The 115,343-nt window shown below is 42.4% G+C and carries 100 protein-coding genes, 14 tRNA genes, 3 rRNA genes and 1 other annotated feature (1 of these 118 running past the window's edge); of the genes, 92 read left to right on the top strand and 25 right to left on the bottom strand.

Features of this window, described 5'->3' with window-relative positions; all coding sequences use genetic code 11:
- The 7 genes from D3P96_RS03660 to D3P96_RS03690 form a co-directional block, all read left to right on the top strand.
- Window positions 1-86, top strand: a 23S ribosomal RNA gene (locus tag D3P96_RS03660); the annotation flags it as partial.
- A gap of 96 nt (window positions 87-182) precedes the next feature.
- Window positions 183-299: ribosomal RNA gene (rrf, locus tag D3P96_RS03665) — 5S ribosomal RNA — on the top strand.
- Window positions 300-306: 7 nt separating this feature from the next.
- Window positions 307-379 (top strand) — tRNA-Asn (locus tag D3P96_RS03670).
- Between the two features lie 7 nt (window positions 380-386).
- Window positions 387-459 (top strand) — tRNA-Thr (locus D3P96_RS03675).
- 116 nt (window positions 460-575) lie between these two features.
- A 5S ribosomal RNA gene (rrf, locus tag D3P96_RS03680) occupies window positions 576-692 on the top strand.
- 7 nt (window positions 693-699) lie between these two features.
- Window positions 700-772: transfer RNA gene (locus tag D3P96_RS03685), tRNA-Asn, on the top strand.
- 68 nt (window positions 773-840) lie between these two features.
- On the top strand, window positions 841-1,485 hold the full coding sequence (locus D3P96_RS03690) for a hypothetical protein (RefSeq protein WP_124943051.1): 645 nt from the start codon (window positions 841-843) through the stop codon (window positions 1,483-1,485).
- A 32-nt stretch (window positions 1,486-1,517) separates the two neighbouring features.
- Here the strand turns inward: D3P96_RS03690 and D3P96_RS03695 are convergent, their stop codons facing one another.
- Complete coding sequence (locus D3P96_RS03695) at window positions 1,518-2,360, bottom strand: MurR/RpiR family transcriptional regulator (RefSeq protein WP_124943052.1); 843 nt, start codon at window positions 2,358-2,360, stop codon at window positions 1,518-1,520.
- A 156-nt stretch (window positions 2,361-2,516) separates the two neighbouring features.
- On the opposite strand from D3P96_RS03695, the gene gnd reads away from it, so the two are divergent.
- The 6 genes from gnd to D3P96_RS03725 all read left to right on the top strand — a co-directional run bounded on the left by gnd (window position 2,517) and on the right by D3P96_RS03725 (window position 8,953).
- Window positions 2,517-3,428: a phosphogluconate dehydrogenase (NAD(+)-dependent, decarboxylating) gene (gnd, locus tag D3P96_RS03700; protein WP_124943053.1), complete on the top strand. Its 912-nt coding sequence runs from the start codon at window positions 2,517-2,519 to the stop codon at window positions 3,426-3,428.
- Window positions 3,429-3,538: 110 nt separating this feature from the next.
- Window positions 3,539-4,234: an FGGY family carbohydrate kinase gene (locus D3P96_RS03705; protein WP_185696082.1), complete on the top strand. Its 696-nt coding sequence runs from the start codon at window positions 3,539-3,541 to the stop codon at window positions 4,232-4,234.
- Between the two features lie 382 nt (window positions 4,235-4,616).
- Window positions 4,617-5,252 carry an NAD(P)H-binding protein gene (locus D3P96_RS03710; RefSeq protein WP_124943055.1) on the top strand — a complete coding sequence of 212 codons (636 nt, stop codon included), beginning with the start codon at window positions 4,617-4,619 and terminating at the stop codon, window positions 5,250-5,252.
- 50 nt (window positions 5,253-5,302) lie between these two features.
- Window positions 5,303-5,499, top strand: a binding site (T-box leader).
- A 76-nt stretch (window positions 5,500-5,575) separates the two neighbouring features.
- On the top strand, window positions 5,576-6,841 hold the full coding sequence (gene tyrS, locus D3P96_RS03715; protein ID WP_124943056.1) for a tyrosine--tRNA ligase: 1,266 nt from the start codon (window positions 5,576-5,578) through the stop codon (window positions 6,839-6,841).
- A 244-nt stretch (window positions 6,842-7,085) separates the two neighbouring features.
- Entirely contained in the window at window positions 7,086-8,369 is a 1,284-nt protein-coding gene (locus D3P96_RS03720; protein WP_124943057.1) for a nucleobase:cation symporter-2 family protein, read from the top strand.
- A gap of 11 nt (window positions 8,370-8,380) precedes the next feature.
- Window positions 8,381-8,953 carry a xanthine phosphoribosyltransferase gene (locus D3P96_RS03725; protein ID WP_124943058.1) on the top strand — a complete coding sequence of 191 codons (573 nt, stop codon included), beginning with the start codon at window positions 8,381-8,383 and terminating at the stop codon, window positions 8,951-8,953.
- A gap of 48 nt (window positions 8,954-9,001) precedes the next feature.
- On the opposite strand, the gene D3P96_RS03730 is transcribed toward D3P96_RS03725, so the two are convergent.
- Window positions 9,002-9,072 (bottom strand) — tRNA-Cys (locus D3P96_RS03730).
- 168 nt (window positions 9,073-9,240) lie between these two features.
- Here D3P96_RS03730 and D3P96_RS03735 point away from each other — a divergent pair.
- The 8 genes from D3P96_RS03735 (at window position 9,241) to D3P96_RS03770 (ending at window position 10,406) form a co-directional block, all read left to right on the top strand.
- Window positions 9,241-9,313: transfer RNA gene (locus D3P96_RS03735), tRNA-Val, on the top strand.
- 2 nt (window positions 9,314-9,315) lie between these two features.
- Window positions 9,316-9,389 (top strand) — tRNA-Asp (locus D3P96_RS03740).
- Window positions 9,390-9,399: 10 nt separating this feature from the next.
- Window positions 9,400-9,472 (top strand) — tRNA-Phe (locus D3P96_RS03745).
- Between the two features lie 7 nt (window positions 9,473-9,479).
- A tRNA-Trp gene (locus tag D3P96_RS03750) sits at window positions 9,480-9,550 on the top strand.
- 16 nt (window positions 9,551-9,566) lie between these two features.
- A tRNA-His gene (locus D3P96_RS03755) sits at window positions 9,567-9,640 on the top strand.
- A gap of 48 nt (window positions 9,641-9,688) precedes the next feature.
- Window positions 9,689-9,773 (top strand) — tRNA-Leu (locus D3P96_RS03760).
- A gap of 49 nt (window positions 9,774-9,822) precedes the next feature.
- Window positions 9,823-9,907: transfer RNA gene (locus D3P96_RS03765), tRNA-Leu, on the top strand.
- Window positions 9,908-9,968: 61 nt separating this feature from the next.
- A complete protein-coding gene (locus tag D3P96_RS03770; RefSeq protein ID WP_348542182.1) occupies window positions 9,969-10,406 on the top strand; it encodes a GNAT family N-acetyltransferase in 438 nt (145 codons plus the stop codon).
- Between the two features lie 52 nt (window positions 10,407-10,458).
- Here D3P96_RS03770 and D3P96_RS03775 read toward each other — a convergent pair whose 3' ends face one another.
- Window positions 10,459-11,685, bottom strand: coding sequence for an NCS2 family permease (locus D3P96_RS03775; protein WP_124943059.1), 1,227 nt, complete (start codon window positions 11,683-11,685; stop codon window positions 10,459-10,461).
- Between the two features lie 230 nt (window positions 11,686-11,915).
- Between D3P96_RS03775 and D3P96_RS03780 the strand changes: the two genes are divergently transcribed.
- The 3 genes from D3P96_RS03780 (at window position 11,916) to D3P96_RS03790 (ending at window position 14,154) form a co-directional block, all read left to right on the top strand.
- Window positions 11,916-12,770: a YitT family protein gene (locus D3P96_RS03780; RefSeq protein ID WP_432422545.1), complete on the top strand. Its 855-nt coding sequence runs from the start codon at window positions 11,916-11,918 to the stop codon at window positions 12,768-12,770.
- A gap of 91 nt (window positions 12,771-12,861) precedes the next feature.
- The gene (locus D3P96_RS03785; protein ID WP_124943060.1) at window positions 12,862-13,635 is read left to right on the top strand and encodes a threonine/serine exporter family protein; all 774 of its coding nucleotides are present in this window, start codon (window positions 12,862-12,864) and stop codon (window positions 13,633-13,635) included.
- 18 nt (window positions 13,636-13,653) lie between these two features.
- On the top strand, window positions 13,654-14,154 hold the full coding sequence (locus D3P96_RS03790) for a threonine/serine exporter family protein (protein ID WP_124943061.1): 501 nt from the start codon (window positions 13,654-13,656) through the stop codon (window positions 14,152-14,154).
- 43 nt (window positions 14,155-14,197) lie between these two features.
- Here the strand turns inward: D3P96_RS03790 and D3P96_RS03795 are convergent, their stop codons facing one another.
- Window positions 14,198-15,928, bottom strand: coding sequence for an SEC10/PgrA surface exclusion domain-containing protein (locus D3P96_RS03795; RefSeq protein WP_124943172.1), 1,731 nt, complete (start codon window positions 15,926-15,928; stop codon window positions 14,198-14,200).
- An 833-nt stretch (window positions 15,929-16,761) separates the two neighbouring features.
- Here D3P96_RS03795 and D3P96_RS03800 point away from each other — a divergent pair.
- Complete coding sequence (locus tag D3P96_RS03800; protein WP_124943062.1) at window positions 16,762-18,225, top strand: catalase; 1,464 nt, start codon at window positions 16,762-16,764, stop codon at window positions 18,223-18,225.
- A 550-nt stretch (window positions 18,226-18,775) separates the two neighbouring features.
- Complete coding sequence (gene metK / locus D3P96_RS03805; protein WP_124943063.1) at window positions 18,776-19,969, top strand: methionine adenosyltransferase; 1,194 nt, start codon at window positions 18,776-18,778, stop codon at window positions 19,967-19,969.
- Between the two features lie 33 nt (window positions 19,970-20,002).
- Here metK and D3P96_RS03810 read toward each other — a convergent pair whose 3' ends face one another.
- The gene (locus D3P96_RS03810) at window positions 20,003-20,344 is read right to left on the bottom strand and encodes a DUF1905 domain-containing protein (protein ID WP_124943173.1); all 342 of its coding nucleotides are present in this window, start codon (window positions 20,342-20,344) and stop codon (window positions 20,003-20,005) included.
- 290 nt (window positions 20,345-20,634) lie between these two features.
- Between D3P96_RS03810 and D3P96_RS03815 the strand changes: the two genes are divergently transcribed.
- From D3P96_RS03815 to D3P96_RS03825, 3 genes are all read left to right on the top strand, one after another.
- A complete protein-coding gene (locus D3P96_RS03815; RefSeq protein ID WP_124943064.1) occupies window positions 20,635-21,399 on the top strand; it encodes a hypothetical protein in 765 nt (254 codons plus the stop codon).
- 98 nt (window positions 21,400-21,497) lie between these two features.
- The gene (gene rlmD / locus D3P96_RS03820; protein WP_124943065.1) at window positions 21,498-22,877 is read left to right on the top strand and encodes a 23S rRNA (uracil(1939)-C(5))-methyltransferase RlmD; all 1,380 of its coding nucleotides are present in this window, start codon (window positions 21,498-21,500) and stop codon (window positions 22,875-22,877) included.
- 186 nt (window positions 22,878-23,063) lie between these two features.
- A complete protein-coding gene (locus tag D3P96_RS03825; RefSeq protein ID WP_124943066.1) occupies window positions 23,064-23,675 on the top strand; it encodes an ABC transporter ATP-binding protein in 612 nt (203 codons plus the stop codon).
- 27 nt (window positions 23,676-23,702) lie between these two features.
- On the opposite strand, the gene D3P96_RS03830 is transcribed toward D3P96_RS03825, so the two are convergent.
- On the bottom strand, window positions 23,703-24,926 hold the full coding sequence (locus D3P96_RS03830) for a CinA family nicotinamide mononucleotide deamidase-related protein (RefSeq protein WP_124943067.1): 1,224 nt from the start codon (window positions 24,924-24,926) through the stop codon (window positions 23,703-23,705).
- Window positions 24,927-25,193: 267 nt separating this feature from the next.
- On the opposite strand from D3P96_RS03830, the gene D3P96_RS03835 reads away from it, so the two are divergent.
- Entirely contained in the window at window positions 25,194-26,420 is a 1,227-nt protein-coding gene (locus tag D3P96_RS03835) for a hypothetical protein (RefSeq protein WP_124943068.1), read from the top strand.
- On the opposite strand, the gene D3P96_RS03840 is transcribed toward D3P96_RS03835, so the two are convergent.
- The 5 genes from D3P96_RS03840 to D3P96_RS03855 all read right to left on the bottom strand — a co-directional run bounded on the left by D3P96_RS03840 (window position 26,395) and on the right by D3P96_RS03855 (window position 29,604).
- A complete protein-coding gene (locus tag D3P96_RS03840) occupies window positions 26,395-27,114 on the bottom strand; it encodes an LPXTG cell wall anchor domain-containing protein (protein WP_148091217.1) in 720 nt (239 codons plus the stop codon). The two genes, D3P96_RS03835 and D3P96_RS03840, sit on opposite strands and share 26 nt — an antisense overlap.
- Window positions 27,086-27,223: a hypothetical protein gene (locus tag D3P96_RS08350; protein ID WP_185696083.1), complete on the bottom strand. Its 138-nt coding sequence runs from the start codon at window positions 27,221-27,223 to the stop codon at window positions 27,086-27,088. Before D3P96_RS08350 ends, D3P96_RS03840 begins: the two co-directional genes overlap by 29 nt.
- Before the next feature lie 266 nt (window positions 27,224-27,489).
- Window positions 27,490-28,470 (bottom strand): hypothetical protein, encoded by a 981-nt coding sequence (locus D3P96_RS03845; protein ID WP_124943070.1) that lies wholly within the window; start codon window positions 28,468-28,470, stop codon window positions 27,490-27,492.
- Between the two features lie 196 nt (window positions 28,471-28,666).
- Window positions 28,667-29,077: an arsenate reductase (thioredoxin) gene (gene arsC / locus D3P96_RS03850; RefSeq protein ID WP_124943071.1), complete on the bottom strand. Its 411-nt coding sequence runs from the start codon at window positions 29,075-29,077 to the stop codon at window positions 28,667-28,669.
- A gap of 14 nt (window positions 29,078-29,091) precedes the next feature.
- On the bottom strand, window positions 29,092-29,604 hold the full coding sequence (locus D3P96_RS03855; RefSeq protein WP_124943072.1) for an rRNA methyltransferase: 513 nt from the start codon (window positions 29,602-29,604) through the stop codon (window positions 29,092-29,094).
- A gap of 174 nt (window positions 29,605-29,778) precedes the next feature.
- Between D3P96_RS03855 and leuS the strand changes: the two genes are divergently transcribed.
- From leuS to D3P96_RS08355, 5 genes are all read left to right on the top strand, one after another.
- A complete protein-coding gene (gene leuS / locus D3P96_RS03860; protein ID WP_124943073.1) occupies window positions 29,779-32,196 on the top strand; it encodes a leucine--tRNA ligase in 2,418 nt (805 codons plus the stop codon).
- A gap of 81 nt (window positions 32,197-32,277) precedes the next feature.
- Window positions 32,278-32,907 carry a hypothetical protein gene (locus D3P96_RS03865; protein ID WP_124943074.1) on the top strand — a complete coding sequence of 210 codons (630 nt, stop codon included), beginning with the start codon at window positions 32,278-32,280 and terminating at the stop codon, window positions 32,905-32,907.
- Between the two features lie 102 nt (window positions 32,908-33,009).
- Window positions 33,010-33,082 (top strand) — tRNA-Arg (locus D3P96_RS03870).
- 32 nt (window positions 33,083-33,114) lie between these two features.
- Window positions 33,115-35,499, top strand: a complete 2,385-nt coding sequence (locus D3P96_RS03875; protein WP_244919059.1) for a polysaccharide biosynthesis C-terminal domain-containing protein — start codon at window positions 33,115-33,117, stop codon at window positions 35,497-35,499.
- Window positions 35,500-35,765: 266 nt separating this feature from the next.
- Window positions 35,766-35,903, top strand: coding sequence for a hypothetical protein (locus tag D3P96_RS08355; RefSeq protein ID WP_169790321.1), 138 nt, complete (start codon window positions 35,766-35,768; stop codon window positions 35,901-35,903).
- A 96-nt stretch (window positions 35,904-35,999) separates the two neighbouring features.
- On the opposite strand, the gene D3P96_RS03880 is transcribed toward D3P96_RS08355, so the two are convergent.
- Window positions 36,000-36,320, bottom strand: a complete 321-nt coding sequence (locus D3P96_RS03880; protein WP_124943075.1) for a DUF7671 family protein — start codon at window positions 36,318-36,320, stop codon at window positions 36,000-36,002.
- A 137-nt stretch (window positions 36,321-36,457) separates the two neighbouring features.
- Window positions 36,458-36,865 carry a dihydrofolate reductase family protein gene (locus D3P96_RS03885; RefSeq protein WP_124943076.1) on the bottom strand — a complete coding sequence of 136 codons (408 nt, stop codon included), beginning with the start codon at window positions 36,863-36,865 and terminating at the stop codon, window positions 36,458-36,460.
- A 185-nt stretch (window positions 36,866-37,050) separates the two neighbouring features.
- On the opposite strand from D3P96_RS03885, the gene D3P96_RS03890 reads away from it, so the two are divergent.
- Both D3P96_RS03890 and arcA read left to right on the top strand, forming a co-directional pair.
- Entirely contained in the window at window positions 37,051-39,189 is a 2,139-nt protein-coding gene (locus D3P96_RS03890; protein WP_124943077.1) for a collagen binding domain-containing protein, read from the top strand.
- A gap of 310 nt (window positions 39,190-39,499) precedes the next feature.
- The gene (gene arcA / locus D3P96_RS03895; RefSeq protein WP_124943078.1) at window positions 39,500-40,741 is read left to right on the top strand and encodes an arginine deiminase; all 1,242 of its coding nucleotides are present in this window, start codon (window positions 39,500-39,502) and stop codon (window positions 40,739-40,741) included.
- Between the two features lie 40 nt (window positions 40,742-40,781).
- On the opposite strand, the gene D3P96_RS03900 is transcribed toward arcA, so the two are convergent.
- Entirely contained in the window at window positions 40,782-41,297 is a 516-nt protein-coding gene (locus D3P96_RS03900; RefSeq protein ID WP_124943079.1) for a TetR/AcrR family transcriptional regulator, read from the bottom strand.
- Window positions 41,298-41,439: 142 nt separating this feature from the next.
- Between D3P96_RS03900 and D3P96_RS03905 the strand changes: the two genes are divergently transcribed.
- From D3P96_RS03905 to D3P96_RS03935, 7 genes are all read left to right on the top strand, one after another.
- Entirely contained in the window at window positions 41,440-42,369 is a 930-nt protein-coding gene (locus D3P96_RS03905) for an alpha/beta hydrolase (RefSeq protein ID WP_124943080.1), read from the top strand.
- Between the two features lie 92 nt (window positions 42,370-42,461).
- The gene (locus D3P96_RS03910) at window positions 42,462-42,839 is read left to right on the top strand and encodes a PH domain-containing protein (protein WP_124943081.1); all 378 of its coding nucleotides are present in this window, start codon (window positions 42,462-42,464) and stop codon (window positions 42,837-42,839) included.
- A 61-nt stretch (window positions 42,840-42,900) separates the two neighbouring features.
- A complete protein-coding gene (locus D3P96_RS03915; RefSeq protein WP_124943175.1) occupies window positions 42,901-44,040 on the top strand; it encodes a trans-sulfuration enzyme family protein in 1,140 nt (379 codons plus the stop codon).
- A 239-nt stretch (window positions 44,041-44,279) separates the two neighbouring features.
- Entirely contained in the window at window positions 44,280-45,611 is a 1,332-nt protein-coding gene (locus D3P96_RS03920; protein ID WP_124943082.1) for an APC family permease, read from the top strand.
- Between the two features lie 381 nt (window positions 45,612-45,992).
- A complete protein-coding gene (locus D3P96_RS03925; protein ID WP_124943083.1) occupies window positions 45,993-49,538 on the top strand; it encodes a PD-(D/E)XK nuclease family protein in 3,546 nt (1,181 codons plus the stop codon).
- A complete protein-coding gene (gene addA, locus D3P96_RS03930) occupies window positions 49,538-53,326 on the top strand; it encodes a helicase-exonuclease AddAB subunit AddA (RefSeq protein WP_124943084.1) in 3,789 nt (1,262 codons plus the stop codon). Before D3P96_RS03925 ends, addA begins: the two co-directional genes overlap by 1 nt.
- Before the next feature lie 20 nt (window positions 53,327-53,346).
- The gene (locus tag D3P96_RS03935; protein WP_124943085.1) at window positions 53,347-54,309 is read left to right on the top strand and encodes an NAD(P)-dependent oxidoreductase; all 963 of its coding nucleotides are present in this window, start codon (window positions 53,347-53,349) and stop codon (window positions 54,307-54,309) included.
- 30 nt (window positions 54,310-54,339) lie between these two features.
- Here D3P96_RS03935 and D3P96_RS03940 read toward each other — a convergent pair whose 3' ends face one another.
- Both D3P96_RS03940 and D3P96_RS03945 read right to left on the bottom strand, forming a co-directional pair.
- Window positions 54,340-55,212 (bottom strand): LPXTG cell wall anchor domain-containing protein, encoded by an 873-nt coding sequence (locus D3P96_RS03940; protein ID WP_124943086.1) that lies wholly within the window; start codon window positions 55,210-55,212, stop codon window positions 54,340-54,342.
- A 114-nt stretch (window positions 55,213-55,326) separates the two neighbouring features.
- Complete coding sequence (locus D3P96_RS03945) at window positions 55,327-55,839, bottom strand: hypothetical protein (protein ID WP_124943087.1); 513 nt, start codon at window positions 55,837-55,839, stop codon at window positions 55,327-55,329.
- Between the two features lie 166 nt (window positions 55,840-56,005).
- On the opposite strand from D3P96_RS03945, the gene adhP reads away from it, so the two are divergent.
- Complete coding sequence (adhP, locus tag D3P96_RS03950) at window positions 56,006-57,055, top strand: alcohol dehydrogenase AdhP (RefSeq protein WP_124943088.1); 1,050 nt, start codon at window positions 56,006-56,008, stop codon at window positions 57,053-57,055.
- A 179-nt stretch (window positions 57,056-57,234) separates the two neighbouring features.
- A complete protein-coding gene (locus D3P96_RS03955) occupies window positions 57,235-58,146 on the top strand; it encodes a GRP family sugar transporter (RefSeq protein WP_124943089.1) in 912 nt (303 codons plus the stop codon).
- A 73-nt stretch (window positions 58,147-58,219) separates the two neighbouring features.
- On the opposite strand, the gene rpiA is transcribed toward D3P96_RS03955, so the two are convergent.
- From rpiA to glpK, 4 genes are all read right to left on the bottom strand, one after another.
- Window positions 58,220-58,897: a ribose-5-phosphate isomerase RpiA gene (gene rpiA, locus D3P96_RS03960; protein ID WP_124943090.1), complete on the bottom strand. Its 678-nt coding sequence runs from the start codon at window positions 58,895-58,897 to the stop codon at window positions 58,220-58,222.
- A 123-nt stretch (window positions 58,898-59,020) separates the two neighbouring features.
- Window positions 59,021-59,497: an 8-oxo-dGTP diphosphatase gene (locus D3P96_RS03965; RefSeq protein ID WP_124943091.1), complete on the bottom strand. Its 477-nt coding sequence runs from the start codon at window positions 59,495-59,497 to the stop codon at window positions 59,021-59,023.
- Window positions 59,498-59,572: 75 nt separating this feature from the next.
- Complete coding sequence (zwf, locus tag D3P96_RS03970) at window positions 59,573-61,039, bottom strand: glucose-6-phosphate dehydrogenase (RefSeq protein WP_124943092.1); 1,467 nt, start codon at window positions 61,037-61,039, stop codon at window positions 59,573-59,575.
- Window positions 61,040-61,204: 165 nt separating this feature from the next.
- A complete protein-coding gene (glpK, locus tag D3P96_RS03975; RefSeq protein ID WP_124943093.1) occupies window positions 61,205-62,710 on the bottom strand; it encodes a glycerol kinase GlpK in 1,506 nt (501 codons plus the stop codon).
- 210 nt (window positions 62,711-62,920) lie between these two features.
- Here glpK and purR point away from each other — a divergent pair, with 210 nt between their 5' ends.
- The 6 genes from purR to rpsR all read left to right on the top strand — a co-directional run bounded on the left by purR (window position 62,921) and on the right by rpsR (window position 67,720).
- A complete protein-coding gene (gene purR, locus D3P96_RS03980; RefSeq protein ID WP_124943094.1) occupies window positions 62,921-63,757 on the top strand; it encodes a pur operon repressor in 837 nt (278 codons plus the stop codon).
- 40 nt (window positions 63,758-63,797) lie between these two features.
- The gene (gene glmU, locus D3P96_RS03985) at window positions 63,798-65,186 is read left to right on the top strand and encodes a bifunctional UDP-N-acetylglucosamine diphosphorylase/glucosamine-1-phosphate N-acetyltransferase GlmU (protein WP_124943095.1); all 1,389 of its coding nucleotides are present in this window, start codon (window positions 63,798-63,800) and stop codon (window positions 65,184-65,186) included.
- 150 nt (window positions 65,187-65,336) lie between these two features.
- Window positions 65,337-66,323: a ribose-phosphate diphosphokinase gene (locus tag D3P96_RS03990; RefSeq protein ID WP_124943096.1), complete on the top strand. Its 987-nt coding sequence runs from the start codon at window positions 65,337-65,339 to the stop codon at window positions 66,321-66,323.
- Between the two features lie 164 nt (window positions 66,324-66,487).
- Window positions 66,488-66,784, top strand: a complete 297-nt coding sequence (gene rpsF, locus D3P96_RS03995) for a 30S ribosomal protein S6 (RefSeq protein WP_124943097.1) — start codon at window positions 66,488-66,490, stop codon at window positions 66,782-66,784.
- A 68-nt stretch (window positions 66,785-66,852) separates the two neighbouring features.
- The gene (gene ssb / locus D3P96_RS04000) at window positions 66,853-67,425 is read left to right on the top strand and encodes a single-stranded DNA-binding protein (RefSeq protein ID WP_124943098.1); all 573 of its coding nucleotides are present in this window, start codon (window positions 66,853-66,855) and stop codon (window positions 67,423-67,425) included.
- Between the two features lie 49 nt (window positions 67,426-67,474).
- Window positions 67,475-67,720 carry a 30S ribosomal protein S18 gene (gene rpsR / locus D3P96_RS04005; protein WP_057746787.1) on the top strand — a complete coding sequence of 82 codons (246 nt, stop codon included), beginning with the start codon at window positions 67,475-67,477 and terminating at the stop codon, window positions 67,718-67,720.
- Window positions 67,721-67,833: 113 nt separating this feature from the next.
- Here rpsR and D3P96_RS04010 read toward each other — a convergent pair.
- Both D3P96_RS04010 and D3P96_RS04015 read right to left on the bottom strand, forming a co-directional pair.
- Window positions 67,834-67,906: transfer RNA gene (locus D3P96_RS04010), tRNA-Lys, on the bottom strand.
- A 140-nt stretch (window positions 67,907-68,046) separates the two neighbouring features.
- Window positions 68,047-68,119: transfer RNA gene (locus D3P96_RS04015), tRNA-Lys, on the bottom strand.
- A 250-nt stretch (window positions 68,120-68,369) separates the two neighbouring features.
- On the opposite strand from D3P96_RS04015, the gene yycF reads away from it, so the two are divergent.
- From yycF to D3P96_RS04045, 6 genes are all read left to right on the top strand, one after another.
- On the top strand, window positions 68,370-69,080 hold the full coding sequence (yycF, locus tag D3P96_RS04020; protein WP_124943099.1) for a response regulator YycF: 711 nt from the start codon (window positions 68,370-68,372) through the stop codon (window positions 69,078-69,080).
- 85 nt (window positions 69,081-69,165) lie between these two features.
- A complete protein-coding gene (gene walK / locus D3P96_RS04025) occupies window positions 69,166-71,040 on the top strand; it encodes a cell wall metabolism sensor histidine kinase WalK (RefSeq protein WP_124943100.1) in 1,875 nt (624 codons plus the stop codon).
- A complete protein-coding gene (yycH, locus tag D3P96_RS04030) occupies window positions 71,033-72,373 on the top strand; it encodes a two-component system activity regulator YycH (protein WP_185696084.1) in 1,341 nt (446 codons plus the stop codon). The genes walK and yycH overlap by 8 nt, the downstream gene beginning before the upstream one ends.
- Entirely contained in the window at window positions 72,370-73,218 is an 849-nt protein-coding gene (yycI, locus tag D3P96_RS04035) for a two-component system regulatory protein YycI (RefSeq protein ID WP_124943102.1), read from the top strand. Before yycH ends, yycI begins: the two co-directional genes overlap by 4 nt.
- Before the next feature lie 26 nt (window positions 73,219-73,244).
- A complete protein-coding gene (locus D3P96_RS04040; RefSeq protein ID WP_124943103.1) occupies window positions 73,245-74,045 on the top strand; it encodes an MBL fold metallo-hydrolase in 801 nt (266 codons plus the stop codon).
- A 56-nt stretch (window positions 74,046-74,101) separates the two neighbouring features.
- A complete protein-coding gene (locus D3P96_RS04045; RefSeq protein ID WP_124943104.1) occupies window positions 74,102-75,289 on the top strand; it encodes a S1C family serine protease in 1,188 nt (395 codons plus the stop codon).
- Window positions 75,290-75,582: 293 nt separating this feature from the next.
- Here D3P96_RS04045 and D3P96_RS04050 read toward each other — a convergent pair whose 3' ends face one another.
- Window positions 75,583-76,044 carry a DUF1934 domain-containing protein gene (locus D3P96_RS04050; RefSeq protein WP_124943105.1) on the bottom strand — a complete coding sequence of 154 codons (462 nt, stop codon included), beginning with the start codon at window positions 76,042-76,044 and terminating at the stop codon, window positions 75,583-75,585.
- 96 nt (window positions 76,045-76,140) lie between these two features.
- Here D3P96_RS04050 and D3P96_RS04055 point away from each other — a divergent pair, with 96 nt between their 5' ends.
- The 23 genes from D3P96_RS04055 to D3P96_RS04165 all read left to right on the top strand — a co-directional run bounded on the left by D3P96_RS04055 (window position 76,141) and on the right by D3P96_RS04165 (window position 100,645).
- Window positions 76,141-77,481, top strand: coding sequence for an HD domain-containing protein (locus tag D3P96_RS04055; RefSeq protein WP_124943106.1), 1,341 nt, complete (start codon window positions 76,141-76,143; stop codon window positions 77,479-77,481).
- Window positions 77,482-77,528: 47 nt separating this feature from the next.
- Window positions 77,529-78,341, top strand: coding sequence for a Cof-type HAD-IIB family hydrolase (locus D3P96_RS04060; RefSeq protein ID WP_124943107.1), 813 nt, complete (start codon window positions 77,529-77,531; stop codon window positions 78,339-78,341).
- Window positions 78,342-78,434: 93 nt separating this feature from the next.
- Window positions 78,435-79,007 carry a DNA-directed RNA polymerase subunit delta gene (gene rpoE, locus D3P96_RS04065; protein ID WP_124943108.1) on the top strand — a complete coding sequence of 191 codons (573 nt, stop codon included), beginning with the start codon at window positions 78,435-78,437 and terminating at the stop codon, window positions 79,005-79,007.
- Window positions 79,008-79,158: 151 nt separating this feature from the next.
- Window positions 79,159-80,772 carry a CTP synthase gene (locus D3P96_RS04070; protein ID WP_124943109.1) on the top strand — a complete coding sequence of 538 codons (1,614 nt, stop codon included), beginning with the start codon at window positions 79,159-79,161 and terminating at the stop codon, window positions 80,770-80,772.
- Between the two features lie 316 nt (window positions 80,773-81,088).
- The gene (locus D3P96_RS04075; protein WP_124943110.1) at window positions 81,089-82,354 is read left to right on the top strand and encodes a UDP-N-acetylglucosamine 1-carboxyvinyltransferase; all 1,266 of its coding nucleotides are present in this window, start codon (window positions 81,089-81,091) and stop codon (window positions 82,352-82,354) included.
- 243 nt (window positions 82,355-82,597) lie between these two features.
- Window positions 82,598-84,187 (top strand): DEAD/DEAH box helicase, encoded by a 1,590-nt coding sequence (locus tag D3P96_RS04080; protein WP_124943111.1) that lies wholly within the window; start codon window positions 82,598-82,600, stop codon window positions 84,185-84,187.
- Window positions 84,188-84,312: 125 nt separating this feature from the next.
- On the top strand, window positions 84,313-85,806 hold the full coding sequence (alr, locus tag D3P96_RS04085; protein ID WP_124943112.1) for an alanine racemase: 1,494 nt from the start codon (window positions 84,313-84,315) through the stop codon (window positions 85,804-85,806).
- An 8-nt stretch (window positions 85,807-85,814) separates the two neighbouring features.
- On the top strand, window positions 85,815-86,177 hold the full coding sequence (locus D3P96_RS04090) for a type II toxin-antitoxin system PemK/MazF family toxin (RefSeq protein WP_124943113.1): 363 nt from the start codon (window positions 85,815-85,817) through the stop codon (window positions 86,175-86,177).
- A gap of 59 nt (window positions 86,178-86,236) precedes the next feature.
- A complete protein-coding gene (gene helD / locus D3P96_RS04095; protein WP_124943114.1) occupies window positions 86,237-88,543 on the top strand; it encodes an RNA polymerase recycling motor HelD in 2,307 nt (768 codons plus the stop codon).
- Window positions 88,544-88,637: 94 nt separating this feature from the next.
- Window positions 88,638-89,657 (top strand): tryptophan--tRNA ligase, encoded by a 1,020-nt coding sequence (gene trpS, locus D3P96_RS04100; protein WP_124943115.1) that lies wholly within the window; start codon window positions 88,638-88,640, stop codon window positions 89,655-89,657.
- Between the two features lie 13 nt (window positions 89,658-89,670).
- The gene (locus tag D3P96_RS04105; RefSeq protein ID WP_124943116.1) at window positions 89,671-90,609 is read left to right on the top strand and encodes an exopolyphosphatase; all 939 of its coding nucleotides are present in this window, start codon (window positions 89,671-89,673) and stop codon (window positions 90,607-90,609) included.
- Window positions 90,610-90,725: 116 nt separating this feature from the next.
- Window positions 90,726-91,580, top strand: coding sequence for an NAD(P)H-hydrate dehydratase (locus tag D3P96_RS04110; RefSeq protein ID WP_124943117.1), 855 nt, complete (start codon window positions 90,726-90,728; stop codon window positions 91,578-91,580).
- A 75-nt stretch (window positions 91,581-91,655) separates the two neighbouring features.
- A complete protein-coding gene (gene pepV / locus D3P96_RS04115) occupies window positions 91,656-93,077 on the top strand; it encodes a dipeptidase PepV (protein WP_124943118.1) in 1,422 nt (473 codons plus the stop codon).
- Window positions 93,078-93,331: 254 nt separating this feature from the next.
- A complete protein-coding gene (locus D3P96_RS04120; protein ID WP_124943119.1) occupies window positions 93,332-94,306 on the top strand; it encodes a DUF1002 domain-containing protein in 975 nt (324 codons plus the stop codon).
- Window positions 94,307-94,326: 20 nt separating this feature from the next.
- On the top strand, window positions 94,327-95,100 hold the full coding sequence (locus tag D3P96_RS04125) for a biotin--[acetyl-CoA-carboxylase] ligase (RefSeq protein ID WP_185696085.1): 774 nt from the start codon (window positions 94,327-94,329) through the stop codon (window positions 95,098-95,100).
- 13 nt (window positions 95,101-95,113) lie between these two features.
- Window positions 95,114-95,638 carry a biotin transporter BioY gene (locus tag D3P96_RS04130; RefSeq protein ID WP_124943121.1) on the top strand — a complete coding sequence of 175 codons (525 nt, stop codon included), beginning with the start codon at window positions 95,114-95,116 and terminating at the stop codon, window positions 95,636-95,638.
- Window positions 95,639-95,668: 30 nt separating this feature from the next.
- A complete protein-coding gene (locus D3P96_RS04135) occupies window positions 95,669-96,238 on the top strand; it encodes a guanylate kinase (protein ID WP_185696089.1) in 570 nt (189 codons plus the stop codon).
- A gap of 25 nt (window positions 96,239-96,263) precedes the next feature.
- Complete coding sequence (locus D3P96_RS04140; RefSeq protein ID WP_124943123.1) at window positions 96,264-96,716, top strand: hypothetical protein; 453 nt, start codon at window positions 96,264-96,266, stop codon at window positions 96,714-96,716.
- Between the two features lie 2 nt (window positions 96,717-96,718).
- Complete coding sequence (locus D3P96_RS04145; RefSeq protein WP_124943124.1) at window positions 96,719-97,525, top strand: DUF6681 family protein; 807 nt, start codon at window positions 96,719-96,721, stop codon at window positions 97,523-97,525.
- A gap of 218 nt (window positions 97,526-97,743) precedes the next feature.
- A complete protein-coding gene (locus D3P96_RS04150) occupies window positions 97,744-98,478 on the top strand; it encodes an amino acid ABC transporter ATP-binding protein (protein WP_124943125.1) in 735 nt (244 codons plus the stop codon).
- 18 nt (window positions 98,479-98,496) lie between these two features.
- A complete protein-coding gene (locus D3P96_RS04155) occupies window positions 98,497-99,336 on the top strand; it encodes a transporter substrate-binding domain-containing protein (protein ID WP_124943176.1) in 840 nt (279 codons plus the stop codon).
- On the top strand, window positions 99,336-99,974 hold the full coding sequence (locus D3P96_RS04160; RefSeq protein WP_124943126.1) for an amino acid ABC transporter permease: 639 nt from the start codon (window positions 99,336-99,338) through the stop codon (window positions 99,972-99,974). The genes D3P96_RS04155 and D3P96_RS04160 overlap by 1 nt, the downstream gene beginning before the upstream one ends.
- 14 nt (window positions 99,975-99,988) lie before the next feature.
- Window positions 99,989-100,645, top strand: coding sequence for an amino acid ABC transporter permease (locus D3P96_RS04165; RefSeq protein WP_124943127.1), 657 nt, complete (start codon window positions 99,989-99,991; stop codon window positions 100,643-100,645).
- A 56-nt stretch (window positions 100,646-100,701) separates the two neighbouring features.
- Here the strand turns inward: D3P96_RS04165 and D3P96_RS04170 are convergent, their stop codons facing one another.
- Both D3P96_RS04170 and D3P96_RS04175 read right to left on the bottom strand, forming a co-directional pair.
- Window positions 100,702-101,730: a lactonase family protein gene (locus D3P96_RS04170; protein ID WP_124943128.1), complete on the bottom strand. Its 1,029-nt coding sequence runs from the start codon at window positions 101,728-101,730 to the stop codon at window positions 100,702-100,704.
- A 122-nt stretch (window positions 101,731-101,852) separates the two neighbouring features.
- Window positions 101,853-102,479: a YczE/YyaS/YitT family protein gene (locus D3P96_RS04175; RefSeq protein WP_124943129.1), complete on the bottom strand. Its 627-nt coding sequence runs from the start codon at window positions 102,477-102,479 to the stop codon at window positions 101,853-101,855.
- Between the two features lie 340 nt (window positions 102,480-102,819).
- Between D3P96_RS04175 and D3P96_RS04180 the strand changes: the two genes are divergently transcribed.
- The 11 genes from D3P96_RS04180 to D3P96_RS04230 all read left to right on the top strand — a co-directional run.
- The gene (locus D3P96_RS04180; protein ID WP_124943130.1) at window positions 102,820-104,448 is read left to right on the top strand and encodes a peptide ABC transporter substrate-binding protein; all 1,629 of its coding nucleotides are present in this window, start codon (window positions 102,820-102,822) and stop codon (window positions 104,446-104,448) included.
- Between the two features lie 73 nt (window positions 104,449-104,521).
- A complete protein-coding gene (locus D3P96_RS04185; protein WP_124943177.1) occupies window positions 104,522-105,442 on the top strand; it encodes an ABC transporter permease in 921 nt (306 codons plus the stop codon).
- A 13-nt stretch (window positions 105,443-105,455) separates the two neighbouring features.
- Entirely contained in the window at window positions 105,456-106,478 is a 1,023-nt protein-coding gene (locus D3P96_RS04190; protein ID WP_124943131.1) for an ABC transporter permease, read from the top strand.
- A 14-nt stretch (window positions 106,479-106,492) separates the two neighbouring features.
- Window positions 106,493-107,584, top strand: a complete 1,092-nt coding sequence (locus tag D3P96_RS04195) for an ABC transporter ATP-binding protein (protein WP_124943132.1) — start codon at window positions 106,493-106,495, stop codon at window positions 107,582-107,584.
- A gap of 10 nt (window positions 107,585-107,594) precedes the next feature.
- Window positions 107,595-108,545 carry an ABC transporter ATP-binding protein gene (locus D3P96_RS04200; RefSeq protein WP_124943133.1) on the top strand — a complete coding sequence of 317 codons (951 nt, stop codon included), beginning with the start codon at window positions 107,595-107,597 and terminating at the stop codon, window positions 108,543-108,545.
- A gap of 128 nt (window positions 108,546-108,673) precedes the next feature.
- Window positions 108,674-110,722, top strand: a complete 2,049-nt coding sequence (locus D3P96_RS04205) for a DHH family phosphoesterase (RefSeq protein ID WP_124943134.1) — start codon at window positions 108,674-108,676, stop codon at window positions 110,720-110,722.
- A 14-nt stretch (window positions 110,723-110,736) separates the two neighbouring features.
- Complete coding sequence (rplI, locus tag D3P96_RS04210; protein WP_124943135.1) at window positions 110,737-111,189, top strand: 50S ribosomal protein L9; 453 nt, start codon at window positions 110,737-110,739, stop codon at window positions 111,187-111,189.
- Between the two features lie 100 nt (window positions 111,190-111,289).
- Window positions 111,290-112,699, top strand: coding sequence for a replicative DNA helicase (dnaB, locus tag D3P96_RS04215; RefSeq protein ID WP_124943136.1), 1,410 nt, complete (start codon window positions 111,290-111,292; stop codon window positions 112,697-112,699).
- A 58-nt stretch (window positions 112,700-112,757) separates the two neighbouring features.
- Window positions 112,758-113,954: an MDR family MFS transporter gene (locus D3P96_RS04220; RefSeq protein WP_124943137.1), complete on the top strand. Its 1,197-nt coding sequence runs from the start codon at window positions 112,758-112,760 to the stop codon at window positions 113,952-113,954.
- Between the two features lie 68 nt (window positions 113,955-114,022).
- The gene (locus D3P96_RS04225) at window positions 114,023-114,523 is read left to right on the top strand and encodes an FUSC family protein (protein ID WP_244919060.1); all 501 of its coding nucleotides are present in this window, start codon (window positions 114,023-114,025) and stop codon (window positions 114,521-114,523) included.
- Between the two features lie 131 nt (window positions 114,524-114,654).
- Window positions 114,655-115,343 carry the 5' portion of a quinone oxidoreductase family protein gene (locus D3P96_RS04230; RefSeq protein WP_124943138.1) on the top strand. It continues 268 nt past the right edge of the window, so 689 of the gene's 957 nt are visible here — the first part of the coding sequence; its start codon is at window positions 114,655-114,657; its stop codon lies beyond the right edge, outside the window.

The following is a 115,343-nucleotide window of genomic DNA, read 5'->3' on the forward strand; positions in this document are numbered from 1 at the left end:
TGTAGATGACAAGGTAGATAGGCTAGAAGTGGAAGTGCGGCGACGCATGGAGCGGACTAGTACTAATGGTTCGAGGACTTAACCAAGTTGAACAAAACGTTGGTGTACGGTTCAATTAATGAAATGAAAATAAGATACATAATATGATTCAGTTTTGAGAGACGTAAGTCTCATCAACACCGTGTTGTGATGATGGCATTGAGGTCACACCTGTTCCCATACCGAACACAGAAGTTAAGCTCAATAGCGCCGAAAGTAGTTGGAGGATCTCTTCCTGCGAGGATAGGACGTCGCAATGCTTATTATTCCGAATTAGCTCAGTTGGTAGAGCACACGACTGTTAATCGTGTTGTCGTCGGTTCGAGCCCGACATTCGGAGTTTGTATGCCGACTTAGCTCAGTTGGTAGAGCAACGGTATCGTAAACCGTAGGTCGAGGGTTCGAATCCCCCAGTCGGCATGATAAAAATGGCTGGAACATTGTTCTGGTTTTTTTTATTACTACCGATTTAGGTTACCAGTTGACATACAATCGGCTTATGGTTAAAATTATTAACTGTAAGTTTGTAAGACACGTGTCGTGATGATGGCATTGAGGCCACACCTGTTCCCATACCGAACACAGAAGTTAAGCTCAATAGCGCCGAAAGTAGTTGGAGGATCTCTTCCTGCGAGGATAGGACGTCGCGATGCATATTATTCCGAATTAGCTCAGTTGGTAGAGCACACGACTGTTAATCGTGTTGTCGTCGGTTCGAGCCCGACATTCGGAGTCATCAAAGCACCTTAGTTATTACAACTAGGGTGTTTTTTGCTAGATTAATGCAGAGGAGATGCGATTATGGTCAAACAAGGTAAATTTGCTCAAGTAAAGCAACAAAAGCACCAAAAATATAAAGCCAAACAAGCGCAGCTCAAACAAACGCAAACCATTGCGCCAGCACAAATGTTGGACTTTATTTTAGTTCGCCATCATCTCGTTAATCAAGCGCCAGCTCTCGTTGAGCAGACCAATGGGCGCCTGTTACAAGAGTTTATGTCACTCGGCAATGGTAATCCTTGGTCACTACGCATGCAGTTACAGCAAACGTTACAACAGATTGACGTTAATGTTCCTTGGCAATTCTACAAGATTATTGCAGATAGCTGGCCACAAACTAAAGCCTTCATGCTCAAGGAAATCCCAGCGATTCCATTGGCACAACGCATCATCCTAGAGGATGATTTATCAGATGCTCAATTTAGTGAGTTGTTAGCGCAAAAATTATCTAGTAATTGGTTTGTAAATCAATTCAAGCAAACTCCGGAACAACTCCGTAAAACGACTGACGCACAAGTGGAACAGCTCGCCCAGAGCTTTGTGGTCGAAAACCACATTGATTGGGCTAAAGTGGCTGAATTGAACCGGACCGTCCAGTTAGATGAACTTGCCAACTTAGATCGTGGTAGCCAACAGTGGTTAGCTGAAGTTAAAAAATACCGATAAAAAACCGTAACCATTTTGGCTACGGTTTTTTATTATTCTCGAGTATGGTCAATCGCTTGGCGAATGCTGTCAACGATTTCTAGCGTGTCTGGGCCAAGATGAACCCCAACTAAGGTAAAGAGACTATCAACGATTGCTAATTGTGCTAACAACGATGACATGGACTCGCTACGAATATTAATTTCTTCAGCAGAACTAGGTAAGACCAAATCGGCCAGCTTGGCTAATGTCGAATTCACATAGGCGGTAATGGCAATGACCTTCACGTTGTTGGCCTTTAACTGACGTGTAATTTTAAGGGTATCAAGATTACGACCAGAATGTGAAATCACAATTGCAACATCAGTATCGCGCATGCGCACAGCTTGCATGAGTTGCACGTCATAATCGGGATGTTGTTCAGCATCAATGGGTGTTCGTAGGAACTTGTGATAGCCGTCTAGCGCGACAATTGAAGATCCACCGATCCCAAAGAAGCCCAGTTTGCGTGCGTTAATAATCCAAGCACAGGCTGTATCCCAACTTTCAGTGGGAATTAAATTGAATGTAGAAGATAGGGCATTTTCGCCCCCTTTGAAAACTTTATTGACGATAGCATTGGTGTCATCGTTATTTTCAATTTCACCGAAAAAGGCATTATCTGGTTGCATGACAGCAGTTAAACTAAGTGAAAATTCACGAAATGATGAAAATCCAATCCGCTTAACGAATCGTGAAATCGTCGCAGTTGAAACATCAACGGCATCAGCAAGACCTTTAATGGTTAATCCTTGAACAAAATTTGCGTGGTCTAAGATATAGTCAGCAATTTTTTTGTCAGACCCAGAAAGTTGATCACGCAACGATTTAATGCGTGCAAAACCTGATTGTTGCATGGGATAGGGGCTCCTTATTTGTTGTTTGTAGAATATCAGTATACGCACTTATTTCATATATGTAAACATTTTACAATAAAAGGCTTGCATTATGAAAATCTTTTGCATTATAATAGACATGTTGAATAAAACAAAAAGAAAAAAGAGGTATATGACATGAAGTTCGCGATGATCGGCCTTGGTAAGATGGGCTTGAACTTGGTTAAGAACAGTGTTGACAACGGAAACGAAGTTGTTGCATTTGACTTGAACCCTGAATTTGTTAAGGAAGCTGCAGACTATTCTGATAAGGTTACTGCTGCAGATTCTATCGATGATATGTTGGCTAAGCTACCATCACCAAAGATCGTTTGGGTAATGGTACCAGCTGGTGCACCAACTAACTCAACTATCGATACTTTGATCGACAAGATGGACGAAGGAGATATCATCATTGATGGTGGTAACTCAAACTTCCACGATAACTTGGAACAAAACAAGCGCACTACTGCTGCTGGTATCAAGTTCTTCGATGCAGGTACTTCTGGTGGAATGAGCGGTGCTCGTAACGGTGGAAACTTCATGATTGGTGGAGATGACGCCGAAGCTTGGAAGACTCTTGAACCTTTGTTCAAGGATATCGCCGAAGAAGATGGTTACTTGTACACTGGTAAGCTAGGTTCAGGTCACTACTTGAAGATGGTTCACAATGGTATCGAATACGGAATGATGCAAGCCATCGCCGAAGGATTCGAAATCTTGGAAGCTTCAGAATTCGACTACGACTACGAAGCAGTTGCTAAGTTGTGGAACCACGGATCAGTTATCCGTTCATGGTTGATGGAATTGGCTGAAGAACAATTCGCCAAGGATCCTAAGCTTTCAGCTATCTCAGGTCGTATGCACTCATCTGGTGAAGGTAAGTGGACTGCCGAAGAAGCTTTGAAGTTGGAAGTTCCAGCACCAATCATCACAACTTCATTGATGGTTCGTTACCGTTCATTGCAAGAAGATACTTTCTCAGGTAAGGTTGTTTCAGCTTTGCGTAACGGATTCGGTGGTCACGCTACTGATCCTTCAGGAAAGTAATTTAATACTGAAATGAAATAAAACATCTAATCAATTTTGATTAGATGTTTTTTTGTGTATCTATTTCGTGGTACGGTATAATGGATACAGAAAAGTTGAGGACATTAAATATGAAATATGAATTACTAGTCGATATTAACCCATTGGGGATCGATGCCGTCTTAGCTGACGAAAACGGACAAGTACAAAATATCCATACGCCCTTTGAAGGACATGACTTTGCTGTAACGATGCTCACGTTGGATGAGTTTCTAACGGCGATTAAAAGTGCCTTTGCCCACCTTGAAAATATTTTGCAACACAATGATGAAATTGAACAAGTTTACTTCAAGAACATCATGAATGGTTGGATGGCGCTTGATGCGGATTTCAATCCGTTGACACCCATTCTAATGGGACGAGAAACTGATGCCCATTTCATTGAAGCATTAATGATGAATGGTATTGGTGGACAATTGCAACGTAAGACGGGTGTGCCCCTTGCGGTAACCTTGCCATTAATTATTACTTTGCGTTTGAAGAATGAACAACCAGACACTTATGCACAAGCTGCCCATTACATGACATTGCGTGAATACATGGTCTATTTGTTGTTTGGACAAAATACGACTGATGCCGCCTTTGCAGCCCGGACTGGTTTTTATAATACAGAGCATGCAACTTGGGATGGCCAAGCACTTGCCTTGACGGGATTGCGCATGGATCAATTACCAGACCTCGTTTCTAAGGACGAATTGACAGGACGTTTGGACGTGGATTGGTTGCCAGAAATGATTACGGATGCAACAAACTTTAAAATGCATTAATCTTGTCAAAAGTCTATGCTATAATATTTTTGTTGCTGGAGATGCGGTTAGTCAGGAAGTGATGATCCAGGACTGCGATTCTCAGGAATTGAAGGTGCAATGCCTTGCCGTCCAGTGATGGCTAACGTTGAGAGGTGAAGAACTCAATGTTGGTCGGAGAAAAAGATTCCTTAAAGTTATTTGGATGATGGCTTTAAGGAAGGGGATTGTTGATGGGGTGGTACCCATGGACATGATATGGTGAAAAAGTGGCATAGTACGTGGTGGTCTATGCCACATGACAGAGTCTGCACTCGTTTAGCGAGAGAGACTCTGTTTTTTTGGCTTTAAACGTGTTATACTTATCTTTAGTAAGTTAAATAACAAAAAAGAGGTAGCACACATGAAAATTGGAATTATTGGCGCAACTGGTATGACAGGTAAGGCTTTGTATAACGAAGCCATTAGCCGCGGACACGATGTTACTGGCTTTGTTCGCAATGAAACACGCGGTAAGGACGTTTTGGGTGCCGATGCCCAATTAATCGTTGAAGATGCCTTTGCTATCACAGGGGCGCAATTAGATCAGTTTGACGTGGTGATTGATGCCTTTGCCAACCACACAGAACCAGAACAAAATCTTGATGTCTTGACGCACTTGATTCATCAAACTCGTCACCATGATGTGCGTATGTTCTTCATTTTGGGCGCTGGTCCACTTTTGCAAGAAGATGGCAGCTATGTCTATGACTTCTTGAAGACATTGCCAGACGCAGCCTCATGGGTTGATGAGCCTCGCTATGGTGTCACAGAACTACAAGTGCTCCTAAGCACACGTGATGTGAACTGGACTGCTATCTCAGCTCAAAACGAATACACTGATGGTCCTAAGACAGAATACGTTTTGGGTAAGGATCACTTGATGAACGCTAGCGATGGTAAGTCACACGTGACTTCTGGTAACTTAGCCGGTGCCGTTTTAGATGAAATTGAGCAACCACAATTTAAGATGGCCCGTTTCACGGTTTCAGATAAATAAAAAGCAAATAGCGGTGCATTTTTTCAGGTAGCGTGCTATAATCATCCTATCGCAAAGATGAGAACAGTAGGGCGTTGCTTTGGAAATTCAGAAACACGGTGGCTGATGGGAACCGTGCCAAAGCATCATCTGAATTACACTCATCATACAAGTTTGCACGTTTCGCTCAGCGCTATGAGCAAGATAAGTGGTCACAAGTGATTGTGGCAAATTAGGTGGTACCGCGCTTAAAATAAGCGTCCTAATCAGTTTTTTCGCTGATTGGGGCGCTTTTTCTGTTCCAATCAAGCACATATACTAAAACTTTTTGGAGGGTCAGCGCTATGACTGAAGACATTTTACAAGAACTTGCTTGGCGAGGAGCCATCAACCAACAAACAGACCCCGCTGGTCTGCTTGCATTAATGGACAAAGAACAAATCGGTGTGTACGTTGGAATCGACCCAACAGGTGATTCAATGCACATTGGACACTTGATTCCTTTCATGGTTTTGAAGCGATTCCAATTGGCTGGACAACGCCCCGTTATCGTTGTGGGTGGTGGAACAGGTTCAATCGGTGATCCATCAGGTAAGAAGTCAGAACGTCAATTGTTGACAGATGACCAAGTTGCCGCCAACGTGGCTAAGATGAGTAAGCAAATGGAAAAGCTATTTGGAAAAGATGGCTTTACGATTGTGAACAACAAGGACTGGTTGGGTCAATTGTCATTGATTGACTTCTTGCGTGATTACGGAAAGCTTTTCCCAATCAATACGATGTTGGCTAAAGATGTGGTGGCATCACGTTTGGATGCAGGAATCTCATTTACTGAATTCACATACCAAATCTTGCAAGCCATTGATTTCCATGAATTGTGGACACGTGAACACGTGCGTTTGCAATTGGGTGGTTCTGATCAATGGGGAAACATCACGGGTGGGGTTGATTTGATCCACAAGCTTGAAGGTAGTGATGCTGAAGCATACGGATTGACTGTACCATTACTGTTGAAGTCTGACGGAACTAAGTTTGGTAAGACTGAAGGTGGTGCCGTATGGTTGGACCCTGAAAAGACCACACCATTTGAATTCTACCAATTCTGGTTGAATACAGCTGATGCTGACGTTGAAAAGATGTTGAAGTTCTTCACCTTCTTGCCAGAAGATGAAATTGACGAATTGGTTGCCGAAACCAAGACTGATGCTTCAGCTCGTAAGGCACAACGTCGTTTAGCTGAAGAAGTAACGGAATTCGTGCACGGCAAGGCTGCTTTGGAAACTGCTGAAAAGATGACCGATGTATTGTTTGGTAATGCTGATGTTGCCAGCCTTTCAACTGATGATGTGGCTGCTTTGGCTGGAAACGTGCCGACATTTGAAATTGGTAGCGAACCAATCGGTATTTTGGATTTGGTTGTGGCCGCTGGTCTTGAAACATCAAAGACACGTGCCCGTGAGTCTGTTTCAAATGGTGCAATCCGCATTAATGGTGAACAAATCAAGGATGTCGAAACAATCATCGATCCAAAGGCTGCATTTGACGGTAAATACGTCATTGTAAAGCGTGGAAAGAAGAAGTGGGCCGTTGGTAAGGTGCAATCTGCCTAAATCAACACCAAAAACCGAACAAAAAAAATAATATTAAATAATACTAGCCAAAAATCCGAATTATTGTTATACTTTGGATATTAAATAACAAGTCCTATGAGTATAATGGTTGGAGAATGGCCAACGAGTTCATACCTGTGTCCCGAGACACAGACTACTCACTTAGTATTTTTGAAGCCATTCTTTTTTGAATGGCTTTTTTTATGCACCATTTTTGATTGGGACAGTTTCTGAGGAGGAACACATGGACACGGTTAAACAACCTAATCGACTTGAATCGCTTATTTTAGGGATTCAGCACGTTTTGGCAATGTATTCAGGTGGGGTTTTGGTCCCATTGATGATTGGTGCAGCGTTACATTTTTCAGCGACGCAAATGGCCGTTTTGATTTCAGCCGATATTTTCATGACTGGTATTGGGACGTTATTGCAACTGAAGGTGACCCGCTATACTGGAATCGGTTTGCCAGTTGTGATTGGATCAGCGATTCAAACGGTGACCCCGTTAGTGAATATCGGGAGTACGTTAGGCATTGGGGCGATGTATGGGGCAACGATTGGCGCCGGGATTTTCGTCTTCTTGATTGCCGGAATTTTTGCCAAGCTACGTCGTTTCTTTCCACCGGTTGTGACCGGTTCATTGATTACCGTGATTGGGTTTGCGTTAGTACCCGTTGCCATCCAAAACATTGGTGGTGGTGATCCTAAGGCAGCAAGCTTCGGAAACATGCCTGACTTAACGATTGCTCTAGTCACGATTGTGACGATTGTGGTGCTTAATATTTTTGCCAAGGGCTTTGTAAAGGCGATTGCGGTCCTACTTGGTATTATTATTGGAACAATTTTTGCGGCCTTTTTGGGACATGTGTCACTTGAACCTGTGCTTCAAGCTTCATGGTTCCACCTACCTACGCCATTTTATATGGGTGTCCCAACATTCCACCTATCAGCCATCATTACGATGTCGGTTGTGGCGCTAACATCTTTAATTGAATCAACAGGGGTTTATTTTGCCTTAGCTGATTTAACCGGGACAGATTTAACTGAAAAAGATTTGGCACGTGGATACCGTTCTGAAGGATTAGCTGTTATTTTATCAGGTATCTTCAGTACCTTCCCATACTCAACTTTCTCTCAGAACGTCGGCGTTGTCCGTTTGTCAGGGGTTAAGTCAAAGCGTCCGATTTATTATGCAGCCGCAATGTTGTTGATTATTGGACTTTTGCCTAAGTTTGGGGCTTTGGCAACCATGATTCCATCATCTGCTTTGGGTGGTGCGATGCTGGTTCTATTTGGTACAATCGGAGTACAAGGGATTACGATTTTGCACCAAGTTGATTTTGATCAGGACCGTAATTTAATGATTGCAGCCCTTTCAATTGGGGCTGGAATCGGCATTACCGTTTACCCACAAGTGTTCCAAAAGTTGCCTGAATTGATTCGTTTGGTCATTGAGAACGCTGTGGTTGTAACATCAGTTATGGCGGTTGCTTTGAATATTATTATTCCAGGCCGCAAAGATAATTAAGGGAGTAAGACATGAAGTTATTAGAAGACCGTATTCGCGAAGATGGCCGAGTTTTGGGTGAGGATGTGTTAAAAGTAGACAATTTCCTCAATCACCAAGTTGATCCCAAGTTAATGGCGCAACTCGGAACAGAGTTTGCTAGCCTCTTCCGTGATGAAAAAATTGATAAGGTGCTAACTGTTGAATCATCTGGAATTGCGCCGGCCGTATTCACTGCCTTGGATTTGGATGTTCCAATGGTATTTGCCCGTAAGAAGCAATCATTGACGCTCTCAGCCGAAAACTATACTGCTGACGTCTTCTCATTCACAAAGCAAGAAACGAACCACATCATCGTGGACAAGCGTTTTATCAATGAAGGTGAACGGGTCTTGTTGATTGATGATTTCTTAGCGAACGGACAGGCGGTGCAGGGGATGATGGAAATTGTCGATGCTGCCGGTGCTGAATTGGTTGGTGTTGGAATCGTTATTGAAAAGACCTTCCAAAAAGGTCGTCAATTGTTGGATGAAGCTGGTATTCATGTTGAGTCATTAGCACGTATTTCAGCCTTCAATGATGGCCAAGTTGAATTTGCAGATTAAAAAAACAGCGAATGTTCAATTGAACATTCGCTGTTTTTATTTAAATTAAGGTGGTGATGGGAATCGAACCCACGATCACGGTTTTGCAGACCACTGCCTTACCACTTGGCTACACCACCATAAACAAGCAAATTCTATTATATAAGAAAGTCCCTAAACATGCAACGCTACGCGAATACAAAAATAAATTGAAATTAATTAAAAAAAGAGCTTGCAATGTTTTCATATCCTAGGTATAATAATTTTTGTTGTTGAGATACCGAGAGGTGTTTCAAAAGCAAAATGATGGACGATTAGCTCAGCTGGGAGAGCACCTGCCTTACAAGCAGGGGGTCACAGGTTCGATCCCTGTATCGTCCATTGGTCGCATGGTCTAGTTGGTTAGGACGCCTGCCTGTCACGCAGGAGATCACGGGTTCGAACCCCGTTGTGACCGTTTTTTTTATGGCGCGATAGCTCAGTTGGTAGAGCATACGATTGAAGCTCGTAGTGTCGACGGTTCGATTCCGCCTCGCGCCACTTTGATAGGGGTATAGTTTAATGGTAGAACAACGGTCTCCAAAACCGTCGGTGGGGGTTCGACTCCCTCTACCCCTGCTTATACAATTTTATGGCGGTTGTGGTGAAGTTGGTTAACACACCGGTTTGTGGTTCCGGCATGCGTGGGTTCGAATCCCATCAATCGCCCTTGAAATCAGGGATATGATTTCGATTGTTATTTTATTATTTAGATATGCCGTTGTGGCGGAACTGGTAGACGCGCTGGACTCAAAATCCAGTTCCCTTCTTGGGAGTGTGGGTTCGATTCCCACCGACGGCATCACGTTTTCCAAATGGAAGACATGCAAGCTTATCTAAATAATGAACATGCCGTTGTGGCGGAACTGGTAGACGCGCTGGACTCAAAATCCAGTTCCCTTCTTGGGAGTGTGGGTTCGATTCCCACCGACGGCATATTTAAATTAAGCATTGGCTTTGAGCTGATGCTTTTTTTGTACCTAAAAAAGGGGTGGCGATGATGGAACTAAATGTGAAGCACACAAGTGAGTTAACACCGGTTGAATTAGTTGAAATTTTTGAGGCGCGTACCGCAGTATTTGTGGTTGAACAAGCCTGTGCATATCAAGAAGTTGATCGGACAGATTTTGATGCATTACATGTGCGAGTGCTTAATAATCATCAACTTGTCGCCTATGCTCGACTTTATCTAAGCCAAGATGGGGTTCATTTTGGCCGAGTTTTGGTAGTTTCCGATGAACGGGGCAAAGGTTTCGGACGGACATTACTTGAAGGCGTCTTAGAGACGATTCAGGAACGTTTTCCTGGTCAACCAGTTCATATTCAAGCCCAGTTATATTTGACGCCATTCTATGCTTCGTTTGGCTTTGAGGCTGTTTCAGACGAGTATTTGGAAGATGGCATTCCACATGTTGATATGACGAAAATGTCGTGATACAAGCATAATAAAAAGCGAGCACCCGAGGTGTTCGCTTTTTCAATTTAAATTATTTAGTAAATTGTTTCTTCATCCAATCAAGCGCGCTCAAGACAAGGAAGACCCCACCACCAAGTAAGATACCATCACTAATGGAATGCGTAAGTGGCATACCAAGAACAATCAAGAAGGCAGATGAAGCAATCTTGAAGTTGCTCCAATCGATATCCTTTAAGTTACCTAGCATCAACACACCAACCACAACCAAAGCACTGGCTGTGATTTGAGGTGTGATCATTGTAAGCAAGGGTGAGAAGAAGAGTGAAAGGGCGAATAGCACAGCCACTACGACTGAAGTTAGTCCTGTACGTCCTCCAGCTGATACACCAGCGTTTGATTCAACGAAGGCTGTTGCTGGTGAAGTTCCGAAAATAGCGGCACTGATGTTTCCAAGGGCACTCGCAATCAATGACTTGTTCGTATCACGATCCGTTCCCATTTGCTTTTGAACCCCTAAAATTGTTCCTGTGGTATCAAAGAAGGCCACAAGAAAGAAGGTTAGGACAATCGGCAAGATATGCCAGTTTAGAACGGCTGGTAGATGCCCAAAGGCAACGCCGAAAGTTGGCTTCAAACTTGGTACGGTTGAAACAACTTGGCTGGGTGCGTGGACAAGGCCGGTCACCAGTCCCAAAATCGTTGTAACCATCATACCTAAGAAAATGGCACCTGGTACACGGTAATAGTACAAGGCTAAGGTAATCAAGATTCCGGCAATCGTTAGCATTGATTGTGGTGAAGTTAATGAACCAAGGGTGGTGAAAGTTGCTTTGTCGGCAACAATCAAGCCACTACCAGTTAAACCAATCGTTGCAATCAACAAACCGATTCCCGCGCTAATGGCTGACTTTAAGTCATTTGGGAAAATGTTGATGATCCAATCACGCACAGGCGTGATGACAACAATCAAGTATAGCAAACCTGCTAAGAGCATGGCGCTCAAAGCCTCTTGCCATGAGTATCCCTGTTGCAAAACGACAGAAAAGACAAAGGCCGAGTTAATCCCCATTCCTGTAGAAATGGCAATTGGCATGTTGGCGATGAACGCCATCATCAATGTACCAAAAATTGATACGGCGGCAGTGGCTGTAAAGACTGCCCCTTTATCCATACCAGCCTGTACTAACATGGCTGGTTGCACAAATAAAATATATGACATTGAAATAAAGGTGGTAAAACCAGCTAATACTTCAGTCCGGACATCAGTATGATTGGCCCGCAATTTGAAAAATTTCACAGTACTACTCCTAAAAACAATAAGCTACTGAAAAAACAGTGCATGAATAAGAATATCGAAATTAAAGCGTGACTGCAATGGTAAGTAAAAGGTTTTACGAAATCCTTTTGTTTGCATGTGAACTTTAAGCATAGATAAATTACGAAATGCTAATATTATGTATATTCGGAAAAGATTTGAACTGTAATTTGTTATAATTAAAAGAAAAGGCCCTAATTAAAGGAGATTTTATGCAGAAAAAAGCACATAGACGTTTACACGGTTTAGCTAAGAACAAATGGATACATACCCTTATGTTTGTGATGGCCCTTGAAATCGTGGCTATTTCAATCAATTTCTTTTACGCTCCCATTGATGTTGCGGCAGGTGGCGCTACCGGTGTTGCGATTTTGTTAAACGCAGCTTTTGGCATTAACCGTTCAATTACTGTTTTGGTTGTTAATCTAATTATGATTGTCTTAGCGATGATTTTCTTAGATCGTGCGACCGTTAAAAAAATTATTTTTGGTAGTTTTGCCTTGCCAATCCTGCTATGGATTACACCCAGTTTTAAAATCGTGGATGATCAGTTGTTAGCAGTGATTATTGGTGGGGCAGTCTTTGCCACTGGTATCGCGTTAACGTATCGATTAGAAGCGTCAGCGGGTGGGACAACGGTGCCACCGCTAATCTTGAAAAAGTATTTTGGAATTAATACAGCCTATTCATTATTATGTATTGATATGGTAGTGACTTTCTTTAATATTTTTGTTTCGGGAACAAGTGCCTTTTTCTTAGCCGCATTCTCACTGGTGGTAACCTCTGTGGTCATGCGTCGTATTGAAATTGGACTTGATTTGAAGCAACAAGTGACGATTATGAGTAATGAGCATATTCAAGAAATTAAAGAGCGTTTGTTGAGTGATCAACAGAGCTTAACGATTATGAATGTGCGTGGGGGATATACTGATAATGACAAGGAAATGTTAATGGTCATGGTGGATAGCCAAAGCTACAATCATTTGCTAAATGCAGTGCATGATATTGATGAAGATGCCTTTGTGGTGGCTTCGAACGTAACAGAAGTCCATGGTGGATTGATGTAAACTGAATTGGTTTTATACTAAGACAATGATAAAATCAAATTATAACGAATAAATATGGCTAGCTGATTATGAAAATGATCAGCTATTTATTATGAAAAAATTAGGTGATGAAATGGCAATTGATCAAAATAAAATCATTGATACGACCTTACTAGCAGGTCGAATTATGACGGAAGGTGGCTCGGAGATTTATCGTGTGGAAGATACCATGCGTCGAATTGTCCGTAAAGCGACTGGGGATGATAGTGAAATTTTTGCGACGATTACGGGTGTCTTGGTAACAATGGATTCGGATGATCATACCCGGTTTAGCCAAATTAACCGGCGCGGGATTGATATGGAAAAGATTAATTTGGTTAATGAATTATCACGAAAATTCACCGATGACCAAATTGACTTAGACCAACTCCAAGCGCAATTAAAGAAGTTAGATCATGAATTACCCAATTTTCCGCTTTGGTTACGTGTCTTTGGGGCTGGACTTGAGGGAATGTTCCTGATGATTATTTTCACGCAGACCCATGATTGGTTCGATATGCCACTGACCTTAGTTGCCGGAGCAGTCGGCTACTTGGTAGCGGAAATCCTAGGTTCCATTTCACGCATTCGATTCGTACGTGAATTTTTAGGTTCGTTAGCGCTAGGAATCGTTGGCATTGCTGGCGTACGCCTAGGCTTGGGACATGATGTTAACAATGTTTTGATTGGGGCTGTAATGCCGTTAGTACCAGGTGTGCCAATTACAAATGCCTTGCGTGATCTCATCGAAGGTAATTTATTAGCCGGAATTGAACGTGGCTTTGAAGCAGCTTTGACTGTTTTTGCCATTGCCTGTGCTATCGGAACGTTGTTCCACTACTTATAAGCGAAGGAGGTAAGATAAATGTTATTTGATATTTTCATACAACTTTCGTTTAGTTATTTTGCAACGGTTGCCTTTGGCTTGTTCATTAATGTGCCACGTAAAGCCTTGAATGCTGCGGGAATTTCGGGTGCCGTTGGTTGGATGACCTACTGGTTCTTAGTTCAAGCAGGCATTAATGCCATCCCAGCCAACTTTATGGGTGGCCTAGGGGTTGGATTAATTGGGTTAGTGATGTCGCAATACAAGCGCATTCCAAGTACGATTTTTAATATTCCCGGTTTGGTGCCGTTGGTGCCCGGTGCTTCAGCCTACCAAGCCCTGATTTTGCTACTCAGTGGTGAAATGGATGCTGCCAATGAAAAAATATTCTCAGTAATTATGATTGGTGGGGCGATTGCCATGGGATATGTGGTATCGCAGCTTGTTTCTGAGCAATATTTCCGTCATCGTCGCAACAAAGTGTTGGCTAAGAACGATGAACAAAACTTAGATCATGACCTAAATGAAAAACCACATTAAAAAAAGACCCAGCTTCTATTGAAGTTGGGCCTTTTCTTTTAGACTAATGCTTACGGTTGAAACCAAGGCCAAGTAGGCCGATTAACATACTAATTCCAGTCCAAGCTAATACCGGGTTGTCAGAGCTACCAGTGTTTGGTAGCTTTTTCTCATTGGTTGGTTGTTTGTGCGTTGTGACAATTAGTGCTTTGTCAGGTTTAGGTGCGGTTTGGACCGTCAAACCAGACTTTGCTTGTGCCAGTGTTTGGGCTTGGTTTGCTGCTTGTTGAGCTTGCGCCAAAACAAGGTTAGCGTTGGCGTGTGCCGTTGCTTGCTTAGCTTGTTGCAGCTTAACATCAGGCGTAACAGCTGATTGTTTAGCGCCGAGTGTCTTAGCTGTTGCAGTTGTGCTTGGCGTTTCACGCGTCTGCGGGGTGGCAACTTGTGTTTGGCCAGTTTGTGACTGGATAACTGACTTAGTTGTCTCCGCCTGGCTCATTTCAGTTTGTGACGTTGCTGAAGTTTCACTTGATGATTGTGCCGGTGTCTCAGTCTGACTTGCGCTTGTTGGATTTTGTGGTGTTGCAGGTGCTGTTGTCAAGCCGAGTTCTTGATCAACGGTTTGATCTGAAACAGGATTGAACGTGTTTAGGTCACGCTTGTCAAAAATAATGAAATCAGTGAGATAGTCCCACGTGAATTGTCCGCCCCGGTCACCAACGTAATCGACGTAAGGCACTACCATACCAACTTGGTCAGCCTTGAAGGGTACTAACATATCCGCTAGGTGACCATTGTTTGAATCGCCATCCTTGTATGCCATGGCAGTGAAAGCATTTAAAATATCAATTTTAGCTTCAAGCATCGTTGTTGCTGAACCAAAGCCAAGATTTTGACTGCTTAGGGGGATGAAGAGGTTGGTTGGATTATAAGAAACACCGTTTTGACCCAAATCAACAAAACTTGTGTGATTATCAACTGTTTCTGGATGTGTGTCGCGGTAGGCGAGTTCAGTTTGTTTAACCTGCTGCCAGATTTTATCGCTCATCACAAGGGGCGCTAGATTGTGTTGCTGGCGTAAATTGTTGATGAGTTCAAGTGAGTAATCGGCAAGTTCCTTCTGTTGATTATCTGCTAAACGACCGTTAGTAACAACGAGCTTGGCTGATGTATCTTGTGCTGGATCAACATCATACCAACCATAGTAATCACCGTTACGTGATTCTGTACCATTAGCTAAGTTTTTTGGCTCAGTTAACTGGTGGGGGAGTTGTTGTTCATTGGCAATGGGAGTTGTAATGACCCCATCGGCATCTGCGGGTGCGACGGGCGCAGACTCATCGACGTGTTCAACTGAAGTATCAGATGATACGGCCAGCTCAACCACTGCAACGCTTGTGTTGTCATTTGATGTGGATGTTTGTGACGTAGCATCAGTCATTGAAGTGCTTGTTGCTGGTGTGGATGTTACAGAAGTGCTGGATGGATTTGTTGCGCTGCTAGTTGTGGCACTTGTACTTGTCGCTGAAGTGACGGGTTGGCTATCAGTGGTACTTGCGTTAACCGCAGATTGTGCCTGATCTTGTGCTTGTTGTGCGATAGAGGCGACAGCTGCTTGTGAGGAAACTATTTGACTAGCAGAATTGATATTATTATTTTCATTTGTGGTCTGTGAACCAACAAGATTCGTTTCTGGATCATTTTGTGTTTGCGTATCAGCGTGGGCGTTAACTTGTACCCCAGCTAATGTTGCGGTGGCGGTTAGGGCCACTGTTAATTTAATTTTATTCTTCATAAGAGACCTTCTTAACTTAAATTTCAGGATTTACTTATTAATAATAAACTCATTTGGGATGGAATGCGACAATTTGGGGTGATCTTTTTAGATGTAACAAAAAAGAAAAGATATTTATGAACATTTACAAACAATATATTTATGCTTTTTACATGAGAAGATATACATTATGGCTAGATATGTGAAGACAGACGCATGTAATCGGTTACTTATCGTTTATATAAGCAATCTAACTATTTTTCAGAGAATCGTTGATCATTGAAAGAAAGTGGGGAATAAGGTAAAAGTAGGTGATAAGTATGGTTATGAGTGGCTTTTTAACCTATTGTTAGGTAAAAATTGATATCGTATAAGTTTGGCGAATCGTTCACAAAGATGTATGAAAAATGTATGAATATTTAATTGTGAAAAACAATCAATATATTTTGTACACGAATTCAATGAATGAATGGGTTTGTACGTTTTCAACCTGAAATTTTTTTATCGTTCGTTTAAGTTTTGGTCCTTAAACTGTGCAGTATTGAAAGAGGGAAACTTCTTTTAATGCTGATATAGCAACATACACTGCTCATATTAGCTGCCACAGATTCTGTGGCAGCAAAACTCCTAGTTTTTATATATGCTCCCATCATATATAAAGCGAACCAGTTTATTTCTCCCAAAAATAAGCTGAAGAAAAGGACCTAGTCTCCCATCTAGGTCCTTTTTCTTTGTGAAATTATGGCTGACAGTGGCATACAAAATACATAAAATTAAGTTCTATTTATTTTTGGGTGTTATAATAGATAACGTAATGTAGTGGAGACGTTAAGTAATTATAAGGAGTGAATAATATGACACAAGAAAATGAGCACTTAACAACGGCCCAAGGGGCCCCCGTTGGTGATAATCAACATTCTGTAACAGCAGGTGAAGATGGCCCTGTCTTAATTCAAGATTACCAATTAATTGAAAAGTTAGCACACTTTGCACGTGAACGTGTGCCTGAGCGTGTTGTGCACGCTAAGGGTGCTGGTGCCTTTGGTACATTTAAGTTGACCCATGATATGTCTGCTTATACAAAGGCTGACATGTTTAACGGTGAGGGTAAGGAAACAGAGATGTTTGCGCGTTTCTCAACTGTTGCCGGTGAATCTGGAGCATCAGATACTGCACGTGACCCTCGTGGATTTGCATTGAAGTTCTATACTAATGATGGAAACTACGACATCGTAGGTTTGGACCTACCTGTTTTCTTCATTCGTGATGCTAAGAAGTTCCCTGATTTCATTCATACACAAAAGCGTGATCCAAAGACACACTTGCACTCAGACCGTGCTAAGTGGGACTTCTGGTCACACTCACCTGAATCATTGCACATGGTAACCATGTTGTTTGGTGATCGTGGAATCCCAGCAACATACCGTAACATGAATGGGTTTGGTAACCACACATTTATGTGGGTTAACGAAGCCGGTGAACGTTCATGGATTAAGTACCACTTCAAGCCAAAGGCTGGGGTTAAGAGCTTGACTGCCGATGTTGCGACAAAGTTGGATGGTGAAAACCCTGACTCAGCAACACAAGACCTTGAAGAAGCTATCAAGAAGGGTGATTACCCAGAATGGACAATGTACGTTCAAATCATTCCATTTGAAGAAGGTTGGAATTACAAGCAAAACATCTTTGACGTGACACGTACTGTTTCACATAAGGATTATCCATTGCATGAAGTTGGAACAATGACTTTGAACCGTAACCCAGAAAACTACTTCACTGATGTTGAAGAAGCTGGATTCTCACCTGCAAACTTGGTTCCTGGTATTGAAGCATCACCAGACAAGATGTTGCAAGGTCGTTTGTTCTCATATGCTGATGCACAACGCTACCGTGTTGGTGCAAACGCTAACCAAATTCCTGTTAATGCACCAAAGGTACCTGTACATGACCACCAAGTTGATGGTGTTATGGGACTTAACAAGAACACTGGTGATATCAATTACGAACCAAATAGCTTTGACGGTATTAAGGAAGAACCTGCTGCTAAGGAAACTGGTTACGACGTAGAAGGGCGTATCGGAAACCATGTCACTTACGATGATGGTTTCTATACACAACCTGGTGTTTTGTACCGTGATATCATGTCAGAAGACGAACGTGAACGTCTTGTATCAAACATTGCCGCAAGTTTGGGAAATGTTGATGATAAGGATATTCAAAAGCGTGAAGTGACACAATTCTATAAGGCTGATCCAGATTATGGTAAGCGTGTTGCGAAGGCCATTGATCTTGATATGGACTTTGACGCAATTGACTAATATGAAAATATGAATGAAAGTAGGACCTTGGTCCTGCTTTTTTTTATGGAATTGACTGATTTTGAACATTTTTGGAAAAGTGTTCAAAATTTATCCTTCGTTTAAGTTTCTCTCGCTAATATAAGCGGTGTTGAACGGGTGACGTTCAACGTGAACGCTCCAATGTTCAACCTATAGTCTCCACTATAGAAAACATTCCTAAAAAATCTTCAAATGCATTGTCGTTTGATCTTAAAACAAAGAAGAAGAAGTGTCTAGCACTATGAAAAGAGCCCTGGTAGTGGCTGACCAGGTCTCTTTTTGTTTGCTTGACTTTATAGGGTGTTTCAAGCTAAGATATAAATACTAATTAACACACGAATTGAATAATCTCGTAACCTATCGAGAGTTCAGGGAGGGACTAGACCCGTTGATCTGACGCCAGCTACCGTTAATGGTGTTGTGGTAATTTCTAGCAGATAGGCGCATTTCTAACTCTGATATGCCGCCTTGACTGTGGTATTTCGGGGTTATTTTTTTCGAATTTATTTATTAAAAGAGGTAAAAACTTATGGTAGAAAAGCGTTTATTTACATCAGAATCAGTTTCTGAAGGACATCCTGATAAAGTCTCTGACCAAATCTCAGACGCCATTTTGGATGCTGTTTTGAAGCAAGACCCAAACGCCCGTACAGCGATTGAAACTTCAGTGACAACTGGATATGTGAATGTATTTGGTGAACTATCAACAACTGCTTATGTCAACATGAACAAGATTGTTCGTGATACGTTAACACGCATTGGTTATGATGATCCAGATGCCGGGTTCTTGGCAGATGACGTGCACGTTGGTATTACAATTGATGAACAATCACCTGATATTGCACAAGGTGTGGATCAAGCAATCGAGCAACGTGAAGAAGGTGGAAAAGATCCGCTTGATGAAATTGGTGCGGGTGACCAAGGATTGATGTTTGGTTATGCAACTGATGAAACTGACCAATACTTGCCACTAACGGTTGTTTTGTCACATGCTTTGGTGAAGAAGCAAGCTGAAGTGCGCCGTTCTGGTGTCTTGGACTATCTTTTGCCTGATGCAAAGGCCCAAGTTACGGTTGAACTGGATGAAAATGATCAAGCAACACGGATTGATACAGTTGTGCTATCAACGCAACACCGCGCATCTGCCTCATTGGAAGAATTACGCGCTGATGTGAAGAAGTATGTGATTGATCCAGTATTACCAGCTGACATGGTTGATGAAAATACCCGTTATTTGATTAACCCAACTGGTCGTTTCGTGATTGGTGGACCAAAGGGTGACGCCGGTATGACTGGACGTAAGATTATCGTGGATACTTATGGTGGATATGCCCGTCACGGTGGTGGTGCCTTCTCTGGTAAGGATGCAACAAAGGTTGATCGTTCAGCTGCTTACGCTGCGCGTCACATTGCAAAGAACATTGTTGCTGCTGGTTTGGCAAGTCGCGTTGAATTGCAAGTTGCTTACGCCATTGGTGTGGCTGCCCCTGTTTCAATTGACGTGAATACTTTTGGAACTGGTAAGGTTAGCGACGAAGCCCTTGTCGCAGCCGTACGTGATATTTTCGAATTGCGTCCAGCTGGAATCATTAACGAGCTAGACTTGCGTGAACCACGCTATGAGGCTACGGCGGCTTACGGTCACTTTGGTCGTCCTGAATTAGATTTACCTTGGGAACGTTTAAACAAGGTCGATGAATTAAAGGCATATTTTAACAAGTAAAATAAAAAGACATCCAAATTTGGGTGTCTTTTTTTATTGACGTTCTTGAACGGTGACATGTACGGTATCATCAATTGTCTTATTGAGTTTGGTGCGGATGCTTTTTAGCATACCAAGAATGTAACAAATGCTACCATCGGCATTTTTCTCACCCATGTTGACGATACTGCCAGCATAAGGTTCACCATCAAAGGTGGCATCAACTTTGACACGTCCTTTGTCGAATTCTTGCCGAACGTCATACGGAAAGATAACGTAGGCACCACCCTTACCAACGTGAGACTCATGAATTTTTGCATCAAACGTATATGTTTTCGGATTAAGTGCAGGTTGTGTTTGAAAAGCCAAATCATGTTCGGCTAAAGCATCCGTCATTTTGGGGATGGAATTAGGGCCAATCCCGTGAATCGCGAGGATTTGTTTTTCGGTATAACTAGCTAATTGGGTGAAGTTATCAATGCTGGCATCCTTTAAGGCTGAGCGAGCTGGGCTAGATAAGCTAGCTAAGAATTGTTCGTAGGCCATGGTGTGCCCCCTGTTCGTCGAGTATGGTTCTCGTATATAAGATATGTGGCATCATGTTAAATAATGTGTAAAATTTAAATGTATTCAATTTAATTATCATGGTATTATATTGATTATTAATGTGAATGGAGTTTTTTGGGATGGCTAGTGAACAAGTGGTTGATGTAGAGAAATTAAATGATTGGGATTTAACGAATGATGAGTTAAATGTGTTGGATATTTTATATTGGGTAGCGATGTATCCTGATGAAAAAGAAGGTAAGTCTATTTCGATGCAGGAAATGTTCCAAAAGGCACCGTTTGAGAATAGAATGGCTAAAGTCATACCAAACATTGCATCAGAAATAGGTGATACGAATTTACCAACATGTCTTTATCGCTATGCGCGTCTAAGATATGATAAAACGAGCTCAATTAATCCAATTGTTTCGATTCTGAATCACTTAGGGGATGCAGGATATCTTGAATTGGATGAAGCTAAGATGCGTACGAATAAAGTAGATACGTTGATTGAGAAAATCGTAACTGGGGAAAAGAAGAAGCGAAAATATAATTTCAGTAAGGCAAGTTTTAATGATCAAGCGAATGTTTATATCATGATTCGTCGTAAAGGAATCATACCTGCTGAAAAAAGTAATCGTGAAAAAGTATATCAAAACTTTCAAAGGCAAGAACAAGAAATCCAAATCCAAGAGCAAAAAGAAGCTAAAGCCCAAGCAGAATCTTCTAAGAATTTAGAAAAGATTGTAGCCTATTTCGGAGGTTTATCAGTTTTGGTGGCCATTGCTGATTGGGATTGGACTGCTGATGGTATGCTTGGACATCTTTTCAAACTAGTTGTGGTATTGTTAACACTTATTTTAATTTATCAATATGTTTCAAAGAAGCAAAAGAAAGACCAGTAAAGTGGATTGCCGGCTAATACCGGCAATCTTTTTTGTTTTCCAAGTCTGATATATGGCATAATAATGGTAATAAACCAGACCGAAACGAGTAATAAATCATGAGACCTAAAGTAAATATACCCGTTAAACTGGGCGATGTCGTCACCGCCAAAATTAACGAGGTTGCCTATGGTGGGCAAGCCATTGGTGAGTATGAGGGCTATCCACTCCATTTGGATAATGCTTTTGCCGGCGAAACGGTGCGAGCCAAGATCACCCAAGTGAACCGTAAGTTCGCTCGTGCCCAATTGGTAGAAGTTGTGCAAGCTTCACCTGACCGCATTGATGCTGGGCGTCCCGATATCATCGAAACGGGCATTGCGCCTTACCTAAACTTGGCGTACCCCGCCCAATTAAAGTTGAAGCAACACCAGGTTGAACAAATCTTTGCCAATGAAGATATTCATACACCGGTCGCACCAACGATTGGCATGGAAAATCCTAGTCATTATCGTAATAAGACCGTTGTGCCTATGGCGTATGAAGATGGTCATTTGGTGACTGGTTTTATTAAACGGCAGACGGCTAACACCGTCGTGCCTTTGGACGATTACTTTGTTAACGATCCCATTATTGACCAAGTCATCGGGCAAGTGCGCGATATTTTAGATGCGCATCAAGTGACCTTATTCTCAGACGAGACAGGGTTAGGCCAAATGCGTTATATCATGGTGCGTCGTGGTTACTACAGCGGTGAGGTAATGGTTGTGCTGGTAACGCAAACACTAGAATTGGACGATGAAAAAGAAATTGCTGAAGAAATTGCAGCCGTTGTGCCAGGGATTAAGAGTGTCATGTTAAATGTAAATCCACGTCGATTACATTTGATGATGTCAGGTGAGAACCGCTTGTTATGGGGGGATGACGCCATTCATGATACCCTCTTGGGAATTGAATTTGTGATTGGGCCAAACTCCTTTTATCAAGTGAACCCGCAAACGACGGAAGTGCTCTATACTTTGGCGGCTGAAAAGGGTGAACTCACTAAGCATGACACCATTATTGATGCCTATTCTGGAATTGGGACAATTGGGTTAACCGTGGCCAACCAAGTGAAACAAGTCTTGGGTGTGGAAGTCATTGCCCGAGCAGTTGAGGATGCGCAACGCAATGTGGCGCTAAATGATATTCAAAATGCAACTTTTGTCACCGCTGATGCGCCAACACAAATGAAGGCGTGGCGTGATGAGGGCCTTGAACCAAATGTAATTTTCGTTGATCCGCCTCGTCCTGGTTTGACGCCAGAATTATTGGATGCCGTGGTTGAAATGCAACCAGAACGTTTTGTTTACATTTCATGTAATCCAAAGACGATGGCACGCGATATTCGTTACCTATTAGATAAAGGCTTTGCTTTGAGTGGCGATATCCAACCGTTGGATCAATTTCCACAGACAGCACACGTTGAGACAGTCGCCGTGCTGGTACCGAAACATTAAAAAAACGTCGAAAGTTATCCGGACTTTTGGCGTTTTTTTGCTGTGTAAATTTCATAAAAAATGGCATGGCAGAGTTTGCGAAAAATTTTTCACTTTCCAAAATACTCTGTATTTGGTGAGATAGCCTAATTTTGTATACTAAGCTTTATCGTTAAGGTAAACAAAGATAAAAATTGAGGGAAAGTCATGCTGCAGGTTAAAGAAATAACGGTGCGGAATCACCGCGAAGTTTTAAAGCACACCAGTTTTAATTTTGAATGTGGGAAAACATATGGTGTTATTGCCGATCATGGAGCAGGTAAAACCACTTTACTTCGAGCATTGAGCGGTCAAATTCAATTACAAAGTGGTCAAGTGCAGTTATCTGGAAAATTTGTACAAGATAAAATTGATGAATTGTTTTACTGTGAAGGCATCCATTGCTTTGAACCGAATCAAACAGGACGGGCATATGTATGTCGAGTACAAAAGTATTATCATTCCGCAAAGCGTATCGATGAAAGTTTGTCAGTTTTTCATTTAGATGCCATTGCAGATCGGCCAATTCGGAGCTATACCTTACAAGAAAAACATCGTTTATTGCTCACCTTATATTTTGCCAGTGATGCCAATTACTTACTACTAGATGAATTGATGAATGGTCTGAAGGATGAGGACCGCCATATTTTTGATCGCTTAATTCGGCATTGGCAAAGAGAAGGAAAGACATTGATTTTAACGGGACATCGAACAGAAACATTAGCGCCAATGTGCCATCAATTATTAACGATTTATCAAAAGCAATTAATTGCACAATAAAAAAACGGACCCATAGGTCCGTTTTCTTTACTTTCGATTTAAAAGAGGTAATCCAAGCGCAGTGCGTCGAATAGTATCAAGACCGACAAAGCTAATGGTATCCATATTATCCCGATGTGCGCGACCGAGCGTGCGTGTAAATGATTGAGCAGGTTGTTCTTTAAATTTAAGCCCAACATGCACGACTTCATTGGTAAAGTCAGGATTCGTCATACTAACTTCGGGATTATTCACACTAGGTAGTATGGTTAATACGATGTCACCATCTGTATCGACATGTAAGGTTTCAGCTAAATCTGCGGCAGCTTCAGCGCTGGGTACCTGTTTACCCATAATTGTGGCATCTAAATCCAAGTCCTGACGTAATTGGATAGGAACAAGTTGATCAACAATCTCGCCATCTGTGTAAGCATCTGCCACACTCACAGTGAGGTTGTTCTCCGTGAGCGCCTCGTTAGTCATAGCGGCAAGTGAATTATCATCACCATAACCATAGAGATAAGAGCCAACGATGTTGTTTACTTGTTGTGCTAAATCTTGGTTCAAGGCCTCAGCTTCTGTCTTTGTAGCAGCTTGGGCCGTTAAGCGAACCGTAACTTCATGCTTTTTAGCATAGGTTGCAATCGTTGGGTTCGTTTGTGTATCAATCAAGGGACGTAAATCAGTCTCCAGACGTGACTCGCCAATACCATAATAGCGCAAGACGAGTGATTCCATCACTTGTTCAGGTGAGTAAACGGATTGCAGCAAAGGGAGGACATATTTATCAAACATGGGTTCTAGTTCCCAAGGTGGACCTGGTAATAGCAGGAAGTCAGCGCCGTTTTCATTTTGATAGTAAGAGCCAACTGCAAAACCAACGTCATTTTTAATCGATTGTCCACCTTCGATGTACTTTGCCTGGAGCCGATTTGAAGGCACCATGGTGACGCCGGTATCACGATGCCAATTTTCAACCTTTGCCATCGCTTGTGCATCATCGACTAGACCCTGACCAAGCACGTCGGCAGCGACCTGCTTGGTCAGATCATCTTCTGTAGGGCCAAGTCCACCAATGAGGATGACGAGATCCGAGCGACGATTCGCTTGGTCCATTTCATCATACATTCTTTTGTAATTATCACCGACAATTGATTGGTGGTAACTGGCTAATCCTAATTCGCTAAGATGTTTTGCGACATAAGGACGATTTGTATCAGTGATTTGACCTAATAATAGTTCGGTCCCAACTGAAATAATTTCTGCATCCATAATGTAATTGCCTCGTTATTCTAATGACTTTAATCTAGATAATTGACGTAATCATAACTGATTATTTACAGAGCGTAAACCAGATTTTAGTTAAATATTGAAAATGCAAAAATACGGGGAATGTTGCTAAATGGGGGGGTTAAACAAAAGTTAAATATTAAAAAGGTTAAGAAAACATTTCGATGGAATATTTTTGTTGCAATATAAGTTACACAAATGTAATATAATAAATGTAAACGAAATATAAAAACAAATGGGAGAAGCGATATGTCGAAGAAAGTGTTAACTATATTAGCTGTTTCAGGTCTCTTGGGTGCCGGAGTTGTAGGTGCTACGACCGCCTCAGCACGTTTTAATAAGATGAGCGCAACTAGCTCAAGCTTAGTTAGTCACAAGAAGGCTGATAAAAAGAAGCCAACAACAGTAAAAGCAACGATGACATCTGATAAGAGCAAGACAACTAAAAAAGCACAATCTAAGACAGTTGCCACTCCTAAAGATACCGATACAGCAAAGGTAGCTAACAGTAAGGCATCTGTTGCCAGTCAAAGTGTCGCACCAAGTAGTGCCCAATCAACGGCACAAACACAGAAGTTTGCAACTCCTGCAGCTGCAACAAACAAACAGGTAAGCAGTTTCGACCAACTCACACAAAAGCAACAATTAGCAATGCTTGTTGATTCATGCTTCGCCTATAAGCCAACGGGCACGCAATTTGATGTTTACATGCCAACGGCTGACCAATTCGTTATTTACGATATTGGTGAAGGTGCTGGGGGATGGCCAGACCACGCTGTACGGTTCACAAACAACCATAACGGAACATACACAATTGCTGAAGCAGTATCAACTGTTTCGTCAAATGCAGAGATGACCAGCCAAAATAGCTACTGGAAGACATTACAAAATGTTTCTGAGAGTAGCATGGTTGCACGTTTCAACCAAATGGATCCAAGTACGCTTAATATGTTAGAGAATTCATTTAATATTCAATCAACAGACTTCCCATACTTGCCAATTAACCAAAACAGTGTTCCAGAGACAAATGGTTCAGCATCTGACACAAATGTTAGTGCTGCAAACTTCGACCGTCTACCACAAAACCAAAAGTATGCTTTGATGGTCCAAGTTGGTATCGGTTCTACGAACCCAAACTCAAGCTACGCCGTTTATGCACCATCTCAAAACCAAGTTGTGATTTACGACAAGGGTGAAGGAGCTGGTGGTTGGTCTGACCACGTCATTCGTGTGACAGACAATGGAAATGGAACGTTAACAATTAACCGCCCCGTTTCTGATACAGCACAAGCTACTGCTGAAATGAATAAGAGTAATTCATATTGGGGACAAACTGTAACTGTCTCAAAGGATAAGTTATTGCAAGCTGGCGATACAATGGGACAACAAGCTGTTGATGCCCTTGCCAATGCAATGGTAATGACACCTGGGGACTTCCCTTACTTGCCAATTACACAAGATACAATGCCAAAGTAAAATAAAAACTGCTGATGTATAACATCAGCAGTTTTTTTGTGTTCAATAATTGGCGCTTGCGGAACCAAAGACCTGAAACACTTGCACGAAGCAAGCTTCCCAAAATAGTTAAGAAACCAGTTTGTGAACTTCCGGTATTTGGCAACTTCTTTTCTGACTTTGCGTTTTGTTGGGTTGAAGACGTTGGCACGTTTTCAACTCCAATATTTTTAGTATCAGATTTTGGTGTAGCAGGCTTATCTGAATCTTGGGTAACCCCACGCCTACTAGAATCTGATTCAACATGTGTTTCGTTGACTTCAGGTTGAACAGGCGTCACGTCATTTTCATCAGTTGAAGGTAGCGCAGTCTTAGTATCTTTCTTGGCATCGCCAGGCGTACCTGCTGGTTGTGTTTCATTTGGTACTTGTGGCTTAGGCTTGTCCTCATCCGGAGAAGTGGTTTCAAGACCACCATCCTTGTTCAAACGATCTTGATCAACCTTAGCTTGAGCTAGGTTTGGTTGTGCCTTTGTTGCAACAGCTTGTGCGTCACCAACAGCTGTGTTTACAGCATTTAATTCAGTCGAAAGTTGATCGTATTCTGCTTGAGCTTGTGCATCGGCGGGGTTATCTCGAGTGAATCGTATCGTTGTAGTCGTTCGTGCCCATAACTTCAGGAATCTTTTAATCCATGCCGACTGATTTAGCGGCATTTTCTGGCGTAACAGGGTCTCCAATCAAACTCATATCAGCATAATCAATGAAATCGGTCACGTAGTTCCATTGACCATGGGCTCCCTTAGAACAAACGTAGTCAACCATTGGTACGACAACGATGATGTGGTCCTTTTCAACTCAGGCAAGTGTGGCGACAGTATGTAGATACGACCGCAATTGATACATTCTTCTTCATAAAAGTATCCTAGTAATACAGTTTTTTATGCTACCTAAAAATTAATAATATTTTCACATACCTTAAATTGTAAATTGAATGCAAAAGATATTCAATGCAAAGGTTGATCATTGATTTTGGTTTATTTGATTGGAATAAAAAACCTCTTACAAGTTCCTTGTAAGAGGTTAAAATTTTAGCGTGATACTGTTATTGAGCTAGGCCCGTATTGAGATTGATTTTCAAATGGGGTAAAGCCACCTTGGGCGGACCCATATGTGGCGTCGATTTTGACTTGATCACCATTGATTGGGCGCAAAATAAAATGGTTTTCACCTTTAGCTCCCGGATATGAAACTAACAGCATACTTCCATCAGGATTCGTTTGTGCTACCTGAGCTGTTCGCGTTTCAGTTTCTGGAATAGATGAATTTTTTAATAAACTAAGCGCATCTGCATCACTCAATTTATGTGATGATGCAGTAGCTGGCTTTGTATCTTGATCAGATTGTTGCTCTGACGAAGACGATGATGAAGGTGTTGCATCGTTATCTGCATCTACAAAGACTTTATCCGTGATAGATTTAGTCAACGCTGTATTTTGACTCAGTGTTTGTTCAATTTCTGAGTTCGTTAGGTGAATACCTTGGTCGGCAATTTGCTGTGTCGTCGAAACGTTTTGTGCACAAAACAAAGTTGCATCGTTTGACGTTGTCAGCACGTAGACATTGACGCCACCTGAACCAGGGGTCACTTGATATGCTTTGGTATTTGGATCAGATAAATCGCTGACCAGTTGATTCGCATCAGTTGAAGTTAGCGTTAGGCTTGAAACCTTTTGGGGCCCCAAGTTTTCGCCACCAACCGCAGTTGACTTATAAGAGCCAGCTTGTAATTGCTGCGCATCAATTCCCAACTTATTGGCACCTGGTGTTTCAATTAAAGCCAAGAACTTATGTTTATCATCTAAATTAACTTCTAGTTTCGAAGCACTTTTAGCTGACCTAGATGATGTCTTTTTCGCACTCGAATGTGAGGTCTTCTTTTCATGCTTTTGAGTTGGCTGTTTGGTGGTCGCCTTTTTCTGCGTTTGCTCATGTTGTGTGTATGCACCAATTCCAAAACCAGCTCCAATTACAACAACAGCTCCCATAACTGCTATAATAATTTTTTTCATGGATATCTCCCAACAAAAATGTGATATGTGTGATAAATCACAACCATTTAAGAATACCAATTTTAATATGTCAAATCAATCGTTTTTTATATAATTAAAATTCAAATATATAGCAAAACCCCTACAATGTTTAAACGCTTTAATCATTGTAGGGGTTTGAATTAATATTGCCTATATTAAGTTTTACTGGTGGGCATCAGGCGTGTGTTTCGATGAAATTTTTCACGAGTCCTTGAATCGTGTCGCGAGTTTCACGGAAGGTATTCAAAATTTCATCCTCGGTCCCAATTGCTTGCGCTGGATCAGTTAAATCCCAATGAATCCGGTTAACGGTGGGTGGGGTCATCGGGCATTTGTCGTTAGCATCCCCACATAATGTAATCACGTAATCGCTAGTATTCAAAAAATCATCATCGATTAGGTCAGAGGTTTGTTTTGAAATATCAATCCCGCTTTCTTGCATAACCCGCACTGCGTTTGGGTTTAGACCGTGTTGTTCGATACCGGCACTTTTGATAATCCAATCCTTAGGGGCATCCGCATGGGCAAACCCTTCAGCCATTTGACTCCGACAAGAGTTGCCGGTACATAAAAAGTAAATTTGCATATTATCTCCATTCATTACAGGCGTTGGATGAGCAACGCCGTTTCATTTGAGAGTAAATCACTAAGCTTTTGAACACCATAAGCATTGGCAGGCAAAGCTTTTGCATAATTTTCAAGTTCAGTAATATCTGTGGCATCATTGGTTAAGATTAAAAGCATGCCATGGTCCTTCAGCCCCATCAGCAACGGCTTGATGGTGTTGAGCAGGGCCGGTTGGTCAGTTTCACCATCGACTTGGAACATGGCAGCGCCAATCGGATGAGTTGGGTCCAGGTGCGCAAGAATCCCAGTGAAGTCTTGGCTGATTAAGTCAACCCGATCATGGAGACCGCTGAGGAAAAGTGATGTGGCAACGTCATCGATTTCTTTTTTATTATCTGAAAAGGCAAGTACCTTACCAGTATCACCGACGCGACTCGCTAAAAAGCGGGTAACGTCACCGCGTTTAATGGTACCGTCGATAGCAGTATCACCGACGTTGAGAAACTCATCAAGAGTAAGTTGAGCAAGATTTTGAATGGCACGCATAATTGCAGCCTCCTAGTTATTTGATAGCACGTATAGAATATTTTAGCATACTCCTAAATCATGAAAAAAATAAAGTCGTTTATGAAACAAACCATTTGTGACAAATCGGCTACAGTCGTTGAAATGGCGGGGCTTTTTTGATAAAGTTAAAACATTAAAGTGAGGTTAGCAAACATGGCATATGATCACAAACAAATAGAGAAAAAATGGCAACATTACTGGGACGAAAATCAAACATTTAAGACTTCTTCTAGTCACGACAAAGAGAAGTATTATGCGTTAGATATGTTCCCATTCCCATCTGGACAAGGTCTGCACGTTGGACATCCAGAAGGATATACTGCAACTGATATCGTGTCACGTATGAAGCGGATGCAAGGATTTAACGTTTTGCACCCGATGGGATTTGATGCGTTTGGTTTGCCTACTGAAGAGTATGCAATCAAGACGGGTGAAGATCCAAAGACAGTGACGCAAAAGAATGTGAAGAACTTCCGTCGTCAAATGAAGTCATTGGGACTTTCATATGATTGGTCACGTGAAGTGAATACCACGGACCCTAAGTACTACAAGTGGACCCAATGGATTTTTGAGCAACTATATAAGATGGGCTTGGCCTATGAAGATGAAATCATGGTTAACTGGGCGCCAGATTATAATGGTGGAACCGTTGTGGCCAACGAAGAAATCATCGATGGAAAGACTGAACGTGGTGGATACCCGGTTTACCGTGTGCCAATGCGTCAATGGGCTTTGAAGATTACTGCTTATGCGGATCGTTTGCTTGATGATTTGGATGACTTGGATTGGCCTGATGCCATCAAGGAACAACAACGTAACTGGATTGGCCGTTCAATTGGAGCAGCTGTTAACTTCCAAGTGACTGACCACGATGAAAAGGTCGAAGTCTTCACAACGCGTGCCGATACGTTGTTTGGTGCAACATATCTTGTGCTCGCACCAGAACACGAACTGGTTGACCAAATCGTTTCACCAGACCAAAAAGAGGCTGTCGCTGCTTTCAAGGCCGACTTGACAACAAAGTCTGATTTGGAACGGACTGATTTGAATAAGGACAAGTCTGGTGTCTTCACTGGTGCTTATGCAACCAACCCGGTCAATGGACAACAAATCCCAATCTGGATTGGTGACTATGTTTTGGCATCATATGGAACAGGTGCTGTGATGGCCGTTCCAGCGCATGATCAACGTGATTTTGATTTTGCCAAGAAGTACGGTCTGCCAATTGTACCTGTCATCGAAGGTGGTACCGCTGATGAAACTGAAGCCTACACAGGCGACGGTGTACACATCAATTCTGGTTTCCTAGATGGTCTTGGTAAAGATGAAGCCATCGATAAGGCAATTACGTGGTTAACTGATGAAGGTGTCGGTGAAAAGCGTGTGAACTACCGCTTGCGTGACTGGATTTTCTCACGTCAACGTTATTGGGGTGAACCAATTCCAGTGATTCACTGGGAAGATGGTGAAACCAGCCTAGTTCCAGAAGACGAATTGCCACTCCGTTTGCCTGAAGTTGATAACATCATGCCTTCAGGTACGGGTGAGTCTCCATTGGTTAACATTGACGATTGGGTTAATGTCGTTGATGAAAATGGGCGTAAGGGAAAGCGTGAAACGAACACAATGCCACAATGGGCTGGTTCATCATGGTACTACCTACGTTATATGGATCCACACAATGATAATGAAATCGTTTCAGAAGATGCTGTCCACTACTGGCACAATGTTGATTTGTACATTGGTGGGGCCGAACACGCTGTATTGCACTTGCTTTATGCTCGTTTCTGGCACAAGGTATTGTATGATCTAGGTGTTGTTGATACGAAGGAACCTTTCCAAGAATTAGCAAACCAAGGGATGATCTTGGGTGAAAACCACGAGAAGATGTCTAAGTCAAAGGGGAACGTTGTGAACCCTGATGATGTGGTTGAAGAATACGGTGCCGACACATTACGTTTGTACGAAATGTTCATGGGACCTTTGGACCAATCAATTGCTTGGTCTGAAGATGGTTTGTCAGGTTCACGTCGTTGGTTAGATCGTGTTTGGCGCTTGTTCATCGATGATGAAAACAACTTGCGCGATCACATTACTAACCACAATGACCACAAGCTTGACAAGGTCTACAACGAAACAGTTAAGAAGATCACAGATGACTTTGCGAACTTGCGTTTCAACACCGCAATTTCACAAATGATGATCTTTATCAACGAAGCTTACAAGGTTGATGACATCCCAGCTGATTACATGGCTGGCTTTGTTCAATTGTTGAATCCAGTGGCACCACACATGACTGAAGAACTTTGGTCATACCTACACCCTGAAACAACGATTACCTACAGTGCATGGCCAACATATGATGAATCTGCGCTTGTCGAAGATGAAATCAAGATTGCGGTTCAAATTAACGGTAAGGTTCGTGCAAATATCATGATTCCTGCTGATGCTGATCGCGATAAGATGACTGAATTGGCTTTGGCTGACGAAACGATTCAAGCACGCCTTGATGGTGCTGAACCTAAGAAGGTTATCGCAGTGCCAGGACGTTTGGTTAACATTGTTGTTTAATCATTAAACGAAAAAGACTATAATTTTATCTGACATGTGTCGATAAAGTTATAGTTTTTTTATACCTACGGAGGACAGGCAATGCCCCTTAAAAAAATTCTATTATTGTTTGGTTTGGGATTGTCACTCTTTTTGATGCCTAAGCCAGCATCAGCTGATTTGACGGCGGACCTCAATCGTCCCAATCAAACGATTGAATTACGCGAAAATTTGTCATTTAAGCATACAAATTACGATATTAAGCTAGATGGTCAAAAAGTTGGCTACGTTTCAGGTGATTTCTTCCATCCATTTGGAGATACGATTTCCATTCATGATAATTCAGGTAATGTGATTTATTCAGAGCGCCAACAACGACGCCGTTGGAGTTTTAGCTTGGTGCGCCAAGGCAGTTTCTACGATAAAAACCACCAGTTTGCTGGAAAAATGAAAGAACCGTTTTGGCAATTTTTTACCAAAAACTATCGGTTGTATGATGCGGATGGTAAACAAACCGGAACATCGACCCAAAATAATTGGAAAAACTTCTTACATCACACTTACGACATCAAGGCAGATGGTAAAGTTGTTTGGCAGGGACGTAACTCGGTACACGTTGTGCGAGATACTGTTTATTTGAAGCAAATGCATGCCTCAAAGGTGCCAGCGGAGCAAGCCATTATTGTGACATTGGTCCATCAAGCCGTGAGCCAAGCCGAGAAGAAAAAATAAATGGATGATTATGCGTAAAGCGGTCTACATTTTGTGAAAAATTTAGTATAATTGTTGTTTGTAGTCTGGCGAAGATTAGCCAAATTTACAAACAACGATTATGACGCTATAGTTCAACAGGATAGAACAAGGACCTCCTAAGTCTTAGATCACAGTTCGAGTCTGTGTAGCGTCATTTAGGACAGTTGAAAGGAGACGGTATGACGTATGGCTGACGATAAAAATGAACATAACGACGATCCATTTCGCGGTCATCTGACTGTTGGTGAGCTACAAGCGCTGATGAACGGTGAAATGACAGTGGATGAGATTTTTGCGGAACGTGATAATCAGTCTGAAAACACGCCAGAGGATATTATGACAGAAGATGCTAAAGAACCTGAGGCAAATGAAGACGAAAACAATACTTCAGCGTTGCCAACGGATAAGGTAGAACCAGAAAATGCCGTGACAGAAGCTGATCCGCCTCAAAAGATTGAGGTTAAAGATGATACCAAAATTGTACAAGAAAGTGATGGGTTCATGATTCACGAGATGGATGATCCATTTCGTGAGAACGCTGACGATGCAGTAACGCCGCATGACGTTGCTGACTCAGAATCAGATGAAACAACGAATCCTGAACCAACGGATGATGTCACGCCGAGTAAGGCAACATCTGAACCAGAAACCAAATTAGCCGAAGCTGATCCGGTTGAAGCGGATATTGAAACTTTTGAAGAAATCAAGCCACAACCGTTGGATTATGAGGATGCGTTTTCAGAACCGCAATTTACAGAACCTGAGCCACCAACTTATTATGCGGGAGCAAATTTCGTTGACCAAGCCGGTGGTCTCGGAGCAACATCTGTTGTGCCAGTCCAAAGTACTGAAGCAGATGTTGACTCAGAAAAAGAAACGGAGCTAACTGAGGCTGAAGAGAACTTACCTGAAGGGGTAGAATTACTCCAACCAGAAGGTGCCGTAGCTGAGGCTGAGGAAGATGCAGATACCTCTTCTCGGATGTTGCGAGGGTCGTTTTGGATGACGGCTGGTAGCTTAGCTTCACGTTTGTTGGGTGCTTTGTATGTGATTCCGTGGATGGCGATGCTGGGTTATACCTATGCCAATCAAGCCAATGCGGTTTATGGACAGGGATACCAAATTTATAGTTTGGCGCTCATGATTGCCACAGCTGGGTTACCAAATGTTTTGGCACGCTTAGTTGCGGAATATGCTTCGCAAAAACACTTTGCACGGGTCCAACAAGTCTTTAAGCAGTCGCTGTTGTTAGGTGGCATTATGGGGCTTATTGCTGGTGGTGCGATTTTCATTTTCGCGACACCACTTGGTCAAGGTGATCCGCACGTTGCACGTGTGATTCGATCACTAGCACCAGCTGTGCTAATTATTCCAGCCCTAGCGATGATGCGTGGGTATATGCAAGGATTTGAATTCATGGGTCCTTCAGCATTGTCACAATTTGTCGAACAAGTGGTCCGTGTGGCCTACATGTTGGGGATGACTTATTGGATTATGATTGGTCACCATGGTAATTGGGTTGATGCGACGGTGCAATCAACCTTTGCGGCTTTCTGGGGAGCCTTAGCGGGAATCATCGTCTTGATTATTGCGATGATTCAAAAGCGTGGGTTCTTTGCTAAAGAAGCAGCTGAACAAATTCCAGCTGAGCCAATTGATACCATGAGTTTGATTGGGAAAATGGTCCGTCAATCGATTCCAGTTATCTTAGCTGGTTCGGCAATTGCGATTTTGCAATTGATTGACCAATATACTTTTGGGAATATCATGAAGCGTTTCACTAATTTTTCAAACTTAGCCATCACAAATATGTTTGCCCAATTTGCGGTTAACTCAAATAAGTTAGTGATGCTGGTTGTCTCTTTGGCGGTTGGAATGGCCGAAACGACCTTACCAATGCTTGCGCGTGCGCGTGAGGTTGGATCACGAGAGAATATCAGTCATCAAATTCAATACGCTTTCAAACTATTATCATTTATTTTAATTCCAGCTGCATTAGGTATGGCTGCAATTGCCCGTCCATTGTATTTGTTGTTTTACACAGCAAACGATGCACACAATGGAACCTTAGTCTTGCAATATGCGAGCTTTACCGCAATTGTCTTAGGACTATACATGGTTGTTTTGGCAATCTACCAAGGGTTAAGCCAACTCCGCTATACCGTTAAGATGCTTGGGGTTATCTTAGTCGTGAAGTTAGTCCTTCAATTCCCAGCTGTGATGCTGTTGGATGGTATGGGACCACTAGTTTCAACGATGATCGCCTTTGCGGTTGGGTTAGTCTTTGCCGTTCGCCGTTTGACACGCGAATTTGATATCGACTGGCGCCAATTCAATTACTCATTAATCACAATTCTGTTCTGGAGTTTGATTATGTATGTCGTTGCGACACTTGTTTCAAGTGGATTGAGCGCGGTGATGCCAAGTGGTAAGTTATCACAATTGGTTATTATCATCATTGCCGGCGGTCTAGGTGCTGTTATCTATGGTGTTGCTGCCCTTAAAACCAATATTGGTGAAGAGGTGTTAGGCCCACGGGTAAAGCGTTTAGCTGCTAAACTTCCTTTCTAAAAAATAAAAAACGTCGAAAAAAGTTTTTTCGGCGTTTTTTTGTGAATAAATTGTGGATAAACTATTATTTTTGTGGATAACTCAGCATATTTGGTGGAAATGCTGTGCGAAAAGTAATAAGTTATCCACACCAGCCCCTAAAAAGGGATAACTAAGGCATTTTGTTTCCAATGATTAAAAAGGGCTGTTGAAAAATATTTGACCTTCTAGGTTAAATTAGATACAATAATACAGTTATCGATAACATTAAACGGAGGAAATGAACTATGGCAGTTAAGTCACCATATAACTCATGGGCCAGCCGTCGACCAGTAGGTAAGGACGCGAAGAAAGTTCGCCGTAATGCTGAAGTGGTTAACATTCAACAATGGGCCAAGGGTACAGCCGAATTGGAATCAAAGTAATTTGATTTAAATTCAGACGATGTAGTTATACATTGTCACATCAAGCAACTAGCATTTATGCTAGTTGCTTTTTTTTTTTGCAAAAAAACCTTGGAATTAGCCCAAGGCTCGATAGTGTTCGATTAATTGTTCAGTCAGAGTTGGATCCAAACTTTCCTTGAGAAAACGGCCCATGGGTGTGACCTCATGGCGGTTTTTAAACGCCAATGGTTTAGTAGCAACCAGACCAACCAGTTGATTGTTTTCCGTTAAGAAAATCTGACCAGGCTGGGTTAGCTTACCTTTGGTGTGTTTACCAATACGCCAACTGTGAAAGTCAGCAGCAGTCAGGTTGGCTTCTTTAGGTACGTATTGTCCACTATTGGTTTGTTCTAGCACAACGCCGACGAGTTCTACCGTGGGATATTTATCTGCCATGTGGTGGCCTCCTAATGTTCAAATGGATAGTTTAATTCAACCAGTTCGGCAAATTGTTGCGTGCTGGTTAATTTAAGTTGCGTGATGGGCACTGTTTCAAACAGCCGTTTACCGGAACCTAAAAGGGTGGGCGCGACTTAAATACGTAATTCATCAATCAATTTTTCTGAAATTAAAGCGGACAGAATTGCGCCACCGCTAATAATCCAGATGTTTTCACCCTCCTGCTGCTTGAGTCGTTGCACGAAAGTAGCGAGTTGTTCGTCAGCAATGATATGAATATTGGCATCGGCGCTCTTGAGGGTGTGCGAAAAAACATAGTTCGGTTGATCGGGATAATAAGTTTCTCCCGCTAACAATACTTTGGTGGTCAAATAGGTATTTTTTCCAGCAAGTGTCGTATCAACGGTTTTAATGAATTCGGGATAACTGGTGGCGCCACCGGTGTCAGTGTTTAAAAGCCAATCCAAATTATCATCCGTGTCAGCAAGGTAACCATCTAAACTGATGGCGCCGCAAAAGACGACTTTACGGGGCGTGCGCACACCGGCTTTCCTTTATTTTTATTATTAAATTCATTATAAGCAAAAATGATTGATGTGACTATTGGATATGAAAAAAGAATACGATTAAATAATGGTTGACATTATTAAAAAAATATGGCAAATTATGTGAACCGATAAGAATGGGACTTAGCAGGAACAATTGAGAAAGTTGATTGAGGGGAAAAATGAATATTTTACAACGGGGTATTATTTGTCTATTAGTGGTTTTAGGCGGAATTGTTTGGTTTGGGGGCCAGGCAAGTGCGCAAGAGTTGTCACAGACTGGTGTATTAGACGAGGTGAAGGTTGCTAACACGCAACTTGCCCAAGGACAGCAGACATCAGTGAATGTACAATTTAGTTCCAAAATGCATCAACGCATTCAACCAGGAGATACGATTACGTTATCAATGCCACCTGAATTGAAGGGATTAAGTGAGCAGAATGGTGAGCCACGCCGCGTGAAATTGGGTGAGGTGGGTGACATTACCATTTATACTGATAAAGCCGTGGTGACCTTTAATGAAACGGTTGATGATATGCGGCGGGTGCATGGTAATTTTAGTTTTGGCATTGAGACTAAGCGCACGCACCAGCGTGAAGATGCGTCGATTGTGACTAATTTTGGGACGACTTTGGCTCCAGTTGAGATGACAGTTCGAGGTGAACAACAGCCAGTTGGGGATTTAACGCAACGCCAGTTACCATTTTTCTATAAAGTGGGTGATCAGCTAGGTGCAGCCAATCAAGTACGTTGGTTTTTGAATGTGAATTTAAATAAGGCTGATTTAGGCGACGATATTGTGATTGAAGATACATCAGGTTTAGGTCAGATTCTGAATATTGACAGTTTTCGTATTTTAATTGATGACTATCTTGGTCGGCGCGAAATCACATTAGCTGATTTTGTTAAACAGGGCTATGGTCGGCTGACTAAAGGGGCCGGACAAACCTTCACAATGGTTTTCAATCGCGAAAAAGCACGTTTAGCAGCATTCAACGTTAGCTATACAACTATGATTACGGACTTGGGATTACGGATGAAAGAGCTTCAGAATCATTATGAACTTAAGTATGCGCCTATTTACGGGCCAAAGACCGATGATCAGGGCGTCGCAACCGTTCAGAATTTATTTGTAAATGGTGAAGCAAATGGTGATCGATTTGAAATTCATCATGCTGAAGAACATGTTTTAAATCAGTCTGATGAAACGACAACACCATTACCTGATTTTGAACCGATTAAGCCAATTCAAGTCACGACAAGTGAAGAACTAAGTCGTGCGACGGAGCAAGCGCAAGTGACACAACCGGAAGTTCATGCGTCAGAGAGTGCGTTACCAGCAGACGAAACGGTGACAGAGTTTGAGACACCAAAGTTAGAAGAACCTGTGCAACCAGTTGTGACTGAAGAACTAACAAGCACTTTGGAAAAAGCTGAAGTGACGCAACCAGAAGTTCGTGCGTCAGAAAGTGCATTTCCAGAAGATGAAATGGTAACTGAGTTTGAGACACCAAAGTTGGAAGAACCCGTACAACCAGTTGTGACGGAAGAGCCAACAAGCACTTCGGAAAAAGCTGAAGTAACGCAACCAGAAGTACACGCGTCAGAAAGCACAGTGCCCGAAGATGAAACAGTGACAGAGTTTGCGACACTAAAGTTGGACGAGCCAGTTCAACCAAAGGTGACGGAAGAGCCAACACGGACTTCTGAAAAAGCTGAAGTGACCCAACCAGAAGTATACGCGTCAGAATCAATGACACACGAAGATGAGACGGTAACAGAGTTTGAGACACCAAAGCTGGAAGAACCCGTACAACCAGTCGTTACGGAAGAGCCAACACAAACATCTGAAAAAGCTGAAGTTCATCAACCAGAAGTACATGCGTCAGAAAGCACAGTGCCTGAAGACGAAACGATTTCTGAAATAGAAACACCCAAGTTAGAAGAGCCCGTGCAGCCAACGGTTATCGAAGAACCAAAGAATACAACGGAAACAGTTGAAGTAACGCAACCAGAAGTACATGTTCCGGAAGTAACGGCGCCTGAAGACGAAGCGGTTTCTGAATTAGAAACACCAAAGTCGAAAGAACTTGTACAATCAAAGTTAACAGTACCCGAGGAAGAAACAACGGATCGCTTTAACTTTGAAAAAGAGCCAAAGTTTGATGGAGCAGATCATACAATCAATCATGCAACAAAGCATAAGACTTATGATAGGAAGCTCCCTGCAACAGGGTATGATAACCATACGTTTGTTACGTTGTTGGGCATGATGTTATTCATTATCAGTGGATTAGGTGTTTGTTATTCTAAAAAATAATATTGAAAAGGTAGCCTGAATAGGCTGCCTTTTTTTAAAAGTTCCCTAGATATAGGGAAACTAAAATTGTCAGGTTAAGTTACATCACCTACATATTTTGGGTGATTTGTGAATGTTTATGAATTTTTTCATGACGGAATCATAGGTTTGTGCGTAACAGATGTATTTTTATGAATCGCTGGCATCCGGAAAAGAGTTAAACTGACTTAGTGTCATTTGTATGAATTACAATTACTTTATATAATGGGAATATAAACATATGATTATAAACAGCTCATTATTGTTCAGGCATAAGAATGGAGTGTTAACGATGATTAAGGATCCAGCAATTCAGGTCAATTCAGAAATTGGGAAATTACGGGAAGTTTTATTGCATCGACCAGGCGCCGAAATTGAAAACATTACCCCAGATACGATGGAACGTTTGCTATTTGATGATATTCCATTTTTGAAAAATGCCCAGGCTGAGCACGATGCCTTTGCTGATTTATTACGCGAACGGGGTTCAAAGGTTGTCTACATCGAGACACTCTTGGCTGAATGTTTACAGACATCTGAAGCACGGACAGAATTTATTCAATTATATCTACAAGAACATCACTACACGACTGGAGCGGTTGCGCAAGAAATGCAGCAGTATTTGCAAAGCCTTTCAGTTAATGATTTAGTACAAACAATCTATGCTGGAATTCGTCGTGACGCTTTAGACTTGAAGAACACTAGTCTAGATGAAGTGGCTGGAACGGCTGCCGAAGATCCATTTTTGATGGACCCGTTGCCTAATGCATACTTTACACGTGACCCACAAGCTTCGATTGGTAACGGTATGACGATTAATCATATGACGTACGCAGCACGTCAACCTGAATCGTTGATTACAGAATTCGTGATGGCACACCATCCAAACTACGCACAACGCGTACCAATTTGGTTAGACCGCAACCATGATGACCGAATCGAAGGTGGGGATGAGTTGGTTTTGAATGCACATACGCTTGCCATTGGTATTTCACAACGTACATCAAGTAAGGCGGTGCAAGCCTTAGCTGAAAACTTATTTGCTAACCCAGATAGTCAGATTGACACCGTGATGGCAGTTGAAATTCCGCATAATCATGCCATGATGCATTTGGATACGGTATTCACGATGGTGAATACCGACCAATTCACCGTTTTCCCTGGCATTATGGATGACGATGGTAAAATGAACATCAATTTGTTACGTGCTAATGATCAAGGTGAAGTACTTTTGGAACATCGTGATAATTTGAAGCGCACGTTGATGGAAGTACTGCATTTAGATGATTTAGATTTGATTGAAACAGGGAATGGTGACCCAATTAACGCAGCTCGTGAGCAGTGGAATGATGGATCAAATAACTTGGCAATTGCACCGGGTGAGGTTGTAACCTATGACCGTAATTACATTTCGATTCAATTGATGCGTGAACATGGTATTACGGTGCATGAAATTAAGTCGAGTGAATTATCACGTGGTCGTGGTGGTGCGCGTTGTATGTCGCAACCTTTGTGGCGTGATGAATTAAAGTAAATACACAAAATACCCTGCACGGTGAAGCGTGCGGGGTATTTTAGGCTTTAATTGGAATTAATGTTTGTAAGTTTGCGGCAATCGTTGCAATGTCACTTTTAATGGCACCATTCACAAATCCTTCAACAACACCAAGGGCGCCATGCGCGTAAAATTGCAGGTTTGTATCATTAATTGGAAAGGCGCCATGCTTATTGAGACTTTCCAAAAGATATTGGGTGAATTTTAAGCGAAAGGAATAAGAGCTTTCATTAGTGAACAGAATGTAAAACAAACGTTGATGAGCTTGGATATACGTTAACCAGGTGTAGATGCGTTCCTGATTTGTCATATCGGGGTCGCCATGGCTGAGCTGATCTAATTCGTCTAAAGCACTATTAGCGAGTTGATCGATGAGTTCAAATTTATCATCGTAATAAGTGTAGAAGGTTTTGCGCGAAATATCGGCCTCGTGACAGATGTCTGTGACGGTAATATCGTCAAACGTTTTCGCTAATAGCAGTGTATTGAAGGCGGTTTCGATATTTTTAAGTGTTTTTCGTCCACGTTTATCCATAAAAAGACCTCCATTTGGTAACAAGTGAATTGATTGTGTTACTTAAGTAACAGATTGACGAGATGTGTTGTGTAAGTCACTGTGCTTTCTTCCTATACTAATAAACATAGATAAAGGAAATAAAGAAAGCGAGATTTTAAACATGATTAACACAGAAGATATTACATTTAAGGCCCGTCACTTTAATTTAGCAGGACGTTTGTTCTTCCCAGAAAATTTTGATAAGACAGTTGCGCATCCAGCAATTGTAGTCACACATCCAACGAGTGCTGATATGAATCAAACCTCAAGTATCTACGCGACAAAGTTAGCCGAAAATGGGTTTTTAACCTTTGCATTTGATGCTGGGTATCAAGGTCAAAGCCAAGGGGAACCACGTTACATTGAAGACCCTGCTAGTCGAACATATGATATCATGTACGCCATTGATTACCTAGACACGTTACCCTTTGTAGATAATGATCGTATTGGGGCCATGGGTATTTGTGCTGGTGGTGGTTATACCATTAACGCTGCCAAGACTGATAAGCGTATCAAGGCGGTTGGAACTGCTGCTGGTGCTTCAGCTGGTGCTGCTTATCGTGAGGCCTTTGGGCCAGATGACCAATTAATTGCGACTTTAGAACAAGTCGCTGCACAACGAACAGCGGAAGCTGCGGGAGCGGAACCAATGATGACGCAATGGATTCCAAATAGCCAAGCAGAACGTGAAGCAGCTGGAATTGATGATATCGATATTGTTGAGGCAGTGGATTACTACAAGACTGACCGTGGTGCTGATGAGTTCTCACCAAATGTATTACGCTTTACGAGTTTAGCACTTTTGTTGAACTATGACCCAGCCAATTTGGTAGAAAAGTTGTTAACACAACCTTTGGAAATGATTGTCGGTGATAAGCCGGGTAGTTTTGGTTCATATCGCTTTGGTTATGAAATTTATAATAAGGCCGCATCAAAGAACAAGGAATTGACGGTATTACCTGATATTTCACACTATGATTTGTATGACCAACCTAAGGCAGTCGATCCAGCCGTTGCTAAGTTGACGACTTTCTTCACTGAAAACCTATAAATAACCCCAACCACTCAAATTCGAGTGGTTTTTTTATGTTCTATCTGAGTTGAAATTGGTATGCTTAAAGAAAATGAAATGAGGAATGTGTGATGGGATTATTAAATGGTATGATGGGCAACTCAACGAAGATTAGTACACGGGAAGTGAAAAGTGAAATTGATCCACTTTTGATTCCAGGTGAAGAAATTGAACATGCATACAAGCTTGTGCGTGACTTGGTTATTTTTACCAATAAGCGTCTTATCTCAGTTGATAAGCAGGGGATGACTGCCAAAAAGGTGGCATACAAATCTATTAGTTACCGCTCTATTTCAAAGTTTGAAACGGAAACAGCAGGTCATTTTGACTTAGATGGTGAATTGAAGATTTGGATTTCAGGACAAGCTGAACCTTCTGAAGTTTTGCAATTTAAAGCCGGTGAGACACTAACGGAAGTCCAAAAGACATTGGCGGAAAAGGTTTTGTAAGCTGAACCAGTATGTTATAGTTAGTTACAAATAATAAGTTAAACAGAAAGAAGGCAAGATGATGAATTTTGAAACCAAGGTTATTCATGGCGGAATCCAAGAGGATCCAGCAACTGGAGCGGTTGTCCCTCCAATTTACCAAACTTCAACCTATCACCAACAAGAGCTAGGTGGACATGCTGAATATGAGTATACACGTGGTGAGAACCCAACCCGTTTTGCTGTTGAATCAGTGATGGCTGCTTTGGAAAATGGTGAGCATGGATTTGCCTTCTCATCTGGAATGGCAGCTATTCATGCCGTTATGTCAGTTTTGCATGCCGGTGACCATTTGATTATGGGAAACGATGTTTATGGTGGAACTTTCCGTCTCGTAAACTCGGTTTTGGCTGATTTAGGTGTAACTTATACTGCCGTCGATACTGCGGATAGCGCTGCAATTGAAGCAGCCATGCAAGACAACACAAAGATGGTTTATTTAGAAACACCTTCTAACCCATTGTTGCATGTAACAGACATTGAGCAAGCTGCTAATGTTGCGCATGCCCACGATGCCATCGCCGTGGTTGATAACACATTTGCCTCACCATACAACCAAACGCCACTTGATTTGGGTGCTGACGTTGTCTTGGCTTCAGGAACAAAGTATTTGGGTGGACACTCTGATACGGTTTCTGGCTTTGTTGTCACGTCCGACCAAAAGTTGGCTGACCAAATTAAGATGATTCAACTTTCAGTTGGTGCCGTTTTGTCACCACAAGAATCATTCTTGGTACAACGTTCATTGAAGACATTGGCCCTCCGGGTTGAACGTCACAATGAAAATGCGTTGGCTTTGGCAACTTGGCTGAATGATCATGAAAAAATTCAAAAGGTCTATTATCCTGGTTTGCCTGGAACACCTGATTACGAAATTGCTAAGCGTCAAATGCGTGGTTTCGGTGGGATGATGTCAATCGAATTGCAAGAAGGTTTGGATACAAAGCAATTCGTTGAAAATCTAAATGTTTTCCAACTTGCGGAATCATTGGGCGGGGTTGAATCATTGATTGAAGTACCAGCTGTGATGACCCATGCGTCAATTCCACGTGAGATTCGTCTTGAAAACGGAATTAAGGATGAATTAGTCCGTGTATCTGTTGGAATTGAAAACTTGGCTGATTTGAAGGATGATTTGGCGCAAGGTTTGGACGCGCTTTAATTTCAAATTTTAAAAAACCATTTGCAATTTAAAATAAACTTGTGCTAACATTACTTAACGCCAAATTTTAAGGAGCACCATCATGTCGAAATTTATTACTGTAAATAATAATAATAATGTTTACACTCAAACATTTCGTATGATTGGGCCACTTTAGTGCGGCGCTAAAAAGTGTAAGTAACTTTCACCCAATCTCTGCGAGGTTGGGTGATTTTTTTTGCAAAAAGGGAGCTAGGAAAATGGAAAAGCAAGTTGAACTGAAACGTTCGATGGGATTGCTGTCTGGCCTTTCATTAGTGATTGGGACAGTTATCGGATCTGGGGTATTTTTTAAGCAAGCGGGCGTGCTACAGCAAGCTGGTAGCACAACGATGGGATTGGTTGCCTGGATTGCGGGTGGGGTGATTACCTTGGCCGCTGGATTGACAATTGCCGAAGTTGCCAATCGTTTGCCTAAGACCGGTGGATTATTTAGTTATATTGAGGACTTATATGGACCGACTGCTGGATTTTTAACGGGTTGGATGCAAGTTGTTGTGTATGCACCAGCCGTGATTGCTTCGATCGGTGGTTATGCAGCGTATCTGACTGCTAACTTCTTGGGTTGGGATATTTCAACTGCGCGTTGGATTACCGTGGTATATGTCCTATTCGTGATGGCGCTAAACATGTTGGAAAATCGCATTACTTCGGCTTTCCAAGTGATTACGACGTCAATCAAGATGTTACCAATTATTGTTTTGGTCGTATATGGACTATTCTTTGGTAAGGTGGATGCCTTAGGGCAAACCGTTTCGCAAGTGAGTTCAAGTGCCCATGGTGGTCTTGGAATGGCGATTCTGGCAACATTGTTTGCGTATGACGGTTGGATTTTGTTGGGAAATATCGCCGGTGAGTTGAAGAACCCACGTCGTGATATGCCACGAGCAATTATTCTTGGGATTACAACAATTGTGTTAGCCTATGTGGGTGTGACATATGCAACGTACCGGACTTTGCCAGCGACAGAAATCGTACATTTGCAAAATAACACTACTTTCGCTATGGCCACGAAGGCCTTTGGTGACTTTGGTGGACGTGCTTTGAGTGTTACGATTATCATTTCAATGTGGGGAACTTTGAATGGAAAGATGATTTCATTCCCTCGTATGGCTTATGCGATGGCAAAGGATGGTTTGTTCCCTAAGTACTTGTCACGTTTGAACAAGCACACGCAAGAACCCATTAACGCAATCGCGACTGTTGCCGCCATGACCATTGCAATTGCAGTCTTTACTGATTCAGCGGACCGCTTATCAGATATCGCTATCTTCACGATTTGGATTTTCTATACTGCAGCCTTCTTTGGTATCTTTATTCTCCGTCGTCGCGATCGTGGTCGTAACGCAGAGACTTTGTTTAAGACGCCGCTATATCCGATTACACCATTAGTTGCCATCGGTGGTGCTTTCTTCGTTCTTGGCTCAACGTTCATTACTGACTTCAGTGGTGTGTTGATTTCACTCGTGCTGGTTGGACTAGGCTTGCCAGTTTACTATTATTACCGCCACAAAAATCATATTAACAAGTAAAAAAGCAGCGCTAACTCAATTAAGAGTTAGCGCTTTTTTTATTTTGTAAATGTTGGGGGGGATACCATGTCAGGCAGTGAACCAGCCACCCATGGTTGCGATGTCAGCCACTGTTTGAATCACTGCGTGTATGGTGGTGGTTCCATCGATTAGGGTAAGACAGATTGTGATTAAAATAAGGCTTATGTTTTTCATTGCTGACGTCCGGTGGTCATTACTATACCATGGGCGTTTTTTATATATCGATATAAAAATATATAAGCCGCTCTCATAACGAATTTTGATGCTTGACAAGTTTGGTTATTTTAAATGAAAGCCAAGTGTCCCAGCACGATCTTTGATAGAATGGAGTCAGATAAAAATTTTAAGTGAGGCAAAAGAATGACATTAGACATATTAGTTGGTCCGGCAAGTAAAGACCATGAACTGGAACTTCTCGAACAGATGCAGACGACCCTTGAAAATGATCCGCAGGCCCAACTTTTTTATGTGGTGCCGAATCACATTAAATTTGAAAGTGAAATTGACGTTCTAGAACGTTTGGCAAAGTTAATGGGGCACGAAGGGAACGCAATTTCAGTACCGCGCGTTCAAGTATTTTCTTTGAGCCGTTTGGCGTGGTATTACATGAATGATGATCCACTCTATCATGCAGCGAATGTTTCAAAGGATGCCATGGTTATGTTGGTCCAACGTTTGTTGCGCCAAAATAAAGACCAATTGCAACTCTACCAATCAATGTTGAACAAGCCTGGTTTCGTGAGCCAATTTACGGACCAATTGCTTGAGCTACGACAATCTGGTTTGCAACAACATGATTTGGAAGCCATTCAAGGTGATATAAAAAATGCCCAGACCCTGGTGTATAAATTGCATGATTTGACCCTGATTGGGGACCAGTTGGATGCGATTTTAGCCGAGCGCGGTCAATATCTTAATAGTGATTTACTATTGGCGTTGAAGGTCTATTTGAATACGGATAAAGCTGACTTGAGCCATCATCAGTTTTTTATTAATCGCTATGCACAGATGACGCAAGCGGAGCGTGGTGTCGTTGAGGCATTGATTGCAAATGCTGAAAAGGTCACGCTCGGTTTGCCTGCTGATAATCTTAAATTGACGGCTGGCCAACCAGACCTATTTCAACCAGCCAAGAGTTTAGGGCAGCACCTATTAGCATACGCTGACCAGCAACAGGTGCCAACGCAAGTTAAATCCGTTGAAAAACAACGCCCAATTAGTCAAACAATGCATGCCGTGGAAGATTTTTGGCAAAGCTATGAACGAACAGGTGTGCAAACGCATGATGGGGCGGCAGCCATTCAACCAGAAGAATTACAAGTTTGGCAAGCAAATACGCCATATCAAGAAGTGGAACAGATGGCGCGACAGATTCGACAAGAAGTCGCGCGTGGCGAACACCGTTATCGCGATTACCTTTTATTGGCGCGTGATTTAGGATCTTACCAAAATATTATTCCAGCGGTCTTTAGCCGTTTTGACATTCCATTCTTTATGGATGCGGATCTATCAATGGTGGAGCATCCCTTTGTGGCGTTTTTAGATCAATTACTCGACTTGTCGAATGGATTCACGTTGAATCGGATTATGACGTTACTCAAGACGGAGTTACTCCGACCTGAGGGCGTCTCTTTGACGGAATATCGTGAAGCGTTAGCGCTCACTGAAAATTATGCGTTAGCCAAAAACATGGCTGGGTGGCGTTGGCAGGATCAAACGCCATGGCAATTTGATCGTCAAACATTAGATATGGACGATGATGTGGTCCGCGAACGTGTGGAAGCCAAGGATGCGCAAATTGAATTGATTCACCAACAAATCAGTCAAACCGTTGTGCCGTTTTTGCAGCAAATTGAGCACGTGGAAAATGCACGTGATTTAGCCACGGCATTATACCAATTCTTACTTGATCAACACGTTGACCAACAGTTGTTAGGATGGCGTGATGAAGCGATTGAACGAGGCGACTTGAACTTAGCGCAACAACCTGAACAAGTCTGGCGGACCTTTATTGGGGTTCTGGATGACTTCGTAACAGTTTTTGATACTGAAACCATGACGTTAGCTGAGCTAAAGGATGCCTTACAAGCTGGCTTTGATAATGCGAATTACTCTGGAATTCCAGCAACGATGGACCAAGTGCGGGTTTCGGAAAGTGGAATCGTGCAAGGTGAGCACTACGATACAACGATTGTCTTTGGTGCCACGAATACGAATTTGCCCGGAACGATTAAAACTAAGGCGATTTTGAATGATCAAGATCGTGATATTTTGGCGGGGTACCTTCCAGAAGGCGTCCAAATGAAGGGAACGGCTGAGCAACAAATGGCACAAGAGCCATTCTTGATGTACAGTGCCATGATGAGTGCGCAACGTCGCTTAGTTTGGTTGTATGCGACGAGTGATGGGGATAAGGAACAAGAAGCCTCAACCTACATTAACCGTCTGACACAACAATTCGATTTGAAGGCGCACCAGTTCTTGGCGTTACCAACTCCCGAATTAACTCAATTGGAACAATTCGTGGGTTCACCGGCTAGCACGTTGGCGCACTTGGTCATGGTTAATCGCTTCGCATTGAATGAAAAAGTGGGGCTAACCTTGAATTGGCAAGCTTTGCAAAACCAAGTTTCACAGTTATTGCCAGAACCAACGCAGCGTTTGATGACAAGTTTGAAGTATGTGAATGAACCACAACCGATTCAACCAGCGCTCGTAACGGATTTGTTCGGTACCGATTTGAAAGCATCTGTCTCACGTCTTCAAAGTTATGCGCGTAATCCGTATGAATTCTTCTTACAATATGGATTGCGGTTGCGTGACCGTGAAGTCATGGATTTGACGCCCGCTGAAAAGGGAACGTACATGCACGCGCTCTTTGAGGGGGTCTTTAATGGCTTAATCCAAGAAAATAAGGTGTTGGGACAATTAACCAATGCGGAAATTGAGCAAAAAGTTCAAAACTTTGCCAGCGAATTATTAAGTGCCGGTGATATCACCTTTGACATTTTCAATAGTTCAGCTCGGATGCGTTTTTTAACCCAGTTACTGACGCAACAAGTGATTGCTGACTTGGAACAAATGCGGCGGGGGCAACCTAATAACCAAAAGATTCAAACGCAACGCACTGAGGTTGGCTTTGGTCTTGGTAAACAAGGACTTAAGCCGGTTAAGTATGACGTTGCTGGTGGTTCGGTCACCGTCCGAGGAAAGATTGATCGTTTTGATCAGGTCCGGACTGGCGATAAAGACTATTTGATGATTGTTGATTACAAGTCAAGTAAGCGTGATTTCAACTTTACCAAGGCGTTATCAGGATTAGAACTGCAACTCATGACGTATTGGGAAGCTTTGTCAGATGCTGAAACCACTGAAGTTGGCGGTGCGACGTATTTCAATGCACAGACGCCACTACTGAAGTTAGATAAAGAACCACTCTTACCAGATTATCCAGCCATTTTGGCTTATGCAGATAAAAAAGTGGAGCAAGGTGGACAATATACCGGTGTGCTACGTCAAGATGATGCATTATTGTCAGCCTTGGATACGCCAGAAGGTGATCCAAAATTGTATGGCTTTGAATATAAGAAGTCAGGGGATGCCTTGAAGAGTGGTCATGAAACCTATTCTGATGATGACCTAACCACGTTGATTGACTACAACCGGCACATGATTCAACGTATTGCGGAACGTATCTTACAAGGCTCATTCCCGCTACGCCCATTCCGTGATGGTCAAGTGACAGGATTGCAACATAGTGATTACCAGCCTGTGATGTTCTTTGATGCCATGCTTGGCAATAAATATCACGATATTTCACAACTACCAAGTAAGCGGGATGATGCGCTTGAGGCCATGCACCGTGAATTAACGGAACCCGATCAGACAGAGGAGGATAACCAGTAATGCAGTTTACAGAATCGCAAGAAGCAGCCATTACCCATAAAGATAAAAATATCCTAGTTTCTGCATCAGCGGGTTCTGGGAAAACCCGTGTCTTAGTGGAACGCGTTTTACAACGTTTGCTGGCTGGCGAAAATATCGACGAATTCTTAATCGTAACCTTTACTAATGCTGCTGCGGCAGAAATGAAAGAACGACTCGAAGCGGCCATTCGCCAAGCAATTCCAGAAGCTGACGATAAGCAACATCTGCTAAAGCAACTGCGTTTAATTAATGTCGCCGACATTTCAACACTTCACGCCTTTGCGATGCGCTTGATTGAGCAGTACCACTACACAATCGATTTAGATCCGCAATTTAGACTGGTCGATGATGCAGAAAATACGTTAATCAAGCAAGAAGTGTACCAGTCACTATTGGATGCAGCGTATGAAGCCGATGAAACCACGGACGGGCAACCATTTGCGCATTTCGTCCAACAATTTAAGACGAACGCGCAAGATGATGGGGACCTACAACAAGCCGTCTTCACGCTCTTTAATTTTGCTATGGCCCGTCCCGATACAACGGAATGGCTTGAAAGCCTAACCGATGCGTATGTCTCAAATCCAGACTATGCGCAAACACCGTTTTATCAACAAATGGTGCAACCCCGGATGGTGCAGACCTTGGACGGCTTAGTGACATTGGCTCAAGATGCGGTGAACCAAGCCCCGGATACCAACGACGAAGAAGCGGCCGAAAACCGTTTGCACAACTTGATGAATGATGCAGCGAAATTAGAAGATGTGCAAGCAATGCTGCAAAATCCGGACGCCACATTTGATCAAATTCGCCAACTTGTGTTGCAACTGCAATTTGAAACGTTTGGTAAGAATGAAAAGGGGAAGGCGCCGCGCTTTAAGTCTGATTCACAAGTCAAAGAAGCCTGGGCGCCGATTAGTAAGGAACGCCAAGACCGCCAAAAGGCGATTGATGCCTGGAAGCACGCTTACTTTACGCTCGATTCACAAGGAATTCAGACCGCCATGGATGGTGCCGGCGCAACTTTAGCGACGTTAGTGCAATTCACGCAAAAATTCCAAGATGCCTTCTTACAAGAAAAGCTTCGCCGCAAAGTCCTCGATTTCAATGATTTGGAGCACTTCGCGTTAGAGATTGTGCAACAAGATGCGGTAGCGCACGAATTGCAGCAACATTACCATGAAGTTATGGTCGATGAATATCAAGATACGAACCAACTGCAAGAAGCCATTTTGAGTCGCATTGCAGGTCCTGAAAACACCTTTCAAGTTGGGGATATTAAGCAATCAATTTATAAATTCCGTCAGGCCGACCCAACCTTGTTTGGTTCAAAATTGACGGCATATCCAACGCGTGATGATAGTGAAGTGATTACGCTCCAAGAAAACTTCCGATCACAGCCAAACGTGACGAACTTTATTAATTACATCTTTGCGCAAGTGATGGATCAAGAGTTGGGGGATGTTGACTATAGTGGTGAGGCTGAATTGGTCGCCGGAGCAGACTATTATCCAGAAGCAATTGCCAAGCAAGCGAACTTGCTCGTGTACTTGCAAGATGATGAATCCGCTCCTGAGGCTGATGAAGTTCCAGATAGTTTGCAAAATGACGAAAGTTACGACGGTGCGACTGGGCAAATTCATTTGATGGCGTTGAAAATTCGTCAAATTATGCAAGACCCCGATTATGTTATTTTTGACCGTAAAGCTGGTGTGACGCGTCGGCCAACTTACTCTGATATGACGATTTTGGTACCGACTAAGAATCAAAATTTGGATGTATTAGATGTCTTTGGTACTTTGGATTTGCCGGTTACCATTGAAGGGACCGAAAACTTCTTCCAAACGACTGAAATTTCAGTGATGTTGAGTTTGCTACGTGTCATTGATAACCCCCACCAAGATATTCCGCTGGCAGCAGTGCTCCGTTCGCCTTTGTATGGGTTGAACGATAATGACCTGGCCTTGATTCGATTGCAAGATCAACAAGATGACTTCTATCAAGCCGTGACGACGTGGTTGCATGCGGGTGAGGAACTCCCATACCCCGGAAACGATACTGAACAACGCGCAAAGGTTCAACGTGTGTTGCAACGTTTTGCCGATGATTTGGCAGACTTCAAACGCTTAGCCACCCAAAATCAAATCGTTGACCTAATCTGGCAGATTTATAACCGAACGGGTTGGTTAGACTATGTTGGTGGATTGCCTTCCGGTGCGCAACGTCAAGCTAATCTGCATGCCCTTTATGAGCGTGCGGCAAGTTATCAACGCTCATCATTCGTTGGTTTGTATCAATTCATTCAGTATGTCTTGGAGCTACAATCGCAAGACCGTGATTTGAGTTCAGCGGATGCAAACGTCAGTGATGATACGATTCGCTTGATGACGATTCACCATTCCAAGGGACTTGAGTTCCCAATTGTCTTCGTGTTAAACAGTACCCACCAAATGGTTTCGATTAATGAATCTAAGGGACCCATTTTGGCGGATGCCAAAGCCGGAGTTGGGGTCAATTATGTCGACGCTGACCACAATTTGGTGCTACCTACGCCCCAACGCGAATTTGTGAAGGAGACGCGTAAAGCGGGTGCCTTTGCGGAACAGCTACGTGTGTTGTATGTGGCACTGACTCGTGCTGAACAAAACTTATACTTAGTTGGAACGTATCGCACATTAGATGCCATGGATAAAACTTGGCAATTGAGTGCGCTGGGAACAAACTGGATGTTGCCAACTTGGATTCGTGAACGCGCTAGCTCTTACATGGACTTAGCTGGAATGGCCTTGTTACGTCATCCTGAAGCGAACCAGAAGTTACAAAAAGCCTATGCGACAGTTGGCGCAGAGTTTGATATGCCTGAGACGAGTCCGTTGCCTGCTAAAAATGATTTTGGTTTCGATGTTGAATTGATGAATCAAACGACATTGAAGGCGGCAGAAGTAGCCATGCCAAAACAAGTTGTCGCACAAAATGAACAAGCGACCGATCGTGATAGTAGTGCGGATCCGGTCACTGACTGGCATCAAGTCCTCAATTTCACCTACCCATATGCAGCAGCAACGCGGGCAACGGCCTATCAGTCTGTTTCAGAATTGAAGCGTTTGTTTGAAGATCCAGACCTAAGTGCGGGTCGGGTACTTGAAGATGAGCGACTTTCAGCGCAAAATGAAGTCGGGCTTCGGTTTGTGAATGAGTCACTCGCTGAACCAGAATTTATGCAACAACAAACGCATCAAGTTGCCCCAGCGGCAATTGGAACGGCGACGCACATGGTCATGCAACGGGTTGATTTGACGCATGGTGAACCAACTTTGGCAGATTTGCAAACGCTCCTAGATCAACTGGTGGCGAATGAATCAATTGAAGCTGATGTCGCCAAGCGGGTTGATTTACAAAAAATTGAAACCTTCTTTACTGAAAACACCTTGGGGCAAACGATGGTAGCACATGCTGATAGTTTGGAACGAGAAGTACCATTCTCATTGTTGTTGAATGCTAGCAATTTGTACCGAGACTACCAGGGTGATGAAAAAGTCTTGGTTCACGGAATTATTGATGGGTACTTCAAGGTTGACGATGACGTCTGGCTCTTCGACTACAAAACTGACCATATCAAACGTAACGAATCAGCGGCGCAGGTATTAACGGAGCGCTATAGTGGCCAAATTAATGTCTATGCGCAAGCGTTGGTGGCGCAAGGCTTACCTTACCCTAAGCGCTATTTGTATTCATTTGATGCTCAAGAAACCATAGAACTGAAGTAAGACTGGGAGGTCGTAGAAACATGGCAAAACCAAAAGTATTATTCACTGGAGAACTTACCCCAGCAGTTGTTGAAACGTTATCACAAGAATTTGATGTGACGTATCCTAAGGATCGTCCGTACACGCGTGCCGAATTATTGGCGGCGTTACCTGGACAAGAAGCGCTCGTCTTCTTTGGTTACCAAGTTGACCAGGAGCTAGTAGACGCTGGAAAAGATTTGAAAGTTATCGCGACTTGCAGTGTCGGTTTTGACCACATTGACTTGAACGCGACCCGTGAAAAGGGCATTGTGGTTGCGAACACACCTGAAAGTGTTCGTGTGCCAACGGCTGAGATGGGATTGGCGTTGATGTTAGACGTGACGCGTAATATCGTACCCCTTGATGACAAAATGCATGCTGGAGAATGGACGCCAATGACGAATCCTGCCAACCATGCGACGAGTGTGCAAGGTAAGACGCTTGGTATCTTTGGTATGGGACGCATCGGGAGGACCATGGCGCAATTTGGTCAAATGTTGGGGATGCATGTGATTTACCACAATCGTCACCAATTGCCTGCCGATGCCGAAGCTGCAGCAAATGTGAAGTTTGTTAGTTTTGACGAACTGGTGCAACAAGCTGATGTGCTTTCATTGCATGCGCCAGCCACACCTGAAACGACTCACATCATTAATGCTGATGTCTTTAAGCAAATGAAGGATTCGGCCTTTTTGATTAACGTTGCCCGTGGTGCTTTAGTTAAAACAAGCGACCTTGCCGATGCTCTGCAAAATCACGAAATTGCGGGGGCTGGATTGGATGTCTTTGAAAATGAACCTGAAGTGCCTGCTGCTTTGACTGGTTTTGACAATGTTGTCATGACCCCGCACGCAGGAACCGGTACCGTTGAAGCGCAAACTGCTATTTTTGAAGAAGCAGTCGGCAATGTCCGAGCTGCTTTAGCGGACAAGCCAACCAATGTTGTTAATGGTGTAAAATAAAAAAAGACCCACAATTGTGGGTCTTTTTTTTTAGTGACGATATTTAACGAGATGGTTTGCTAAGCCAGCAATAAGTGCAACTAAGGCAATTGCGGCTACTGTGATGATTGATTGATTTTTTTCATAACCAGTATCAGGCAAAGTTGCACTGTGTTGCGTAACTACTTTAGCTGATGGAGTAGCTGATGGAGTAGCTGGCGTCGTTGTTGTCACATCGCTACGGTTTGTTGTGTTCGTAGATGGATGGTTTTCTTTTTCGACAAAGCGTGGGGCAACCGTGCTGGTGAACAATTCACCAATCTTGGCACCTGATCCGTCAATTATATATTGACCTTGTAGTTCAGCAAACTTTTCACCGGAATCCGTGATTAAGGTACCGTCATTACCGACGTAAGCGACAACATTGCCGTCGTCATCTAAAACTCGTCCGTTAGAGAAGTACCAAGTTGTGCCGTTAAGCATCTTAATAGTTTTACCATGCCATTGTCCGTCAGTGTTACTACGTCCAACTTTTGATGTTGCTTCTGGTTCAGCTGGGGTATTAGTAGCTGGCGCTGGTTTAGTGGTAGGCGTTTGCGTTTGGACTGAAGGCGTTGTCTTTGTATCTGTTGTTGTGCTAGTTGCTGTCGTATCAGCCGTTGGTGCGACTGTTTTTGCGACATCAGTTTGTGCATCAGCACTTGGTGTTGGTGTGGTGGTCGCAGGTTGGTTAGTTGGCGCTGACGCGACAACAGCTGTTCCTGTGAGGTCACTCACATCAGTCGTTACCGGGGCCTTGGTCACCTGTTCGGTTTGTGGTTGTGGATTGGTTTGTTGTGCTTCATCGGCATGGGCAACTGTGGTAACGCTAACGCCTAAAAGCGCAGCGAGGGTAATTGAATATAACTTAATGTTTTTGTTCATGATATGTCCTCCTATTGGGATTGGTTATTGAATAGTATAACACGGTTTTGTCATACAAATGCAATATTAAACGATTAAACATATCACAGTGGCTTATTAATCAGGTGTCAGACTTTAACTATATTGGATTTTAATACGTGTAGCACAGTCTTGTTGTTGCTGATCAGAGTAGTGTTCATTGACGTATTTAACAATCGTCGCTAAATCCGCTTTGGCCAGTGGTGTAGTTGCGGTACCATCGTAAAAAATGACGGTATTGTGGTTAGGACCTGAAAGCTCATAGTAAGGGGCGTTGGATTGAGTCGTGTTTGGTACTAAGATGCGATACACCGTGAGGGTATTTGAACGGGGTTCTTTAACCAGCGTTGTCTTATTCTTGAATGCATCGGGAACTTGTTTCCAATGTGCATTGTTCTCAAGATGAGCGGCACCATAAAGGCCAACAACGGTTGTGGCAAGCTCTTCGTTTGTCTTCGTATCGTCAACTGTTGTTTTACCAGCTTTATGCGTCCCAGGGGCGAGCGTGTTGACTTGGCTCTTGAGGTCTGGTTGAGTCGTGTAAGCAACACCAGCGCCAATCCCTGCAACAGCTATACCACCAAGCAGTATTTTTGAAATAATCTTCATCGGACATCATACTCCAATCGTTTTTAGTATTATTTATCAAGTATAAAAGGTCGTGGAAAAATTGTAAAAGGAAGCCAGAAAACGCTTGCAAATTTTTTAGATATCACATACAATTAACTTGTGAAAAAGATAACAATAAAACAAAATTTGTGGAGGATTTAAGATTATGAAGGCTGCTGTTGTACGTCAAAACCCAGATGGATTCGTTGATTTAGTAGATGATTGGGAACCACGTGAAGTTGGTTTCGGTGAAGCTTTAGTTGATGTTGAATATTGTGGACTTTGTCACACGGATTTGCACGTTGCAAATGGTGACTTTGGTAATCCTGATGAAATTAACCCACGCCCCGGCTTCCGTCGTGTTATCGGACACGAAGGTGTTGGTATCGTGTCAAAGCTTGGTGAAGGTGCTTCAGACTACTTGAAGGTTGGAGATCGTGTTTCTATCGCATGGTTCTACGATGCTTGTGGAAACTGTGAGTACTGTAACACTGGTAACGAAACATTCTGTCGTAAGGTTCGTAACGCTGGATTCAGTGTTGACGGTGCGATGGCTCAACAAGTTGTTGTTAATGCGAAGTACGCCGTTAAGGTACCAGCTGAACTTGATCCAATGGAAGCTTCATCAATCACTTGTGCCGGTGTAACGATGTACAAGTCATTGAAGGTTGGGGAAACAAAGCCTGGACAATGGGTTTCAGTTGTTGGTGCCGGTGGTCTTGGAAACTTGGCTGTTCAATACGCCCACAACGTCTTTGGTGCTCACGTTGTTGCCGTTGATGGTAACCCTGACAAGCTACAAGCTGCCAAGGATTCAGGTGCTGAATTATTGATTAACCGTAAGACTGAAGATGTTCCAGCAATTATTCAAGAAAAGGTTGGTGGTGTTCATAACGCGCAAGTTACTGCGGTTAACACACAAGCCTTTGACCAATCAATTGCCTCATTGCGTCCAATGGGTAAGCTGGTTGCCGTTGCGTTGCCACAAGGTAATATGGAATTGAATGTTGTTAAGACGGTTTTGGATGGTATCGAAGTTAAGGGATCACTTGTTGGTGGTCGTACTGACTTGGCTGAAGCCTTCCAATTTGGAGCAGAAGGTAAGGTTAAGCCTATCGTTCAACGTGCCGATGTTCGTGATTTGAATGATGTTATCGAATCAATGAAGAACAACCAAATCACTGGTCGTATGGTCTTTGATTTCCGTTCACTATAAAAAGTGTTTATCAATTAAAAGCTGACTGCGGTCGGCTTTTTTATTTTGGCTAAAATTAAGAAATTAGAAAAACGTTTTACCAATTGATATAAAGCTCTTGCCAAGACCTGAATGATTCGTTTACACTGTAATATATAGTGTATTACAAATAAATAAATTGAAGAAATTAAGGACATGTGATGAATATTTTAGGATTGTTTTTCGTTTCACTCGCGATTATTGGATGGAGTGCCTATCCCACATTAGTGTCAAAGATTGGTGGAAATCCAATTCAGGCGATTTTTGGTGCAACTTGGGGGACTTTGATTGTTGCGAGTGCTGTTGTGTTAATTGGTCATTATCCAATTCCAACAGGCGTAAACTTTTGGCTATCCGTTATTTCAGGGGCTGCTTGGGCTTTTGGGAATGTGGTGACCATTTCAGCGTTTGGATTAAAAGATGATCAGGGTCATGTTTTGGGTTCCGCCAAGGTGATGCCAATTTCAACTGCCTTTCAAATCATTGCCAACGTGCTTTGGGGTGTCATCATGCTTGGTAATTGGGCGAGCTTTGAAGCCAAAATTGTCGGAACTTTTGCCGTTGTCGCGATTATGGTGGGAGCTTACTTAACGACTTACCAAGAAAAAAAGACAGCGGGCAATACGAAGTTGTTGATTAAAGCCATGGGCGTGCTATTGATTGCCCAAATTGGTTATTCACTCTACGGTATTTTGCCACAATATACGCATAACATCAGCGGCATGGATATGTTTTTCCCACAAGCATTGGGAATGGCAGCGTTTGGAACAGGGTTGGGTGTGTATGACTTATTGAAGAACAAACATAATATTTTCAATAAGGTTGTCACTTATCGTCAACTCATTTCAGGTTTTTTCTTTGCCATGGGGGCACTCGGATATCTTGTTTCAGCCCAACCAGCTATGTTGGGATTGGCAACAAGTTTCGTTTTGTCACAAGTTTCAATTGTTGGGGCAACAGTCTCGGGAATTGTGGTGATGCATGTGCATAAGACGCGTAAGGAATGGTTGGCAACCATGATCGGATTGGTGCTCATTGTATTGGCAGCGGCCGTTACCGCCTTCTTAAAATAATCATTGAATCGTTTGTTAGCAATAAGGACGCTAGCAAACGATTTTTTTGTACAAAAAAACGCCAATTGGCGTTTTATTTTTGGACGATTTCAACGGAATCATCATCTCCGATAATCAAATCATCACAGACATCAAGGAACAAACCATGTTCCACAACGCCAGCGAAATCTTCTAAATCACTACCGAATTGATGTAAGTCTTTGATTTTTGAAATATCAATATCAATGATGTAATTAACAGAGTCAGTTTCCAATAATGTCTTATTCACGTTACGACGGAAAACTGGGTTAAGGCCGTTTGCTTTTAAATAATTGAAGATGTGTGTACTACCAAAAGGAATCACTTCAATGGGTAGCATTGTTTGTCCAAGGTGGTCACGAACTTTGGTCGTATCGACCAACCAAACATTACGGGTTGAACTTTGGGCCACAATCTTTTCGTAAAGTAAGGCGGCACCACCACCTTTAATGCCATTTAAGTGGGCATCAACTTCGTCGGCACCGTCGATGGTGACGTCGATTTGATCAATGTCGTCTAAATCGACCACATGTAGCCCTAGGCTGGTTGCCAATGCTGCGGATTTTTCAGAAGTCGCAACACAGGTTAGACTTAGTTGCGCTTGCTTTGCATATTCGGCTAATTTTTCAATGAAAAGGCTAGCTGTGCTTCCGCTACCCAATCCAACAATCATATTGTCTTCAATGAAATCAAGTGCGGCAATTGCAGCAGTTTCTTTCTTTTTATTGACCATTATCCAAAAATTCCTCCGAGCAGTTTTGTTTGTTGTTTATTCAGCAAAAACTATTATAACCGTTTTTGCAGCGAGTTAAAACAGTCAAATTCGTGAGAAAACAATGATATCGGCGCAAGCGACCTATTGCCACTCAATTTCCCAACCAGAATCCGGATCTGTAGGTTTTATTAAGGCTAACTCATTAATAGCTGGATTGTCGAAAACGGGTAGCATTTCTGCAAATGTATGGGGGAGTTGATAAGTGCCGTTGAGTAGCTGCTCTCGTGTTGTCCAAAATATCTCACCTTCACGGCTTGCCTTTAAGTCACCGGTAAAGTGCGTTGTTTTGTATAAGAAAACGATATAACGAGCATCGTTGCTTAATGGCCACTCTTTAATTCCGACCAACTCCGGTTGACTAATATGAAGACCAGTTTCTTCATAGGCTTCACGAATGACTGAAGCAGTAACCGTTTCACCAGCATCAATATGGCCACCGGGAAAGGTGACCCCAGGCCAATTCAGATTGTGTCGGTTTTCAACTAAAATTTGATGCGTGTCAGGATCTTCAATCAAAATCATATTGGTTAATTCGGTTGGTGTGGTGCGATCTGTCATGTTAACGACCTCCTTGTAAGGCGGGTAAGAAAAAAACAACCCAACGTGTTGGATTGTTTTTGATTTAGCTTTAAATTATCCCTTGAAAACCCATTCGTTACCATCTTTAGCAAGCAACTCATCAGATTCCTTAGGTCCCATTGAACCAGAAACGTAGTTAGGGAATGTAGCAGGCGTCTTATCCCAGGCGTCTTGAATGGCATCAACGAACTTCCAAGCAACGGCAACGCCGTTCCAGTCAGCAAAGTTAGATCCATTACCATCCATGCAATCGTGAATCATACGTTCGTATGGTTCTGGCGTAACGGCCTTGTCGGCTTCAGAAACTTGCCAATCCAATTCGATTGGACGTGTTTGGAAAGTATCAGTCACGTTCTTGGCGTTAACAGTCCATTCGATACGACCAACTGGGTCAATCAAAATTGAAAGGACAGGGTTAACCAACTTTTCGCCACCTTGACCAAAGATGTTAGCTGACTTCTTGAAGACGATATCCACACGAGTAGCCTTGGCAGCTAAACGCTTTCCTGAACGGATGTAGAAAGGAACACCTTCCCAACGTGGTGTATCGAATTGCAACTTACCAGCAACGAACGTGTTGTTTTGTGAACCAGCTGGAACATCAGGTTCATCCAAGTACTTACGTTGTGAACCATCAGCTGATTCACCGTATTGTCCACGGACGAAGTTTTCAGCAACTTCTTCGTTTGAATAGATCTTCAAAGCGTTGAAGGCTGTGTTCTTAGCGGCACGAACGGCCTTATCGCTGAAGTCTGTTGGCTTTTCCATGGCTAACCAACCAATGATTTGCATGGTGTGGTTTTGAATCATATCACGCAAAGCACCAGCAGTATCATAGTAACCAGCACGTTCTTCAACACCAAGGACTTCTGACAACGTTACTTGAACGTTTTCGATGTAGTCTTTATTCCAAGCTGCATCAATCAATGGGTTTCCGAAACGAAGTGGGGCAATGTTCTGGACCATTTCCTTACCAAGATAGTGATCAATTCGGTAAATTTGATCATCATCAAAGGCTTCAGTCAATTCTTTTTGAAGCTCTTCGGCTGTCTTGTATGAAGAACCGAATGGCTTTTCAATCATCAAACGATTGAATTCGCCGTTTTCAGTAATCAAACCTTCTGACTTCAAATACTTAGCAATTGTTCCAAAGAAGCGAGGTGCCACTGACATATAGAAAATACGGTTTCCCTTTAATCCATACTTGGCATCAAGCTTGTTATCAAGGTCCAACATCTCGGCGTAGCTAGCCTTATCAGTGATGTCTTGCTTGATGTAATAGAAGTGCGAAATAAATTCCTCAGCATTGGCTTGGTCATCGATGAACCCATCAAGTGAGGCTAAGACCATTTGACGGAATTCGTCGTTTGACATTTCTTGACGAGAGGCCCCGACAATTGCAAAATGCTCTTGTAAAAATCCCTTTTTGAAAAGGTTGTAAGTAGAAGGGTAAAGCTTACGCTTAGCAAGATCACCGGTTCCACCAAAAAATGTTAACAATGTAGTAATTTCTTCTGGCACGACTATACTCCTTTTTTAAATAGCTATAACTAGATTTTGTAACTAAATAAATTCTGAGTAAACAGAACTATTCGACCCCCTTATTATAAACTTTTTTTCACAAATTATCTATAAATTGTGAAAAAAAGTGACAAATTCAGGTGTAATTGTGAAAAAGACCACAAATTAATCTTCGGCAAAGATTTCAGTTGTCTTAACCGCGGCATGCCAACCATCTATGAGACGATCACGGGTCTGGTCATCAATGGCTGGTTCAAAACGACGGCCTTGAAGAACGTGTTCCTCTAAGTCGGCTAAATTGTGCCAATAACCAGTGGCAATACCAGCCAGAAAGGCTGCGCCCATCGCTGTTGTGTCTTCATCCATGGCACGTTGTACTGGAATGTTAGCAATGTTAGCTTGGAACTGCATCAAGTATGGATTACGTGAAACAGAGCCATCAGCGCGGAGTTCGGTTGGCTTAACAATGGCGGCCTGGTTCATGAGGTGCATAATGTCAGCGGTTTGATAGGCAATTGACTGTAACGTTGCTTTAATGAAGTCGTTTTTAGTTGTGCTGCGTGTCAAACCGAGAACGGAACCACGGGCTTGGGGATTCCAGTATGGCGCACCCAACCCATTAAAGGCGGGAACCATATAAATCTCATTGTGATTGGTTGAAGCATCAGCAGCATGCCAACTATCAACTTGATTTTCGATTAAATCAAGATTGGTGTGGAGCCATTGCAAAGCTGATCCAGCATTGAAGACGGCACCATCTAACGCATAGGTCGTTTGATCACCAATTTGATAGGCAATCGTGGTCGTCAGATTTTCAGTGGAAATGGGTTGATCGCCCGTATTTAGTAATAGGAAGGCACCGGCACCATAGGTGGCTTTGATATCACCTGAATGAATACCAAGTTGTCCAATTAAGGCGGCATTCTGATCACCAATTAGGCAGGCAATTGGAACGGCATTTCCAAAGAAATGGAGGGGACTTGTTTTTGTGATGACCTCACTACTTGCATGAACTTCTGGCAACATTGATGCTGGAATATTGAAAATATCTAATAGTTCTTGGTCCCAACTTTGGGTATGGATGTTGTATAGCATCGTTCGAGCCGCATTAGAAGCATCGGTCATATGTGCTTGGCCATCAGTCAATTGCCAAACTAACCAACTATCGACAGTTCCGAAGGCCAGTTTACCAGCGTCAGCAAGTGCTTGCGCCCCATCAACATGGTCCAAAATCCAACGAATCTTTGTTGCGGAAAAGTAGGGGTTGATGGGCAGTCCTGTTTTTTCATGAATCGTTTGGGCATAACCATCAGCGACCAGTTGTTCGGCAATATCAGCTGATTGAAGTGAGGCCCATGAAATGGCGTTGTAGATGGGCTGGCCAGTCTCGCGATTCCAAACAATGGTGGTTTCACGTTGGCTAGCAATACCAATAGCTTTAATATCACTGGCGTTAATACCGGCGTTGATTAAGGCATCACCAATCACAGATTGGACACTTTCCCAGATATCAGTGGGACGTTGTTCTTGCCAACCGGGCTGGGGGATTAATGGCGCTAAAGCAGTTGCAGCTGTAATCACACGCCGGGTATTGTGGTTAAAAATAACCGCGCGTGTTCCAGTGGTTCCTTGGTCTAATGCCAGAATATATTCTGTTTGTTTAATTGGCATATGCACTCCTCAATTCCAGATCTTCTTTCTGATAGATGAGTTCATTATAACATTTTGAGGAGGTCATTGATTCAAAACGGGGAAAACAGGGTGAAAGGGTTAAATTTGTCGAAATATTTCGGTATTTGCAGGCTGAAATTTTATTTATGTGAACTTAATATGTTACAATTGTATGAAAATCTATAAATACCGAACGTTCGAGGTTTAAACATGAAAACACGACGCAGTGACCGATTGGTCGACATGACCTATTATTTGCTAGAGCGACCACGTACTTTGGTTTCGCTAACCCATTTTTCAGATGAGTACGAAAGTGCCAAGTCTTCAATTTCTGAAGATCTTAGTATTTTAAAGCGTACTTTTCAAGAGCGCGGGATTGGGCTATTGGAGACAATTCCTGGCGCGGCTGGTGGGGCAATTTTTACACCATATATGTTAAAAAACGAAGCTGAAGATTTTGTAGCTTCACTAATTAATGCAATTGATGACGATACGCGGGTTTTGCCTGGCGGATACGTCTACCTATCAGATTTGTTGGGACAACCATGGTTCTTGAAACGGATTGGACGCTTAATCGCGACTCAATACTTAAAAGAACCCATTGATGCAGTGATGACAGCTGCAACTAAGGGTGTTCCAGTGGCACAATCTGTCGCCGAAGAATTAAATGTGCCTTTTGTAATTGTGCGAAATGACACTAAAGTCACAGAAGGACCAACGATGTCAGTGAACTATGTGACAGGTCAGTCACAACGTTTAGAAAAAATGGAACTGTCACGGCGCTCATTACCTATGGGCTCACGCGTATTGATTGTGGATGATTTCATGAAGGCTGGTGGGACCATTCGTGGCATGGCGTCTTTGGTTAAAGAATTTGAAGGACAGGTTGTCGGTGCAGCAGTGGTTGCTGAAGGCCGCGTTGAAAATCGTGTGATTGAGGATTATACGTCACTCGTACACGTTGAAACGAATAATGAAAATGGTGTGATTAGTGTGACACCAGGGAATTATCAAAAGCAAATTTTTAGCAATCAAAACGACGCATAAGTAAGACAATATTGAAAATGTAGGTTGAGGTGAATATAGAATGGATCGATATATTGTAATTTTAGCTGCTGGAAAAGGGACACGGATGAAGTCTGATATGCCGAAGGTCTTACACCAAGTTGGTGGTAAGGCCATGGTAGAAATGGTGCTTGATGCATCAGAAGCTTTGGATCCTAAGAAGATTGTGACGATTGTTGGGCACGGTGGGGATCAAGTACGCCAAACCGTTGGAAATCGTAGTGCCGTTGTTGAACAAAAAGAACAACTTGGGACTGGGCATGCGATTTTGATGGCTGAACCGGAACTTGAAGATATGTCAGGGATGACGTTGATTGCTTCAGGTGACGCGCCACTCTTTACAGTTGATACATTAAATCGTTTGTTTGATTTTCATGCTGAATCAGGAAATGCTGTAACGGTATTAACGGCGCAAGCACCTGACCCAACCGGTTATGGGCGTATTGTGCGTGATGAACAAGGCAATGTTATCCGGATTGTGGAGCAAAAAGATGCAACGCCAGAAGAAGCAGCAATCCACGAAATCAACACAGGTGTGTACGTATTTGATAATGAATTGTTGTTTAAAAGTCTCCATGAGGTGACGAATGACAATGCGCAAGGTGAATATTACTTGCCAGATACATTGGAAATTTTGCGTAATGAAGGTTATACCGTTGGCGCATACATCATGGATGATTTCAATGAGTCAATGGGAGTGAATGATCGTGTTGCCTTAGCTAAGGCAAACAAAGTTTTGCGCGACCGCACGAACGAAGCCCACATGCGTGCTGGCGTAACATTGATTGATCCAGCAACCACATACATTGATGTTGATGTCAAAATCGGACCTGATACAGTGATTGAACCTAATGTGGTTTTGAAGGGGCAAACAACTATTGGTAAGCGCGTTTATTTGACTTCTGGTACGCAAATTTGTGACAGTGATGTCCAAGACGATGCGCAAATCGATGCAAGTCACCTAGAAGAAGCACATGTTGGTAAGGCTGCTACCATTGGACCGTTTGCACACTTGCGGCCAAAGGCTGATTTGGCTGAAAAAGCGCATGTTGGTAACTTCGTTGAAGTGAAGAATGCGCAACTTGGCAAGGGATCAAAGATGGGACACCTATCATATCTTGGTGACGCAACGGTGGGTGAAGACGTTAATATTGGTGCTGGAACAATTTTTGTTAATTACGATGGTAAGCGCAAGTATCATGCAACCATTGGTGACCGTAGCTTTATTGGGTCAAACACAAAGATTATTGCGCCCGTTACCATTGGTAAGGAAGCCATTACAGCCGCTGGTTCAACAATTACGGATGATATTCCGGATCATGCGATGGGGATTGCCCGTTCACGTCAAACCGTTAAACCAGATTTTTGGAAGCGCACAGCTTTGTTTGAAAAGTTTGGTCAACAAGATTAAACCAACAATTGCTTGAATCAGGGATGTTGAATTGTTTCATTTTGATGAATCACGCATAACACCCGTTGAATTAAAGCAGTTGAGAGGTTAGAATTGAATGTAACATTGTGAGCATAAATAAATCACTTAGATATAAAATGGAGGATTCGAATGGCGACCTATGGGGATGCACATTTAAAAATTTTTTCGTTGAGTAGTAATCACCCTTTGGCAGAAAAAATTGCGGCTTCAATTGGGGTTGAGTTATCAGCGATTAATCTTGCGCGCTTTAGTGATAATGAAATTCAAGTAAATATTGAAGAGTCAGTCCGTGGGGATAATGTTTACATTATTCAATCAACGTCTGCACCAGTAAATGACAACTTGATGGAATTACTAATCACGATTGATGCGCTTCGCCGAGCTAGTGCCAAGTCAATCAACGTGGTAATGCCTTACTATGGTTATGCACGTCAAGATCGTAAGGCGCGTTCTCGCGAACCAATCACTGCCAAGCTAGTAGCAAACATGCTTGAAATGGCTGGTGCTACACGTGTCCTTGCAATGGACTTGCATGCAGCGCAAATCCAAGGATTCTTCGATATTCCAGTTGATCACTTAATGGGTGCCCCATTATTGGCCGATTACCTGCTTACTGAAGGTATCGTAGACGATAACACAGTGGTTGTTTCACCTGACCATGGTGGCGTTACGCGTGCCCGTAAGTTAGCTGAAATGCTAGGTTCAGAAGAACCAATTGCGATTATCGACAAGCGTCGTCCAAAGGCCAATGTCGCTAAGATTATGAACATCATTGGAAACGTTAAGGGTAAGCGCGCTATCATGATTGATGACATGATTGATACTGGTGGTACGATTTCACAAGGTGCTCAAAAGTTGATTGATGAAGGGGCGAAGGAAGTGTACGTTGTGGCCAGCCACGCCGTCTTCTCTGGCAATGCACCTGAAAATCTTCAAAATTCTGTCTTTAAGAAGGTCATTGTAACGGATTCAATTGCCCTTCCTGAAGAAAAGAAATTTGATAAGTTAGTTCAAGTAACGACTGCTGATTTGATTGGTGAAGCTATTACACGAATCAATGAAAACAAGGCCGTTTCACCGTTGTTCAATACACGGTTTCATCGCGACCAAAAATAATTAAAATGCTCGCCATGTGCGGGCTTTTTTAATGGATTCGTAACATAAAAAAACTTGCACTATTACGTTAGAGTGTGTAGAATTAGCTTTTGTGAGTAACGATGAATTTTCATCGAGACTCCTTGCTGGAGATACCAGCCATAGACCATAAGGAGGAAAATATAATGGCATACGAATTAACGTACATCATCCGTCCCGACATGGATGCGGATGCAAAGAAGGCATTGGTTGAACGTTTCGACAAGATCTTGTCTGACAACGGAGCAACTGTGATTGAATCAAAAGATTGGTCATCACGCCGTTTCGCATACGAAATTGAAGGTTACCGTGAAGGTACTTACCATATCGTAAACTTCACAGCGAACGATTCAGCTGCACTTAACGAATTTGATCGTTTGGCTAAGATCTCACAAGATATCTTGCGTCACATGATCGTTAAGCGCGATGACATCGCTGGTTAATTGAACCTAGTTCAGTTAACAATTTCATCTAACTTAGGTTAAGTTTAAATCAGGAAGGGGATTCTCCAATGATCAATCGTGTTGTTTTAGTGGGACGTCTAACGCGTGATGTTGAGTTACGTTATACAACGTCTGGCACAGCTGTTGGCTCATTTACGTTGGCGGTTAACCGTCAATTTACAAATGCCAGTGGTGAACGCGAAGCTGATTTTATTAATTGTGTGATTTGGCGTAAGTCTGCCGAAAACTTCTCGAACTTTACTTCAAAAGGTTCATTAGTTGCAGTAGAAGGACGTTTACAAACGCGTAATTACGAAAATCAACAAGGACAACGTGTCTATGTCACGGAAGTTGTCGTAGATAACTTCTCATTGTTGGAGAGTCGTGCAGAAAGTGAACAACGTCGGGGCTCTGCTGGGGCAACGAACAATGGTAACTTCGGTGGGCAATCAAATGCCAACCAAGGTTTCCAGGGTGGTGCACAAAATACTGCACAAACACCAAGTCCATTTGGCAACTCGTCAGATGGTCAAGTGTTTAATGCTTCAAACACTACAAATAACGCAACGACACCGAATAACAGTGATCCGTTTGCGGGTGGTCAAGAAGTCGATATCTCTGACGATGACTTACCATTCTAAGTTAGTTTAATTTGTCTTATGACAAAGTCTATTTAGGAGGAATTTAATCATGGCACAACAACAACGTCGTGGTGGCGGACCTCGTCGCCGTCGTAAGGTTGACTTTATCGCAGCCAACCACATCGAATATGTGGATTACAAGAACACTGAATTATTGGAACGTTTCATTTCAGAACGTGGTAAGATTTTGCCTCGTCGTGTAACTGGAACTTCTGCTAAGAACCAACGCAAGGTAACTACTGCTATCAAGCGTGCACGTATCATGGGACTTTTGCCTTTCGTTGCAGAAGACTAAGATATTTAAAAAAGAGCAACTTCTGTTGCTCTTTTTTTGTTGTCTTTATTTATATGGTGTCAGCATAATTGGAGACACAAAAAAACCTGACTCATAAAAGTCAGGTTCAGGAGTGGACAAGAAGGGGCTCGAACCCTTGACCCACGGATTAAGAGTCCGTTGCTCTACCAACTGAGCTACTTGTCCAAAACGTTTCGTTGTTATCGCAACAACATATATAAATATACCATCTACTAAATGATCATGCAAGCCTTTTTGAAAAAAGTTTTTAATTTATGGAAAAAGAGCACAAAAAAAACCTGACTCACAAAAGTCAGGTTTAGGAGTGGACAAGAAGGGGCTCGAACCCTTGACCCACGGATTAAGAGTCCGTTGCTCTACCAACTGAGCTACTTGTCCAAAACGTTTCGTTGCTATCTCAACAACAGATAATAATATACCATCTGACGAAAATGAATGCAAGCCTTTTTTTGAAAATCGATTTATAAATTCGTAACGATACCTGGTGCAAGGTTACTGGACGGATAGTAGCAAAATGGTTAGAGATTTGTTAAACTAGTAATTAAGTGATATGTGAATTTGTGCAAGGTATAAAAGTAAAAAAGAACTCACGAACACAATGAAACCACCTTACAGGGGGGAATTAATAATGACAAAAATTTTAGTAGTAGATGATGAAAAGCCTATCTCAGATATTATCAAGTTTAATTTGACTAAAGACGGTTATGATGTGGTAACTGCCATGGACGGACAAGAAGCATTGGACAAGTTTGATGAAGAAGATCCTGACTTGGTTTTGCTGGATCAAATGTTGCCTGAGGTTGAAGGAACTGAAGTGCTACGTCAAATCCGGACGAAGTCACAAACGCCAGTTATCATGGTGACAGCCAAAGATTCAGAAATTGATAAGGTGCTTGGCTTGGAAATGGGTGCGGATGACTATGTCACAAAGCCATTTTCAAATCGCGAGTTGTTGGCACGAGTTAAAGCTAACTTGCGTCGCCAAACGCCAGCTAACACCACTGTTGATGAAGGCGACAGCAGTGACATCAAAATTGGACCATTAGTGATTCATCCAGATGCCTATATGGTTTCTAAAGATGGCGAGGATATCGAATTGACGCATCGTGAATTTGAATTGCTTTATCATTTGGCAAAGCATATTGGTCAAGTCATGACGCGAGATGACCTTTTACAAACAGTATGGGGTTATGACTATTTTGGTGATGTACGTACTGTCGATGTGACCGTTCGTCGTATCCGTGAAAAGATTGAGGAGACACCAAGTCATCCCCAAATCTTGATGACGCGCCGAGGTGTTGGTTACTACTTGAAGCCAGCTGAAGAAGCACAATCATAAAGATTAGATAATGTGTAGCGGGTGCTTTGTGTAAAATACAGGGTACTTGCTATTTTTTTGGAATTTAGAAAAGGAAGCCAGATCTATGAGACGTCAAAAAAAACATAAATTACGGAGTGCCTTTTCGTCCATTCATTTTAAGGTGGCTTTGGTCTTCACGCTCACGCTATTAGTGACGTTGGAGGTCGTAGGTGCGTTCTTCGTAAAACAACTTGAACGAGAGAGTCTGGATTCAGTTAAAAACCAAATCGCCCTTAAGCCGTACGCAACGGACACATTAACAGAACAGTTAGTGAGCTCAGATGACTATGATCATGTGAATGCTGAAATCTACAAAGTTTTGAACTCAATTAATAATCCAGCGATTAGTGAAATTTCTGTGGTTGATGCAAACGGGATTGTTCGTGGTACCAATGACGTTAGTGGGCAGGATAGTATCAATCGCAAGACGACTGACCCAAATGTTAAAGCCGCTTTAGCCGGAGCCAAGTTTAATAAAAGTCCAATTGAAGAGAGTGATGGGAAACGTTATCAAGTTGTCATTCGACCACTGGTAAATTCACGTTCGACTGATAATCACATTGTTGGTGTGGTTGTCGTGCGTGCGAACCTGGAACCAACTTACAAGAGTTTGAATAACATTTCTTTGATTTTCTTCTCAGCGGCATTCTTGGCTATTTTGCTCGGGGTAATCATGTCGATTATCATCTCGCAGAGTTTAGCGAAGCCGATTACTGCAATTAATGATCGGACGCTGAAGATTGCGCAAGGTGATTACACCGGTGAAATTCGCGTACAGTCAAATGATGAAATCGGACAACTGGCTGAAAACGTTAATATTTTGACGCTGCGCATTGAAGAGACGACAAATTCAATTGACTTTGAAAAGCGTCGGCTTGATTCCGTGCTGGAGTACATGACCGATGGGGTTATTGCGACTGATCGCCGCGGTAATATTAATATGATTAATTCAACGGCCGTCCGTGATTTGGATTTAACTGATGGCGACAGTGCGATTGGTAAATCAATTTTGGATGTCTTGCACATTAATGGAAAACAGACGCTCCGTGATTTGCTAGAAGGATCACAAGAATTATTTTTGGATTTCAGTACCCCGGATCATGAGTTGTTTTTGCAAGCTTATTTCAGTTTGATTCAACGCTCATCAGGATTCGTCTCTGGGATCGTCGTTGTGTTACATGATGTCACAGAACAGTATCGAATTGATGCTGAACGACGCCAATTCGTTTCAAACGTTTCGCACGAATTACGGACACCATTAACATCAGTGAAGTCATATGCCGATGCATTACAAGATGGCGCGATTGAAGATCCAGAATTAGCGCGCAATTTCTTGAATGTGATCCAAGATGAGACATCACGCATGATCAGTATGATTAATGATTTACTTGAGTTGTCACGGATGGATTCAGGAACGATGCAGATTGAAAGTGAATATGTCAATATTGGTGAACTATTCAATTATATTTTGGATCGTTTTGATATGATTATCGCTAATGATGATGCGCCAAAGAAACGTTATACGATTCGTCGAGAAATTCCACAAAGCCAAATTTGGGTAGAGTTGGATACATCAAAGTTCACGCAGGTGATTGATAACTTGATGAATAATGCCATTAAATACTCGCCAGATGGTGGGGTCATTACGGCTCGCATGGATGATGAACAAACCGAAGTGATTTTGAGTATTTCAGATCAAGGGTTGGGAATTCCAGCAGCCGACGTAAACCATGTCTTTGATCGTTTCTTCCGAGTTGATAAGGCGCGTTCACGAGCACAAGGTGGTTCTGGTTTGGGATTGGCAATTTCTAAGGAAATTGTGGAGCGCTTTGATGGGCGTATCTGGGTTGAATCCGTAGAAGGGCAAGGCTCAACGTTCTTTATTGCACTACCATATGAACCATATGAACTAGATGATGAGGATGTGTGGGATGATTAGAAAAGAGTGGTTGCGCTTTAAGGTTTTTTTTCATCGTTTTGGACTTGGGATTACCGTTACCTTGCTAATTATGATCAGTATCATACTTTCGTTAAGCCTGTGGTATAACGTTAGTAATCCGGGGCGAGTGGATAGTCGTCAGGATAAGCAAGATACTGCCAAGACCTTAGTTGGGAATAAGCCGATTCAAGCGTTATATGACACTGATAAAGTGATCCTAAATACAAAAGATGCCCAAAAATTGATTCTCAATTACCGTGGATCAACCAATGAAATTTCAGAAAAAGTCTATGCTTGGCCACTTTATGAGGCACGGCGTAAGGTTTATTCTGAAAAAGATTATCTCAAAAAGATCAAACAAGCGAATTATGTCATGTTGGCGTATCCAGATGTTGTGACTGGTGATATTGTTGACCGTGATTTTGAAAGTGAGACTGGGTTAACAGCTAAAACCCACATTAATCGGATTTTGTTGCCATTAGATGGTAAGGGGGCCATCTTATTTGGCGATGATCGGCGTCATCAAATTTATGAGGCCCAAGTTGCTGGTACTGTAAAACCACTTAAAGTTAACTGGGGAAACAACAAGATTGATGTTGATCTTTTCTGGAAAGATAACCAAATTCAAGTCTTGGTGAATTCACCGGTCAAGTTGAAAGAGCGTAGTTTCTTGTTGGATACAAACAAGGTGAGTGACATCACTAAAAAGGCGTTCAATCAAAATGGACCAGCGCCCAAGGTAACGAAACGTGGTTCAGATACGATTTATAGCGAAGGTTCAGATCATCAGTTGATTTCAAATGAAAAAACAGGTGAGTTGACGCTAAATGCGTATAGTGATAAACAAAAAGTGAATACCATGGATAACCGCTTTAAGAGTGGGTATGCTTGGATGACAACTCGTACCACGGTCCCTGAAAATATGTACTACTTTGAGCAGAGTAATGATGCCCAAAAGATTAATTATCGTTTGTATTCAGACGGCTTGCCAATCTTTAATGCTGATCGTTCAAGTAGTATTGAAATTAACTTCAAGAGTGATGAACGGACGCAGGTTGCTTTTTCAAAATATTCAATTCAAGTGCCGTTACCACGGCACAATGATGTAGATGTCACATTACCTAATGAGAAATCTGCCTTGCAACAAGCTCAGTCAAGCGGTATAGATACTAACAAAATTGAAGAATTGCGGGTTGGTTATGATTGGGTTAGCGATCCGAATGCTGAGTTCGTGCGACTGGTACCGAAGTGGTTTATGAAGGTGGACGGTGACTGGGAACCAATCAATAACAATAAGCAAGATGCAACTGTAGAAGCGGGGGATCCATCATGAACCTAAGAAAACTTTTATGGGCATTTTTGTACACATTTTTGATTTTGGATGCAGTCTTACTGTTTCAATGGTTTGAAGTTAGTCAGCCATTAATTAATCCTGGATCCAAGCGCAGTGTGCAACAAGAGATGCAAATGGATGGGATTGAGTATGGGAAATTGAATTCGCGACCTGTTTCTGGTGCTTATTTGTCTGGTGATGATGATAAAAATAGTCGTATCATACGTAAAACACTTGCGGGTCGCTTTAATATTAATCAATCAGGAAATTCATTGGTGATGACGCCTAAAACGACGATTCGTTTAGGAAAGTCACGTCAAGATGCGATTAATAATGCACAAAAAATGGTGGCAGATAGTCAACAGGTTGTGGGTGGTAAAGACTACCTTTATGATGCTTTTTTGACGCAGTATGGAACTGGCGGACGGACAAGAAGTTCAGAGAGTGCCAATGCTTCGTCAAATGGTTATACGATTGTTTTTAGTCAAAAAGCGGAATCGTTGAGTGGTACACCTTTGTTTTCAACGCAACGTGGTCGCATTCAAGTGAATTTAGACCGTGATTTTAATGTTAAAAATTACACGCAGACGCATATTACAAATATTGAAAAGCTACGTGATATTTCAACTTTGATTACCGAACAAGATGCAGTGATGAATGCGTATCAATACAACGCCATTCCAAATAATAGCCAGATTGTGGCGTGCCGCTTAAGTTATCGTTTAATGACGGTCGTACGTGATGACAACATCTTTAGTCCGGTTTGGTCAATTGTCATCAAAGATAACGCAGGTGATACAAGCATTGTCGCAATCAATGCAGTTAATGGAACGTTGATTCATTAAAAATTTAGATAGAGAAGAGAGGCATTATGGCAAGTGATTTTAAAGTTTCTATGCTCGCCTCAAGTAGTTCAGGAAATACAACTTATATTGAGACACCAGAACATAAAGTGTTGGTTGATGCAGGATTATCAGGGAAAAAGATTGCTGATTTAATGGGTCAAATTAATCGTTCGCTAGCAGATGTCGATGCCATTTTTGTAACACATGAGCATTCTGATCATATTGCAGGTGTGGGCGTCTTAGCCCGTAAATATGGGATGGATGTCTATGCGAATGAACAAACGTGGACGGCGATGGCTAGTAAAATTGGTAAAGTTAAGCCAGAACAAATCCATGTATTTGAACCTAATCAAACAAAACTGCTGGGGGACTTAGATGTTGAGAGTTTTGCCGTTTCACACGATGCGGTCGATCCGCAATTTTATGCATTTCATCATGACAATAAAACATTTGCCATGTTAACTGATACGGGCTATATGAATGACCGTAGCCGTAGTATGTTGGCTAATGCTGATACCATCTTAATGGAAGCAAATCATGATTATGACATGCTACGTATGGGAAGTTACGCTTGGCCTTTGAAGCAACGCATTTTGGGTGATAAGGGGCACTTATCAAACGAAGATGGTGGCCTGGCAATTGCGGATGTGATTGGTCAAAATACGAAGAATGTGTATCTGGGGCATTTAAGTCCTGAAAACAATGAAAAAGCGTTGGCGCATCTTACGGTTAGTGACGTCTTACAGTCGCGCGACCTGGGTGTCGACCATGACTTTTTCCTACATGATACGAACCCCTTAATGGCCACAAAACTCCAAAGTATTTAACTTTCCTCAAAGTTAGCTTGCTATAATATGCCTATTAATATGAGAAGGAGAAACCCATGGTTGAAAATCGACATGCAACTGGAAGTAAAAAAGTTTTGATTACTGCACTTGTAGCTGGATTAGTTGGTGGTGGGATTTCAGCAGGAACGGTTGCGTTCTTTGCGAATAATAATCAACAAACACAACAAACAGCGAATGTGAAAGTGGAGGACTCTAAAGTCAAAGGAGAAGCCTCGGCAACAAAGGCGTTTAATAAAGTTTCAGGTGCCGTTGTTTCAGTCTTAAACATCCAATCTCAAGGTAGTTCAGTGAGTGATTTGTTTGGTCAAGCGAGTGATGACAGTGGTAAGAGTCGTGATCAAACGGCTTCAGAAGGATCTGGTGTTATCTATAAGAAGTCAGGTAATGAGGCTTACATTGTGACGAATAACCATGTTGTTTCGGGTGCTAAAAAGTTACAAGTTTTGATGAGCGATGGGACCAAAGTGTCAGCTAAGTTAGTGGGTACTGATGAGATGACGGACTTAGCGGTTTTGAAAATCGATGCAAGTGATGTGAAAGAGGTGGCTAGTTTCGCTAACTCAAATCAATTAGAGCCAGGTCAAACGGCTTTGGCGATCGGTTCGCCTCTTGGTTCTGAATATGCCACATCGGTAACTGAAGGAATTATTTCAGCACCAAAGCGTGAAATTTCTGCCGAAAATGAAGATGGCAAGTCACTAGGTAAAGCAACGGTTATCCAAACTGATGCCGCTATCAACCCAGGTAATTCTGGAGGACCATTGATTAATCTAGCTGGCCAGGTGGTCGGGATTAATTCAATGAAATTATCTGGATCAGGGGATGGCACATCTGTTGAAGGAATGGGCTTTGCGATTCCGTCTAATACAGTGACTAAGGTTATTTCACAGTTAGAGCAAAATGGTAAGGTAGCCCGTCCAAGTTTGGGGATTTCATTAGTTGATTTAGATAATGTGTCAGCACAAGATCAAAAAGATACTTTGAAATTGCCAGCGAATGTCAGCGGTGTTGTCGTCATGAAGGTCTCAAGTGGTTCTGCAGCGGCAGCGGCAGGATTAAAGCAATATGACGTCATTACCAAGCTGGATCAAACAAAGGTGACGGATTCAAGTTCATTGCGTGATGCCTTGTATCAGCATAAAGTTGGGGACAAGGTGCAATTAACTTACTACCGTGATGGTAAAATGCAAACAACAACAGTCCATTTGACGAAAAATCAGTAAAACGTTTTAAAAAAGAAGTAATGTAAATAAAGTTGAAAAACTGTCGAAATGTAATTTTTTTGTAATGAAAAAAATAGCGCGGGCATGTATACTTGATTTACCTGCTATTATAAGCGGGTCTCATTACTCCCCAAAGTAATAAGTAAGTTTGACACAGCCCCCATTGTGTCAAGCTGATAATGATTATGTTAATAGTCATTAGGCCACTACTGTATTTCCCCCTCTTACAGTAGTGGTTTTTTTGTACCAAAAAAGTCGTTCAACCATGCTTCATGGATTGAACGACTTTTTATTTAGGCGTGGTAATGAATGTCAATTTGGTAGTTTCCTAAACTTGTTTCTTGCTCGTTTAGGGCATAGACAATGTGAATGTGACCGCTCGCTTGATCAGAAGCCTGTTCAACTTGGATTTGTTCTGTGATAACATCAAGGACAATGATACCGGCGGGTGTTCGATAATTAGTTGTTGTCGTGCGCGCCATGTCAAAATGAAGTTGACTATTTAATAGGCCTGTTCGGCGCATCTTAATTGAACCATCTGGTTCGAGTTTAAGCATGACCTTTGATTCTGAGGGTAATGCGGGATCAATTGCCACATCGTTTTCGGAATCAGGCGTTTCGGTATAGCGTAGATATTGTGCCTTTTCGGTTTGCGTGAATTCAGCCGTTTCATGGACGGTGTAAGATTCAATTTCAGTTTCACGTTCAATCTGGCTCGTTAAGTCCAATTGAACTGGGAATGTTTTATTTTCCATTGTGGGCCTCCAAACTTAGGTTAATCATTCTATTATACCGTTATTACGGTAATCTAGGGTATAATAATCGTAAACAATGATTTTGGGGAGCGGACTATGCGAAAAGAAAAAGTATTGCGAGATCCAGTCTTAAATGAAATTCACGTCTATGATCAAGTGATTCTTGATTTAATTGGTACGCCAGAATTTCAACGTTTACGACGGGTGAAGCAACTAGGTGTGACAAGTGAAGTTTTCCATGGGGCCGAGCACTCCCGCTTTTCTCATTCTTTGGGAGTGTATGAAATTGCTCGCCGGATTGAACGCCACTTGGCACAATTTTATCCGACCCAAACAGCTGATGATGGGTTGTGGAATCTTGAAGAACGATTAGTGCTATTATGTGCCGCGCTTTTGCACGATTTAGGACATGGTGCTTACTCGCATACATTTGAGCATATTTTTAACACGGATCATGAAGCGTATACCCAAGAAATTATTTTATCACCGACAACTCAAATCAATGCCGTCCTGAAACAAGTGGCACCGGATTTTCCAGCTAAGGTGGCACAGGTCATTGCCAAGACATATCCAAATCCACAAGTGGTGCAATTGATTTCAAGTCAAATTGATGCAGACCGGATGGATTATCTGTTACGTGATGCTTATTTTACAGGGGCAACGTATGGTGAATTTGATTTAGCACGCATTATTCAAACAATCCATCCGTATGCAGGTGGTATCGCCTTTGCGGATAAGGGGATGAATGCTATCGAAGATTATGTCGTGTCGCGTTATCAGATGTATGTGCAAGTTTATTTCCACCCGGTTTCACGAGCGATGGAAGTGTTGTTGCAACATCTCTTAGAGCGTGCAAAATCTGTGTTTGAAGACCATGTTGAACGTGGGCTTTCAAATGACTTTGTGCCTAAGGCATTATTACCACTGTTTGCGGGCTCGATTTCCCTTGATCAGTATTTAATGATTGATGACTCAGTGATGTTGGCGGCGATTAGCGAGTGGCGTAATAGTGATGACAGTGTGCTTGCTGATTTATCACAACGCTTTTTGAATCGTGTGCCACTTAAATCAATTGTCATTGACGAACAAACACGTCCATTATTACCGCAATTGCGTGAATTAGTTGAGACGGCTGGGTTTGATACGCACTATTATACTGCCGAAAATGATAGTTTCGACTTGCCCTATGATGCGTATGATCCCAAGGCGCGTAAGCCACGAACCCAAATTGAGCTCCGACAACAAAATGGTGATTTGGTGGAGTTATCACAAAAAAGTACGTTGGTTCAAGCGTTAACTGGCCGTGTCTTTGGGGATGCCCGTTTCTTCTTTCCGAGCGAAATGTTGCAAGAACACCCGGTTGAAGACATGATGGCACCAGTTTATGCTGATTTTCAGCGTTATATTGAGAATGGGCAGTTGATTGCACCAAAGTAGTTAATATAAAATAGAGACAGTGACACGCAATGTGTAGAGGAGGCACCATGATTAAATTAATCGCAATTGATATCGATGATACTTTAGTAAATACAAAAAAAGAAATTACAGAACATGTTAAAAATTCTGTACAAAAAGCTAGCGCCGCAGGTGTGAAAATTGTACTAACGACTGGACGCCCCATCATGGGTGTAAAAGCTTACTTGAAAACGTTAGGCTTGGACGATATGGATGATCAATATGTGATTTCATACAACGGAAGTGTGGTTGAGACAACTTCAGGCAAGTTGATTGCCGCACAAGAAGTTGGTTATCCTGCTTATGAGCGCATGACTGAGCTTGGTAATGAGTGGGGTGTTTTGGTTCAAACTGAAATGCTTGAAGATATTTATACAACTGCCCATGACATTAATCCGATGGCAAGTCGCGAAAGCTATTTCATGGGGATGCCAATTAAGGTGCGTGAACTAAATGAAATGCCTGCCGATGGCGAATATGTTAAGGTCATGGTGATCGCTGAATCAGATGAGATTGATGCTGTGCAAAAGAAACTCCCGGCTGACATCACAGATAACTATACGGTTGTCCGTTCTGACCAATACTTTTTAGAAGTGATTAATAAAGATGCCAGCAAGGGTAATGGATTAAAAACATTGGCTAAGCACCTTGGTATCAGCATGGATGAGACGATGGCAATCGGTGACCAACAAAACGACATGTCAATGGTAGAAGCTGCTGGATTTGGAGTTTCAATGGGAAACGGTATTCCTGAGTTGAAGAAAATTGCTGATGCTGTGACAACCACCCAAGATGAAGATGGGGTTGGGGTTGCAATCGACAAGTATGTGTTAGATAATTAGTAAGTTAGTGTTTTTGAGCAAAATGAGTTGCTCATCACCGTTAAGTATTGTAAAATTAGCAAATAAATAAGACTGTGAAAGGACGTGCGTGATTTGGCAATAACACAATTTGATGGCCAAAACCGATCAGAGCTCTCAATGATTGAGGTAGCTCGTGCGATTTTGTCTGACCGTCATGAAACCATGGCGTTTTCTGATTTATTGAATGAGGTTCAAACATTTACAGGTAAGTCGGACGAAGAAATTCGTGCGCGCTTAGCTCAGTTTTATACGGACTTAAATATTGATGGATCATTTATCTCTTTGGGGGATAACATGTGGGGGCTCCGTTCATGGTACCCAATCGATTCTATCGATGAAGCGGTTCACTTGGACCTTGAAGAAGAAAAGGAAAACAAACCAAAGAAGAAGAAGCGTAAGAAGATTAACGCCTTCTTGGCAGATGTAGATGATGACGATGATGTAATTGACTACAATGACGATGATCCTGAAGATGATGACTTTGGGGAAGCAGCGGCAGAAGTTGCAGATCCAGAAGACGCTGAAGATGCCGATGACGACGATGATGCTGAAGAAGAAATTGATGAAGTATCAAGCGGAATTGGTGATGAAATTGGCGGAATTAAGCCCGTCGATGACGATTACGGTTCAGGTGATGCCGAATAATTATTGACAATTGTCCAATAATTCTGTATTATTAAGTTCCGGGCTCTTATGTTTTTTGAACATAGGACTTATCGAACGTATATGATAGCTCCCAAGCTAAATTTAGCATTGGGAGTTTTTTATTTTTTAAATGACCTGGAGGATATTATTTATGGCAACGAAATACATTTTTGTTACTGGTGGTGTGGTTTCATCATTGGGTAAAGGAATTGTCGCAGCATCATTGGGCCGCTTATTAAAGAACCGCGGATTTAAGATTGCGGTTCAAAAGTTTGATCCGTATATCAATATTGATCCGGGAACTATGTCTCCTTATCAACACGGTGAAACTTTCGTTACCGACGATGGTTTGGAAACAGACTTGGACTTAGGACACTATGAACGATTTATTGACATTAACTTAAACAAATACTCAAATATTACTTCAGGTCGTATTTATTCAGAAGTTTTGGCCAAGGAACGTCGTGGGGACTATAATGGTGCCACAGTTCAAGTGATTCCACATATCACAAACATGCTAAAAGAGAAGATGATGCGTGCTGGTGAAACAACCGATGCTGACATTGTGATTACTGAAGTTGGTGGTACCGTTGGGGATATTGAATCATTGCCATTTATCGAGGCTTTGCGCCAAATGAAGCGTGAAGTTGGCGAGGAAAACGTCTTCTACATCCACACATCATTGATTCCTTACTTGCGTGCTGCTGGGGAAATGAAGACTAAGCCAACGCAACACTCTGTTTCAGAATTGCGTTCATTGGGCATTCAACCTGATATGTTGGTCGTTCGAACGGAACAACCGATCACAGATGACATGCGCAACAAGTTGGCGTTATTTACTGACGTAGATCCAAATGCCGTTATCGAATCACTTGATGTTGATGTTTTGTACGAAGTGGCTTTGAACATGCAAGCACAAGGCATGGACGATGTTGTTTTGAACAAGTTTGGCCTAGAAGCACCTGCTGCTGACATGACAGACTGGACAAACATGATTGAAGGTATCAAGCACCTATCAAAGACAGTTAAGATTGCCCTTGTTGGTAAGTACGCTGATTTGCAAGATGCTTATATCTCAGTGAATGAAGCCCTTCGTGCTGGTGGTTATGCCGTGGACGCAGACGTTGAAATCACACCAATCAATTCTGAATTGATTACAGAAGCTAATGTTGCTGAAATGGTGGGCTATGCTGATGGAATCATGGTTCCTGGTGGCTTTGGTCAACGTGGAACTGAAGGAAAGATTGCAGCCATTCAATACGCTCGTGAAAACAACGTGCCATTCTTGGGTGTGTGTCTTGGAATGCAAATGGCAAGTGTTGAATTTGCGCGTCATGTCTTGGGTTATGAAGATGCCAACTCAATCGAATTGGATCCTGAAACATCAGCACCAATTATTGCGTTGATGAATGATCAACAAGAAGTGACAAACATCGGTGGAACCCAACGTCTTGGTTTGTACACCAACGAGTTGAAGCCAGGTAGCCAAGCGCACGAATTGTACGGTAAGGATGAGATTCAACAACGTCATCGTCACCGTTATGAATTCAATACGGATTACCGTAAGCAATTTGAAGATGCTGGAATGGTATTCTCAGGTGTATCTCCTGACGATAGTTTGATGGAAATTATTGAATTACCTGAAAATGATTTCTTCATGGCTGACCAAGCTCACCCAGAATTCCAATCACGTCCAAATCATCCAGAACCACTTTACACTGGTTTTGTGAGTGCTGCGCTAAAGCACCATGAGGCGAACAACTAAAGCGATTGGATTCGACATATAGTTGAAAATTTAAATAAAAGCCGACCTACAAGTTACGTATGGCCGACTTTTTATTATACATAGTATGATTGCGTTGATTGTTTATGAGAAGTTTAAGCCTGACCAAAATGGTGTTACAATTGCAGGATATGCGTTAAACTATAAAGAGTAAAAAAATCGTTTGATAAAACGAACGCAAGACCGTGAAGATGAATTGATGTTCATTTTTATGGGGTTAACCTGGCGATAGTCGGCGTTAAAGCGATACCAAAGTGTAATGCACAGCTAATTAGCTTTGCAAACAAGGAGAAATAATATGAAGAAATTAGTCATTCATGGTGGGCGTCCACTTAGTGGTGAAGTGACAATTGGAGGCGCAAAGAATTCAACCGTTGCGTTAATTCCAGCAGCAATCCTTTCAGAAGACCCTGTTCATTTTGATGGAATGCCTGATATTTTAGATGTGTATAACTTACAATTGATTTTGGAATCAATGAACGTCAGCTCAACCTTTGAAGATGGTAAGTTGATGATCGATCCAACGCAAATCGTGGAAGCTGACTTACCATCAACAGCCATTAAGAGTTTGCGAGCCTCATATTACTTTATGGGTTCTTTGCTTGGCCGTTTTGGTCGTGCGACTGTGACGTTCCCTGGTGGTGATAACATTGGACCTCGTCCGATTGATCAACACATCAAGGGATTTGAAGCGTTGGGTGCGACAGTAACTGAAGAAAATGATACTATTCATATCGTTGCTGAAAACGGTTTGAAGGGTGCACATATCTTTTTGGATATGGTTTCAGTTGGGGCAACGATGAACATTATCTTAGCAGCTGTGCACGCTCAAGGTGTAACAACACTTGAAAATGCTGCTAAAGAACCGGAAATCATTGATTTGGCAACCTTCCTAAACAACATGGGTGCCAACATCCGTGGAGCCGGAACGGATACCATTCGTATTACTGGTGTGGAACATTTGGGTTCAGAAACAACGCACACTGCGATTCCTGATCGTATTGAAGCGGGAACTTATTTGGCATTAGCTGCGGCACAAGGGGAAGGCGTTTTGATTAAGAACGTGATTCCTGAACATTTGGAAGCCTTTATCGCCAAGATGCTTGAAATGGGTGTGCAACTTGATGTACGTGAAGACAGTATTTATGTGCCAAAGACAGGCAAATTGACACCTGTTAACATTAAAACAGCGCCATACCCAAGTTTTGCGACTGATTTGCAACAACCAATCACACCTTTGTTGGGCATGATTGACGGAACTAGCATGATTTATGAAACAATCTATCCAGAACGTACACGTCACGTTCCAGAGTTGAACAAGCTTGGAATGAACATTGATGCTGATAACTATGGTGAGATTGCTGTTCATAAGAGTGGTGAACTTCACGGGACAAGTGTTGCAGCCGAAGAAATTCGTGCCGGAGCAGCGCTTGTGATTGCTGGATTAATGGCTGATGGTGTAACTGAAGTGACAAACGCTGAACACGTCCTTCGTGGTTACGATCGTTTGATTCATAAGTTGACCATGCTAAACGCTGACATCCAAATTGAGGATGACTTCTAAAATTTTCAATCTATAAAACAACGTCACAGATGTGTTTGTGACGTTGTTTTTATTTTAAAGTGATGTTTCCCTTGAAAAAAGTTTAAAAACAGGATAGAATAGACAAGTTACATTTAGAAAGCCAATTGCCGATTATCGGGCGCAGTACGGACACCGGATTGTGTTTAGCAGGGTAATTGATCAATTGGCTACGAGACAATTAGATGGTGATAGTTTAAAGCTATCATCCCTGGAGGATATATTTTGAAGTTTGCAGAATTAGGTCTATCAGATGACCTGTTAACAGCCATTACAAAACAAGGCTATGAAGAAGCTACCCCAATCCAAGAAAAGACTATTCCATTGATTTTGGAAGGTAAAGATGTGATTGGTCAAGCTCAAACCGGAACTGGTAAAACCGCAGCATTTGGTTTGCCAATCCTTGAAATGCTTGATGAGAATAACACAAAGCCTCAAGCATTGATTGTTTCACCAACGCGTGAGTTGGCGATTCAAACCCAAGATGAAATTTTCAAATTGGGACGTGACAAGCATGTTCGTGTTCAAGCCGTCTTCGGTGGAGCGGACATTCGTCGTCAAATTAATGGTCTAAAGCACGGCGCTCAAGTCGTTGTTGGAACACCAGGACGTTTGCTTGATCACATTAAGCGTGGAACCATTGATTTGTCACACGTTAAGACATTGGTTTTGGATGAAGCTGATGAAATGTTGAACATGGGATTCTTGGAAGATATCGAATCAATCCTTAAGGCAGTGCCTGACCAACGTCAGACTTTGCTCTTCTCAGCAACTATGCCACCTGCAATTAAGCGGATTGGTGTTCAGTTCATGAAGGATCCAGTTCACGTGCAAATCGAAGCGAAGGAATTGACAACTGACTTAGTTGAACAATACTACGTTAAGGTTCGTGAAAACGAAAAATTTGATACATTAACACGTATTTTGGATGTTCAAAATCCACAATTGGCGATTATGTTCGGTCGTACAAAGCGTCGTGTTGATGAATTGACACGTGGTCTTGAATTACGCGGATATAATGCTGCCGGAATTCACGGTGACCTTACCCAACAAAAGCGTTCACAAGTTTTGAAGCAATTCAAGAATGGTGAAATCAACATCCTTGTTGCAACCGACGTTGCAGCGCGTGGATTGGACGTTTCTGGTGTGGATTACGTGTACAACTTTGATATTCCACAAGATTCAGAATCTTATGTTCACCGTATCGGTCGTACTGGTCGTGCCGGACATGAAGGTACTTCAGTAACTTTCGTTACAAGTGCCGAAATGGATTACTTGAAGGATATTGAAAAGTTAACTAAGAAGCGTATGCAACCATTAAAGCCTGCTACTAAGGAAGAAGCCATTGCTGGTCGTCTTGCTCAAGCAAGTGATAAGGTTGATAAGTTAATCAAGCAAGCTAACCCAGAATTAGCTGAAAACGAAGTTGATGCATTGGCTGAAAAGTATGATGCAAAGACTTTGGCTGCAGCTTTGCTTGGATCAGTTGCTGATATCACTGACATGGACGCCCCATTCTCACTTTCACGTGAACGTCCATTACCACGTAAGCGTTATGGTAATGGTGGTGGCGGATCACGTGGTGGAAACCGTCGTAATGGTAACGGTGGCGGATCACGCGGTGGATACCGTGGTGGTTCTCGTGGCGGAAGCCGTGATGGTGGAAACCGTCGTTCAGGAGACCGTGATGGTCGTCGCTCAAATGGTGGTGGCGAACGTCGTGGTAACGGAAATGGTGGCGATCGCCGCTCAAACGGTAACGGTGGTGGACAATCACGCCGTTCACGCGATTTCGTAATCAAGAACAACGACTAAAATTTTAAATCAAGGGAAGTAGTGTAATAGCTTTGGCTAATGCACTACTTCTTTTTTTGTCGGGTAAAGGCTAGTGGTCTGACCCTAAAATAGCGTATAATAGTAAAAAATAAGGGGGAAGTTGTATGATTATTGGTACGGGGACAGATATTCAAACAATTAGTGCCGTCGCTAAAATGGCAGACCGCACGCCACGCACGATCGACGCCATTTTGACTGAGCGCGAACGCGAAATTTATCATCAACGGCGCGGGAAACGGCAAGTGGCTTTCTTAGCCGGACGTTTTTCGGTCAAAGAGGCTTATAGCAAGGCGCTTGGCACTGGAATCAGCCAAGGGGTTGGGTTCCAAGATATTGAAGTTTTGGTGGGAGAACATGGCGAGCCAGTTATCACCAAAGCCCCACAACTCGATCAATTATCCGTACATATTTCAATTTCACACACTGGTGATTTAGTACATAGTTTAGTTATATTGGAGCAAAAAATGTCAGATACACAAACTGCTTTACCGGTCGCTTATCATCGACCAGCCTGGCTTGAAATTTCAGGACAAGCCCTAAAACATAATATTGACTACATTCGTGATTTAACTGGAACAAAGCGTTTTTGTGCGGTTGTGAAGGCCAACGCGTACGGTCATGGTTTGGAACAAGTAGTGCCCATGATGCAAGCGGCACATGTCGATCAATTCGCCGTTGCCGCTATGGATGAAGGGTTATGGTTACGTCAATTTGGTGTAACGGAACCTGTAATGGTGCTGGGCATTACGCCGGTCCAATATGTCGCTGAATTAGCAGATAGCCAATTGACGGTTCCAGTCAGCAGTGTTGCGTGGTTAAAAGAAGCCTTGCGGTTGCTACCACGTGGCGCACAATTGCATGTTTCAGTACCAGTTGATTCTGGTATGGGTCGCATTGGTATTCGGGATCGTCAAGAATTAACGGAAGTGATTCAATTAATTAATGCCAATAGCAATCTCATTTTTGATTCGATTTGGACGCATTTTTCAACTGCCGATACAACAAATACGACATACTTCGACCAACAGTTAGCCAAATGGCATGAATTGGTTGATGACCAAGCGATTCCTGAAACCACGTTGCGTCATCTGGCAAATTCGGGAACCTCGTTATGGCATAAGCTACCTAGCCATGATATGATTCGCGTGGGAGCAGGTATGTATGGTTTTGATTCTTCACAAGGATCTTTGCCACAGCGTGACCTACACCCGGTAATGCAACTCAAGGCAGAATTGGTGCACGTCAAACAGGTCCCTGCTGGCAACAGTATTTCTTATGGGGCGACCTATACAACGACAACTGACGAATGGATTGGGACGCTACCGATTGGTTATGCAGATGGCTATCCACGGTCAATGCAAGGGATGACCGCGTTACTTCCAGATGGACGTCGGATTGAGATTGTGGGGCGCATTGCCATGGATCAATGCATGGTACGTTTGCCTGAAGCATTGCCAGTGGGAACGGTGGTAACATTACTTGGTCGAGCCGGTGATCAGGAAATTACGTTGGATGACTTAGCCCAACAAGCCCAGACCATTCCATACGAAATTGCAACCAGTATGGCACCACGTTTGCCACGCCAAATTGTTGATTAGGAGTCGAAATGGGAAAGCAAGTTGAGATTAAACGAGGTGATATCTTTTTTGCAGAGCTATCACCAGTAGTCGGGTCTGAGCAAGGCGGGCAACGCCCCGTCGTGATTGTTCAAAACGATGTCGGAAACCATCATGCACCGACGGTGATTATGGTACCGATTACGGCACAAATTGATAAACCAAAATTACCAACCCATGTGGGCTTACCAGCGGCAATTGCAAATACCGGCATTAGCCGAGATTCTGTCATTTTAGGTGAACAAGTCCGTACGATTGATAAACGACGGTTACAAGACAAAATTGGTGAAATCCCAAGTGACGTTGTCGAAGAACTTGATCGTGCTTTACAAATTAGTTTGGGGTTAGCGTAGAAAAAAAGGCATTGGGTAAACTATCCAATGCCTTTTCGTCTTAAAAAGTGAGGTTAGTAATGGAAGAAAAAGAGTGGCAAATTGAATCAGATCGCTTGAACCGAGTTGTGGATGAGATTGAAACGCAACTTGTGATTGCGCAAGCTGATTATGAACAAGCGCATGCGGAAACCTTTGCGGTTGAATCGAACTATGGTGCCAATACCTCAATTAATACCATTGAAGAAGACGATACCATGGAAACCAATGCGGAAATTCAACAGCAACGTAACATCGTGGCGCGGGTAACCGAAACAGAACAAATTATGGAAAAAATTGTGACGACGTTGCATACGTTGGAAGCAAGTCCGTATTTTGGTCGGGTCGATATTATTGAGGATGGTGATCCGGAAACGTTATATATTGGCTTAGCTTCTTTGCAAGATAGTGATAATGATTTTTTGATTAATGACTGGCGGGCGCCAATTAGTGGGGTGTACTATAACGGGTCACTGGGTCCAGTGACGTATCCAACGCCGATGGGTGACCAAAAGGCTGAATTAACCAAAAAGCGCCAATATACAATTGAAGGGCGCGACATTATTAATATGTTTGATACTGATGTGACGATTGGTGATGAAATGTTGCAGTATGCGTTGGGTCAACAAAATGACCAAACGATGCACAACATTGTTGCAACTATTCAGCAGGAGCAAAACCAAATCATTCGGGATACAACGAGTGATTTGATGGTGGTCCAAGGCGTGGCCGGGTCAGGAAAGACGTCGGCGATTTTGCAACGGATTGCCTTTTTGTTGTTCCATGCTCGAGAAAATCTGAATTCTGATCAAATTGTCCTATTTTCACCTAACCGTCTCTTTTCAAGTTATATTGCAGATGTTTTGCCATCGCTAGGTGAGCGGAACATGCGCCAAGTCACGATGAGTGAGTTCTTGAGTGCACGACTGCAAGGTCTAACGGTGCAGACCCTCTTTAATCAGTATGAACAGGATCAGCACCAGCCGCAGGCAATCCGACAACAATTGCAAGCAGCTATGGAAAGCGCGGATCTCAAAGATGCACTACAAGCCTATTTGGCACAGTTGGCCCCTGACCAAGTGCAATTTTCGGATGTTTATTTTAATGGAGACAAATGGTTCACGCAAACTGAATTTGCGGATTATTTTGCCCAATTACCAGCAGCCTATTCAGTTATGGACCGGATGCTGCAAACCAAAATGCACTTTATGGAACTGTTGCAAAATCAAATGGTTGAACTCCGCCAAGCTGACTGGGTGTTAGACGCACTCAACCAATTAGATGATGGCCAGTATCATCAATTATTGAATGAAGATGATGATGTTGAAGCCTTTAGTGAGGCAGATGTCGACTTGGATGCCACCTTAGACCAGGTTGCCGGAGCCTATTTATCACAGACCTTACAACCACTGGATGACGCTTTGTATAATACACAGTTCATTGATGTGTACCGTCAATTCTCTGATTTCTTAGCCTATCTGGCTCAAATTGAATTTGGCGGAATTGCGGGAAAATGGTGGCTCACGAAACAACAGCGCTTCGAAAATCAAATCGAACAACATCAGATTGATTATGAAGATGCCGTACCACTCCTCTTTTTGCGCGATTTAATGACGGGCAGTGGAACCAATCAATTTATGCAATATGTTTTCGTTGATGAAATGCAAGACTATGCTATGATTCAAATGCTCTACTTGAAACATGCCTTTCCGAATGCAAAATTCACCTTACTCGGGGATGCTGAGCAAGCCCTCTTTAGAGCTGTGCAAACCCCTGAAGCGTTAATGCAGGCTTATGCCGATGCCTTTCAAGTGAAGCACCGTCGTTTGATTAAATTAAATAAATCATATCGGTCAACGCAACAAATCATGAACTTTGCTAAGGCGCTCTTACCTGATGGGGATAGCATTCAAACGTTCCAACGTCCAGGTGAAAAGCCAACGTTAGCGCAAACAACGGTGGAAAAGGCTGCAGATACATTAGCCGACACGCTCAAGCGCTTGCTTGAAACACAACAAACCGTTGCTATTTTGACTAAGACGCAAGATCAAGCCGAAGCGGTAAGTGCGTTGTTAGACCAACAAGAACTGCCACATCAGTTGTTAGATGCTGCTGATCGTACGTGGACTGCCAATGTTTTGGTATTACCAATTTATTTGGCAAAGGGATTGGAATTTGATGCCGTTATCGGATACGATGTATCACAGGAAAATTATCCTGACGAAACATCAACCGGTTTATTGTACACATTAGCGTCACGGGCGATGCATGATTTAGCTTTGATTAGTGTTGGGCCTGTGACGCAGTTAATTACAGAAGTTGCTGATACGCTAACTTTTATGGAATAAGCGACGCCGGTGGTTGTTATCCTTACAAAATCATTTTACAATGGGTAAGACATAACAAATTCGTATTAGAAAATAAAGCATAAGGGATAAGATAATGGCAGAGAAAAAAGTATTAATCACTGGTGATCGACCAACCGGTAAATTACACATTGGACACTATGTGGGTTCATTGAAGACGCGGGTTGAGATGCAAAATTCCGGTAAATATGATCCATACATCATGATTGCCGATAAGCAAGCTTTCACTGATAATGCACGTGATCCGCAAAAGATTCAAAACTCATTGCTTGAAGTTGCGTTGGATTATTTGGCAGTCGGTCTAGATCCTAAGAAATCAACGATTTTTGTGCAAACAGCTGTTCCAGAACTATCTGAATTAACTGAGTACTTCATGAATTTGGTTTCAGTGGCTCGTTTGCAACGTAACCCAACTGTTAAGGCGGAAATTCAACAAAAGGGATTTGGTGAAAGTATCCCGGCCGGGTTCTTTAACTACCCCGTTTCACAAGCGGCTGATATCGCGATGTTTAAGGGTCAAGTGGTCCCAGTGGGGGATGATCAAGAACCTATGTTGGAGCAAACGCGCGAAATCGTGCGCTCATTTAACAATGCATATGGTGCAGACATCTTAGTTGAACCAGAAGGTGTCTTCCCACCTAAGGGACAAGGTCGTTTGCCTGGTTTAGATGGTAATGCCAAGATGTCAAAGTCTTTGGATAACTGCATCTACTTGAGTGACGACGAAGAGACTTTGTGGAATCGTGTTCGCTCAATGTATACCGACCCAGAACACATTCAAGTTGCTGACCCTGGTCACGTTGAAGGCAACATGGTCTTTACGTACCTTGATGTCTTTGATCCAGATAAGGCCCAAGTTGAAACATTGAAGGATCAATATCGTGCTGGTGGTTTGGGTGATATGAAGATTAAAAAGTATCTATTTGAAGTGTTGAACGCCGAATTAGCGCCAATCCGTGATCGACGTGAAATGTTTGCGCAAGATCGTCCAGCAGTTTTGCAAATGCTTGCTGAAGGATCAGAACAAGCACGCGTGAAGGCAGATCAAACCATGCATGAAGTGCGTGATGCCATGGGCATTAATTACTGGGGCTAAAAAGGGGTAGAAGATGAGTTACTTAGCGGTCATTGATTTAGGATCTAACTCAACACGGTTAGTGATTGAGGAATTGAATGAAGATGGTCAATTTACTGAAATTAAGCGGCGCAAATTAGATACGCGCTTAGCACAGGGAATGGATCAAAACGGTGGTGCCTTGACAGAAGCGGCAATGAACCGCGTCACAGAGGCCTTGAATATTTTTAAACAGGAATACGAACGGTATCCTGATATTGAATTAGAGGGGATTGCCACTGCCGCTGTTCGGGAAGCAACGAATCAAGATGACTTTTTACAACGCGTGTATGATGTGACGGGCATTGATGTCCGTGTCTTAACAGGTGATCAAGAAGCCTATTATGATTACCTGGGCGCGATGTGTGCTTTAGATGTTGATAACGCGTGGTTGCTTGATACCGGTGGCGCAAGCGTTGAACTCGTAGGCATTGAAGAACGCATGGCGGCTAATTTCATTAGTTTGCCATTTGGTGCCGTTAACTTAGCGGAGAAATTCCATCTTAATGAGCCGGTAATTAGTGATCAAAATCTAGCGACAGCGACCGACTATGTGACAGATCAATATGAGCGTTTACCCTGGATTGCCGAAGCCGATAGTATGGATGCACTGCCTATTATTTTATTGGGTGGGGCGAACCGTTCATTGGCACGGTTAAACCAGATGCGCAAAGGTTTTGATGTGAAAAAAGACTTCCACGGGTATCGGATGTCAACGCTTGAAGTCTTAGAAACGTTCACTGAATTGGTGCATGCCACACGTGCCGAACGTGAAGCAGCCCTAGGGACGGAATCGAATCGAGCTGATATTATTGTCAGTGGATTATTGCCATTGGTGACATTAATCCATGAGACAGGGGCGAAGGAAGTTATTTTCTCAGCTTCTGGTGTTCGTGAGGGCCTTTTGCAAGAATATCGCATGTCATTGAATTAAAAAAGCGTGATGTCTTAAGGGGCATCACGCTTTTTGATTTAGAAAGCAATCTCATTTTAGACCAATTAAAATGTTATAATAAAATTATATAGAATAGAGAATTTGGAGATAACACCATGGTCAAACAAATTACTGAAGATATTTTAAATGAGGTCATTGTTAAACGACCAGCTGATAGTTATAAGGGCGATTTTGGTCGCGTTCTTTTAATCGGTGGTGACAAACAATACGGAGGGGCCATCACCATGGCCGCGCAGGCTGCAGTTTCCTCAGGGGCAGGGTTAGTGACGGTTGCGTCAGATGCCGTGAACCGAACCGCTGTGCACAGTCGCGTTCCGGAAGCAATGTTTGTGGATTGGACTGATTTAGATGTTCTGATGGACCAAATTGATAAGAGTGATGTTGTATTGATGGGGTCAGGCATGGGCTTAACTGATTACGCTGTTTCTTTGGTTAAGCGGGTATTGAAGCAAGTTAACACCAAGCAAGTGTTGGTCGCGGATGGTTCAGCCTTAACCATTGTCGCCAATGAACATTTGAGTTTTCCACGTGATACGTATACGGTCATTACGCCGCATCAAATGGAATGGGCTCGGTTAAGTAATATCCAATTGAATTATCAAGATGAAATTGAATTAAATGATGTGCAACGCTCAATGTTGAACGTAGACGTGCTCGTACTTAAGCAACACCATACCATGGTTTACAATAATGAAGGGCAACAACAAATTATGATTGGTGGGCCATATCAATCAATTGGTGGGATGGGTGATGTTTTGGCCGGAATTGTGGCGGCATTTGTCGGACAATTCAAGTCCAATATTTCCCATACGGTACAAGCTGCGGTATATGCGCATTCTGCCTTAGCTGAACAAATGGCTGGCTACAACTATGTTGTTCGTCCGTCGCTCCTTGCCGATGGAATGGCGAACTTCATGGGCCGGTACCAATCGAATCTTGATTATTCGTGAGTTAGCGTCAGCGCGAATTTAAAAAATAGCGTATAATGGTAGGCAAGTAATAAAATAATTGGAGGATCACTAACAATGGTTAAAGCAACAGAATGGTTAGCAAAGTCATTGACGTACGAAAATGATTTGTTAGCTGATTTAGAAGATATGATGATGATTAAGTCTGTCCGCGATGATGGGGCTGCAACTGAAGATGCCCCACTTGGTCCTGGACCTAAGGCTGCATTGGAAAAATTCTTGGAAATCGCTGAACGTGATGGTTTCCGTACTGGTAATTATCACAATTTGGTCGCTTATGCCGAATTGGGACCTGAAGATGCTGAAGAATCAGTTGCTATTATTGGTCACTTGGATGTTATGCCTGCCGGAGATGGTTGGACAAAGGATCCATGGACACCAGTTATCGAAGATGGACGTCTTTACGGACGCGGATCTTCCGACGATAAGGGTCCTTCATTTGCTGGTTACTATGCCCTTAAGATGCTTAAGGATATGGGTGTGCCTCTGAAACGTAAGTTGGTCTTCATTGTTGGAATTGATGAAGAATCTGACTGGACTGGTATGGATGACTTCTTTGAAGCTTATGGCGAACCAACGATGGGATTCTCACCAGATGCCGAATTCCCAATTATTAACGGTGAAAAGGGAAATGGTTCTACAGTCGTTCGTTTTGCTGGTAATAACGAAGGATCAACACGCTTGATTTCATTCTCTGCGGGAGAACGTCCAAATATGGTGCCTGGTGTGGCGAAGGCTGTTGTTGAAACTGCTGATCCAGAAGCTCTGGTTGCCCAAATGGATAAGTATCTTGCACAAGAATCACGAGTTAAGGGTGAAGCTGAAGTCAACGACAACCGCGTTGACTTTACGTTCTTTGGTCACCAAGTTCACGGTGCTTCACCTGAAACTGGTGAAAATGCTGGAACTTACTTGGCAAACTTCTTGAAGGATGCTGATTTCGGTGGTAACGCACAAGGATTCTTAGACTTCTTGGGTGGCACGTTGCATGATGATACAACTGGAACTAAGGTTGGTATCGCAACACATGATGATTTGATGGGTGATCTATCAATGAACGTTGGTATCCAACGTTTTGCTGACGGTGAAGATGGCTTTGTAGACATTAACATCCGTTACCCACAGAACATTACAGCCGATGACATTGAAGCTAAGATTAGTGCAGCTATTCCAACTAACTTCGATGCAACAGCTGCCAATGAAGGTCATGCGATGGTACCGCACTATGTACCTGGAGATGACCCACTTGTTTCAACATTGCTTGATGTTTACCGTGATCACACTGGTTTGCCTGCGGGAGAACGTGTTATCGGTGGTGGAACATTCGGTCGCTTGTTGAAGCGTGGAGTTGCCTTTGGTGCCATGTTTGAAGGGGTTCCTGATACAATGCACCAAGCTGATGAATTCTTCCCAGTGGCTGATTTGACACGTGCAATGGCAATTTTTGCTAATGCAATGTACGAATTGGCAAACAACTAAACAACTAAACAACTAAACAACTTTTAAATGAATTGGTCTGAGTGACTTTCGGGAATGCCTGGAAAATTGCTCAGACCGATTTTTATTTTCAATGATTTGTAAGAACATCACAGACAACGGTTAATGTTATAATTTTAGTTAGGATTGCGGTTCTAAGTCGCAGGCCGTTTAAATAATGCTAAAATATACTGTAAGTAAAAACATTAACTGTGAATAAAAATAAACATTAACGATTCCAAAATAAAGGAGTAACCATGAAAGTATACAAAAAGTTTGCCAAATTAAGTTTGACCATGGGTGCCCTCATGTTTGGCGTTTTACTGATTGGATCACGCGTTCAAGCTGACCAAAATCAGGGCGTCATCCAAGAAAAGTCATTAACGAAGCCCTATGTGGTTTATGGTGCTGGTGCTGTTCAAAAAACACAAGTCGCTCAGACACTAGGCATTAATGATAATTATCAAAAATTGGTGACCCAAGCCAGCGATGGTAAGTATCTTGGTTTAAACCAATTAAAGCAATCTGATATGGTCCCTTCTGTTTCGATTGCGCCTGCCAAAAATAAGACAGGTAACCTAGTTAACATTGAAAAGTTTGAAGGCGATAAAAATATTACGCATGTTTTTGCGCAAGAATATGCTATGGCAGCAACCTTAGGGGGCGCCAAAGATTTAATTATGACGTTCACCTCGGACAAGCGAGTAATGGGAACGGATGCCTTGGTCGGTGTATACCAAGCACTAGATGAAGATGGGACCCCGTTAGATCCAACCAATACGACTGCGGCTAATCGTGTGATGGAGGCAACAATCAATGGGATTGCACCTAACAATATGAATGATCGTTACATTGGAAAACTAACTTCCGCGATTACGATGACTGCGGGAGAGTTGGCAAAGCGACGTCAAACGGGTGATACCATTGATATTAACGTGGTTTATAATCAATTAACGGTTAATTTGGAACAACGCAATATTCGCAATGAAGTTTCAGATGATCAAATGAATCAGCTGTCAATGGCGTTGCAACAATACAATCAAGCCCCAATTTCCGATGCGAAACCAATTGTGTCACGGACGAGCGCTTTGGCTGATAAATTAGAAAAGACCACCAATAATAAGATGGCGGGTGCCAGTGATTTTAAGAATGAAGCAGATGCACATAATGCATCGAACTGGTTTGTCTCAAACATTTGGAATCCGTTCATTCAATTTTTACGCGGAAAGTAAGCGCCTGAGGGGGCACAATTTTGAAATTAAATGCAGATAAAATTAAGCAAGCTTTGCCTGGTTGCAATGTCACTGTATTCGATCGCATTTCATCAACGAATACAGTTGCCAAAGACCAAATCAAGCAAGCGACAAATCCACGGCAATTGGTACCTGGATTAGTCGTTGCAAACCAGCAAACAGCAGGGTATGGTCGACAAGACCGCCAGTTTTATTCACCAGCAGATGTCGGTGTTTATATGACGTTGATGACCCAGGTAACGGAAAAGCAATGGCAACATCCTGAATCGTTAACATTAAATAGTGTGGTGGCCATTCAAAAAGTGATTCAAAGTGAACTCGGCATTACATTAGAAATCAAATGGGTCAATGATCTCTATTTGAATCAACGTAAAGTTGCGGGGATTTTAGTGGAAACGGTACAAGCACCGACGCACGCCCAACCCGGCTACGTGGTATTAGGCATTGGCATTAATCTGCAAGCAAAGGAAATTCCCGCCGCCCTCCAAACAAAAATGGGGGCCTTAACCACGGCGCCAGTTGATCGAGAGCGGCTGATTGTGGCCTTAAGCCAGGCTTGCTTGGCGGCAATCCAATTAGAGTTTAAACAATTACGTCAGCAGTATTTAGAGCATTGTATGATTCTACATCAGGTCGTCACATTACAAAGTGGACATGATGCAATCACCGGAAAAGTCGTTGATATCGATGATCAAGGTCAGCTCGTTTTAGCCAATGAACAAGGAAAGCACGCTTATAACGCTGGTGAAATCACCAAAGTCAATTTAAGGTAACGGAGAAACTAACATGAAGGTTCGAGAACTTACATTAGCGGCAATGTTTGCCGCCATTATCAGTATCATTGCACCATTTTCAATTCCAATGGGCATGGTCCCAATTAGTATGCAAACATTAATTGTTCCGCTAATTGCAAGCATTACGACAACCCGGATTGCACTGCTCTCAGTAGGGGGCTATCTTGCCATCGGGTTGATGGGGCTACCCGTTTTTGCTGGTTTTCATGGTGGATTAGCAAGTTTTGTTGCGCCAACTGGGGGTTATTTATTGGCAATGCTTGTTTTCCCACTCGTGATTAGCCCGCTTATGATGCGCTATCAAACGACAACCATGTTAATCATCAGTAATACAGTTGCGGCAGTGCTCCAACTGGCCTTAGGAACGGTTTGGTTAGGTCTATCCGCACATCTATCAATGTCGGTGGCATTATCGACTGGATTTTTAGCCTTTCTTATGCCACTCGTGATTAAATTGATTTTGGTCGTACTGTTGGCTTTGGGTGTCAAACATTTGATGCATTTACCAATTGGCTAAAAGTTTGGTCAGTGAGATTGAGGAGAAATTATCTTGAAACGTAAAGTCTTTGTCGTTACAGGAAATACCGGAACCGGTAAAACGTCCGTGACGAAATACTTAAATGAATTCTATGAGATGCCTAAAGTGGTGACACATACAACACGTCAACCACGTCCCGGCGAAATGGATCAGGTTGATTATTATTTTGAATCACACGATTCATTTGAAAAGAATCACTACTTAGAACAGGTAACGTATGATGGCAATCAATATGGGTCTTCCAAAGAAGGCTTGGAACGCGCGTTTGAGAAAAATCCATTAATCACGATTGTGTTAGATACCCAGGGGGCTGCGACTTATCTTGAGGAACTCCCTGCTGATGAAGTCGTTGTGATCTATCTAACCGTTTCAAAAGAACATGATCTCTATCAACGTTTAGTGAAGCGTGGCGATGATGTTCAAAAAATTCACGAGCGATTAGCAAGTGAAGAATATGTGCGTGATACACAAATTCCAGAAAATCTAAAAGCACAAGCCCATATTGTTGAAAATGATGATTGGGACGAAACCAAAAATAAAATTGATGCCATTGTGCAGGCGTCAATTCAGAATGATTAAACATTAAGTATTGGGGGGATTTAGAATGAATTATCGAACACCGCCTTTTGTCACCCCGGTGGCATTAGTGTCGATTATTTTAGCATTAAGTGCGGGGAATGCTGTTGTTAACGTGACAACACATACACATAATGGGGGCCCAACACGCGCGCAAGTTGCTTCAAGTAAGAAGGTTAGCGAGTCACGTGAAAAGGTCAGCGAATCAAAAAAGAAAGCTAGTGAAGCATCATCTAGTGAAGTAAAAGCAACGAATGATCAGACCGATGATACGCGTACGGCAAGTTCCACAACTGCTGATGAAGCAAGTAGCGGGTCAAATTCGACGACGCCAAATGCTGCGTCAAGCAGTTCTGAGTCAGCAACAGGTTCATCGACTGAAAGTGCTTCATCGGCTAAAAGGTCGTCTGATCCAGCATCAAGTAGTGCTTCATCTGAAACCTCAGCGACCTCAGCTAGTTCTGTTCAGGGGGGTAATTAACGATGTTATCAACATTAGATTTAATTAATCACTACTTGGGCTACATTAATGTGAATGCTAAATTGAAGGGCCGTATTTATACGGTATTGGCCTTAGTTGGTGACTTATACATCCTCTATCTGGCATTCTCATACTTTAAAAATCATGCCTATCTACGAAGTGCCTTGCTTGGCGCAGCTTTCTTAGGCATTTTGTACTTTGCAATCGTCAATTTTTACTACTACTTTACAAGTAAGCGGATGAAATTTGATGTCTCACCTTATATTGCGAAAGTTTTAGGTGAACGCGAAGCGGCCGATATTGAGAGTAATGTTCCGGAGGCAAGTGTTCAGTTTGTACCCTCAAATGGTATCTATAATCATAAAGATGTCTTGCCAGCCACCGTTGAGTTGGATGATGCGACAAAGTCAGCTTTGAATGATACCGTACAAGCGTTACAGGATAATCAACTTGTTCCAGCGGATTATCAGGGTATGACCGATGAGCAACAGTTAGCGTTACTGGATCAGGGGCAGTCGAAGGTATATGCCAATGGTGAAGGGATTCCGTTGCCGTACTATCGTTTAGAGCAAGAACCAGATGGTTTGGCTGTTTACGGTGGCTTGAATGAAATGTCTGCGAAACGTTTGGGCATCGTGAAAGAAGTGGGACTCCAACCCGTAGAAGCGGCGTTGGAAAAGTACGATTTGTATATTGCAACGGCACTTTTGCGTGGCGGACCGGCTCACGTAAAGGGTCGCTCTGGGCTTACTGAAATCCAAGATCCTTATGATTTAAAGGTTGAATTGGCCTACAAGAAAAAAGATTAAAGCACAGTTAGATTAAAAAATGAATTTAAAATGAGAAAATCTGTCGTCTGGCAGATTTTTTTGTTTGACAAATTATAGTATTTGAGATTAATATGAAAGAAGTACAACAATATATGCGAGTACGTTTCCCGGTATAATCAGTATGGTTATATCGGGTTGCTTTGTAATTACTTAGCAAATTCTAAGTTAAGTAAGTTTATTTTTAGGAGGACACCCCGATGTCAATGATCGAGTTTAAGGATGTCGAAAAGTATTATGGAGATTTCCATGCTTTACACGATATTAATTTAAAAGTTGAAGCCGGTGAAACGGTTGTTTTGCTTGGACCATCAGGTTCAGGAAAGTCGACATTAATCCGAACTGTTAATGGTTTGGAATCAATTGAAGGGGGACAATTAATCGTCAATAATCAGGACTTAGCTGATCCAAAGACTGATTTAAATCGTCTTCGTAAAGATGTTGGGATGGTTTTCCAACACTTTAACTTATATGAAAATAAGACAATTCTTGAAAATATTATGTTGGCACCACGTCTAGTTTTGCATCGTGATGAAGATGAAAATAAGAAGATTGCAATGGGCTTGTTGGACCGTGTAGGTCTAGCTGATCAAGCGAACAAGTATCCTGCACAACTATCTGGTGGACAACAACAACGTATTGCGATTGCACGCTCCCTGGCCATGAAGCCAAAGGCGCTTTTGTTTGATGAGCCAACTTCAGCGCTTGACCCTGAAATGGTTAATGGGGTGTTGAAGATTATGCGTGAAATTGCGCAGGATTCATCGATGACCATGTTGGTTGTGACGCACGAAATGGGCTTTGCTAAGCAAGTGGCCGATCGGGTTATCTTTATGGCCGATGGAAAGATTCTTGAAGATTCACCAACCGCTGATTTCTTTGAGAACCCAACGGAACCACGTGCCCGCCAGTTCCTATCACAAATTGTGCATTAAGGAGGGCTAATCATGCAGATGAAGAAAGTAGCGGGGCTTACGTTAAGTGTTTTAGCGACCGGTCTGTTTGTTGGTGGCGTTTCGACGACACCGGTTCAAGCAGCAACTGATGCGCCAAAAAACGAAACGTATGACCGCATTAAAAAGACCCATAAGATGAATTGGGGGGTTAAAGGTGATACCAAGTTGATGGGGCTTACCGATATTAAGACTGGAAAATTAGAAGGTTTTGATATTGATATGGCCAAAGCCATTACGAAGCGGATTGATCCTAAGGCAAAGCCTGAACTAACGCAAATTACATCTGGAACGCGTGTTCCAATGCTTTTGAATGGAAACATCGATGCGATTATTGCAACAATGACCATTACGCCTGAACGTGAAAAGGTAGTTGATTTCTCTGAACCTTACTTCAACGCTGGACAAGCCTTGATGGTGAAAAAGAGTAGTGATGTGAAATCAATCAAAGACATGAATCACAAGGGTGCTCGTATTTTGGGTGTGCAGGGATCGAACTCAATTGAGAACGTCAAAAAATTTGCACCAAAAGCCAAGGTGGTTGCCTTACCTGATTATGCTACGGCTTTGACAGCCTTAGAATCTGGTCAAGGGGATGCCTTAACGACTGATAACAGTATCTTGTATGGTATGGCTGTTGATAACCATAATGTTAAGGTTGTTGGTGGTACCTTTACGACTGAGCCTTACGGGGTCGCGGTTGATAAGAATGATCCAAAGTTAACTAAGGCCATTAATAAGGCCATCGATGAAATGAAGGCTGATGGTTCATATGATAAGTTGGCCAAGAAATGGTTCAGCAATGTTCCAGGCATGCACTGGAAGGAGGTCACTGAGTAATGTGGACACTATTTACGAGTCACGCCGGTGAGTTCTTTACTGGTTTTGGTTGGACAATCTTATCGAGTGTGATTGCTTTGATTGGTTCAACAATTCTTGGACTAGGCTTTGCGTTGTTGCAAATTGTGCCGAACCGTTTTGCCAATATTGTGGGAAAGATTTATATCGAAGTTGTTCGTAACATTCCGCTTTTGGTTATTACGATGTTCTTCTATGTGGTGGTGGCCAAGGTCTTAAACTTAAATGGGTTCGTTTCAGGAACCATTGGATTGACACTATACACGTCAGCCTTTATTGCTGAAACGATTCGTGCCGGAATTAACTCAGTTGATTCTGGTCAATACGAAGGTGCCCGTTCAAACGGACTAACCTGGTGGCAGGCTATGCGTTATGTCGTATTGCCACAAGCCATTCGTTTAGTTATCCCACCATTGGGGAATCAATTTGTGAACTTGATTAAGAACTCATCTGTTTTGGCGTTCGTAGCTGGATTAGATTTGATGTATCAAGCGAATATGATCTCACAATTGACCTTTGATACGTTTGGACCATATATTATCGTCGCAATTTTCTATCTCATTCTAACGTTGCCTTTGAGCTACTACATGCGTTATCTTGAGAATAAAACGGACCGTTAGGAGGGGGAAGATAAATGCAAGACTTTTTACAAGCATACTCATGGATTAATATGCGCTTCCTTCTAACAGGGTTGTGGGTAACGATTGAGGTTTCTGTCGTTTCAATTATCTTTAGTTTCGTGATTGGTTCTATTTTAGGGGTCATTCGTTATATGAAGGTGAAATATCTTTCAGGAATTGTTGGTTTCATCATCGATATGATTCGTAACCTACCACTCTTGTTGATTATTTTCTTCACCTACTTTGCATTACCACGGATTGGTGTTCACTTCAATGTGACGGTATCAACAATTGTGGCGATGACGATTTTTGAATCAGCCATGTTGGCTGAAATTGTCCGTTCTGGAATTAAGGCTGTACCAAAGGGTCAATTAGAAGGGGCCCTCTCAAATGGGTTGAACTTCTACCAAGCACTTTGGTATATCCTATTACCACAAGCGTACAAGAAGATGATTCCACCGATTGTGTCACAATTCGTTTCTTTGATTAAGGATACATCATTGGCAACGATTATTATGTTGCCAGAAGTGACTTTCCGCGCACAAACAATTTATGCACAAAAGCCAATGGAAATTATCCCAATGTTCTTGATGTTGGCCATTCTATACTTCATCTTGAACTTCACAATTTCACAAATTGGAAGTTATATTGATCGTCGGATGGTTTCATAATATAAAGACACTAAAAAAGCTGATCTGTTTATAAACAGATCAGCTTTTTTCGTTATTTATTCAAAATAAACACAAACTGTTTCAGGACCATAGAATGTATCGTCCAAAAGCGTTAATGTACCATCATCTTGGCTAATCTCAAACAATGAGAGATTGTCTGAGAATTGGTGACCAACAACGATGAATTGACCAGAAGGATCAATATTGAAGTCACGTGGGAAGTGTCCTTCAGTGTGAATACGTTGGATTAATTCAAGCTTACGACCATCGTCAGTTACCTTAAAGACAGCAATTGAATCGTGGCCACGGTTTGAAACGTAAAGGGTATTAGTCTTTTCGTTAAAGCGAATAGCGGCAGCGCTATTAAATTCATGCCAATCATCTGGCTTCGTGTAGTACTTATCAACGAAGACCAAATCCCCAGTGTCCTTATATTCAAGGACAGAAACACTACAGTCTAATTCACCAACAAGGTAGACATACTTGCCGTTTGGATTAAAGACAACGTGACGAGGACCAGTACCTGGTTGTGCCTTATAAATTGAACGGGTTGAGAGGAGACCATTTGGTTCAACATCATAGATGTAAACTTGGTCAGTTCCCAAGTCACATACAATCAAACGTCCATCTGGGGTTAGGTTGGTGTAGTGAATGTGGGGTGCATCTTGGTTAGGGTGGGGACCAGTCTTATCATGGTGATAGAAAGATGTGGCTGGGCCAACACCGTTATCTTCAAGCACGGTATACGTGTTAAGTTCACCCTTATGGTAGTTAGCACCATAAATCAATTGGCGATCTTCATCAAAGGCAACGTAACAGACAGGAGCGCCAGTTTCGAGTACCTTGTTGATTAGCTTGTAAGTTCCCTTACCATCAGGACGGTAGGCGGCGATACCACCCATGCGTTCTTGATCGTATACGGCATAGATTGTGCCGTCTTTTGATTCAGCCAAATAGGTTGGATTGCTTTCCTTAGCAAGAAGCGTTAGATTTTGAAGCTTCTTGGCTTCGGTATCTAGTTCAACACGATAAATACCTTCACTATCTTTTTTGGTATAAGTACCAAGTAAGAATGGTTCAATCATTTTTTTCACCTCATTTTAAAATAAAAGAGCAAAGCCAAGACCATTTAATAATGGCTGGGCTTTGCTCACGTCATACCAATATTAAATTTAAACATTAATATTGAAAATACAGGATTTCGAAATTACTTGTTCTTGAAGAAACTTTGTGCTGGGAACTTTGGTAGAAGCTTTGTCCAAACCGCAATCAAAGAACCTGATCCAAAGGCAGCAACAATTGTTCCCAAACCAACGTGGTGCATACCAGCAAGAATGAAGGCTAGCACAACGAAAGTGATATCTTGCCAGCTACGGATAACGTTATATTGTCCGTGCAATTGCTTAGTCAAGACCGGAGCAACTGAATCGTATGGGGCAGCACCCATGTCACCTGACATGTAGATAGCCGCTCCAAGCGTAAAGAAGACGATTCCAACAACAAGAATAATCAACTTACCCCAGAATCCAGTTGAACCAAGATCGAAGCGTTGCAAGAATTCAGAAATATATTGAATGAACACACCAACAAGGGTCATGTTCATAAGGGTTCCCCAACCAATCGTTGTCTTATCATTTAAGAAGACGTAAACGAATAGAATTAAGTTCGTGCATAATTGTGTAACTCCAAGAGAAAGGTGCAAACGATCACCCAAACTCATATTGAAGGCAGTGAAAGGGTCAACCCCTAAGCCACCGACACTAAGTAGTGATGCGCCGACTCCAATAATTAAGAGTCCCATTAAAATATAACCAAACTGAAAAACCTTTTTCATAAAATACCTCCTATTTATTAATTTTTATTATAAAACAAACTATAAGCGCAAGCAATGAAACAAATTCAAAACTATTATTTTAAGCATGCAATACACTATACAATAGTAGATATTCACTCTTGACCATCGCAGTATAGAACGACAAAAAGAAATCACGATAAAACTGTTAAGTGAGCATGTTTTGAAATTAGAATGAGAGATTAGCGAAGTCAAAACGTGATTGTAAAGGCACTAAAATATAGTTAAATGAGATTTTTTTCATTGACAACCCCGAATGTTAACGGTATATTTGACGAATAGCGAAAAGTACTCTCATAAAGATATGGTTGGGGGAAGGATTATGAATAAAGGTATTAAGAAGCCGCTGGTAGTTGCGGCTGGTTTTGTATTAGCAGGGACGGTCTTGTCGCAAACGACAGCCAGTGCTGATAAGTACAAGACCATTAATTGGACGGAAACAGCACCATTAAGTACGATGGACCCATCAAAAGTAACAGCAGCAATTGACTTTGATGGTTTGACTGCTACAAATGATGGGCTCTTCCGAGCAGATAAAGAAAATGATCCACAGCCAGCATTGGCTGAATCATATACGAAGTCTGCCGACGGTTTGCATTATACATTTAAGCTTCGTCATAATCTTAAGTGGTCAAATGGTGATCCGTTGACAGCAAAAGACTTCGTTTATGGTTGGCAACGTACCAATGATCCAAAAACTGGATCACAGTACGCTTACTTGTATTCAGGGATTAAGAATGCCGATGCCATTCAAGCTGGTAAAGTAAAGGACCTTTCAAAACTAGGGGTTAAGGCTGTTGATGACCAGACCTTGCAAGTTGATTTGGAACGACCTTTACCACAATTGGTGGCGATGTTACCAATGGCACCTTTCTTCCCACAAAATGAAGCTTTCGTCAAAAAGGCGGGAAGCAATTATGGAACTGAATCTAAGTACATTCTTTCTTCAGGGCCATATGTTCAAAAGGACTGGAACGGTTCAAATGATGTCGTAACTTATGAAAAAAATCCTAAGTACTATGACAAAGATGCCGTGAAGACTAAGAAATTAGTCATCAAGACCATCGCGGATCAAAACACTGGATATAACCTTTACAAGTCAAATACGATTGATTTCACCACGTTGTCACCACAACAAGTGACTGCATCAAGTCACAACAAGGCGTACGGCACTGTGCCATCAGCAACGACTTCTTATATGGAATTGAATGAAAAGACAGTTCCAGAATTTAAGAACACAAATATTCGTCGAGCCTTCTCATACGCCATTAATCGTAAGATTTTGACAGACAAGGTTTTGACAGGTAGTGCAACACCAGCGACAACATTCTCTTCAACTAAGCTGGTTAAAGATCCTAATAACGGTGAAGACTTCTCAAAGTCAGTGACTGTTAAGGGCGCTGTAACGTACGACTTACCAAAAGCCCAAAAGCTCTTTGATGAAGGATTGAAGCAAACTGGTAAGAAGTCATTGAATGTGCAATTGCTTGTTGATGATAGTGACGCCGCCAAGCGAACTTCACAATACTTGCAAGACCAATTGCAACGTGTCAAAGGCTTGAAGGTTACAATCAAGACGGTGCCTTATAAGCAACGTTTGCAATTATCACAAACCAAGCAATTCCAAGCGGTTATTTCACTTTGGGGTGCTGATTATGCCGATCCATCAACATTCTCAGATTTGTATAAGTCCGGCGCATCATTTAACCAAGGTTCATGGAACAACAAGGAATACACAGATTTGATTGATAAAGCGAATGGACCTGATGTGAACGACCCTAAGGCACGCTTTAATGATTACAAGCAGGCTGAACACATTATGAGTAAGGAAATGGGTGTTGTCCCACTTTACTACCGTTCACAAGCTGCATTCATTCGTCCAAGCGTGAAGGGCATGGTCACACATCCATCTGGAGCACCATATGACTTCAAGTGGGCTTACAAGGAATAATACATCGTTGCTTCAATCAAATACTTTGGTTGCTGATTAATTAGGATAGAAAGGTTTGTCAGATATGTCGGGAATGGTTAAATATGTTTTAAAGCGACTAGGCATTATCTTATTAACGTTGATCATTATTATTTCAATAACGTTCTTCTTAATGAAGTTAATGCCTGGGTCACCCTTGGCAAACGCAGCGCGTTTGTCTGATACACAACGTCAAGTAATTGAATCACAATATGGGTTAGATAAACCACTGATTGTACAATATTGGAATTACCTCACGAATGCACTCCAATTTAACTTTGGAAACTCATTCCAATTCCAAGATCAACCCGTTTCAACCTTGATTGCACAACGCATCGGCCCTTCAGCACAATTAGGAATTCAAGCCCTAGTGTTTGGGATTGTCGCTGGAATTGGTCTTGGTGCCGCTGCCGCTGTTCACCGTAACACAAAGACAGACACATTTTTGTCTATCTTAGCTGTGTTGGGTGTTTCAATTCCATCATTCGTATTCGCAGCACTTTTGCAATACTATATTGGTTTGAAGTTAAACTGGTTGCCGATTGCTGGTTGGGAAGGTTTCAAGTTTACAATCTTGCCAACAATTGCCTTAGGCATGCAACCAATGGCAACTGCCGCTCGTTTCATTCGAACTGAAATGGTTGACGTTATGGGATCAGATTATATTGAATTAGCCCGTGCCAAGGGACTTTCAAGTAATGACATTGTATGGCGTCACACATTGCGTAACTCACTGATCCCTTTGGTTACATTGATTGGGCCAATGGCCGTCAACTTAATGACTGGATCAGTTGTTATCGAAAAGATTTTCGCCATTCCAGGGATTGGGGGACAATTCGTCTCATCAATTTTGACGAATGACTACCCATTAATTATGGGGACTACCATCGTTTACTCAATGATGTTGATGGTAGTGTTATTGATTACTGATATTTTGTATGGATTGATTGATCCACGAATTCGTTTAGCAAATTAGGGAGGAACGAAAAATGGCTGAATTAAATCAAGTGTCAGCAGCTGATTTCGAGTTGCTGCCTAATGACCGTAAACGTAATGATGAAACAATTGAAAAGCCATCATTGAGCTTTGCCCAAGATGCATGGCGTCGTTTGAAAAAGAATAAGGGAGCATTTGTGTCATTATGGATTATCATTGCGATTGTCCTAGGGGCTTTCCTTTCTGTGCCGTATGCCAATACAACGACCACATCTAAGCAAAATGTGATGCAACAAAACTTGCCACCACGTATTCCAGGTAATATTCCGGGTTTCCGTGGAGAACAAAAAATTGATGGTGAAAAGTTCAATGCGTACGATCGTGCGCATGTGAAGAAGGGTGAGAACCACATCTTTGGAACTGATCAATTTGGACGTGACATTTTTAAGCGTGTCCTTTATGGAACACGTATCTCACTTGAGGTTGCCCTAATTGCGGCGCTAATTGACTTGGTCTTTGGTGTCTCATATGGTCTAATTTCCGGTTGGAAGGGTGGCCGCGTCGACATGGTGATGCAACGAATTGTCGAAATTGTGTCATCAGTGCCAAACTTGGTTGTTTTTGTGTTGTTGATTTTGATTATGAAACCCGGTCTATTCTCAATTGCCTTGGGTATTTCATTAACTTCATGGACGTCAATGGCCCGACTCGTCAGAGCCGACGTGTTGTCTTTGAAAGAACAGGACTTTATCTCGGCTGCCAAGAGTTTGGGAACCTCACCCATTAAGATTGGGCTCCGCCACTTGGTGCCTAACGTTTCATCAACCATTATTGTGCAATTGATGTTTACGATTCCTTCTGCAATCTTCTTTGAAGCTTTGCTTTCATTTATTGGAATCGGAATTCCAGTGCCAATGGCATCACTTGGAACGTTACTCAATGACGGACAACAGGCCTTCCAATTCTATCCATATCAACTTGTATTCCCAGCAATCGTAATGTCTGTTTTGATGATTGCCTTTAACTTGTTGGCGGATGGATTGCGCGATGCCTTTGATCCACGAACACGTGATTAAGGAGTAGAGGGGAAATGACAGAAAATATCCTTGAAGTAAATGATTTAAAAATCAATTTCCACACTGACAACGGAGACGTTCAAGCGATTCGTGATATCTACTTTAATCTTGAAAAAGGTGAAACCTTAGCTTTAGTTGGTGAGTCTGGATCAGGTAAGTCAGTTACGACACGTGCGATTATGGGCTTGTTGGCTAAGAATGCGGAAATTGAACGCGGATCAATTCAATTTAAGGGTAAGGAATTAATTGACTTACCTGAAAATGAATTCCGATCAATTCGTGGTTCTGAAATTGCAATGATTTTCCAAGACCCAATGACATCATTGGATCCAACGATGAAAATTGGACAACAAATTGCAGAACCATTGATTAAGCACCAAGGTATGAGTAAAAAAGAAGCCTGGGATAAGGCTCTTGATATGATGAATCTTGTTGGGATTCCAAATGCGAAAGCTCATATTAACGATTACCCACACCAATTCTCAGGTGGAATGCGTCAACGTATCGTGATTGCAATTGCGTTGATTGATAATCCTGAAGTTTTGATTGCTGATGAACCAACCACTGCCTTGGATGTGACGATTCAAGCCCAAATTTTGGACTTGATGAAGAAAATCCAACGTGAATTGGGAACATCAATTATCTTTATTACCCACGATTTGGGTGTTGTCGCAGGGATGGCTGACCGTGTGGCCGTGATGTATGCTGGACAAATTGTGGAAGTTGGAACGATTGATGAAATCTACGGTTTCCCACAACATCCCTATACATGGGGCTTGCTAAACTCAATGCCAACAACGCAAACAAGTAAGGGAAGCTTGGAAGCTATTCCAGGAACACCACCTGATTTGTTGAACCCACCAGTGGGGGATGCGTTTGCCGCGCGTAATAAATACGCCTTGGCAATTGATGAGAAAAAGCAACCACCTTATTTCCAATTGTCACCAACTCACTTTGCAGCAACATGGCTATTAGATGAGCATGCGCCTGAAGTTGAGCCACCTTTGACAGTGCAACAACGTTGGGCAAAGTATAAGCAAGCTCATCCTGAAGCGGATAAAAAGCAAGCTCATCCAGTTGATGCATCTGCAATTTTGTCGAGATAGGAGTTTGATGATGGTAGAAGATCGTAAGAAACTGGTTGAAATTAAAAACCTAGACATTACCTTTAACAAAGGCCGTAAAAACCAAACTTTAGCGGTTCAAAACGCATCCTTTGATATTTATGAAGGTGAGACGTTTGGATTAGTTGGTGAATCGGGTTCTGGTAAAACCACCATTGGACGTACAATTATGAAATTGAATGCGCCAACGGCCGGAGAAGTTTGGTATGACGGAACCGATGTCACTAAGATTAAAAAGAAGGCTGATATGAAGACCTTCCATCAAGAAGTGCAAATGATTTTCCAAGACCCACAAGCATCATTAGATATGCGTATGAAGGTTAAGGATATTATTGCAGAAGGACTTGATGCCAATGGATTGGTCGATAGTGCTGATCAACGAACACAAATTGTTGATGACATGCTCGAAACTGTTGGATTAAAGAAGGAACATGCGAACCGTTATCCACATGAGTTCTCAGGTGGACAACGTCAACGTATCGGAATTGCACGTGCTTTGGCAATGTCACCACGTTTCATTGTCGCTGACGAACCAATTTCAGCGTTGGACGTTTCAATTCAAGCGCAAGTTGTGAACCTTTTGCAAAAGTTGCAAAAGGAACGTAATTTGACTTATCTGTTCATCGCGCACGACCTTTCAATGGTTAAGTATATTTCTGACCGAATTGGGGTTTTGCACTGGGGTAAGATGGTTGAAATTGGACCTGCTGATGAAGTGTATGATCATCCTTTGCATGACTATACACGTTCATTATTGAGCTCAATTCCTGAGCCAGATCCCGATGTGGAACAAAATCGTGAACCGATTGTTTATGATCCGACCCGTGAAATGGACGGACAAGATCGTACAATGGTTGAGATTGCGCCAGAACACTATGTTTGGGCAACACAAGATGAAATTCCAATGTACCAAGATCGCGCCCGCGAGTTTGGTCTTATCTAGGATTTATAAAAGACGGAAATTTATTTCTGTCTTTTTTTTTATGGGGTCAATGGTGGGTGAAGTACTTTTTTACCCGTTATTCATGGTATAATGGAAGACAATACAAAAATGAGTAGGAGAACTATTTCGTGAAACAATGGCAAAACAAAATTAAAATTCCACGGTTATTTCAGAATCGTTCGATTGGTTGGATTGTCATTCTTGTCTCGCTGATTGCGCTCTTAGGCCTGATTTTAGCGTTTAACGTCAGTTGGTTAATTGGTGTGATTTGGCTAATCTTGGTCTTAATTGCCTTGACGATTATTTTCCGAACATTGCGGGGGATCAGTGATGATACTGCACAATATTTGACGAATTTGTCTTACCGTATTAAGCGTAGTGGTGAAGAATCAGCCTTGCAAATGCCAGTAGGATTACTTCTTTATAATGAAACACATACAGTAAATTGGGTTAATCCATACTTGCAGGATTTGTTGGGATCAGAAATCATTATTGGTCATCAACTATCAGATCTTTCAGAAGCACTTGAAAAAATTGTGGATCAAGCCACGCAAGCACAGGATGAAGAACAGACGACGGATGATAACGAGACCACGAACCGTACGCGCCTTGAATGGTTAGATCGCGTATTTGAAGTCACGGTCCAAACTGATATTCAGGTCATCTACTTTTATGATGTCACGGAAAATGAATCTATTAAAAAAGAGTATGAAGATCACCGACTCTTTATTGGGTTAGTATCCGTTGATAATTATGATGAAATTACAGAAAGTATGAGTGATGCGAATGCATCGGCTCTGCGTACGTTCCTAACCCGTTCCTTGACGAATTGGATGGATGGGCATGAAATCTATACCCGCCGGATTTCCGTTGATCGCTTTATGTTGATTGGTTATGATGCGGGATTAGAGCAAGCTGAATCGGATCGTTTCAGTATTTTGGATGATGTCCGTGAAGCAACATCAGCTCAAAACATGCCACTGACGTTAAGTATTGGAATTGCCTATCATGAGGCGTCAATTAATCGTCTTGCCGAAAATGCTCAGTCAAATCTTGATTTGGCCTTAGGTCGTGGTGGGGATCAAGTTGTGGTCCGTGCGGAAGATGGCGAAGCTCGTTTCTATGGTGGTAATACCAATCCGATGGTGAAACGAACGCGTGTCCGTGCCCGTGTCATTTCGCAAGCATTAAGTGATTTAATTATCCAAGCTGATCAAGTCTTTATTATGGGCCATGCCAATCCAGATATGGATTCCTTTGGGGCGGCGCTCGGTGTACGTCGGATTGCCCAGATGCACGATAAGCCGTCTTGGGTAGTTTATGATCGTAGTCAATCAGCCCATTCCGATATTGAACGTTTGTTGGCTGATTTGTCCGAAGAACCACGTAATGAGAATGCGATTATTGAGCCGAATGATGTCTTGAGTCAAGCAACTGAGCATAGCCTGTTGATTATGGTTGACCACTCAAAACCGTCAATTACGGAATCACGTGAAGTGTATGACCGCTTGAGTGACCATGTCGTGATTATTGACCATCACCGTCGTGGTGAGGAGTTCCCATCTGAACCACAGTTGGTGTATGTCGAATCATATGCCTCATCAAGTTCAGAATTGGTTTCAGAACTCTTTGAATACCAGCCAAATAAACAAGGTCGTGGTTTGACGCGAGTTGAAGCCTCAGCCATGTTGGCGGGAATTCAAATTGATACGAAGTCATTTACGTTACGAACAGGAACGCGAACATTCGATGCAGCGAGTTATCTTCGTTCTGTCGGTGCTGACGGAACGTTGATTCAAGACTTCATGAAGGAATCAGTTGATTCATATCGTGATCGATCACGTTTAATCGAACAAGTTCAGGTTTATGATGATGTGGCCGTGGTGGTTGCAGATGATAATATCCAATATGATTCAGTCGTTGCTGCGCAAGCTGCAGATAGTTTGTTACAATTAATTGGGGTGAAACGTTCGTTTGTCATTACCCGACGTGATGATGATACCATTGCTATTTCAGCCCGTTCCGATGGAACGGAAAATGTGCAGATTGTGATGGAACAAATGGGTGGTGGTGGCCATCTAAGTAATGCGGCGACGCAGTTACATGATACGACCACCCAAGCCGCTGCGGAAATGCTCAAGCAGACGTTAACCGATTTAGCTGAAAATGAAGAATAAAAGGAGATAATACGATGAAAGTAATCTTTTTAGAAGACGTTAAAGGTCGTGGTAAAAAGGGAGACATCAAGGACGTTCCTGATGGTTACGCCAACAACTTCTTAATTAAGAATAAGAAAGCTGAACCTGCAACTAAGAAAAATGTTTCAGTGAACAATGCCAAAAAGAAGGCAGAAGAACGTGATGCCGCTGAAGAAAAGGCGGCGGCTGAAGCTTTGAAAGCTAAGCTGGAAGCTGACGACGCTGTCGTTGAAGTGAAAGCGAAGGCCGGAAGTGATGGTCGTTTGTTTGGAGCAGTTTCATCAAAGCAAGTTGTTGAAGCTGCGAATAAGCAACTTGGCATCAAGCTTGATAAGCACAAGATGGATATGAAAGAACCCATCCGTGCGCTTGGCTTCTCAAACATTAAAATCAAGTTACACAAGCAAGTTGAAGCAACTTTGCGTGTACACGTGGTTGAGCAATAACGTATTTTAGAAAAGCAACGTTAGTGATAACGTTGCTTTTTATTTTGTGTGAATCTGTTAAAATAAGGAAGACAGAACAAATTTTAAACGAGGTGGGCACATGCCAGAAAATAATCAAAATGTTGCTTTAAGTGCACCACAAGATATTAAAGCGGAACAAGCGGTGTTGGGGTCGATTTTACTTTCGACAGACCCGACCGATTTGTTAGCACAAGTGTCATCAATCTTGACGCCAGCGGACTTCTTTAGAACAGCACATCAGTTAATTTTCCGCGCCATGTTGAATCTGGATGATGAGCAACGCGCAATTGACGTCCTAACCATCACCGATGAACTTGAGAAAGAAAATCAGGTGGAAAATGTTGGTGGGATGGCCTATCTAACTGAACTGGCGACGAGTGTGCCGGTTGCTGGAAATGCCATGTACTATGCGCGCATCGTTAAGGATAAGTCGCTCCGGCGTGAATTGATTGATACTCTGCAAGAAGGAACGCAAGGTTCGTATACCGGTGCTGAAGATGTTGAAGAATTGGTGGCTGATGTCAGTGCCAAGTTGGATACGATTAATGCTGGTGAGAAAACCACAGACTTTAAAGATATTGCAGAAGTAGTTAATCGTTCATTTGAACAGATTGAAGCTAATTCTGGAACTGATGACCAGGTGACGGGACTTGCCACAGGTTATCCAGCTTTGGATAATTTAACAACGGGTTTTCATGGCGGTGAAATGATTATCGTAGCTGCGCGACCAGCCGTTGGTAAAACTGCTTTTGTTTTGAATATCGCGCAACGCGTGGCGGTGGCTGATCCGAACTTGCCGGTTGTTATTTTTTCTTTGGAAATGCCGGACACGGCGTTGGTTAATCGAATGTTAGCTGCCGAAGGAAATATCAATTCGCAACACATGCGAACGGGAACCTTGGATTCAGAAGAATGGAATAGTTTGGCAGTGGCCATGGGTTCATTATCAAAGACGAAAATCTTTATTGATGATACACCAGGAATTAAAGTGAATGAAATCCGTTCAAAGCTACGTCGACTTCAGAAAAAAGAAGGCCAAATTGGTTTGGTCATTATTGATTACCTTCAATTGATTGAGGGTAGCGGTTCGGAAGGACGTCAGCAAGAAGTTTCAGCAATTTCACGTTCGATTAAGAAGATGGCGATGGAGTTGGATACACCAGTGATTGCGCTATCGCAGTTGTCACGTAGTGTGGAACAGCGTCAAGATAAGCGTCCGATGCTTTCGGATATTCGTGAATCTGGATCAATCGAGCAGGATGCGGACATCGTGGCCTTTTTGTATCGTGATGATTATTACCGCGACAATGAGGATGATGATAGTCCACAAGATCCACGTGAAGAAGAAGAACAAGATGTGGGTGAGATTGAAGTCATTATTGAAAAGAACCGTTCTGGAGCACGTGGAACGGCTCACCTATTATTTGTGAAATCCTATAATAAATTCTCAAATATTGAGTATCGGGATGATGGTAATGGCTTTGGATAAGTAAATGAATCAGTCAATCAATCGGTTGACTGATTCTTTCGTTGTAAGGGGGAAAGGAATGTTGCAAAAAAAGGGGATGACGCTGAAATGGTTACTATTAGCGTCTTTAATTAATAACTTCGCGTTTGGCTTTATTTGGCCAGTCACAACGGTGTATTTAAATGGACCATTACACCAATCCTTGGTGGTAGTCGGTTGGGTGATGCTATTGGTTGCGTCCGGGCAAGCCTTTGGATCCATTATCAGTGGCCGGCTGTTTGATCGTTTTGCGCCCTATAAGTTGATTTTAATGGGAACTTTGGGGATGATTTGTATTCAAGTTCTCTTGATTTTCTTCCACGGGTGGCCATTTTATGCAGTGAATTTAGTTGTCGCAGCTCTGCTCAATGGGTGGATTATGGCGATTATTAATGCGTATGGCACATTGGTTAAAGAGCATGATGGCCGGTTCGTTTTTAATATGTTGTACTTTACGAATAATTTTGGTATGGTTTTTGCAACAGCCTTATTAGGTCTTATTTATCCCTTTGGGATTGTTTGGCTCTTTATCTTGTCGCTCGGCTTGTACTTTGTCCTATTAGGGATTGTCCGGCATGCGTTTAATATTGAGATTACGGTTGATGAAACCAAGCAACAAACGGTAACGCCAAAGCTACCACGTTGGAATTTAAAATTGGTCTATGGCGTGATTATTGGTCTGATCGTGCTTTGGATTGCCTATGCACAGTGGCAGGGAAACCTATCTGTGTATATGACAACGGACCTACATTTGCCACTTTGGCAGTATTCGCTACTTTGGACCATTAATGGCCTTTTGATTGCAATGATCCAAGTAGGCTTAAACGCTTTCCATTTGGTGACGAGCCCCAAGGCCATGTGGGTGCAAATATTTGGTGGGATCTTTATGTTCGGGTTGGCCTTTTTGATTTTACCATTCGCCCACGACTTTACCGGGTTTGCGATTGCCATGGTCATTACAACGTTTGGGGAAGTTACGGCATTTCCAATGATTCCAGCCCTTGTGAATGAATTGACACCAGCGGCCTTAAAGGGACGCTACCAAGGCTTGGTTGCTGCAGCACCATCAGTGGGACGTGCAATTGGACCATTAGTTGGTGGGATGGTGATTGAGCGTGATGGTTATGCCGCATTATTCAACGGGGGAGCTTTATTAGTCTTTATTACTTTTGCCGTGTTGGCCCTCTTGATGTTGAAGGGGTACCGGCATACGCAACAATTTACTGAAGGAGATTAGCAGTGATGCAAATGCACCATTTAAAATTTAGATTTGGCTTAAGAACCTTAAAAACCGGGATTTCTGTGATGGTCTTAATTATTATTTTTTTGGTGTTCCATCGTGGAAACCCGATGATTGCATGTTTGTCAGCTGTTTTTTCCTTGCGTAATGATTTTGAGACAACGATTCAATTTGGTGAATCACGAGTGATTGCCAATGCGATTGGTGGAACCTTTGCCATGATGTATTCATTGGCGTTAATGCAGTTTCACCATGCTGACTGGGTTCAAGTGATTATCCTGCCCATTTTATTGATGATGGTCATCGCCGTAAATGATGGCATTAATAATAATCGTGGGATCATCGGTGCATCAGCCGCCTTTTTGATGATTTGTTTCACAATTCCAAGTGATGGGGATTACCTTTATGCCGTAGCCCGTGTGATTGACACCTTCATCGGAACAGCTGTAGCCATTGTCATGAATATCGGGGTGCATCCCATTAAGTTTGATGAGCCACTTAAAAAAGATGTTCAGAAAATGCATGAACATATTATTGAAGAAGTTGAACATAAATCACATCATTAAACAAAACGCAGTCTTTTCAGCACACTGAAGAGATTGCGTTTTTTATATGTACTTTTGGGCTGTATGTGTATCTAAAATATGTTACATTGGGACCATTCAAGTTATCACAAACAGAAATCAGGTATATCAATATGAAAGCAATTCAAATTAAAGTTGCCGGTGGGGATCCAGTCGTTGCTGAAATTCCAGTACCAACTGAAGTCGCTGCTGACCAAGTTCGAGTCCATGTGCAAGCCTCAGCGTTGTCTAATTTAGCCAAACGCGTTGCAACTGGGGCGCATTATTCCGCGGATGATGTTTATCCTAAAACGGTGGGCCTTGATGGGGTTGGTACGTTGGATGATGGCACTTACGTTTACTTTGATCACCCATTAGATGGGGCGTTAGCGGAAGAAGTGATTGTGCCAATTGATCATGTGATGGAAATTCCAACACGGCTAGATCCAGTTACCGCAGCAGCATTACCCAATCCAGGGATGAGTTCATACGCAGCTCTCATCTATCGCGCGCAGTTACGACCTGGGGAAACCGTCCTTATTAACGGGGCAACTGGCGTGGCGGGACAACTAGCGGTGAAGATGGCTTACGCGTTAGGGGCCAAGAAAGTGATTGCGACTGGACGCCGGGCTGAGGCATTAAACGCTACTGGAGCGGATGTCACGATTGCATCAAACCAGTTAGACTTGACGAATCCTGAAAGCCGCGCCGCTTATGGGGCAAGCTTAGCCACGGTTGCCGGTAAGGTTGATGTTGTTTTGGATTACCTGTATGGTCCTAGCGCTGAAGTACTCTTAACAACCTTGGCACAGACGACGGCAGG

This window comes from Weissella viridescens, from assembly GCF_003862435.1.
Taxonomy (GTDB): Bacteria; Bacillota; Bacilli; order Lactobacillales; family Lactobacillaceae; genus Weissella; species Weissella viridescens_A.

Excerpts from the sequence above, each read along its gene's own strand:
- D3P96_RS03690 (WP_124943051.1), top strand. The coding sequence starts at position 841 with ATGGTCAAACAAGGTAAATTTGCTCAAGTAAAGCAACAAAAGCACCAA.
- D3P96_RS03695 (WP_124943052.1), bottom strand. The coding sequence starts at position 2,360 with ATGCAACAATCAGGTTTTGCACGCATTAAATCGTTGCGTGATCAACTT.
- gnd (WP_124943053.1), top strand. The coding sequence starts at position 2,517 with ATGAAGTTCGCGATGATCGGCCTTGGTAAGATGGGCTTGAACTTGGTT.
- D3P96_RS03705 (WP_185696082.1), top strand. The coding sequence starts at position 3,539 with ATGAAATATGAATTACTAGTCGATATTAACCCATTGGGGATCGATGCC.
- D3P96_RS03710 (WP_124943055.1), top strand. The coding sequence starts at position 4,617 with ATGAAAATTGGAATTATTGGCGCAACTGGTATGACAGGTAAGGCTTTG.
- tyrS (WP_124943056.1), top strand. The coding sequence starts at position 5,576 with ATGACTGAAGACATTTTACAAGAACTTGCTTGGCGAGGAGCCATCAAC.
- D3P96_RS03720 (WP_124943057.1), top strand. The coding sequence starts at position 7,086 with ATGGACACGGTTAAACAACCTAATCGACTTGAATCGCTTATTTTAGGG.
- D3P96_RS03725 (WP_124943058.1), top strand. The coding sequence starts at position 8,381 with ATGAAGTTATTAGAAGACCGTATTCGCGAAGATGGCCGAGTTTTGGGT.
- D3P96_RS03770 (WP_348542182.1), top strand. The coding sequence starts at position 9,969 with ATGATGGAACTAAATGTGAAGCACACAAGTGAGTTAACACCGGTTGAA.
- D3P96_RS03780 (WP_432422545.1), top strand. The coding sequence starts at position 11,916 with ATGCAGAAAAAAGCACATAGACGTTTACACGGTTTAGCTAAGAACAAA.
- D3P96_RS03785 (WP_124943060.1), top strand. The coding sequence starts at position 12,862 with ATGAAAAAATTAGGTGATGAAATGGCAATTGATCAAAATAAAATCATT.
- D3P96_RS03790 (WP_124943061.1), top strand. The coding sequence starts at position 13,654 with ATGTTATTTGATATTTTCATACAACTTTCGTTTAGTTATTTTGCAACG.
- D3P96_RS03795 (WP_124943172.1), bottom strand. The coding sequence starts at position 15,928 with ATGAAGAATAAAATTAAATTAACAGTGGCCCTAACCGCCACCGCAACA.
- D3P96_RS03800 (WP_124943062.1), top strand. The coding sequence starts at position 16,762 with ATGACACAAGAAAATGAGCACTTAACAACGGCCCAAGGGGCCCCCGTT.
- metK (WP_124943063.1), top strand. The coding sequence starts at position 18,776 with ATGGTAGAAAAGCGTTTATTTACATCAGAATCAGTTTCTGAAGGACAT.
- D3P96_RS03810 (WP_124943173.1), bottom strand. The coding sequence starts at position 20,344 with ATGACGGATGCTTTAGCCGAACATGATTTGGCTTTTCAAACACAACCT.
- D3P96_RS03815 (WP_124943064.1), top strand. The coding sequence starts at position 20,635 with ATGGCTAGTGAACAAGTGGTTGATGTAGAGAAATTAAATGATTGGGAT.
- rlmD (WP_124943065.1), top strand. The coding sequence starts at position 21,498 with ATGAGACCTAAAGTAAATATACCCGTTAAACTGGGCGATGTCGTCACC.
- D3P96_RS03825 (WP_124943066.1), top strand. The coding sequence starts at position 23,064 with ATGCTGCAGGTTAAAGAAATAACGGTGCGGAATCACCGCGAAGTTTTA.
- D3P96_RS03830 (WP_124943067.1), bottom strand. The coding sequence starts at position 24,926 with ATGGATGCAGAAATTATTTCAGTTGGGACCGAACTATTATTAGGTCAA.
- D3P96_RS03835 (WP_124943068.1), top strand. The coding sequence starts at position 25,194 with ATGTCGAAGAAAGTGTTAACTATATTAGCTGTTTCAGGTCTCTTGGGT.
- D3P96_RS03840 (WP_148091217.1), bottom strand. The coding sequence starts at position 27,114 with ATGCCGCTAAATCAGTCGGCATGGATTAAAAGATTCCTGAAGTTATGG.
- D3P96_RS08350 (WP_185696083.1), bottom strand. The coding sequence starts at position 27,223 with ATGGTTGACTACGTTTGTTCTAAGGGAGCCCATGGTCAATGGAACTAC.
- D3P96_RS03845 (WP_124943070.1), bottom strand. The coding sequence starts at position 28,470 with ATGAAAAAAATTATTATAGCAGTTATGGGAGCTGTTGTTGTAATTGGA.
- arsC (WP_124943071.1), bottom strand. The coding sequence starts at position 29,077 with ATGCAAATTTACTTTTTATGTACCGGCAACTCTTGTCGGAGTCAAATG.
- D3P96_RS03855 (WP_124943072.1), bottom strand. The coding sequence starts at position 29,604 with ATGCGTGCCATTCAAAATCTTGCTCAACTTACTCTTGATGAGTTTCTC.
- leuS (WP_124943073.1), top strand. The coding sequence starts at position 29,779 with ATGGCATATGATCACAAACAAATAGAGAAAAAATGGCAACATTACTGG.
- D3P96_RS03865 (WP_124943074.1), top strand. The coding sequence starts at position 32,278 with ATGCCCCTTAAAAAAATTCTATTATTGTTTGGTTTGGGATTGTCACTC.
- D3P96_RS03875 (WP_244919059.1), top strand. The coding sequence starts at position 33,115 with ATGGCTGACGATAAAAATGAACATAACGACGATCCATTTCGCGGTCAT.
- D3P96_RS08355 (WP_169790321.1), top strand. The coding sequence starts at position 35,766 with ATGGCAGTTAAGTCACCATATAACTCATGGGCCAGCCGTCGACCAGTA.
- D3P96_RS03880 (WP_124943075.1), bottom strand. The coding sequence starts at position 36,320 with ATGGCAGATAAATATCCCACGGTAGAACTCGTCGGCGTTGTGCTAGAA.
- D3P96_RS03890 (WP_124943077.1), top strand. The coding sequence starts at position 37,051 with ATGAATATTTTACAACGGGGTATTATTTGTCTATTAGTGGTTTTAGGC.
- arcA (WP_124943078.1), top strand. The coding sequence starts at position 39,500 with ATGATTAAGGATCCAGCAATTCAGGTCAATTCAGAAATTGGGAAATTA.
- D3P96_RS03900 (WP_124943079.1), bottom strand. The coding sequence starts at position 41,297 with ATGGATAAACGTGGACGAAAAACACTTAAAAATATCGAAACCGCCTTC.
- D3P96_RS03905 (WP_124943080.1), top strand. The coding sequence starts at position 41,440 with ATGATTAACACAGAAGATATTACATTTAAGGCCCGTCACTTTAATTTA.
- D3P96_RS03910 (WP_124943081.1), top strand. The coding sequence starts at position 42,462 with ATGGGATTATTAAATGGTATGATGGGCAACTCAACGAAGATTAGTACA.
- D3P96_RS03915 (WP_124943175.1), top strand. The coding sequence starts at position 42,901 with ATGAATTTTGAAACCAAGGTTATTCATGGCGGAATCCAAGAGGATCCA.
- D3P96_RS03920 (WP_124943082.1), top strand. The coding sequence starts at position 44,280 with ATGGAAAAGCAAGTTGAACTGAAACGTTCGATGGGATTGCTGTCTGGC.
- D3P96_RS03925 (WP_124943083.1), top strand. The coding sequence starts at position 45,993 with ATGACATTAGACATATTAGTTGGTCCGGCAAGTAAAGACCATGAACTG.
- addA (WP_124943084.1), top strand. The coding sequence starts at position 49,538 with ATGCAGTTTACAGAATCGCAAGAAGCAGCCATTACCCATAAAGATAAA.
- D3P96_RS03935 (WP_124943085.1), top strand. The coding sequence starts at position 53,347 with ATGGCAAAACCAAAAGTATTATTCACTGGAGAACTTACCCCAGCAGTT.
- D3P96_RS03940 (WP_124943086.1), bottom strand. The coding sequence starts at position 55,212 with ATGAACAAAAACATTAAGTTATATTCAATTACCCTCGCTGCGCTTTTA.
- D3P96_RS03945 (WP_124943087.1), bottom strand. The coding sequence starts at position 55,839 with ATGAAGATTATTTCAAAAATACTGCTTGGTGGTATAGCTGTTGCAGGG.
- adhP (WP_124943088.1), top strand. The coding sequence starts at position 56,006 with ATGAAGGCTGCTGTTGTACGTCAAAACCCAGATGGATTCGTTGATTTA.
- D3P96_RS03955 (WP_124943089.1), top strand. The coding sequence starts at position 57,235 with ATGAATATTTTAGGATTGTTTTTCGTTTCACTCGCGATTATTGGATGG.
- rpiA (WP_124943090.1), bottom strand. The coding sequence starts at position 58,897 with ATGGTCAATAAAAAGAAAGAAACTGCTGCAATTGCCGCACTTGATTTC.
- D3P96_RS03965 (WP_124943091.1), bottom strand. The coding sequence starts at position 59,497 with ATGACAGATCGCACCACACCAACCGAATTAACCAATATGATTTTGATT.
- glpK (WP_124943093.1), bottom strand. The coding sequence starts at position 62,710 with ATGCCAATTAAACAAACAGAATATATTCTGGCATTAGACCAAGGAACC.
- purR (WP_124943094.1), top strand. The coding sequence starts at position 62,921 with ATGAAAACACGACGCAGTGACCGATTGGTCGACATGACCTATTATTTG.
- glmU (WP_124943095.1), top strand. The coding sequence starts at position 63,798 with ATGGATCGATATATTGTAATTTTAGCTGCTGGAAAAGGGACACGGATG.
- D3P96_RS03990 (WP_124943096.1), top strand. The coding sequence starts at position 65,337 with ATGGCGACCTATGGGGATGCACATTTAAAAATTTTTTCGTTGAGTAGT.
- rpsF (WP_124943097.1), top strand. The coding sequence starts at position 66,488 with ATGGCATACGAATTAACGTACATCATCCGTCCCGACATGGATGCGGAT.
- ssb (WP_124943098.1), top strand. The coding sequence starts at position 66,853 with ATGATCAATCGTGTTGTTTTAGTGGGACGTCTAACGCGTGATGTTGAG.
- rpsR (WP_057746787.1), top strand. The coding sequence starts at position 67,475 with ATGGCACAACAACAACGTCGTGGTGGCGGACCTCGTCGCCGTCGTAAG.
- yycF (WP_124943099.1), top strand. The coding sequence starts at position 68,370 with ATGACAAAAATTTTAGTAGTAGATGATGAAAAGCCTATCTCAGATATT.
- walK (WP_124943100.1), top strand. The coding sequence starts at position 69,166 with ATGAGACGTCAAAAAAAACATAAATTACGGAGTGCCTTTTCGTCCATT.
- yycH (WP_185696084.1), top strand. The coding sequence starts at position 71,033 with ATGATTAGAAAAGAGTGGTTGCGCTTTAAGGTTTTTTTTCATCGTTTT.
- yycI (WP_124943102.1), top strand. The coding sequence starts at position 72,370 with ATGAACCTAAGAAAACTTTTATGGGCATTTTTGTACACATTTTTGATT.
- D3P96_RS04040 (WP_124943103.1), top strand. The coding sequence starts at position 73,245 with ATGGCAAGTGATTTTAAAGTTTCTATGCTCGCCTCAAGTAGTTCAGGA.
- D3P96_RS04045 (WP_124943104.1), top strand. The coding sequence starts at position 74,102 with ATGGTTGAAAATCGACATGCAACTGGAAGTAAAAAAGTTTTGATTACT.
- D3P96_RS04050 (WP_124943105.1), bottom strand. The coding sequence starts at position 76,044 with ATGGAAAATAAAACATTCCCAGTTCAATTGGACTTAACGAGCCAGATT.
- D3P96_RS04055 (WP_124943106.1), top strand. The coding sequence starts at position 76,141 with ATGCGAAAAGAAAAAGTATTGCGAGATCCAGTCTTAAATGAAATTCAC.
- D3P96_RS04060 (WP_124943107.1), top strand. The coding sequence starts at position 77,529 with ATGATTAAATTAATCGCAATTGATATCGATGATACTTTAGTAAATACA.
- D3P96_RS04070 (WP_124943109.1), top strand. The coding sequence starts at position 79,159 with ATGGCAACGAAATACATTTTTGTTACTGGTGGTGTGGTTTCATCATTG.
- D3P96_RS04075 (WP_124943110.1), top strand. The coding sequence starts at position 81,089 with ATGAAGAAATTAGTCATTCATGGTGGGCGTCCACTTAGTGGTGAAGTG.
- alr (WP_124943112.1), top strand. The coding sequence starts at position 84,313 with ATGATTATTGGTACGGGGACAGATATTCAAACAATTAGTGCCGTCGCT.
- D3P96_RS04090 (WP_124943113.1), top strand. The coding sequence starts at position 85,815 with ATGGGAAAGCAAGTTGAGATTAAACGAGGTGATATCTTTTTTGCAGAG.
- helD (WP_124943114.1), top strand. The coding sequence starts at position 86,237 with ATGGAAGAAAAAGAGTGGCAAATTGAATCAGATCGCTTGAACCGAGTT.
- trpS (WP_124943115.1), top strand. The coding sequence starts at position 88,638 with ATGGCAGAGAAAAAAGTATTAATCACTGGTGATCGACCAACCGGTAAA.
- D3P96_RS04105 (WP_124943116.1), top strand. The coding sequence starts at position 89,671 with ATGAGTTACTTAGCGGTCATTGATTTAGGATCTAACTCAACACGGTTA.
- D3P96_RS04110 (WP_124943117.1), top strand. The coding sequence starts at position 90,726 with ATGGTCAAACAAATTACTGAAGATATTTTAAATGAGGTCATTGTTAAA.
- pepV (WP_124943118.1), top strand. The coding sequence starts at position 91,656 with ATGGTTAAAGCAACAGAATGGTTAGCAAAGTCATTGACGTACGAAAAT.
- D3P96_RS04120 (WP_124943119.1), top strand. The coding sequence starts at position 93,332 with ATGAAAGTATACAAAAAGTTTGCCAAATTAAGTTTGACCATGGGTGCC.
- D3P96_RS04130 (WP_124943121.1), top strand. The coding sequence starts at position 95,114 with ATGAAGGTTCGAGAACTTACATTAGCGGCAATGTTTGCCGCCATTATC.
- D3P96_RS04140 (WP_124943123.1), top strand. The coding sequence starts at position 96,264 with ATGAATTATCGAACACCGCCTTTTGTCACCCCGGTGGCATTAGTGTCG.
- D3P96_RS04145 (WP_124943124.1), top strand. The coding sequence starts at position 96,719 with ATGTTATCAACATTAGATTTAATTAATCACTACTTGGGCTACATTAAT.
- D3P96_RS04150 (WP_124943125.1), top strand. The coding sequence starts at position 97,744 with ATGTCAATGATCGAGTTTAAGGATGTCGAAAAGTATTATGGAGATTTC.
- D3P96_RS04155 (WP_124943176.1), top strand. The coding sequence starts at position 98,497 with ATGAAGAAAGTAGCGGGGCTTACGTTAAGTGTTTTAGCGACCGGTCTG.
- D3P96_RS04160 (WP_124943126.1), top strand. The coding sequence starts at position 99,336 with ATGTGGACACTATTTACGAGTCACGCCGGTGAGTTCTTTACTGGTTTT.
- D3P96_RS04165 (WP_124943127.1), top strand. The coding sequence starts at position 99,989 with ATGCAAGACTTTTTACAAGCATACTCATGGATTAATATGCGCTTCCTT.
- D3P96_RS04170 (WP_124943128.1), bottom strand. The coding sequence starts at position 101,730 with ATGATTGAACCATTCTTACTTGGTACTTATACCAAAAAAGATAGTGAA.
- D3P96_RS04175 (WP_124943129.1), bottom strand. The coding sequence starts at position 102,479 with ATGAAAAAGGTTTTTCAGTTTGGTTATATTTTAATGGGACTCTTAATT.
- D3P96_RS04180 (WP_124943130.1), top strand. The coding sequence starts at position 102,820 with ATGAATAAAGGTATTAAGAAGCCGCTGGTAGTTGCGGCTGGTTTTGTA.
- D3P96_RS04185 (WP_124943177.1), top strand. The coding sequence starts at position 104,522 with ATGGTTAAATATGTTTTAAAGCGACTAGGCATTATCTTATTAACGTTG.
- D3P96_RS04190 (WP_124943131.1), top strand. The coding sequence starts at position 105,456 with ATGGCTGAATTAAATCAAGTGTCAGCAGCTGATTTCGAGTTGCTGCCT.
- D3P96_RS04195 (WP_124943132.1), top strand. The coding sequence starts at position 106,493 with ATGACAGAAAATATCCTTGAAGTAAATGATTTAAAAATCAATTTCCAC.
- D3P96_RS04200 (WP_124943133.1), top strand. The coding sequence starts at position 107,595 with ATGGTAGAAGATCGTAAGAAACTGGTTGAAATTAAAAACCTAGACATT.
- rplI (WP_124943135.1), top strand. The coding sequence starts at position 110,737 with ATGAAAGTAATCTTTTTAGAAGACGTTAAAGGTCGTGGTAAAAAGGGA.
- dnaB (WP_124943136.1), top strand. The coding sequence starts at position 111,290 with ATGCCAGAAAATAATCAAAATGTTGCTTTAAGTGCACCACAAGATATT.
- D3P96_RS04220 (WP_124943137.1), top strand. The coding sequence starts at position 112,758 with ATGTTGCAAAAAAAGGGGATGACGCTGAAATGGTTACTATTAGCGTCT.
- D3P96_RS04225 (WP_244919060.1), top strand. The coding sequence starts at position 114,023 with ATGGTCTTAATTATTATTTTTTTGGTGTTCCATCGTGGAAACCCGATG.